At 35.7% G+C, this 115343-nt stretch carries 112 protein-coding genes and 5 pseudogenes (2 of these 117 running past the window's edge); 25 read left to right on the top strand and 92 right to left on the bottom strand.

The genetic code is table 11. The annotated features are described in order from the left end of the window. On the bottom strand, positions 1 to 124 hold the beginning of the coding sequence (locus AC3WSO_RS10270; protein WP_492530508.1) for a GNAT family N-acetyltransferase. It extends 305 nt beyond the left edge of the window; the window shows 124 of its 429 coding nt (coding positions 1-124); it begins with the start codon at positions 122 to 124; its stop codon lies beyond the left edge, outside the window. A 15-nt stretch (positions 125 to 139) separates the two neighbouring features. Further along, entirely contained in the window at positions 140 to 580 is a 441-nt protein-coding gene (locus AC3WSO_RS10265; protein WP_492530507.1) for a GNAT family N-acetyltransferase, read from the bottom strand. A gap of 112 nt (positions 581 to 692) precedes the next feature. On the opposite strand from AC3WSO_RS10265, the gene pdxR (AC3WSO_RS10260) reads away from it, so the two are divergent. Then, a complete protein-coding gene (gene pdxR / locus AC3WSO_RS10260) occupies positions 693 to 2078 on the top strand; it encodes a MocR-like pyridoxine biosynthesis transcription factor PdxR (RefSeq protein WP_492530506.1) in 1386 nt (461 codons plus the stop codon). A 25-nt stretch (positions 2079 to 2103) separates the two neighbouring features. On the opposite strand, the gene AC3WSO_RS10255 is transcribed toward pdxR (AC3WSO_RS10260), so the two are convergent. The 5 genes from AC3WSO_RS10255 to AC3WSO_RS10235 all read right to left on the bottom strand — a co-directional run bounded on the left by AC3WSO_RS10255 (position 2104) and on the right by AC3WSO_RS10235 (position 6515). After that, on the bottom strand, positions 2104 to 2256 hold the full coding sequence (locus tag AC3WSO_RS10255; protein ID WP_492530505.1) for a DUF5412 family protein: 153 nt from the start codon (positions 2254 to 2256) through the stop codon (positions 2104 to 2106). A 138-nt stretch (positions 2257 to 2394) separates the two neighbouring features. Beyond that, positions 2395 to 2595, bottom strand: coding sequence for a DUF5412 family protein (locus AC3WSO_RS10250; protein WP_492534310.1), 201 nt, complete (start codon positions 2593 to 2595; stop codon positions 2395 to 2397). A 257-nt stretch (positions 2596 to 2852) separates the two neighbouring features. Next, entirely contained in the window at positions 2853 to 4076 is a 1224-nt protein-coding gene (locus AC3WSO_RS10245; RefSeq protein ID WP_386830516.1) for a GNAT family N-acetyltransferase, read from the bottom strand. Further along, the gene (locus tag AC3WSO_RS10240; RefSeq protein ID WP_492530504.1) at positions 4073 to 4801 is read right to left on the bottom strand and encodes an AAA family ATPase; all 729 of its coding nucleotides are present in this window, start codon (positions 4799 to 4801) and stop codon (positions 4073 to 4075) included. The genes AC3WSO_RS10245 and AC3WSO_RS10240 overlap by 4 nt, the downstream gene beginning before the upstream one ends. A 691-nt stretch (positions 4802 to 5492) precedes the next feature. Continuing rightward, positions 5493 to 6515, bottom strand: a complete 1023-nt coding sequence (locus AC3WSO_RS10235; protein ID WP_492530503.1) for a trypsin-like serine peptidase — start codon at positions 6513 to 6515, stop codon at positions 5493 to 5495. 559 nt (positions 6516 to 7074) lie between these two features. Between AC3WSO_RS10235 and AC3WSO_RS10230 the strand changes: the two genes are divergently transcribed. The 3 genes from AC3WSO_RS10230 to AC3WSO_RS10220 all read left to right on the top strand — a co-directional run bounded on the left by AC3WSO_RS10230 (position 7075) and on the right by AC3WSO_RS10220 (position 10001). Next, positions 7075 to 7290 carry a hypothetical protein gene (locus AC3WSO_RS10230; RefSeq protein WP_492530502.1) on the top strand — a complete coding sequence of 72 codons (216 nt, stop codon included), beginning with the start codon at positions 7075 to 7077 and terminating at the stop codon, positions 7288 to 7290. A 379-nt stretch (positions 7291 to 7669) separates the two neighbouring features. Then, entirely contained in the window at positions 7670 to 9061 is a 1392-nt protein-coding gene (gene fumC, locus AC3WSO_RS10225) for a class II fumarate hydratase (RefSeq protein ID WP_492530501.1), read from the top strand. 346 nt (positions 9062 to 9407) lie between these two features. Continuing rightward, entirely contained in the window at positions 9408 to 10001 is a 594-nt protein-coding gene (locus AC3WSO_RS10220) for a YdeI/OmpD-associated family protein (RefSeq protein ID WP_492530500.1), read from the top strand. Between the two features lie 127 nt (positions 10002 to 10128). On the opposite strand, the gene AC3WSO_RS10215 is transcribed toward AC3WSO_RS10220, so the two are convergent. From AC3WSO_RS10215 to AC3WSO_RS10200, 4 genes are all read right to left on the bottom strand, one after another. After that, positions 10129 to 10746 (bottom strand): NUDIX hydrolase, encoded by a 618-nt coding sequence (locus tag AC3WSO_RS10215; RefSeq protein ID WP_492530499.1) that lies wholly within the window; start codon positions 10744 to 10746, stop codon positions 10129 to 10131. A 76-nt stretch (positions 10747 to 10822) separates the two neighbouring features. Next, entirely contained in the window at positions 10823 to 11479 is a 657-nt protein-coding gene (locus AC3WSO_RS10210) for a GAP family protein (protein WP_492530498.1), read from the bottom strand. Between the two features lie 24 nt (positions 11480 to 11503). Next, positions 11504 to 12244 (bottom strand): MerR family transcriptional regulator, encoded by a 741-nt coding sequence (locus AC3WSO_RS10205; RefSeq protein WP_492530497.1) that lies wholly within the window; start codon positions 12242 to 12244, stop codon positions 11504 to 11506. 18 nt (positions 12245 to 12262) lie between these two features. Beyond that, positions 12263 to 12409, bottom strand: coding sequence for a hypothetical protein (locus tag AC3WSO_RS10200; RefSeq protein WP_492530496.1), 147 nt, complete (start codon positions 12407 to 12409; stop codon positions 12263 to 12265). Between the two features lie 159 nt (positions 12410 to 12568). Here AC3WSO_RS10200 and AC3WSO_RS10195 point away from each other — a divergent pair, with 159 nt between their 5' ends. Beyond that, positions 12569 to 13234, top strand: coding sequence for a DUF4097 family beta strand repeat-containing protein (locus tag AC3WSO_RS10195; protein ID WP_492530495.1), 666 nt, complete (start codon positions 12569 to 12571; stop codon positions 13232 to 13234). 259 nt (positions 13235 to 13493) lie between these two features. Here the strand turns inward: AC3WSO_RS10195 and lepB are convergent, their stop codons facing one another. The 11 genes from lepB to AC3WSO_RS10140 form a co-directional block, all read right to left on the bottom strand. Further along, entirely contained in the window at positions 13494 to 14087 is a 594-nt protein-coding gene (lepB, locus tag AC3WSO_RS10190) for a signal peptidase I (RefSeq protein WP_492530494.1), read from the bottom strand. A gap of 241 nt (positions 14088 to 14328) precedes the next feature. Further along, the gene (locus AC3WSO_RS10185) at positions 14329 to 14562 is read right to left on the bottom strand and encodes a hypothetical protein (protein WP_492530493.1); all 234 of its coding nucleotides are present in this window, start codon (positions 14560 to 14562) and stop codon (positions 14329 to 14331) included. Between the two features lie 22 nt (positions 14563 to 14584). Continuing rightward, positions 14585 to 14782 (bottom strand): hypothetical protein, encoded by a 198-nt coding sequence (locus AC3WSO_RS10180; protein ID WP_492530492.1) that lies wholly within the window; start codon positions 14780 to 14782, stop codon positions 14585 to 14587. Between the two features lie 33 nt (positions 14783 to 14815). Beyond that, on the bottom strand, positions 14816 to 15472 hold the full coding sequence (locus tag AC3WSO_RS10175) for a TetR/AcrR family transcriptional regulator (protein ID WP_492530491.1): 657 nt from the start codon (positions 15470 to 15472) through the stop codon (positions 14816 to 14818). Between the two features lie 564 nt (positions 15473 to 16036). Further along, a complete protein-coding gene (locus AC3WSO_RS10170) occupies positions 16037 to 16300 on the bottom strand; it encodes a hypothetical protein (protein ID WP_492530490.1) in 264 nt (87 codons plus the stop codon). Between the two features lie 131 nt (positions 16301 to 16431). Next, complete coding sequence (locus AC3WSO_RS10165) at positions 16432 to 17244, bottom strand: hypothetical protein (protein ID WP_492530489.1); 813 nt, start codon at positions 17242 to 17244, stop codon at positions 16432 to 16434. A gap of 33 nt (positions 17245 to 17277) precedes the next feature. Continuing rightward, positions 17278 to 18798 (bottom strand): aldehyde dehydrogenase family protein, encoded by a 1521-nt coding sequence (locus tag AC3WSO_RS10160; RefSeq protein WP_492530488.1) that lies wholly within the window; start codon positions 18796 to 18798, stop codon positions 17278 to 17280. 14 nt (positions 18799 to 18812) lie between these two features. Then, on the bottom strand, positions 18813 to 19358 hold the full coding sequence (locus tag AC3WSO_RS10155; RefSeq protein ID WP_492530487.1) for a hypothetical protein: 546 nt from the start codon (positions 19356 to 19358) through the stop codon (positions 18813 to 18815). A 21-nt stretch (positions 19359 to 19379) separates the two neighbouring features. Further along, positions 19380 to 21326, bottom strand: coding sequence for a primary-amine oxidase (locus tag AC3WSO_RS10150; protein ID WP_492530486.1), 1947 nt, complete (start codon positions 21324 to 21326; stop codon positions 19380 to 19382). A 282-nt stretch (positions 21327 to 21608) separates the two neighbouring features. Beyond that, positions 21609 to 22154, bottom strand: a complete 546-nt coding sequence (locus AC3WSO_RS10145; RefSeq protein ID WP_492530485.1) for a GNAT family N-acetyltransferase — start codon at positions 22152 to 22154, stop codon at positions 21609 to 21611. Between the two features lie 14 nt (positions 22155 to 22168). After that, positions 22169 to 22702 carry a cysteine hydrolase family protein gene (locus AC3WSO_RS10140; RefSeq protein WP_492530484.1) on the bottom strand — a complete coding sequence of 178 codons (534 nt, stop codon included), beginning with the start codon at positions 22700 to 22702 and terminating at the stop codon, positions 22169 to 22171. A gap of 425 nt (positions 22703 to 23127) precedes the next feature. Here AC3WSO_RS10140 and AC3WSO_RS10135 point away from each other — a divergent pair, with 425 nt between their 5' ends. Then, positions 23128 to 23568 carry an Imm30 family immunity protein gene (locus tag AC3WSO_RS10135; protein ID WP_492530483.1) on the top strand — a complete coding sequence of 147 codons (441 nt, stop codon included), beginning with the start codon at positions 23128 to 23130 and terminating at the stop codon, positions 23566 to 23568. A gap of 200 nt (positions 23569 to 23768) precedes the next feature. On the opposite strand, the gene AC3WSO_RS10130 is transcribed toward AC3WSO_RS10135, so the two are convergent. Together AC3WSO_RS10130 and AC3WSO_RS10125 are read right to left on the bottom strand one after the other, a co-directional pair. Beyond that, a complete protein-coding gene (locus tag AC3WSO_RS10130; RefSeq protein WP_492530482.1) occupies positions 23769 to 24707 on the bottom strand; it encodes a stalk domain-containing protein in 939 nt (312 codons plus the stop codon). 266 nt (positions 24708 to 24973) lie between these two features. Then, the gene (locus tag AC3WSO_RS10125) at positions 24974 to 26746 is read right to left on the bottom strand and encodes a glycerophosphoryl diester phosphodiesterase membrane domain-containing protein (RefSeq protein WP_492530481.1); all 1773 of its coding nucleotides are present in this window, start codon (positions 26744 to 26746) and stop codon (positions 24974 to 24976) included. Positions 26747 to 27003: 257 nt separating this feature from the next. Between AC3WSO_RS10125 and AC3WSO_RS10120 the strand changes: the two genes are divergently transcribed. Next, positions 27004 to 27222 carry a hypothetical protein gene (locus AC3WSO_RS10120; RefSeq protein WP_492530480.1) on the top strand — a complete coding sequence of 73 codons (219 nt, stop codon included), beginning with the start codon at positions 27004 to 27006 and terminating at the stop codon, positions 27220 to 27222. Between the two features lie 40 nt (positions 27223 to 27262). Here the strand turns inward: AC3WSO_RS10120 and AC3WSO_RS10115 are convergent, their stop codons facing one another. After that, positions 27263 to 28837 (bottom strand): amidohydrolase, encoded by a 1575-nt coding sequence (locus AC3WSO_RS10115; RefSeq protein ID WP_492530479.1) that lies wholly within the window; start codon positions 28835 to 28837, stop codon positions 27263 to 27265. Between the two features lie 161 nt (positions 28838 to 28998). Next, a complete protein-coding gene (locus AC3WSO_RS10110; RefSeq protein ID WP_492530478.1) occupies positions 28999 to 29583 on the bottom strand; it encodes a biotin transporter BioY in 585 nt (194 codons plus the stop codon). A gap of 749 nt (positions 29584 to 30332) precedes the next feature. On the opposite strand from AC3WSO_RS10110, the gene AC3WSO_RS10105 reads away from it, so the two are divergent. Continuing rightward, positions 30333 to 31301, top strand: a complete 969-nt coding sequence (locus AC3WSO_RS10105; protein ID WP_492530477.1) for a DUF2167 domain-containing protein — start codon at positions 30333 to 30335, stop codon at positions 31299 to 31301. Positions 31302 to 31545: 244 nt separating this feature from the next. Here the strand turns inward: AC3WSO_RS10105 and AC3WSO_RS10100 are convergent, their stop codons facing one another. From AC3WSO_RS10100 to AC3WSO_RS10090, 3 genes are all read right to left on the bottom strand, one after another. Continuing rightward, positions 31546 to 32208: a TIGR04104 family putative zinc finger protein gene (locus AC3WSO_RS10100; protein ID WP_492530476.1), complete on the bottom strand. Its 663-nt coding sequence runs from the start codon at positions 32206 to 32208 to the stop codon at positions 31546 to 31548. Beyond that, positions 32195 to 32710, bottom strand: coding sequence for a sigma-70 family RNA polymerase sigma factor (locus AC3WSO_RS10095; protein ID WP_492530475.1), 516 nt, complete (start codon positions 32708 to 32710; stop codon positions 32195 to 32197). Before AC3WSO_RS10095 ends, AC3WSO_RS10100 begins: the two co-directional genes overlap by 14 nt. Before the next feature lie 188 nt (positions 32711 to 32898). Beyond that, entirely contained in the window at positions 32899 to 34347 is a 1449-nt protein-coding gene (locus AC3WSO_RS10090; protein ID WP_492530474.1) for a tetratricopeptide repeat-containing diguanylate cyclase, read from the bottom strand. A gap of 722 nt (positions 34348 to 35069) precedes the next feature. On the opposite strand from AC3WSO_RS10090, the gene AC3WSO_RS10085 reads away from it, so the two are divergent. From AC3WSO_RS10085 to AC3WSO_RS10075, 3 genes are all read left to right on the top strand, one after another. Then, positions 35070 to 35510 (top strand): MerR family transcriptional regulator, encoded by a 441-nt coding sequence (locus AC3WSO_RS10085; protein ID WP_492530473.1) that lies wholly within the window; start codon positions 35070 to 35072, stop codon positions 35508 to 35510. Next, positions 35497 to 35850: a DUF4260 domain-containing protein gene (locus tag AC3WSO_RS10080; protein ID WP_492530472.1), complete on the top strand. Its 354-nt coding sequence runs from the start codon at positions 35497 to 35499 to the stop codon at positions 35848 to 35850. The genes AC3WSO_RS10085 and AC3WSO_RS10080 overlap by 14 nt, the downstream gene beginning before the upstream one ends. 127 nt (positions 35851 to 35977) lie before the next feature. Further along, a complete protein-coding gene (locus tag AC3WSO_RS10075; RefSeq protein ID WP_492530471.1) occupies positions 35978 to 36307 on the top strand; it encodes a YrdB family protein in 330 nt (109 codons plus the stop codon). Positions 36308 to 36551: 244 nt separating this feature from the next. Here the strand turns inward: AC3WSO_RS10075 and AC3WSO_RS10070 are convergent, their stop codons facing one another. The 7 genes from AC3WSO_RS10070 to AC3WSO_RS10040 form a co-directional block, all read right to left on the bottom strand. Then, positions 36552 to 37151: an MBL fold metallo-hydrolase gene (locus AC3WSO_RS10070; RefSeq protein WP_492530470.1), complete on the bottom strand. Its 600-nt coding sequence runs from the start codon at positions 37149 to 37151 to the stop codon at positions 36552 to 36554. A gap of 219 nt (positions 37152 to 37370) precedes the next feature. Further along, entirely contained in the window at positions 37371 to 37592 is a 222-nt protein-coding gene (locus tag AC3WSO_RS10065; RefSeq protein ID WP_492530469.1) for a hypothetical protein, read from the bottom strand. 11 nt (positions 37593 to 37603) lie between these two features. Continuing rightward, the gene (locus AC3WSO_RS10060) at positions 37604 to 38674 is read right to left on the bottom strand and encodes a LolA family protein (RefSeq protein WP_492530468.1); all 1071 of its coding nucleotides are present in this window, start codon (positions 38672 to 38674) and stop codon (positions 37604 to 37606) included. Then, positions 38674 to 40119 carry a HAMP domain-containing sensor histidine kinase gene (locus AC3WSO_RS10055; RefSeq protein WP_492530467.1) on the bottom strand — a complete coding sequence of 482 codons (1446 nt, stop codon included), beginning with the start codon at positions 40117 to 40119 and terminating at the stop codon, positions 38674 to 38676. Before AC3WSO_RS10055 ends, AC3WSO_RS10060 begins: the two co-directional genes overlap by 1 nt. Continuing rightward, positions 40116 to 40814: a response regulator transcription factor gene (locus AC3WSO_RS10050; RefSeq protein ID WP_492530466.1), complete on the bottom strand. Its 699-nt coding sequence runs from the start codon at positions 40812 to 40814 to the stop codon at positions 40116 to 40118. Before AC3WSO_RS10050 ends, AC3WSO_RS10055 begins: the two co-directional genes overlap by 4 nt. 292 nt (positions 40815 to 41106) lie before the next feature. Next, the gene (locus AC3WSO_RS10045; protein ID WP_492530465.1) at positions 41107 to 42123 is read right to left on the bottom strand and encodes an inorganic phosphate transporter; all 1017 of its coding nucleotides are present in this window, start codon (positions 42121 to 42123) and stop codon (positions 41107 to 41109) included. A 15-nt stretch (positions 42124 to 42138) separates the two neighbouring features. Beyond that, positions 42139 to 42759, bottom strand: a complete 621-nt coding sequence (locus AC3WSO_RS10040) for a DUF47 domain-containing protein (protein WP_492530464.1) — start codon at positions 42757 to 42759, stop codon at positions 42139 to 42141. 411 nt (positions 42760 to 43170) lie between these two features. On the opposite strand from AC3WSO_RS10040, the gene AC3WSO_RS10035 reads away from it, so the two are divergent. Then, entirely contained in the window at positions 43171 to 43938 is a 768-nt protein-coding gene (locus tag AC3WSO_RS10035) for a sulfite exporter TauE/SafE family protein (protein WP_492530463.1), read from the top strand. 117 nt (positions 43939 to 44055) lie between these two features. Next, on the top strand, positions 44056 to 45438 hold the full coding sequence (nhaC, locus tag AC3WSO_RS10030; protein WP_492530462.1) for a Na+/H+ antiporter NhaC: 1383 nt from the start codon (positions 44056 to 44058) through the stop codon (positions 45436 to 45438). A 170-nt stretch (positions 45439 to 45608) separates the two neighbouring features. On the opposite strand, the gene AC3WSO_RS10025 is transcribed toward nhaC, so the two are convergent. From AC3WSO_RS10025 to AC3WSO_RS10010, 4 genes and pseudogenes are all read right to left on the bottom strand, one after another. Further along, the gene (locus AC3WSO_RS10025) at positions 45609 to 46469 is read right to left on the bottom strand and encodes an LCP family protein (protein WP_492534309.1); all 861 of its coding nucleotides are present in this window, start codon (positions 46467 to 46469) and stop codon (positions 45609 to 45611) included. A 141-nt stretch (positions 46470 to 46610) separates the two neighbouring features. Further along, the gene (locus AC3WSO_RS10020) at positions 46611 to 47255 is read right to left on the bottom strand and encodes a DUF1232 domain-containing protein (protein ID WP_492530461.1); all 645 of its coding nucleotides are present in this window, start codon (positions 47253 to 47255) and stop codon (positions 46611 to 46613) included. Positions 47256 to 47428: 173 nt separating this feature from the next. Further along, positions 47429 to 47539: pseudogene (locus tag AC3WSO_RS10015) on the bottom strand (sporulation membrane protein YtaF); the annotation flags it as partial. A gap of 986 nt (positions 47540 to 48525) precedes the next feature. Continuing rightward, a complete protein-coding gene (locus AC3WSO_RS10010) occupies positions 48526 to 49476 on the bottom strand; it encodes a sensor domain-containing diguanylate cyclase (protein WP_492530460.1) in 951 nt (316 codons plus the stop codon). Positions 49477 to 49819: 343 nt separating this feature from the next. Between AC3WSO_RS10010 and AC3WSO_RS10005 the strand changes: the two genes are divergently transcribed. Both AC3WSO_RS10005 and AC3WSO_RS10000 read left to right on the top strand, forming a co-directional pair. Further along, entirely contained in the window at positions 49820 to 50065 is a 246-nt protein-coding gene (locus AC3WSO_RS10005) for a class I SAM-dependent methyltransferase (protein WP_492530459.1), read from the top strand. Positions 50066 to 50218: 153 nt separating this feature from the next. After that, entirely contained in the window at positions 50219 to 50377 is a 159-nt protein-coding gene (locus AC3WSO_RS10000) for a hypothetical protein (RefSeq protein ID WP_492530458.1), read from the top strand. A gap of 217 nt (positions 50378 to 50594) precedes the next feature. Here the strand turns inward: AC3WSO_RS10000 and AC3WSO_RS09995 are convergent, their stop codons facing one another. The 21 genes from AC3WSO_RS09995 to AC3WSO_RS09895 all read right to left on the bottom strand — a co-directional run bounded on the left by AC3WSO_RS09995 (position 50595) and on the right by AC3WSO_RS09895 (position 70827). Next, a complete protein-coding gene (locus AC3WSO_RS09995) occupies positions 50595 to 51008 on the bottom strand; it encodes a GNAT family N-acetyltransferase (RefSeq protein WP_492534307.1) in 414 nt (137 codons plus the stop codon). A 214-nt stretch (positions 51009 to 51222) separates the two neighbouring features. Next, complete coding sequence (locus tag AC3WSO_RS09990; RefSeq protein ID WP_492534305.1) at positions 51223 to 51546, bottom strand: YnfA family protein; 324 nt, start codon at positions 51544 to 51546, stop codon at positions 51223 to 51225. Positions 51547 to 51965: 419 nt separating this feature from the next. Continuing rightward, positions 51966 to 52241: a hypothetical protein gene (locus tag AC3WSO_RS09985; protein ID WP_492530457.1), complete on the bottom strand. Its 276-nt coding sequence runs from the start codon at positions 52239 to 52241 to the stop codon at positions 51966 to 51968. Continuing rightward, positions 52231 to 52539 carry a hypothetical protein gene (locus tag AC3WSO_RS09980; protein ID WP_492530456.1) on the bottom strand — a complete coding sequence of 103 codons (309 nt, stop codon included), beginning with the start codon at positions 52537 to 52539 and terminating at the stop codon, positions 52231 to 52233. Before AC3WSO_RS09980 ends, AC3WSO_RS09985 begins: the two co-directional genes overlap by 11 nt. Before the next feature lie 330 nt (positions 52540 to 52869). Then, a complete protein-coding gene (locus AC3WSO_RS09975) occupies positions 52870 to 53814 on the bottom strand; it encodes a DNA/RNA non-specific endonuclease (protein ID WP_492530455.1) in 945 nt (314 codons plus the stop codon). A 1069-nt stretch (positions 53815 to 54883) separates the two neighbouring features. Next, a complete protein-coding gene (locus AC3WSO_RS09970; RefSeq protein WP_492530454.1) occupies positions 54884 to 55186 on the bottom strand; it encodes a hypothetical protein in 303 nt (100 codons plus the stop codon). 475 nt (positions 55187 to 55661) lie between these two features. Continuing rightward, positions 55662 to 57371: a phosphoenolpyruvate--protein phosphotransferase gene (ptsP, locus tag AC3WSO_RS09965; protein WP_492530453.1), complete on the bottom strand. Its 1710-nt coding sequence runs from the start codon at positions 57369 to 57371 to the stop codon at positions 55662 to 55664. After that, the gene (locus AC3WSO_RS09960) at positions 57368 to 57634 is read right to left on the bottom strand and encodes an HPr family phosphocarrier protein (protein WP_492530452.1); all 267 of its coding nucleotides are present in this window, start codon (positions 57632 to 57634) and stop codon (positions 57368 to 57370) included. The genes ptsP and AC3WSO_RS09960 overlap by 4 nt, the downstream gene beginning before the upstream one ends. Beyond that, positions 57631 to 58335, bottom strand: a complete 705-nt coding sequence (locus tag AC3WSO_RS09955; protein WP_492530451.1) for a glucosamine-6-phosphate deaminase — start codon at positions 58333 to 58335, stop codon at positions 57631 to 57633. Before AC3WSO_RS09955 ends, AC3WSO_RS09960 begins: the two co-directional genes overlap by 4 nt. Positions 58336 to 58380: 45 nt before the next feature. Beyond that, complete coding sequence (nagA, locus tag AC3WSO_RS09950; protein WP_492530450.1) at positions 58381 to 59526, bottom strand: N-acetylglucosamine-6-phosphate deacetylase; 1146 nt, start codon at positions 59524 to 59526, stop codon at positions 58381 to 58383. A 198-nt stretch (positions 59527 to 59724) separates the two neighbouring features. Beyond that, positions 59725 to 61671 carry an N-acetylglucosamine-specific PTS transporter subunit IIBC gene (nagE, locus tag AC3WSO_RS09945; RefSeq protein WP_492530449.1) on the bottom strand — a complete coding sequence of 649 codons (1947 nt, stop codon included), beginning with the start codon at positions 61669 to 61671 and terminating at the stop codon, positions 59725 to 59727. A gap of 241 nt (positions 61672 to 61912) precedes the next feature. After that, a complete protein-coding gene (locus AC3WSO_RS09940; RefSeq protein ID WP_492530448.1) occupies positions 61913 to 62845 on the bottom strand; it encodes an ABC transporter permease in 933 nt (310 codons plus the stop codon). Then, positions 62814 to 63737, bottom strand: coding sequence for an ABC transporter ATP-binding protein (locus AC3WSO_RS09935; RefSeq protein WP_492530447.1), 924 nt, complete (start codon positions 63735 to 63737; stop codon positions 62814 to 62816). Before AC3WSO_RS09935 ends, AC3WSO_RS09940 begins: the two co-directional genes overlap by 32 nt. A 5-nt stretch (positions 63738 to 63742) precedes the next feature. After that, a complete protein-coding gene (locus AC3WSO_RS09930; RefSeq protein ID WP_492530446.1) occupies positions 63743 to 64438 on the bottom strand; it encodes an ABC transporter ATP-binding protein in 696 nt (231 codons plus the stop codon). A gap of 10 nt (positions 64439 to 64448) precedes the next feature. Then, on the bottom strand, positions 64449 to 64805 hold the full coding sequence (locus AC3WSO_RS09925) for a GntR family transcriptional regulator (protein ID WP_376076230.1): 357 nt from the start codon (positions 64803 to 64805) through the stop codon (positions 64449 to 64451). Next, entirely contained in the window at positions 64802 to 65575 is a 774-nt protein-coding gene (locus AC3WSO_RS09920) for a hypothetical protein (protein WP_492530445.1), read from the bottom strand. The genes AC3WSO_RS09925 and AC3WSO_RS09920 overlap by 4 nt, the downstream gene beginning before the upstream one ends. A gap of 269 nt (positions 65576 to 65844) precedes the next feature. After that, entirely contained in the window at positions 65845 to 66603 is a 759-nt protein-coding gene (locus tag AC3WSO_RS09915; RefSeq protein ID WP_492530444.1) for an ABC transporter ATP-binding protein, read from the bottom strand. Positions 66604 to 66606: 3 nt separating this feature from the next. Then, complete coding sequence (locus AC3WSO_RS09910; protein ID WP_492530443.1) at positions 66607 to 68925, bottom strand: ABC transporter permease; 2319 nt, start codon at positions 68923 to 68925, stop codon at positions 66607 to 66609. Continuing rightward, positions 68900 to 69214 carry a hypothetical protein gene (locus tag AC3WSO_RS09905; RefSeq protein ID WP_492530442.1) on the bottom strand — a complete coding sequence of 105 codons (315 nt, stop codon included), beginning with the start codon at positions 69212 to 69214 and terminating at the stop codon, positions 68900 to 68902. Before AC3WSO_RS09905 ends, AC3WSO_RS09910 begins: the two co-directional genes overlap by 26 nt. Next, on the bottom strand, positions 69186 to 70085 hold the full coding sequence (locus tag AC3WSO_RS09900; RefSeq protein ID WP_492534303.1) for an MFS transporter: 900 nt from the start codon (positions 70083 to 70085) through the stop codon (positions 69186 to 69188). The genes AC3WSO_RS09905 and AC3WSO_RS09900 overlap by 29 nt, the downstream gene beginning before the upstream one ends. A 91-nt stretch (positions 70086 to 70176) precedes the next feature. Next, positions 70177 to 70827 carry a TetR/AcrR family transcriptional regulator gene (locus tag AC3WSO_RS09895; protein WP_492530441.1) on the bottom strand — a complete coding sequence of 217 codons (651 nt, stop codon included), beginning with the start codon at positions 70825 to 70827 and terminating at the stop codon, positions 70177 to 70179. 244 nt (positions 70828 to 71071) lie between these two features. On the opposite strand from AC3WSO_RS09895, the gene AC3WSO_RS09890 reads away from it, so the two are divergent. Then, complete coding sequence (locus AC3WSO_RS09890) at positions 71072 to 71935, top strand: pentapeptide repeat-containing protein (RefSeq protein ID WP_492530440.1); 864 nt, start codon at positions 71072 to 71074, stop codon at positions 71933 to 71935. Positions 71936 to 72588: 653 nt separating this feature from the next. Here AC3WSO_RS09890 and AC3WSO_RS09885 read toward each other — a convergent pair. Then, positions 72589 to 72975, bottom strand: coding sequence for a hypothetical protein (locus AC3WSO_RS09885; RefSeq protein ID WP_492530439.1), 387 nt, complete (start codon positions 72973 to 72975; stop codon positions 72589 to 72591). A gap of 457 nt (positions 72976 to 73432) precedes the next feature. On the opposite strand from AC3WSO_RS09885, the gene AC3WSO_RS09880 reads away from it, so the two are divergent. After that, positions 73433 to 73966, top strand: a complete 534-nt coding sequence (locus AC3WSO_RS09880) for a sigma-70 family RNA polymerase sigma factor (RefSeq protein WP_492530438.1) — start codon at positions 73433 to 73435, stop codon at positions 73964 to 73966. After that, positions 73959 to 74981 carry a DUF4179 domain-containing protein gene (locus tag AC3WSO_RS09875; RefSeq protein ID WP_492530437.1) on the top strand — a complete coding sequence of 341 codons (1023 nt, stop codon included), beginning with the start codon at positions 73959 to 73961 and terminating at the stop codon, positions 74979 to 74981. The genes AC3WSO_RS09880 and AC3WSO_RS09875 overlap by 8 nt, the downstream gene beginning before the upstream one ends. Positions 74982 to 75781: 800 nt before the next feature. Here the strand turns inward: AC3WSO_RS09875 and AC3WSO_RS09870 are convergent. The 6 genes and pseudogenes from AC3WSO_RS09870 to AC3WSO_RS09845 form a co-directional block, all read right to left on the bottom strand. Next, the gene (locus AC3WSO_RS09870; protein ID WP_492530436.1) at positions 75782 to 76156 is read right to left on the bottom strand and encodes a DUF2750 domain-containing protein; all 375 of its coding nucleotides are present in this window, start codon (positions 76154 to 76156) and stop codon (positions 75782 to 75784) included. Between the two features lie 519 nt (positions 76157 to 76675). Beyond that, entirely contained in the window at positions 76676 to 78382 is a 1707-nt protein-coding gene (locus AC3WSO_RS09865) for a M56 family metallopeptidase (RefSeq protein WP_492530435.1), read from the bottom strand. A 2-nt stretch (positions 78383 to 78384) separates the two neighbouring features. Beyond that, positions 78385 to 78786: a BlaI/MecI/CopY family transcriptional regulator gene (locus tag AC3WSO_RS09860; protein ID WP_370082373.1), complete on the bottom strand. Its 402-nt coding sequence runs from the start codon at positions 78784 to 78786 to the stop codon at positions 78385 to 78387. Between the two features lie 685 nt (positions 78787 to 79471). After that, on the bottom strand, positions 79472 to 79696 hold the full coding sequence (locus AC3WSO_RS09855; protein WP_492530434.1) for a hypothetical protein: 225 nt from the start codon (positions 79694 to 79696) through the stop codon (positions 79472 to 79474). A gap of 292 nt (positions 79697 to 79988) precedes the next feature. After that, positions 79989 to 80361 (bottom strand): annotated as a pseudogene (locus AC3WSO_RS09850) (GNAT family N-acetyltransferase); the annotation flags it as partial. Between the two features lie 73 nt (positions 80362 to 80434). After that, positions 80435 to 80869 carry a MarR family winged helix-turn-helix transcriptional regulator gene (locus tag AC3WSO_RS09845; RefSeq protein ID WP_492530433.1) on the bottom strand — a complete coding sequence of 145 codons (435 nt, stop codon included), beginning with the start codon at positions 80867 to 80869 and terminating at the stop codon, positions 80435 to 80437. Positions 80870 to 81011: 142 nt separating this feature from the next. On the opposite strand from AC3WSO_RS09845, the gene AC3WSO_RS09840 reads away from it, so the two are divergent. Beyond that, the gene (locus AC3WSO_RS09840) at positions 81012 to 81488 is read left to right on the top strand and encodes a GNAT family N-acetyltransferase (RefSeq protein WP_492530432.1); all 477 of its coding nucleotides are present in this window, start codon (positions 81012 to 81014) and stop codon (positions 81486 to 81488) included. 1317 nt (positions 81489 to 82805) lie between these two features. Here the strand turns inward: AC3WSO_RS09840 and AC3WSO_RS09835 are convergent. The 10 genes and pseudogenes from AC3WSO_RS09835 to pdxR (AC3WSO_RS09790) all read right to left on the bottom strand — a co-directional run bounded on the left by AC3WSO_RS09835 (position 82806) and on the right by pdxR (AC3WSO_RS09790) (position 91388). Then, positions 82806 to 83450 (bottom strand): YgaN family protein, encoded by a 645-nt coding sequence (locus AC3WSO_RS09835; RefSeq protein WP_492530431.1) that lies wholly within the window; start codon positions 83448 to 83450, stop codon positions 82806 to 82808. A gap of 166 nt (positions 83451 to 83616) precedes the next feature. After that, positions 83617 to 84081, bottom strand: a complete 465-nt coding sequence (locus AC3WSO_RS09830; RefSeq protein ID WP_492534301.1) for a GNAT family N-acetyltransferase — start codon at positions 84079 to 84081, stop codon at positions 83617 to 83619. Between the two features lie 255 nt (positions 84082 to 84336). Then, a complete protein-coding gene (locus AC3WSO_RS09825) occupies positions 84337 to 85275 on the bottom strand; it encodes an aminoglycoside phosphotransferase family protein (RefSeq protein WP_492530430.1) in 939 nt (312 codons plus the stop codon). 155 nt (positions 85276 to 85430) lie between these two features. Then, positions 85431 to 85879: pseudogene (locus AC3WSO_RS09820) on the bottom strand (ASCH domain-containing protein). 377 nt (positions 85880 to 86256) lie between these two features. Further along, entirely contained in the window at positions 86257 to 86388 is a 132-nt protein-coding gene (locus AC3WSO_RS09815; protein ID WP_492530429.1) for a hypothetical protein, read from the bottom strand. A gap of 246 nt (positions 86389 to 86634) precedes the next feature. Then, positions 86635 to 87114, bottom strand: a complete 480-nt coding sequence (locus AC3WSO_RS09810; RefSeq protein ID WP_492530428.1) for an SMI1/KNR4 family protein — start codon at positions 87112 to 87114, stop codon at positions 86635 to 86637. 180 nt (positions 87115 to 87294) lie between these two features. Next, positions 87295 to 87791, bottom strand: a pseudogene (locus AC3WSO_RS09805) (DUF6584 family protein). A 39-nt stretch (positions 87792 to 87830) separates the two neighbouring features. Continuing rightward, on the bottom strand, positions 87831 to 88097 hold the full coding sequence (locus tag AC3WSO_RS09800; RefSeq protein WP_492530427.1) for a CPCC family cysteine-rich protein: 267 nt from the start codon (positions 88095 to 88097) through the stop codon (positions 87831 to 87833). Between the two features lie 1332 nt (positions 88098 to 89429). Continuing rightward, positions 89430 to 89846 carry a hypothetical protein gene (locus tag AC3WSO_RS09795; protein WP_492530426.1) on the bottom strand — a complete coding sequence of 139 codons (417 nt, stop codon included), beginning with the start codon at positions 89844 to 89846 and terminating at the stop codon, positions 89430 to 89432. A 150-nt stretch (positions 89847 to 89996) separates the two neighbouring features. Beyond that, on the bottom strand, positions 89997 to 91388 hold the full coding sequence (pdxR, locus tag AC3WSO_RS09790; protein WP_492534299.1) for a MocR-like pyridoxine biosynthesis transcription factor PdxR: 1392 nt from the start codon (positions 91386 to 91388) through the stop codon (positions 89997 to 89999). A 96-nt stretch (positions 91389 to 91484) separates the two neighbouring features. Between pdxR (AC3WSO_RS09790) and AC3WSO_RS09785 the strand changes: the two are divergent. After that, a pseudogene (locus AC3WSO_RS09785) lies at positions 91485 to 91589 on the top strand (DMT family transporter); the annotation flags it as partial. A 64-nt stretch (positions 91590 to 91653) separates the two neighbouring features. Continuing rightward, entirely contained in the window at positions 91654 to 92862 is a 1209-nt protein-coding gene (locus AC3WSO_RS09780) for an MFS transporter (RefSeq protein WP_492530425.1), read from the top strand. A 173-nt stretch (positions 92863 to 93035) separates the two neighbouring features. Here AC3WSO_RS09780 and AC3WSO_RS09775 read toward each other — a convergent pair whose 3' ends face one another. The 11 genes from AC3WSO_RS09775 to AC3WSO_RS09725 form a co-directional block, all read right to left on the bottom strand. After that, on the bottom strand, positions 93036 to 97520 hold the full coding sequence (locus AC3WSO_RS09775) for an endonuclease (RefSeq protein ID WP_492530424.1): 4485 nt from the start codon (positions 97518 to 97520) through the stop codon (positions 93036 to 93038). Between the two features lie 899 nt (positions 97521 to 98419). After that, on the bottom strand, positions 98420 to 100135 hold the full coding sequence (locus AC3WSO_RS09770) for an FTR1 family iron permease (protein WP_492530423.1): 1716 nt from the start codon (positions 100133 to 100135) through the stop codon (positions 98420 to 98422). Next, positions 100110 to 101369: an iron uptake transporter deferrochelatase/peroxidase subunit gene (gene efeB / locus AC3WSO_RS09765; protein ID WP_492530422.1), complete on the bottom strand. Its 1260-nt coding sequence runs from the start codon at positions 101367 to 101369 to the stop codon at positions 100110 to 100112. The genes AC3WSO_RS09770 and efeB overlap by 26 nt, the downstream gene beginning before the upstream one ends. Positions 101370 to 101387: 18 nt before the next feature. After that, complete coding sequence (gene efeO / locus AC3WSO_RS09760; protein WP_492530421.1) at positions 101388 to 102254, bottom strand: iron uptake system protein EfeO; 867 nt, start codon at positions 102252 to 102254, stop codon at positions 101388 to 101390. 162 nt (positions 102255 to 102416) lie between these two features. Then, complete coding sequence (locus AC3WSO_RS09755; RefSeq protein WP_492530420.1) at positions 102417 to 103616, bottom strand: MFS transporter; 1200 nt, start codon at positions 103614 to 103616, stop codon at positions 102417 to 102419. Positions 103617 to 103627: 11 nt separating this feature from the next. Continuing rightward, entirely contained in the window at positions 103628 to 104050 is a 423-nt protein-coding gene (locus tag AC3WSO_RS09750) for a MarR family winged helix-turn-helix transcriptional regulator (RefSeq protein WP_492530419.1), read from the bottom strand. Between the two features lie 729 nt (positions 104051 to 104779). Further along, positions 104780 to 105730 (bottom strand): nuclease-related domain-containing protein, encoded by a 951-nt coding sequence (locus AC3WSO_RS09745; RefSeq protein WP_492530418.1) that lies wholly within the window; start codon positions 105728 to 105730, stop codon positions 104780 to 104782. Between the two features lie 337 nt (positions 105731 to 106067). Continuing rightward, a complete protein-coding gene (locus AC3WSO_RS09740; protein ID WP_492530417.1) occupies positions 106068 to 107075 on the bottom strand; it encodes a FecCD family ABC transporter permease in 1008 nt (335 codons plus the stop codon). Beyond that, positions 107068 to 108069 carry a FecCD family ABC transporter permease gene (locus tag AC3WSO_RS09735; RefSeq protein ID WP_492530416.1) on the bottom strand — a complete coding sequence of 334 codons (1002 nt, stop codon included), beginning with the start codon at positions 108067 to 108069 and terminating at the stop codon, positions 107068 to 107070. The genes AC3WSO_RS09740 and AC3WSO_RS09735 overlap by 8 nt, the downstream gene beginning before the upstream one ends. A 25-nt stretch (positions 108070 to 108094) precedes the next feature. Beyond that, on the bottom strand, positions 108095 to 109012 hold the full coding sequence (locus AC3WSO_RS09730; protein ID WP_492530415.1) for an iron-hydroxamate ABC transporter substrate-binding protein: 918 nt from the start codon (positions 109010 to 109012) through the stop codon (positions 108095 to 108097). 14 nt (positions 109013 to 109026) lie between these two features. Then, on the bottom strand, positions 109027 to 109815 hold the full coding sequence (locus AC3WSO_RS09725; RefSeq protein WP_079560181.1) for an ABC transporter ATP-binding protein: 789 nt from the start codon (positions 109813 to 109815) through the stop codon (positions 109027 to 109029). Positions 109816 to 109962: 147 nt separating this feature from the next. Between AC3WSO_RS09725 and AC3WSO_RS09720 the strand changes: the two genes are divergently transcribed. Beyond that, positions 109963 to 111009, top strand: a complete 1047-nt coding sequence (locus AC3WSO_RS09720; protein WP_492530414.1) for an NAD(P)/FAD-dependent oxidoreductase — start codon at positions 109963 to 109965, stop codon at positions 111007 to 111009. Positions 111010 to 111100: 91 nt separating this feature from the next. On the opposite strand, the gene AC3WSO_RS09715 is transcribed toward AC3WSO_RS09720, so the two are convergent. Then, a complete protein-coding gene (locus AC3WSO_RS09715; RefSeq protein ID WP_492530413.1) occupies positions 111101 to 111343 on the bottom strand; it encodes a hypothetical protein in 243 nt (80 codons plus the stop codon). A 113-nt stretch (positions 111344 to 111456) separates the two neighbouring features. Between AC3WSO_RS09715 and AC3WSO_RS09710 the strand changes: the two genes are divergently transcribed. Further along, a complete protein-coding gene (locus AC3WSO_RS09710) occupies positions 111457 to 112248 on the top strand; it encodes a class I SAM-dependent methyltransferase (RefSeq protein WP_492530412.1) in 792 nt (263 codons plus the stop codon). 155 nt (positions 112249 to 112403) lie between these two features. Here AC3WSO_RS09710 and AC3WSO_RS09705 read toward each other — a convergent pair whose 3' ends face one another. Both AC3WSO_RS09705 and AC3WSO_RS09700 read right to left on the bottom strand, forming a co-directional pair. Further along, a complete protein-coding gene (locus AC3WSO_RS09705) occupies positions 112404 to 112994 on the bottom strand; it encodes a TetR/AcrR family transcriptional regulator (protein WP_492530411.1) in 591 nt (196 codons plus the stop codon). Positions 112995 to 113010: 16 nt separating this feature from the next. Continuing rightward, positions 113011 to 113724 carry an MBL fold metallo-hydrolase gene (locus tag AC3WSO_RS09700; protein ID WP_492530410.1) on the bottom strand — a complete coding sequence of 238 codons (714 nt, stop codon included), beginning with the start codon at positions 113722 to 113724 and terminating at the stop codon, positions 113011 to 113013. A gap of 326 nt (positions 113725 to 114050) precedes the next feature. On the opposite strand from AC3WSO_RS09700, the gene AC3WSO_RS09695 reads away from it, so the two are divergent. Together AC3WSO_RS09695 and AC3WSO_RS09690 are read left to right on the top strand one after the other, a co-directional pair. Next, a complete protein-coding gene (locus AC3WSO_RS09695) occupies positions 114051 to 115181 on the top strand; it encodes a DUF418 domain-containing protein (RefSeq protein ID WP_492530409.1) in 1131 nt (376 codons plus the stop codon). 151 nt (positions 115182 to 115332) lie between these two features. Beyond that, positions 115333 to 115343: the 5' end (the start) of a histidine kinase gene (locus AC3WSO_RS09690; protein WP_492530408.1), read on the top strand. The gene runs 967 nt beyond the window's last position; the window shows 11 of its 978 coding nt (coding positions 1-11); its start codon is at positions 115333 to 115335; its stop codon lies beyond the right edge, outside the window.

Below are 115343 nucleotides of genomic sequence, written 5' to 3'. Positions count from 1 at the left end.
GAGTCATTTCCTTTAACAATTGGAGATACTTTTCTACGGTTAATTCCGTACGGAGCTGCACGATAACTGCATATGCATCCATCCACTCCTGCTCCGTTGTTAATTGTTTGATGGTTACAGTCATTATTCGAACCTCCATTTACCAATATTTAATATAATGAAATACTCCATTATCAATTCTCATCCCGAGCTTCTCATATAGTTTTTGAGCACGCACGTTGTCTGTCGCTGTTTCTAAACCTAGATAACACGCATCGTTTCGTACACAATACGAATAGCTCTGTTCAATTAGGGCCTGTGCTACACCTTGCTTCCTAGCATACTCGGCCACAAATAGATCGTTTAAAATAAATGCTTTTTTCATTGCAACAGATGAAAAAGTAGGATAGAGCTGAACAAAACCAACTGGCTGTGCGTTTATATAAGCTAGAAAAATGACCGACTCTTCCTTATTTAAGCGCTCTAATAGAAACTGCTCAGCCTGCTCTAAGTCAGATTGTTGACCGTAAAATTCCCGATAGGCATTAAATAATGGCAGCACGTCTCCAACTGTTGCTAAAGTTACTGTACAAATCTCCATTCACTTATCTCCCCATTCCTTTTTTATATGTCATTCATGTATTATGATAAATAACAAACTGACATTCAAAAAGAAACAGTTCTAGACATTTCACCATGTCAAGGAGGGACATATGGAGGATTTTATTTTCTTATTCACTGATGAAGAGGCAAAGTATAAACAAATTTATCAGCAGATTAAATTGTTAATCGAACAAGGGACATTGAAAACAAATGATTCTCTTCCTTCTATTCGGAGGCTAGCCGAAACTTTACATGTCAGTCGGAATACAACGTTAACTGCCTATGAGCAGCTCGTAGCGGAAGGATACATACGTGGCGAAGGACGAAAGGGTTATTTCATCAATGATTTTGAGCAAGTGTTTCTACAAGAGGAACGACCAAGCCTTACTCAAAGTACGAAAAGTAACCGTGAAAATATCATCATTGATTTTCGTGCTGGCGCTGTCGATCAGCAGCATTTCCCTTTAAAAATATGGCGTCAAATGGCCAATCAAGTGTTACATTTGAACAAATGCTATCAATATGGCGACCCTTTCGGGGAGCCCCTTTTAAAGGAACAACTTGTTCATTATTTACTTCAAGCTCGTGGGGTTCATGTAAACGAAGAAGATATCATTATCGGTAGTAGCACGCAACAAATGTTAATTTATCTAGGCTTTCTATTAAAGCAAGATTTCCAAAGTGTTATTTTAGAAGATCCTGGCTACAACGGTGCACGAGAAGCGTTCAAGCTACATGACTTTCGTATAGAGACATTACCTGTGTTGGAAAGCGGTGCACAGCTTGAGCATTTAGGTCATTTACATTCGCGTTTACTCTATGTCACCCCTTCGCACCATTTCCCATATGGGGTTTCCATGAGCATCCAGCAGCGACAAGCATTAATTCAGTGGGCCAAAAACGTCGATGGATATATACTAGAAGATGATTATGATGGTGAATTCCGTTATACACAACAGCCGTTTCCTGCTCTCGCCTCCATCGACAAGTCACGTGTTATTTACATGGGGACATTTTCAAAATCATTTCTACCAGCGATTCGTTTAAGCTATATAGTGCTACCAAAAGCACTTGTTCAGCCATATAAAAAACGATTTGCACATTTTGAACATAACGCCTCGTCCTTACATCAATTAACGATGGCTAAATTCATGGAACTAGGTGAATGGACCCGACATATTAAAAGGATGCGTATCACCTATAAACATAAAATAAATACACTCGTGGGAGAAATTACTAAACAATTTGGAGAAAAAATTACGATTCTTGGAGAGCAATCTGGACTTTATATATTGGTCAAGGTGCATACCCGATTTTCAGAAGAACAGCTCATCCAAAACGCACAACAATACGGAGTAAAGGTCTACCCTACAAGCCCCTATTATCTACAACAGACAAGTTCAGCGCCAATTATTCAATTAGGCTTTAGTAAATTAAAAACGGAAGAACTTATCCTCGGAGTGCAACTACTAAAAAAAGCTTGGATTACAAAATAAGTAGCCATAACTGCAATGGTTATGGCTACTCATGTTTTCGAAAATCATATATTTCATCTGGCACATTCAATGTCACTCCGTTAATACTGACCGTATCATCGTCGCTCCATTTAATGTAAGCTTCATTTTTTCGATATTGCCAATATATTTTTTTAGAATTTTTCTTTTCATGATTCAATTATGCCTTGACATAATTGCGTCCGGAATCGGCTTTGTGCATGCACAAAGAACTCCTTTTCTGATTCGGAGACCTTAACTTCTTTCAGCGGATGTATGTCCCCCTGAAAAGTGACTTAATACTGTATTCATCTCACTATCACGATAAAGATAGGTGACTTCTGCTGAAAGAAGTTAAGACTAATTCTCCCAATAGCGCATAAGAAGTCGTCGCACCCGCATCTGAAACATAAGCTTTCACTTCATAGGTTCCTTGTGGCGATGTAGTAGATTCAGCAATCAAATTTTGTTTACATCTAGACCAATCGAAAAATAACCAGTAAATACCGTCCCCTATAATACTAGTAAAAAAACAAAATCCAAATAAGTAGCACTAGAAGAGTTTATTTGTATACTTTCTGGCGTTGCAGCTGCTCGGATTCATTCATCGGTATCCCCCAATCTGTTTATATAAGAAACGATTTAAACGATGCAGTGTTTCCTTAATAAGGTAATAAAGTTCTCCAGAGCGGTTTTTCGCTGTCCCGATCAATTCCCTCCTGAATCCATAAAAAATGGATCTGCACAGCATCTCACTGCACAAATCCCTTTATTTTCTTAAAAATAATCAATAAACGTTGGAATCCCAATTGGTAGTACTGTCTCTAGTAATGCTATTTCAATGGCATTGCCTTGTAAACGCTCAATTTTTTCTAAATAGCTTGGTCGTTTATAACCTAGTAACATCGTGGCAAGAGTTTGGACCGTTAGTTGAACAGCATTTTCAGACTGCACCTCACTCACCATTTCGACCGTGACTTTTCCATCTTGCTTTGTGATGACAAATGTGCCATTATTCCATGCCACAATGCGATCAGTTACAGCTAGTCGAAGCTGAAAATCATTTCCCGTGAATGGATAGCGTAGCAGAAATTCTTTTACATCGACAATTCGTGCCATAAAATAAGGGGACACTTTTTGAATAATTTCACTATCTTCTAGTAAAAAGGCAACGGCTTCATTGCCAGTTGTTTTACCATAGACATTATAAATCATAGAGCTATGTGCTGAGACAAAATTCCATAAGCCTTTACGCGCCTCTTCCTGCAAATAGACAATCTCATCGATGTAGTAATTTTCCTCCATAATGCGGTAAAACATATACCCCTGTGGCAGATCATCCTCATCATAATATACGGCTGCCTGAAGGTTCACATCACTATCAATAAATTTTTCTTCCCAGAAATCTTCTTGAAACTTTTCATTCCAAGCAATGCTATTTCGTACCATGACACCGTGTGTCTTCTTGGCATAGCGTGCATAAATGTTTACAACATCTTCATGCTTCGGATCGACACGGCGGATTTTACCGTTTAAGCCTTTATGGTGAGGAAGCTGCGTATCCTTAATCTGAAATTCCACAATATCACTCATAATTTCCCAGCCCTTTTTCCGGTAATACGGGATTGAATATGGAAATAAATAGGATATACTTTGTCCTTCATTGCGCATTCGCTCCAGGCTTTCAATAATAAGGCTCTCCATCAATCCATGCCCAGAATATTCCGGGTACGTTCCGACCGCAGTAATGCCACCCATTTCATAGATCCTACCATGAACATTTACCTCAAAAGGTAGGCTTAAAATTTGAGATACAAGATGCGAACCATCGAACCAACCAATGGCATGTCCCTCATTAAATTGTTTACTTTTGGCATTTACAAAGCGACGATCCTTATGAATGGACATGGACATTTGAAAAACATAATTAAGCAAATCGATAGACTGTGCCATTTCATCTAATCGTATTTCTCGCATGACTAAGCCTTTACGTTGATTCATGATTCTCTCTCCTCATCAAATAACTCTGAAAAAATGGATTCCGGTGCATTTAAAAAGCGCTTCGTGACGATGTAATGAATAGTATCCTCATAGCGAATAGACTCAATGTCCCCATTATCAAAACTATAGATAGTCGCATTTGGATAGCCAAGTAATATAGGTGAATGAGTGGCGATAATAAATTGGGCCTCATGCTCCAAATCCTTCATAATTTTTAGGAGACTAAGCTGCCTAGTCGGTGACAATGCCGCTTCAGGCTCATCCAATAAATAAATAGCTTTCCCTTTAAAGCGATGCATAAATAGCGATAGAAAGGACTCACCATGTGATTGATGATGTAAAGACTTACCACCAAAAGCGGTATATTTTCTTGGATCTTCTAACAAATCAATATGACTTGCAAATTGATAAAATGTTTCAGATCGTAGGAAAAAACCATTCGTCACTTTCGGCATCCATGACAAACGGATATATTCCCCTAGTGAAGACTCCGCCTTATGTACTTCATATAAATTTTGACGACCACCACCCGCTGTATTAAAATCACAGCGATCCGCAATTGCCTCCAACAGTGTTGATTTCCCAGAGCCATTTTCCCCAACAAAGAAGGTCACATTCGTAGGAAACTCTAGCTCTTGTAAATCCTGCAAACTTGGTATATTAAAGGGATACTGGTCTTTAACTTCAATATCCCCCTGTAATACCTTACATGATTTTAAATACATTTTGTTTCCTCCCTTACAACTATTATAACGCGCTTATGCTTTTTTCCAAATATAAGCTACGATATCAAGGACTTAAAAAAAGTCCATAGGTTGCAAAAAAATCAGATTATTAGAACAAATCATAAACTCATCATTTCACTTAACCTACAACCGTACCTAATCACAAGCTATAATAACTATAGGATGCTCATTAAAAACATTGCCGTAACTACAATTTTATATGAAATATTTCCTGAGAAATAAATAAAAAATATGTCGAAAGTTGCAATTAAAAATAATAAAATTATGCCATAAAATAGCGATTAACAAAAATCATTGTAGTAGCATAAACTCATAAACTGTCTATCTCATCTTAAAACATTCAAAGAACAACCCACTTTGAACTGCTATTTCCCGCTGTAGCTAATATTAATTTTGTACTTACAATAAATATACCTATAACAATCACTCGTTAATCTAGGAAATAGCTTCCCATAGGTTCGTTTTTTTGTTTACGGATCTTTATTACGATTCCTAATTCCTCGGGGTAAAACAATAAATTAATACAGGTGTATACTAACTATAATCTTGGTATCAGAGTTATTCCTTGAAAAATCGGAAATAATGACCATTTAATTAAAGGCTTTCTATTTCAATTTCCCCAAAAAATAGACAAACCGAAATTCTCAGTTTGTCTACAATATTAGTAATTTTACTCTAAAGCTTTGGAAACAAATTTAAACATATAAGAGTTCATCTTAGGTCCTCCATTCATAGGGTTCCCATTAATAACGAATGAACCTCTATGGACACCTACAATTTGATTGTCAGTATTTAATAATGCTGAACCTGATTGTCCTGGTGCAGTATCAATTGTATAAAAGGCTACAGATGCATCCTCTCTAGTAATATTTCCTCTCGTACCAAATTGAGAAATTTCACCACTTGCCTCCATTAAGTCTCCCGGATAACCATAAATACCGATATTTTGATAAAGAAGATTATTCACCTGTTTGATTCCAAAAGTACCTGCAACATCTCCCGCCTGTTTATTGTCTTTTGATACATCTAAAACAAGAATAGCGAAGTCTTCAGAGCTCGAACCAGTTGAAGCCCAATTAGCAGCTACATAATAATCATTAACATTATAAGAACCAAATAATCCAACAGTATTACTTACACCAGGGTAAACCTTTGCACTAGTTATAGTTTCTTTTGTTTCTGGATTTATAACACAATGTCCATTTGTTAGGACTTTATTTTTCCCAATTAAAGAACCTGTACAAGAACCACCTTTTCCATCAGGCCAATTTATTTCAATATACGTAATTGCACTGTATGGCATTTCTTTAGTATTCTCTACTTTTTTTCTACTATCGTCACCGATGACAATCCGTGGTGATATTTGTAATGGTTCTCTAGCTGTAGAATCATTAATAACAACTGGTGGTGGTGTAATATCGATAAACGAGTGACCTTCCATTATGGAATCAATCTGAACGGGAGAAATTTCACCCGTTCCTTGAACGCTTGGTATTTCATCAATTAATTGTGAGTTACTGTCATTAAACTCTTCATACTTAATGATTTCACCTTTCGAATTTACCATGTCATAAGGATGAGATACCTTACTTGGGTCAAATGAAAATTCACCTAAAGACTCCTCAGCAAAAACATTCATAGGAACTAACAAAAAGATAAGCATAAAGAACAACTTAAAAGTAATTTTTTTCATCTTATTCCTCCTTTTGATTTAATCTATTTGTAGTTTAATAGAAATATCAGGAAAAATAAAGTAAAAATTTAGAAAATATAGAAGATTGTTAAAATGAAAATTATTTACGATTGAAATAAAATCAAATTTTTTTCGAGTAAAAATATCTTCGCTATATTTCTAATTTAGATTTTTTGATGATCTGAACACAATAGTTTGTTTCATAAATGACTACATAGCCAATTTCACTTGTGGCTTTTTCTTACTCGCTACTAATTTACTCATACCCTCAACAATCAAAAAACAACAAAACAAGCATCCAAACACCGTCCATAAATTTCTTTTTTAATGCCAAGATACTTATGGTATCTTGGGAGAACACTTAAAAGCATTGCTACCATTTTGAAATGTTCTATATTTAAAGCTCTTCTCATACATTGTGTAAAACCTTCTACCTTGCAAATGCCTCCGTAAAAAATCTACCCCTCTTCATCCCATAAGTACAATTAATGCCATGTTTAAATGGAAGGTACAGCTCACGTTTTTTTCGTTAAATAACAAGTTATAAGGAGAAGAAAATATGTATGTAACTCATTTTTACGAAAACAAGACATCCGTTTTAAGCCAGCTACTAGTAAGTCTTCCTACTGTCGAAGACAATATTAAAATTAAAGGACGTAAAGCAAAAATTGTTCAGATTACACAAATAGACGACCACAACTATCACGTAAGGATCATTTTTGAAAAAGTACCTAAAAAACAACCATTAAAAGAAATTGGGAAGAAAAAGAGATAGCTCTTCCCGTTTATTGTACTGACGCTATCGTTTCATGGTAGCGTTTTAACTTTTTAAAAGCAGGAATGAACTCCACAAAACTTTCATCGCAAAATGTTCTCAATGAATATAATTATTTCAAAATTAAATATTTGACTTTTCAATTGATAACGATTATCATTATCGGTAGATTATTTCTTTTCTCCGAAATGCTTAATTCAGAATCCCCCCTATTTTTTTGAAATAAGCATGTATCAAACGGATATTCTTACATCAGACTAAGAATATCCGTTTTTTAACACCTTTGTGCAAGTACAAAGCCGAATCGGAAACAATTATGCCAATGCATAATTAATTATTATTAATGGACAGATTTACATAAATAAAGGAGCTGTTTTACATGGATTATCGTATTGAAAAAGACACTATGGGTGAAATTAAAGTACCTGCAGATAAAATTTGGGGTGCTCAAACGCAGCGTAGTAAAGAGAATTTCCAAATCGGTACAGAAAAAATGCCAATTGAGCTAATTCAAGCAATGGCCATTTTAAAGAAAAGTGCCGCGATCGCCAATAATAAACTAGGTAAACTTTCCGATATTAAAGCAAATGCGATTGTGCAAGCAGCTGACGAAATTTTAAATGGTCAATGGGACGATCAATTCCCTCTTGTAGTTTGGCAGACTGGTAGTGGTACTCAGTCTAATATGAACGTAAACGAAGTAATTGCGCACCGAGCAAATCAAATTTTACAAAATGCTGGTGAAGCTGATCGTATTCATCCTAATGATGATGTCAACAAATCTCAAAGCTCAAACGATACTTTCCCAACAGCTTTGCATATTGCAGCAGTGTTGAAAGTGAAGGATTATTTACTACCTCGTCTACGCTTACTAAAAGCAACATTGGATGACAAAGCAGAGAAATTCAAAGATATTATTAAAATTGGCCGTACTCATTTACAAGACGCAACACCGCTTACTTTAGGTCAAGAAATTAGTGGCTGGGCAGCAATGCTTGCTAAATCTGAGCATATGATCGTCCAAAATATTGAATATATGAAGGAACTAGCGATTGGTGGCACAGCAGTTGGTACGGGTATTAACGCACACCCTGAATTTGGTGAGCGTGTAGCAGCGGAAATTAGTAATATTACTGACAAACATTTTACTTCAGCCGCAAACAAATTCCATGCACTAACAAGTCATGATGAAGCCGTTGTCGCACATGGCGCATTGAAGGCTCTTGCAGCTGACTTGATGAAAATTGCCAATGATGTTCGCTGGTTAGCAAGTGGTCCTCGTTCAGGTATCGGTGAAATTACGATTCCAGAAAACGAGCCGGGCTCTTCGATTATGCCTGGTAAAGTAAATCCAACACAAAGTGAAGCGATGACAATGGTTGTTACACAAGTCGTTGGCAATGATGCAACAATTGCCTTTGCCGCTTCCCAAGGTAATTTTGAGCTAAATGTCTTCAAGCCAGTAATTATTTATAACTTCATACAATCGACTCGCCTACTAGCAGACACAATGAAATCATTTAATGATCATTGCGCTGTTGGAATTGAGCCAAATAAAGAAGTGCTAGATCATAACTTACAAAACTCATTAATGCTTGTAACTGCCTTAAACCCTTATATCGGTTATGAAAATGCGGCTAAAATCGCGAAGAAAGCCCATAAAGAAGGCACAACATTAAAAGCTGCAGCAATTGCATCAGGGTTACTAACGGATGAACAGTTCGATGAATATGTAGACCCTGCGACAATGATTTATCCGAATGTAAAGTAATAGGCATGTAAGTCAAACGCAAAACGTTGGTATATCAACGTTTTTAGATAACAAGCTCCATTTTATAACTTGTATATTATGGTTGCTTCTGCGCTACATTAGAGCAAATAATATTCGGCGAGCGTGTTGTACAAAAATATATGTAAATGAGCAGGATTGGGGATAATGCCCCAATCCTTTTTATTTTTCATCGTATGCCCTCATGCAACTATTTTATCTAATTAGTGCATTATTTTAGTAGCCCCCTATTCGTAGCTCCCTATTTTTAGCTAGACATGACACTAAATATTGTTTTATGATAAATCGATTAAACAATTATCTTCTGATAGTAGAGGGGTGTTCTTGGATGACAAATAACAAAATGAATCCGAAGGTTGATGAATTTTTAAATAAAGCTAAAAAGTGGCAGGAAGAATATTCGGTGTTGAGAAATATCGTTCTTGACTGTGAGCTGACCGAAGAATTTAAATGGATGCATCCTTGTTACACGCTTGAGACCAAAAATGTCGTGTTAATACATGGATTTAAAGATTATTGTGCGCTACTTTTTCACAAAGGTGCCTTGTTAAAAGATACCCATGGGATTTTAATTCAACAAACGGAAAATGTACAGGCTGCACGCCAAATTCGTTTCACTAGCGCTCAAGAAATAGTTGGAATGGAAACCATTATAAAAGATTATATACTTGAAGCCATTGACGTTGAAAAAGCAGGTTTAGAAGTGCCAATGAAAGAGCATAAGGAATACATCATTCCTGAAGAACTTGACAATAAATTTAATGAAATACCTGCCTTAAAAACGGCGTTCGAAAGCTTAACGCCAGGGCGACAAAGAGCATATATTTTACATTTTTCTCAGCCTAAACAAACCAAAACTAGAGTATCAAGAATCGAAAAATACACGCAGCACATTCTCGAAGGTAAAGGATTAAATGATTAAATTTTTATAAACTTAAAAGTCCAATTTCTTATACATTATCATTAAGAAATTGGACTTTTATCATTATATAGAAATATTGCCGATTGTTTATCATAGTAAATTCAACGCTTCCATTAACTTATCACTATTAATCAAATATTGTATCTTTAGAAGGGTCCCTTAAAAATTCAAAAAGCATATTAATTTGAGTACCTGTATTTCTCCCTAAAGATAGTTTAGGTAAATGATCTTCATGATAAAATTTTACTCCTTTTGTTTCCAAACCATTTCTTGCTTGCCCGCCAATAATCTCACATTGAACAAATAATTTATAATAATGATATGGTTGAGGTGGATGCGGGTGCTTATTCATATCCAATAAAGCAAGCAATTTCGTAGGGACTACATCGTAACCCGCTTCTTCTTTAATTTCTTTAACAATGTTTTCACTAGGCGACAAACCTATATCACAGAAACCACCTGGCAAAGACCATCTATCATCAATTTTTTCTCTGACCATTAGTATTTGATTGTTTTGAAAAACTACTCCTCGAACATCTATTTTAGGCGTTTGATAACCCGTTTCATTCGTAAATAAATCCTTGATTTTTTTCATTTCTAACCCGGTGTATTCACGCATAATCTCGGCACTTAAATTTCTTAATTGTTCATAACGTTCAATATCGTAAACATCTTTTGAAAAAGTTAAACCTGCTTGGGAAATTGATTGGATCTTCTTTGCCCATTCTAACCATTTATCACTCATGACGAATACCTCCCCTACCATTTTAAAATCAATAAAATTAACGGTGTTAAAGCCCGTTTCATTCAACAAAGACTTATTATAGATAATCTATAGTGTAAAATATTAATATTACTCCTACTATACACATCATCCAGGATAAGGCAGAACTTGAACCGCTTGATATTTTATTCCGAAGATTTACTAAGGAAGGGTTTATCCACTTTCCAAACAATTTGTATCCTAAAAATAGTAGCAGAGCTGGTAAAACCATAATAATATTGTATCCCGCTATAAGTGGGAGCCACTGATAAAAAGGCATATCCGTTGTCGTTAATAATCCAATAGCAGCAAAATACGGTAAAGCCATGCCTGCCTCAATGATAAAAGTCGTAATACCGATAATAATAATTGAAAATATGCTTTGAGTTTTTGGCTTCGGAATATTACTTTTTTTATTAGCAGGGATAAAAAAGCTAGCAGTAAATAGTACAACCCCTACTATAAAGATGACCCAGCTAATTATTTTATTTTGAAAAATGTTAGAAAATGCTTCTATAATAAAATTTAAGCCTAACATCATGATGATACCTAATGAAAAATAAAGTAACCCAACTGTAAGAAGATATGCTAAAAATCTTGATGTTAAATTTCTATTGTCTGTTAAAACGAGAAATAAAGTAACACCAATAATAGTAGGACTTAATGTATCTAAAAGAGCTAAGCCCCCCAAATAAATTAATATATCTGTTTCCATCTTTCCCCTCCACTTTTCAAATAGCTATGATTTATGTCCGAGATAATATATATAAGCCTTTTCCATAAAGTTAAGGATTTCCTGATCCATTGGATATAAATTATACTTTTCGGATTCCTCAGGTGACATTCTAATGTCCCAAAGCTTATCTAAAAAAGCATCTTCGTCATTAAAGTCTTCACCTTTTTTTACTTCCATTCTCTTAATAATATTTTGTATTCGTTTATTATTATAACCAAGGTGCATATGTTTTTTTATTTGCCCTACTAAAGCAATCCACTCTAAAGAGTCTGGATCGCTACTACCCATTTTTGGAAGTTTTTCTAGTGCTTCCGTGTTTTTAAAATGTAATGTATCTCGATTATTTTTTAATACTTCTTTAGAATCCTGATTATTATATAAATCCATAATTTTTTTAATCCTAAATTCTTCTCCATCAATCGCTATACCGTTTATTAGTTCCCTTAAACTAATTTCTATCTTTGAAAGACGGTCCTGTTCACTAATAACATAAGATAGTTGTTTCATTAGACTATTCGACCAATCCCATTCTTCGGACTCTAGCATCATTTTGATCTCACTTAATTGAAATCCTATAGTTTTTAAGAATTGTATTTGCTGAAGTTTCTTTAACTCAGCGTATGAGTATAATCGATGACCTCCTTCCGTTTTTGATACAGGTTTCAGAAGTCCAATTTTGTCATAATATCTAAAGGTTCTAACCGATACACCACTCAGTTTTTTAAATTCGTTAATATGAAACAAGTTAATACCCCTACTTTCTTATTCATTTGTTTTAAAAAACATAGTTTTTAACAGATAACCAATTCCTAAGCCAATTAGTACCCCCGGAAAAGCATTATCAATCAATAAACCGACTCCTGCTCCAATAATAACGCAAGCATAAATAATAATATCGTCTTTCTTCATAACAGAATTCTCCTTTTAAGTTAGTTTAAAGTAAAGGCTCTACTTAACAGTATAAAAGATGACGCAAGGTCACTTTCAAGTAATTTAAACATCCTGTTGGATAAAATTTGAAACTGACCTTGCGTCATTTAATATAATCAAGTTTAAGGAGGGCGGAAAATGATGAAACAAACAACTATTCGTTTATTTTTAGTACTAATTATGCTTGCAGGCTGTTCGACAAGGGAGGAAGAAGTCGTCGTCAATAAAGAATCCGTAGAAGATATTGAAGAGATTATGATAAATTTTGCAAGTACAGATGTTGTATTTTCTCCAAGTGAATCAAATGAAATAGAAGCAAATTTAACGGTTAATGATGACGGACCGGGTGCAATAGTAGAGAAAACTTCAAAACAAATATTGATTAAATTGGATACTGATATTACAAGATTATTTAACCTTAGTAAAAAACCGACTTTAGAAGTTAAAGTACCTAAGCAATTCAAAGGGAAAATAATGCTTGATGGATCTTCTGGAAATGTTACCGGAAAGGAATTAATTCAAAATGACATCGAAATACACTCAAGCAGCGGTAATGTTAAACTACATTTTATAGAATTGAACAATGATGTAAATATAACAACCACAAGTGGTAAAGTATCAGTGGATTTTGATGAAGTACAGCCTAATTTACAATTAGATATCAATACAAACAGCGGTAGACAATCAATTGACTTAGCTTTAGACGGCAATTCAAAGACAAAAAAGGGGTTACAAGGTATTTCAGGTAATGGTGATCATAAGATGCAAATTGTAACGAAGTCTGGAAGTATAGATTTGAATTAATAAAGGATAGATAATTTAAATGGCATAGCAAACTAAAGTTCAATTTGCTATGCCATTTCTTTTCAATGCAATGATTCTTTCTAAAAAAATCCACGCTCTATAAGTTGAAACAGTTTTACTCCTCCAAGAACCAATCATCTAAGGTTTTATTTAACGTTTTACATTTTGTATGTCTGTTTTCCGCAGATGTTGATTTAGCAAATGACAATACAAATAACCACTCATAGGAGTGGTCATGTTTGATAAGTCTTGTTCAATTCTAGTTAAAGTTAAGGTCAATATGCTGAAGCGGCCAACAGACGATACTTGTTGTACCCATTATTTTATCTTTAGGGATGAATCCTACCTCAGGATTTCTACTATCATTACTTACAGGACGATTATCACCTAATACAAAGTAATGTCCTTCAGGTACCGTAGTTTCACCTAAAAGTTGGTCTAGCGTAAAATCATAAGTGAGTGATCTAGAACCTTTTAAGTCCTTCTTGAATTGGTCTAAATAAGGTTCACTGAACTTCTCTCCGTTTATGTATAATTGATCATCCTTATACTCGATTTTATCTCCTGGTAGACCTATAATACGTTTAATAATATTTTTTTCTTCATTTTTGTTAAGAAGAACATGTTCAACAACAACAACGTCAAATCGATCAATCGACTTAAATTTCGGACCGATTTTATTAATAATTACACGGTCTTTGTCTTCCAATGTCGGCATCATTGAAGCACCTTTTACGAGTACTGGTGTAAATAAAAACGATTTGATGACAAACGCCACCAATAAAGCAAATGCAATCGCCTTTATCCATTCGATTAACTCATTTTTTAGTTTTCCCTGTACTTTTTCTTCCAAATTTTCACCTCCCACTAGTTCACTTAAATAATACGTTTATCAATGGAAAAAGTTTCAATTTCCAATTCATTTAATCAAATATTTATTCTCAAACAAACGTCAAGAAATCATTTTATGGGATTGACACTATATCCATTAATACGCTAGCAGAAACGATTAAACGACCTGAGCTTTTTAAATTCCTGCTCAAGCCGCTTCATACATGTTTATTATTCCCCTTGACTTAGCACAGTTCAGCATTCTAAATTTTTCTTATTTCATTGGTTGTTGCGATAGAACTTAAAATACCTATTGTCCCTAGAACTAACAACGATTTCGATGGACCAATAATTCCTAATGTTAATCCTCCTACTCCTACGACAGTTGTAAAATACCTACTATATTTCAGTTTTGATTTTGTTACTTTTGGCGTTTTCACATTTACCCCAAACCCCTTATTTACCTTACTCAAAGCAGCATCTAATCGTTTAATCATTTTAGTTTACCTCCATTTAGAATTAATTGAATAAAAAATCAATAGCTGGATTTACTAATAGCAAGAAACTGGAAGCCAATACATATACACCATATTTTTTCTTTTTTAAAATACAAAGCAATCCAATAATAAACACAAAAAGTGCAAGCCCGATTGATATGTAGCTGAATATTCCTATAGAACTATTTTGTTGCAAGAAATCTCCTATTAAATTTCTCAAAGCAAATTCCCCCAATCTTAATGTTTGTTTCGGTTAGTTTATACAATGGTCATTAGTAGGATTTTTGGTTGCTAAAGAAAACGAATTTGCAAAAATTTGATATATTGAACTATCAAGTAGGAAATTGAATATTTCGCATTTGTTATCAACTAAATCTTTTTTCATCGCTGCAGTATATAATAATGTACTAAAGATTCCATATGCTTTTTCTTTTGGTATTCTCATTTTTAAATTTGAATGCCCTAAAACTTCATCAAAAAACTGCCTATCATTTTCTCTTAGATTTTCAATTTTTTCTACAGGTAACTTTTTAAAAAACAAATGATAATCTGGATTGTTGAAATTATATAATGTAGGATGCTTTACATACTCTTCAAAAAGCCAGTTCATAGCTTTTTTAAACCCTTCAATACCTGAGTTAGTCTGTATCATAGAGTGCCATTGTTCTTTCAATTGATTTTGAATCATTGACAATACTTCTAGAAAGAGCTCTTCTTGTGTTTTATATAGCCTGTAAAAAAATTCTGTTGATATGCCAACTTCATTAGTAAGAGTATTGATGCTAGTTAATTTGTATCCTTTCGTTTTCCAACTCTGAGCACAACTTTCACGTAACTTTTGTTTAAGTAATGGAATATCTTCCTCAGTAAAATTTTTTGCCATTAAATCGGTTCCTTTAATTAGTATCATTTAGATCCGCCCCTTTCAATTCGTACTTTAATTGTACGAATCGATTGTCTCTTTTTTCTTACTCATTCCTTACAAATTTATTAATTATATAAAGCTAAAGGTGAACCAAATGAAAAAGTAGAAAGGACTTAATCAAGCTGAAAAAAGCCCTCCACATATGATTGTGAAAGGCAATAGAAATATTTTTATTCGAAACTTGTCCTTATAAATATTGAAAGGGAGACAAGTTTGTCTCCCTCTCCATTTAATATATTGCAGCCTTTTCACGTCCTCGAACTCGTTCCAAGACTTCTACCGCCGTCATTCTCCCAACGATCAATGTCCCAAACAACATCAACATCTTCCAAGCCGTCTTGTAATTCTCCGCTAGGAAGGGTACCAGTTCTAACTATAGAAATAATACATCCTCCTTTTCTGATCAATTTTGCCTTGGCGTAATTGAGTCCGGATTTTGAATTGTGCCAGCACAACTCATTCCTTTCAAAATCCGTGGCATCTGCCGAGGCTTTATCTTCATTTAGTAGTTGTTCGACTGAATGAAGATAAATATTTCTTATTTTTATATTATGTAATGTCATTTGTTTTGTTGATTGCCAAATATGTGGGTTGTTTTATAGCTAATAAACCAACAGTCACAGACCATAGCACCATTTCTATGGTTGCATACTTTTTAATACCGATAAAATGCACTTTCATAAAAACACCATTAATTATTGTTGCTGGAATTTCAGGGAATAAGAAATTTGCATATCCTCCTATACCAATCGCTACTACTGGTCCTGCGATAATATTTTGTAGAAGTACCGATTCCCGTAATAAAACCTTCATACCTTCCCATAGCTCTCCTTGCAAAAGAATAAGGTAATATGTTTTTTCTGGAAGAAAGTATACTGTTTAATAAATAAAAAACATACTAATATAGTATGTTTTTTATAAGAAAGAGTGAAAGCTTTGAGGGGCTAATAAGATAGAAACTTTCGTTTTATATTTTTCCAACCTAAAAATTCTTTTATATATTCAGCAGGTGTTATGACAAGTAAGCTTTTAAATTCTTTGTAATAATGTGAAGGATCATAGTAACCATATTGGTCAATGTTTACAGGTGTCTCTTCAAAAGAAAAATGTTGAAGTAAGAGTTGAATACGTATGAATTTACTTAGTTTTTTCGGTCCAAAACCTGTTTTTTTGTAGAAAAGTTCTCGGATATATCGCTCAGAATAACCTGTTTTATGTTGAATTACATCTGGTAAGAACAGCCCATAATTTTCTATAATAGAATCAAAACAAGTAGCAAATATTTCATCACCCAAGCTTTTTTCCTTTTTTCGAGAGCCAAAATACTCATTACAAATCTGCACTCTTTGTTCGAAATCTCCTGCTTCAAAAACAGCTTGTATAAATTTAGAATCTAGTGTGCAGCCTAATTCAACATTAACAAATGGTTGTTGAATAATTTGTTTTAATGCGCAATTGTATTGAATAACGGTTTGTTTTGGATTTAGACGAACACCAAAATATTTACCTTTTGGGGTAAATGAATAAATTTCACGTGTAGTCGGGGTATTCCCTAAGACAACCTTTTGATCTTTGCCCATGTAAAACATTAAATCTTGGCAAGCATCAGGAATGACATGAATATCACTATTAATGCCTATTGGTTCAAACTCATAATAAAATAGTATATCCTGGTTTAATTCGCTGTTTGGAGTCCGTTCTCTATAAGAATGCGTTTTTTGGACCAATTCAGGTTGGATTGGATAATAGCTACTCAATAAGCCGCCCCCTCACTTCACTCTTAGGTAAAATTAAAAGAATCCTTGCGCCTGTTCATTGTAACTAGCTAAAACACATTTAGTCGATTGATACGATTCTAAAGCTTTTAAATGATTTTCTCGACCGAAGCCTGACTTTTTGTAGCCGCCAAATGCTGCACCAGCAGGGTATTGATGATACGTATTTATAAAAACACGTCCTGCTTGAATCTCTCGACTTGCTTTATAGGTAACGTTTGTATTACGTGACCATACAGCTGCCCCTAATCCATACATAGTATCATTTGCAATTTCAATTGCTTCCTCGAAGGTTTTAAACGTAGTCACTGCCAATACAGGACCGAAAATTTCCTCTTGGAAAATACGCATTTTGTTATTGCCTTTAAAAATAGTTGGTTTAATAAAATAACCATCTAAATTATCAAGGTGATTTTCGGCGCCACCGATTAAACATTCTGCACCATCTTGTTTGGCAATTTCAAAATAAGAAAGAATTTTTTTATGCTGTTCTTCTGAAGCCTGTGCACCCATCATTGTTTCAAGATCGAATGGATCACCAACTTTAATTTGCTCTACTCGCTCAATGGCTTTTTCCATGAAACGATCATAAATAGACTCATGGATCAAGGCTCTAGATGGACAAGTGCAAACTTCACCTTGATTTAAAGCAAACATAACTAATCCTTCAATCGCCTTGTCTAGATATCCGTCATCAGCATCCATGACATCTTCAAAGAAGATATTAGGAGATTTGCCACCTAACTCTAGTGTCACAGGAACTAGATTCTCAGATGCATATTTCATAATCAGTTTGCCAACAGCTGTTGAACCTGTAAAGGCCACTTTGGCAATACGTGGGCTTGAAGCTAACTCTTTCCCTGCCTCTACACCAAAACCATTAATGACATTTAATACACCTTTTGGTAATAGGTCTTGAATAAGCTCAACTACGAATAAGAATGATACCGGCGTTTGTTCTGCTAATTTTAATACAACACTATTTCCTGCAGCAAGTGCTGGCGCCAATTTCCAAGCTGCCATTAAAATAGGAAAGTTCCATGGGATGATTTGACCTACTACTCCAATAGGTTCTTGGTAATGATAAGCTACTGTATCCTCATCAAAAGGTGTCACTTGCCCTTGTTGTGCGCGAATGGCACTTGCAAAATAGCGGAAATTATCAATTGCCAATGGAATATCCGCATACATAGTTTCACGAATCGCTTTCCCATTATCCCAAGTTTCTACCTTTGCAATTTTTTCAAGGTTTTCTTCCATACGATCAGCAACGGCTAGTAAAATACGTGCCCGTTCTGCTACGGGTGTTTTCCCCCAGTTTTTTTGGGCTTCATGAGCGGCATCTAATGCTAGCTCTACATCTTCCCTCGTTGAACGGGCTACACATGTAAATACTTCTTTCGTGATAGGCGTACTATTATCGAAATACTCTCCATTTACAGGTGCTACCCATTCACCGCCAATAAAATTGTCATATTTCTTTTTGAATTGAATGCCAGATTCTTCAATATTCGGTTTAACATTTACCTTTACCATAATTATCGACCCCTTTAATGATGATTATGATGCTGTTGTTCTTCTTTTACAGGTACCTCTTTTTGAATCTCAAAACTACTTACTACTAGTACACAAATCATTAAACCAGCCGCAATGTAAATATGCTTTGGAATGGCTTTTATAAAGATAGGAAACATTTCACGATTCCATACACCGATGGAAATGATAGCACTTACAATAAACATCATTGTAAAAAAGATAATGCTTAATGTTAAATATTGGGTAGTCATTAATGTTAGCATCGCCCCCATCATTGCTCCCATAAAACTAGATCCTACACTTTCCATGAATAGATGCATTGGTAAGCCTATTGACAGCAAATAGCCTAAAGCAATAGAAATAATAATAGATGCTATTGCACCTAGTACCATATTGGGAAGCCAGGTAGCCATATTCATCCCAACAGCAGTACTCATTGTCATAGAAATCAGCATTATACAGCACTTGGCCATGCCATGATTAGCAAAACGCTGTTTTAGTAAACGATTAGTGATTACCGTGAAAGTAACAATCACCAACATGCTTAGGAATGGTAGCATATAAACACTCCTTTAAGAGTTTTATTGTATATGACAAGACGAAGTTGTGTGACACTTCTTGTCCGGTCTAGGAACGTCTATTGCTGGGTTTCGATCAAAGAATCCAACCGGTTTTAATTGGAAGTTGATATATGCAGTTGGCATTACAGGCCAATCTTCAGGACGCGGGATATGATGATGGCCCATTGTGTACCAAACGACGATATCTTCATTATCAATTGAACGGTTTTTCTCAACGTATTTTGGTAGTCCATCTCCTCCAGCATGTTGATTTGGATACATACCTGTTGCATATTTTTCATTTTCATCAAATTGCGTCACGTGTAAATGGTGTTTAAGGAAACCAGCCCGTTTCATGACACTTGATTCTTCATGAGCAAATGGGAAACAATTTTCGCCAGGCAAAATTTTATAGCCAACAGGTTGATTCACTCGGTTAAGTGAGTTTTTATTAATAATTTTCCAAGTACGCTGCGTTTTTAAATCTAAATTACGTAACGCTTCCTCCTCCGTTTTAAAGATACGTGAAAGAGGATAGAAACCATTACTATTCGGATTGTGCTCTCCCAATGTTTCTGAAACTGTTTCTGTTTCAACTACTGAGTTATTTTCACCGTCTAACATCGTATCAAGTCGGAAGTTGAAGAAGTGTTGATGATGTGATGCGTTTAATCCTGGAGAAATCTCAGATCCATATTTTGTTTGGATGCCATCTTCACATGTACCAGTGCTTAAAATACCTGTTAGCTTGACTTCAGCTTCAATCGTACCGTCTTGGTAGAAACTCCAATAGAAGCCGTAATCATAATTTCCTACTGTACAGAAGAATGAAATCACTAGTCGACGTGAACGCCTTACTTCTACATGCCCTGTACGCCAATCTGTATGTTTCCAACCAATCCCGTAATCTTCTTCGTGTAAGCAAATCGCATTTTTGATCGTACGCACATTTCCTTTAACATCAGCTACAACTCCATCAAAGTATCGAATTTCTCCTAAGCAATCGCAACCAAGTTCTAACGAATTGGCTAATTGCCCCATTCCATATTCACCAGCATCAAAGGCATTTTGTGTGTTATGCGAAAATGTTGGTTCACCATATGGGACAACCATTTCCGATAATGCTGCACGATAAAGAACCGGACGATCCTTGCCTTTGTCATGGTAATTAATTGTGTATAATACAAGCCCCTCACGTGGTGTAAATCCATAGCGGAAACTCCACTTTTGCCATTTGATCAAATTACCTTCAATTGTAAAGCTTGGACCTTCAGGTTGAATGATTTCCAATGGTTTTAAGTCATTTCTAAACACAATCGATTCATCAACTTCAGGATGGTAATTACCTGATGTTGTTGGGATTGGACGTACCCCGTGATCTTCGACTTTGTAAACTTCCATTTTGTTTAGGTCAACATACGTTACAATACCTGTTAAAGGGTAAGCATATCCGTTATCTTCTAGTGATTTTTTTTGCCAGCAAATCGCACGAAGTAAGCGTTTATCTTCATGTTCCTGAATACCAAAATTCCCTGCTGACCAAGGATCCACCATGATTAAATCTGGATTGTCAATGCCACGTTTCTGTAAAGCTGCTACAAAATCAGGGTGGCTCTTTACTAATTCTTCACATTGCTCAAATTCCTCTAATGCTACATTTGGTTGTACACCAGGAATATATTCGTAGGAATCAACTTTTTCTGAAGTTAAATTTACAACTGCTTCAAATGTTTTCAATTCTTTATCATCTAAAATCACTAAAAACACTTGGCGATCTACAGTATTACATGGTTTATAATTTAGTACTTCTGATTTTTTAGGTTCATGTAACATCACCGACATAAATCGTACATGTTCAGACAACTGTTGCTGTTCCTTGACTATTTGAACAGCTTTTTCAATTTCTATTTCAGATAATGGTGATAATGGGTGGCTTAGCTCAACGTTTAGATTAACCTTTACCGACATTGTATCAACCCCTTATAATTTGTTCTCTTTAATTATAATCAGAAAATTCAGTGAAGTGATTGTAAATAACGGCATTTTTATTGATAAGTTATTTTTAGCTAAAAATATATAACATTTTCTTCTTTAAGTATTATTTATGCTAACTGGGTTATTTATAGTTCTCTTTGAAGACCACCAATAGACTGTCTCCCATCTTGCCATAGCAATTCTCAATAGCAAGTTGTTTTCGTTGTAAAAAAAAGCAGCTAAGCACCTATTTGCTTAACTGAGTTTATATTAAAACTATGCCTTAATTCTTCCCATGACAATTGTATTATAATAGTTGCCATCTGAAAGGAGTTTATCATTTTTTAAAACGCCTTCAACTTCAAAGCCAAGTTTTTTATAGAGTAAAATTGCTTTGTCATTTGTCTCTACAACATTCAAGGCCATCTTTTTAATGTCATTAGCATCAGCCCACTCAATCGAAGCATTTAAAAAATTTTTGCCTATTCCATAGCGCCAAAATTCCTTCAATACACCTACACCAAATTCTACTTTATGAGCAATTCTTTTAAATGGCGATCCCGCACATCTTGAGAATCCGACAATGCGATTATCGACTACTGCCACTAAACACAAATTTCTTGGACTTTCTGTGTCTTCCTTAATAATCGCTTCAAATCCTTTCGTATCGATAAAGCCTTCCCCTTGTTCTCTATCGAAGTTTTCCGTTTCTCCATCCAGCTGTAGCCTTAAAGCTGATAATGCTTGGGCATCTTCGAGATTGGCAGATCTAATTGTATAATGAAGTTCATTGACAATAAATTCTTGACTATTTATGAGCATTATTGAAACCTCTTTTACTTAGTTTTATAAAAAGTAGTTGGCTGAATTTTAACGAATCGATTGTGCCAAACTGACTCGTGGTGCTTAATAATTTGCTCTGCATTTAATACACGACTATGTAGTGTGGTATGTGCACCTTCAACTAAAATATTATGATGGTATCCATGGCTGTAAGCATTTCGGATGGTCGTATCTAGGCAAAATTCTGTTTGAGCACCAGCGAAAATAAGCTGCTCAATTTGTTGTTCTTGTAAATATTGCGCTAATTCCGTTTGATAGAATGCATCCCAAGTTGTTTTTTGAATCACTTTATCTTCAGGTTGTCGCAGAAGCCCATAATATAGATCCCAGCCTGGTTTACCAAATGCAAAATCGTCATCCTTATTTGAATCCGTATGTTGGATGAAAATAATAGGAACTTCACTATTACGTGCCCAAGTTATTAACATATTAATAGTATCTAACACTTTTTCATAATCAAATAAATAGTTTTCACTATCCAAAAAGAATGCTTCCTGCATATCCACGATAATTAATGCCTGCTTCATATAGTGCTCCTTTAGAATTTGACTTTAATTATCTAATTGTACAAAAGTTCATTTTCCATTTAAAGAGAATTATGAGAAATGATGTAGTTTTCCCACGCAATGCGGCTAAAACAACTTGCCGAACTATAGCAATTGTATTGCTCTTTTTAACAATGGAACATCTTTAATGTGTGTATGCCATTCACCTAAAAATAGAGGACTGCTGCAAAACATTAGCACTTTTTGCGTAAAAAAATAATATGCGGTACAATTTGGTAATTAGATAAAATCTTCAAATTTGAGGAGTTCTTCTACTGAAAATATAGTGGTTAAAGTTTTAGATCAATTTTTAATTCGGGAATATGTAATGTAGATTCAAATTTAACCATCATACTGTTCATATGACAAAACATATTCTTGATAAATGTAAGAAAGGATGATGACAAATGCATAAAATTGCAGAAATGCTATATAAGAATAGGCTCTCCCTAGAGGAATTCGAAACATTCGAAGATACACTGGCTCAAGTTGATCTATCAAATCCTGCGTTAGTTTATGATCTTTGTCTCGTTTTTGATGATGAAACGGAATGCCCTGAGGTTATGTATGGTTTGATTCATTGTATTGAAGCATTTGAGTGGAAGGATGCACTAAAACACGTCATGTTAGCTACTCCGCGAATGATGGAAAATGCCGCAGAATGGGCGGATACAATGCACTATAGAATTCTAAATGATGATCAATCTCGTATATGGTACAAAGAGTATCTCCATACATTTGAACCAAATCAGAAACAACCTCTTATTCAATTACTTCAATCGATTAGTCGAGGTGAGCCGGAACGGTTTAAAGATAAAGTAGACGAGATCATAGGAACGTATTATTAAATTTGATTCGTTTCAAGAAATGATTAAAGCTTTGAGTCGATCACAGGTAGGGGGATAAACCATATGAGTGAAAGATTAACCTATGAGCATTTTTTCAGCCTAATTTATAAATCTCAAATACACATAAGTCTAAATAAATCCAAACAAATAAACACGAAAAACCCCTCCACAGCATCATGCATGAAGGGGTAAAAAGGTTTTTATTTCATTAATTCTTCAATAAAATCAACTGGTACATATGTTTTTGAGGGTTCTAATAAAGCTGGTGCTACTTTAAAATAACGAAGTGCTTTATTATAGCCATATTCTTTTTGACCACGTGTAATTGTATAAGATAATGCGCCTTTAGAGATAATAGCGCCTTTTCCTGTTGATTCTACTTTAAAGCCTAATTCTTCGGCAATTAAACGTAAAGGTACCATTTTAGTACCTTCAACCTCATAGAAGTCATTGTTAATAATTTCTTGTACAGCAGCTTTAGACGGATCTACTTCACCTTGTTCTTGCGCAATCGTATCTAAAACGACGACTTTTGAAGGTGTAGTTTGTGCTGGAATGCTCTTTGTTGTAAATGTGTAGAACACTAGTAAATGTTGCTCAGCTAAATCATTAGCTTTTACTTTTTTACCAGAGAGGCTAAGTAATTCCGTTTCTTTATCAACATTAAGTGTTAACGTGTTATCAGTATTCACTAATTCTTTATTGAAAAAGTCTACTTCAACTTCAACAATTCCCATTTCTTTTGTTTCAACAATAATTACTTCTGGGTTATATTGTGGTGGATAGATCATAAGCATTGGCTTATTTGCATACGTGTAAGCTGTTACTTGATCACCCTTTTGTAGATTAACTTCTTTACCTGTATTATCGAAAACTAGTGTCTCGTCATTTACGACAAAAACATTTGTATTTTCATTCTCTTTCACAGTGTAATAGGTTGCATCCCCACGTTTTTCAACATTCTCAATTATACCAGCTATTTTAATAAAAGTTGGTTGAACTTCTGGATTTTGCTCCTTATTATCAGTCGCATTCTTTACAACTGCTTCTCCTTCGTTTGCTGATGCGGTTGGAGCTACTACAGCGCCCCCGATTAATAATGCTGACATGGCAAATGGTACGACTTTCGTCATTTTCATAATAAAGCATCTCCTTCATTTCAAGAATTCATAGAAGTAGTCGATTATAAAAGAAAAAGGTTACAGCATTGCCAACTTGTTTAAAGGAATGCTAAATAAGCCGAGATTCCTTTACAACGAAGAATCTCAGCTTTTACTTATATTGTTTGTATTGATTTGAGGGTATTTCCTTGCCTCGCGCGGGTATTCGCTTCCCTTCCGCGGGTATTTCGCCTCACCCCGCGGGTATTTCATTTAAACTAGTATTACAAGCATTCCATACAGATTTAATACATGAATTGAAGTAGGTTTAGTATACGCTGTAAAAAGTATTCGCGTTCATTTTGCTTTGTTCGTATATCCAAAGCCATATCGGGGAGATCGGTTATGACTCCATTGACATTTTTCCGAATAAAATCATGTAATGACTGATTATTATTCAATGTCCATACGAACAAGTCGATTTTTTGCTGCTTCATCTCTGAGATTAACTGGTCTGTTACCCATGCTTCCTCTAGTGAAATAAAATCAACGGTTTCATCCATCGGCCCTATATTTAATGCATAAACAATTCCTACGCGTAAGTTCGGTGCCAATTTTTTTATTTGTGACATCATTTGTGGGTCTGAAGATTGCACATAATACTTATCAAGTACCTTGTAAGCTTTTAGTTTTTTTACTAGCTTGGGCAATACGTCTTCCGTTTCTTTACCATGTACTTTTAATTCAATTAGTAAGGATACATTTAGAGCTTTTGCTATTTCAATAAAATCATCTAATGATGATATTTTGTCGTTAAAGCCATTAGCATGAATAGTTAACGTCTTCAATTCACCGAGCGTCATATTGGCGATAACACCATTTTTACCTGTGAGTCTTCTTAATGTTTGATCATGAAATACTACGAATTGTCCATCCACGGTTTGTTGAATATCGATTTCGATTAAATCTGCACCCGAACTTGCTGCACTGACAAGGCCGCTGATCGTATTTTCCACATTCCCCTTCGTGTAGCCACGATGTGCAATAATTTGTGTATCTGGTGCATAGACACTTTTCTCTAATGAAATACCATTCATCACACTTAATGCGATGAAAACAACCAAAATAATGAAAGTTAAAGGCTTATAGTTTCTTTTTCTAAATTTTGGTGTAAATCGTGATCTCCTTAAAATAGGCGTATTATAGGTAATCGCCACCATTACTTGTGAAATCATTGCTTGCAGTAAACTAAATAACACTACAAAGACCATTTCTAAAAAAGCAAGAGTAATCGCTGCTGTGACAAGTGCTGTGCTCGGAATCAAACGCTCCAACAAATATAATGGAAAAGTACTTATTAGTGTAATGCCAAGCATCACAAGTAAATGAACTAAAGTAAGCATGAATATTAATCCAAGTAGGGTCAACAAGCCGCGCTTTGAAAAACGCCAGCTTTGTATGAATGAACGAAGTAATGATATTTTTGGCTTGATTGTAAAAATCGGCATTGTCAAAATGCTACGTATCCCTACTATAACTAAAACTATTGTAATAGTCGAATAGAGTAAACGACCAGAACGACTGCTCATGATTTCATCTGTCAAAAAATGAGGTAAGGAAATGGCTTGGGTAACTGTTAGTGGAAATATAAATGAAGCTAATGGTAATAAAAGTGCACTATAAATTATAAAAAAAATGACTTGAATACTAAAAAAGGAAAGCACCTTACGATGGAGTTGCTGCCAAATGTGTAGAAATCGATAACGAGTACCTTTTTGTTGATGAAAGGCCATTATAAAAAGAAAGCCCATTTCATAATAAATAAATAGCAAAATGAGCATTATCAAAAGAATGATCATCAAGATGACAAAGGGATGCCCCACAAAACTTTGAATATTTTGCTCAGTTATTTGTGTGTACCCAGTAACTCGTAGCATTAGCTTAAATACGATAGCTGTTACTGGAACAATTAATAAAAACTGAAATAATTTAATCATCGCAAAAACTTGTATATAATCAAAGCGATACTTATAAATATTGTAGACGGCTTGGCGCATCACTTGTCCAGTTTTGTGCATTTACTCACCCCAGTCATACCTTCGTATCTCCTATCTTAAGCATCTTTACGATTTTTATAAGCTCTTCCTTACAGGATATGTAAAGCCATTTATGTTAAATTACTTGAGCTCTTGAAATACAATTTGTCCCATATAATATGCGAGTAAAAATGATAAGATTTCTGTATTTATAGTAGTGCCTAAAAATTTTTTTGAAACTTTTTTGTATGTCACTCAGTAAATAATAAAATCGATACAATTTAAGGGGGCTAATAATTATGATCCAAACGATTTTTAACTTTAGAGATCTTATTAGTACAACTGTACTTCTTGTAAGTTTTCTCGCCATATTTTTCGTGATGATTAATATGATTAAAAAAATGAAATCGACAGCTCCTCTACCTCCTGAAGAAACACTTCAACAAAAAGTAGACGATTTAACAACACGGGTGAATGCGCTAGAGCATCGTGTGGAAAATTTATCAGAAAGACAATAGCTCTTAAACAATACGAGTTAATTGAAAAAACGCTGTAAAGTTATTCTTTACAGCGTTTTTCATAAACGATACGGCCATCCACAACCGTATATGCCACTTTTACTTGTGGAATTTTTTCAATATCTATCGTAAAAAGATCCTCTTCTAATATAGTGAAGTCTGCTGTATAGCCTTTTTCAATCTTACCTCGAATATCATCTTGACCTATTATTTGTAAAGCTCCTACAGTATAGAGTCGTACTGCCTCAAAACGTGATATTTTCTCTTCTGGCCCGTAGCCGTTATGAGATTCTCCCAAATTCCGTCTTGTGACTGCAGCGTATATACCATATAAAGGATTTGGCACTTCAATCGGGGCATCACTACCACCTGCAACGACTAATCCGCTATCTAGTAGTGATTTTAGTGGGTGCAAGCCTTTTGCTCGTTCCTCTCCCAGCCTAGCTAGTTCTGCTGCATACTCGCCCTGCACAAATTGCGGCTGCATATCCACAGCGACTGGCAACCCCGCAAGTTTTTCTAATATCCCTTCATCCACTAAACTACAATGAATAACACGATCTAATTGACCTTCCTGGGGTGGATAGGTAGCAAATACGTTTAAAATTGTTTCAATGGCTAAATCCCCAATGGCATGCACTGCCACTGTTTGTCCATGCTCTCGAGCAAGTTGAACATATTGCTCTAATTGTTCTGTTGAATGGACAAGCATACCGCAATTGCCTGGCTCATCACAGTATGATTTTCGTAAGGCTGCAGTTCGTCCTCCAAAGGCACCATCGATAAAGATCTTCATTGCGCCAAACTCTAAATACGGAGAAGATATTACTTCCATCATAGTTACTTCCTTAAATACAGTATGGTGTTGTAGTAAATGAACTTTAAACGATTGCTTTGCCTCGACGATTTTGCGAAAAGCATTTATTGGTTGAATCGGTGGCCCGTAATAACTTAAATCTTCAGAATGACCACCCACTAAGCCATATGATTGCAAGGATATTACCGCCTTCCCAAGCGCATCCTCGATATATTCAGGCGTAATATGTGGCATATGGTTAACAATCATATACAAAGCTGCATCCTTTAAGACGCCTGTTAGCTCACCATCTACTTTTTCAATGACGCCACCTTCTGGTGACGGTGTGTCGTTTGTTATTCCTGCAAATGCCATTGCCTTGGAATTAGCCAAAATCAAATGATGGCAACTACGCTTAATTATTAAATGTGCTTCCCCTAGAACATCGAGTTCCGCTAATGTTGGGAAAATAGGAACTTCAAATTGTGTCTCATTAAGCCCTATCGCAATCACCCATTGATCTGCGGGAACTTGCAGCATCCTTTCACGAATAATGGCCAGTAGCTCATCCTTACTTCTGACGTTCGATACATCAATATGCTTTAATTTCTCCCCGTAGCCAATAATATGTAAATGACTATCGACAAAGCCTGGATACATCACATTTCCTTGTAAATTTTGAATAGAAGTAGCTTGTGGCGACAAGCTATCTACTGAGCCTGTCGCCACAATTTTTCCATCTTCTACAAGGACTGCCTCAACTGTTTCGCCAACTTGTGCCATCGTGTAAATTTTTCCACCTGTCCATAACGTTGCCAAAACAATTCCTCCTATGCAATCGCTTCTATTTAATTATGCCCCAGTATAATTGCGTCCGCAGTCGGTCGGAGGCATTAGCCCAACGTGATGTTGGTCACTCAGTCGTGTGTCTGGTGTCGCTTCGCTTTCGCACAGATAAATTGCCACAGGACGTGGCGTTCTTAGAATGAGTTCCTCTGTTCAGCAGGTGTTTGGGCCACGTTGAAAGAAATTAAATGGGCTCGCTCTAGGCGACGACGAACAATTACGCCAAACCATCCTGCCATAACGGCTTTCACAATACCTACTATAATAAACGGTGCTGCACCACCCATAAATGCAGCTGTCCAAGTTAAATCTCCAACGATTTTTAACCAAGTCGTTCCAAATGCCAATGTCACAACCATTCCAATGATGTTCGAAGTAATAGCTTGTAAAATTGTAATACCGAACTTATATAAATATAAGCCCATAATAATTGCTGTGACAAGGAATCCGACAATATAGCCACCTGTCGGCCCAACTAAAATTACAAATCCTCCAGACATACCGCTAAATACTGGAAGACCTGCCGCACCAAGCAAAATATAAATCAATACTGACAACGTTCCAAGTCTTGTTCCTAAAATCGTTACGACTAGGCCTACTGCTAATGTTTGTCCTGTTATTGGAATAAGTGGTAACGGTATCGTTACTTGCGCAAGAACAGCAATAATCGCTGCACCAAATGCCGCTAACACATAATTATATGTACTACTCTTTTTCAAACTAAATTTCCTCCCCTTGTGTGTTAACTATAGATGAAAATAAGTTAACACAAACATAATGCAAATGAAAACTGTTGTCAATCTATTTTGAAAAATTGCTATAAAAAAAGAAATTGCTATAGTAAACTAGCAATTTCTTATCATACTTCAGCTTGTAATTTAAATAAATCAGGAGCTATTTGATAAGAAAATATCATCAAATAAAATCCAATTCCAAAATGGTTATTAAAAATGTGTAAATATAGTTAGTCAACTATTTATATTGTGTTCGATTCGTTAATATTCTACAATTAATGTTAGTTTTTTGACCACAATCAGTCCATTTGGATAAAAATCATTCTGAAAAAGACCTGTATTTCGAAAATGAAGAATAGGTACCAAAGTCTCCAAACGTTTGCGAGCAAGTGGTAGAAATTGTGCCTACCTATATAGTTGGAAGAATGCGCGTTGTAACATTTTGGTTTATATGGTAACCTATTTTAGTATTTTTCCATTATTAAGGAGGAAGTTATGTTACGCACTGGAATCATTTTTTAAATTTTAGGTTTAGGGGCATTTATTCTGCCGCAATTCGGTCTACAATTCAAATTATTTACCGTTTTTAACGACATTTTTGGCGGAGGCGAAACCTATGTCGAAATTGCTCTAGCAGGTATAGGCGCCGTCCTAGTATGCATGCATTTATTTAAAGGAAAGAAGGACAAGTCGTCCGCAGCATAAGAACATGTGATTTTTGGGAGGAATTTATTTTGAAATCGTTAATTGCAAGACTATTAAAATCAGTAACTGTTATGACTTTAATTATGATGGTGTGTGCGGTTCCCGCATTCGCCGAAGAAGAGCTGAATTGGATTGAAGGTGGACAGAAAGTTGACGTGGGGACCAATTTAGCGGAACTGGAGTTAGACAGTGATTTTATTTTTCTTAATGCCGAAGATACGAAAAAGTACCTAACGCAGAGCGGGATGGAACCGAGCGGGTCAGAAATCGGCGTGGTTTTTCCAAAGGATGAAAATCAGACTTGGGCCGTATATTTCGAATATGACGAATCTGGATATATAGAAGACGACGAAAAAGCGGAAATCGATGCAGATGCCTTATTGGAAAGCTACAAAGAAGGTACGGAAGAAATGAATAAGGAGTTAAGCCCTGAAAATCAGTTATTCGTTGACAAATGGGATATTGCTCCATTCTATGACAACCAATTACATAGTTTGTCGTGGTCTTTATTAGCGCATGATAATCAGAACAACGGTGTTATTAACTACAATGTCCGAATTCTATCCCGCGAAGGCTATATCTCGGCGATACTAGTCTCAGATCCAGCAAAATTGCAGGCTGATCGTATTGTGTTTAACAACAAAATCCTGTCACAGTTTAACTTAAAGAAGGGTCAGCGCTATGAAGATTTTGACAAAAAAACTGATAAGGTAGCTGAATTCGGCTTGACAGGATTAATTCTTGGAGGGGCGGGTCTAGCAGTTGCCAAAAAAGCGGGCTTTTTTGCTATACTTCTTCCTCTATTAAAGAAGTTCGGGATCATAATTGTGCTGGCTGTCGGTGCGATTTGGGGCTTTATTCGTAAAAGAATGGGATTGAAGAAAGAGCAACCGGAGCAAACTGAACATTCGGAGGAACTACCGACACAAGCGGAGCAATCGGAGCAACCTACACAGGACCAGAGCAAGGACCAAGAGATTGACAAGCAGAAAGTTTAATTTGCATGAGAAATAACCGCTAAATGTTTCGAGAATGTGGTTAAAAATAGGAATAATTAAAGCCCCTCCTAATCGCTCGTTAGCCAGGTGATTAGGAGGGGCTTTTCATATCGGTATTCATATAAAGAAGTACCTTATGGCCAAAACCATAGCGAATTTTGCATCCTTTCAACCGTTGTCAATCTAATCTAAAAAAGAGAAAAAAAGAAATTGCTATAGTGATCTAGTAATTTCTCTATACAAATTACCAAAGCGGATCGTTGATAGGATCATCTTCTTGTAAATCAAATACATATGGTGCTAGTAATCGATAATAAATAAGAACACCAGCGATAAAGAAAATAGTCCCAATAGAAATATTATTAAAAACAATATGCATAAATATCATAAGTGGAATCGGGAACGTTAAAATACCACCCATTTTCATTGATTTTTTTGTGCGATATTGTTTTTTCCCACAATAAGGACATTCGATTTGTCCATTTTTCCGGTACATTTTTCGAGCTTGCTTCTCTGACCAAGTTTCCCCACACTCAATGCACACCGGTAGGCCATAGCCTTTCTTGATTAACACACCTTTCACAATCAAAGCAATCCCTACCAAGAAGCTAAAAAGCAATATCCCTTTTACAAAATCATTTTGTAAAATTGTCCATAGGCTCCATGTATCCGCTTCTTGCTGTACACTAGCTGCCTGATGACTTCCTGAATGTTTATTCTGTGATAGTAAATAACTAAAACCAATGGCCAACATCGTAAACGTCGCAAGCACCACACGATATTGCCATGGACTACTTCTTCTTTGTTTCGTTTTATTACGTGCTTTCTGAGCAATTACCTGTTTTTTCTCATCTGTAAGCTTTACATCTCGAAGTTCTTGTAGCATATCTTCTTTAAATTGATTCATGGCGTAACACCTCCCAATCATAATCACCGATTGCTGTTGCAAGTTGCTTTCTAGCACGCTGTAATCTTGTACGTATTGTTGCTTCTGGACAACTTACGAGCTGTGCAATTTCTACTGTCGTCATATCCTCAAAATAGTAGAGAATCAGTACTTCCCTATAGGCCACTGATAATGTAAACAAAGCTTCTACTAGCTCTCGTTTTGTGGACTTAGCAAGATATTCTTTTTCAGGCGTGACTGCTGTCGTACGTCCTGTTATTTTTTCAAAGAGTGTCAGTCGTTTACTTTTCCAGCTGCGCAAATAATCATGGCTTCGATTGACCGTCATTTTCACTAAATATGTACGTAATGATGCTTCTTGACGAAATTGCTCCTGCTTTTGATAAAAGGCGATAAACACATCCTGCACAATGTCCTCAGCTGTTGCTTCATTTTTCACATATAAATAAGCAACCTTTAATAAATAATCACCGTGCTCTGCAATAATATTTTCGATATCCATCGTTGTCCTCACCTTCTTTCTAAACTACTGACGGACGCCGCTTCATTTCCGATTCACTTTATTAAAAAATTTTTTCAAAAGAAAAGAATCTGCGAAACTCCAATGAAAAATTCGTTGGAATGAAGCAGATCCTTTATGATTGATACTAAATATTAACATTACACGCCAGCCCCCGTCATCTGACTTGTTTAATTTCGATTCCCCGCGCCACTATATTGATTAAAAACAGTGATTTGGTTTCGACCATTGCGCTTTGACGTATATAGTGCTGTGTCCGCACTATGGATCAGCTCCTCAACAGTGGCAATCTGACCTTGTTTATTCGTACTGACACCAATACTAAATTCCAACTGAACGTTCTCATCATTAATTGTTAAGGACAGAGAGTTTAATGTTTGATAGAGATTTTCCGTTATCGTTTGAATGGATTCATCCTCCGGTAATTGACTAAGAACAATAAACTCATCACCGCCAAAACGAGCAACGATCGACTCAAATGATTGAAAATAATCCTTTAATGTAGTTGCAGTAATCGTTAAAGCATCATCACCAAATAAATGACCATTTGCATCATTAATTTCTTTAAAATGGTCTAAATCAATCATCATTAATGCTAATTGCTGATTTTCTACCGAAGCCTTCTCCAGCATTTTTTCTGCATTCTCATCAAAATAACGTCGATTATAAATATTTGTTAATGGATCAATGTAAGAAGTTTTTTCAAAACGTTTTTTCTGGTCATTATACTCCATCTCAAATAATAAATGAGTATAATTTTCCCTTTGCATTTCCAACAAAATGTTAATATATTCCTTTTGTATCGAGCACAATACAAGCTTATTCCCTTGTTCTTCTATTAGCTTCACTAAAGAATTATAAATAGTTTGAAGCATAGACAAATCATTATTTTGTAAGGCATAGTGCTTCGCCTTTTGATACAAATCAATGGCCTCCCCAATGCGCCCCTGTTTTTCACAAAGCAATGCATAGGCATTCATTACCTCCAATTGTAACTTGGAGTAAGGTGGTTTCTTAATCGTCACTAGTAATTCTTGCAATAATTCATCTGCTTCATCAAATTCCTCCAAGCAAATTTGTGCAACAGCTAAGTTTATTTTTGAATAAATAATCCCTGAATATGGATTTTCATGCTTTGTCTCAAAATAATTGGCATAGTATAAGCTCTTTAATGCAAAATCCTTCGCTTTTTGAGAGTTCCCTAAAGAGTTTTCTAAGTCGCTTAAATTATTATAAATTTTCCCTATGCTATCTGTATGTTGTATACGCTCAGCAATCTCTAGTCCCTTGAACATAAACTCTTTCGATTTCTTTATATGGCCAAATGTCCCCCAATAAATGGATGCTAAAATATAATGATGGATTAAATCGATATCATCGCCATATTGGAAGGTTAATTCTTGATATTGCTCTAGCACACTAATGGATACTTGCAAATCACCTGTTTGAAAATAGCTTGCACAGCTATAGCGTAATAACAGGATTGCTTTTTTATACATACCAAGCTCTATAGCACTTTCAATTGCGGCACTACTTAATTCTATATATTCTATAAAGCGATTCGCTTCATACAATTCATTGAGTGTAATCCATAATTCTTCAAACTCCTGTATGTTCATATCGCTCCTCCTTAAAGTAACACCTACTTCTTTAATACTATCTTTATGTGCCAAATATTACAATTCCTCAGACTCATTTATTTTCAAATTTATGAGTAAAATTAACCTCAAAATTCCATTCAGTGATTCATTTATCCTAAAAAGTTGTGATTCCACCTGTAAAATGACTCTTTTTATAGGGGGGATATTTAAGATACCATAAAAACCATAATTTTCCGATGAATAAAAAAACAGCCTCTTCTCGAAAGAGACTTGAAGAAGGTGGGGATAGCTAGATATGTGTGGATCAACATCATAATGTGAAGTTGATTTCCGTTCCGGCTAGCTACTCTTCTGGGAACTTCAGAGCAACAGTTTTTTGCGAAAGCGTAGCGCTACGGCAGTGGCAGCAACAGCACGAGGTTGGTCACGAAGGTGTTAATATAGGACGTGATACTTTTTGCTAAAATCAACTATTCTTTATCACTAAATGATTTAAAGTAAATCAAAATTCATCATAAAGAAAGAGCTCCCACAAAAGTTCAAATGATGAGGTCTACCGATTTTATCATACAGCTTATTATAAAGATTCTTCAATACTTAAACGCTTTTTTGACTAAGATATACCATACGTAACCTATCTTATACAAAATGACCGTTTCACTTAATTTTTAAAAAATTTCAGTTATCGTATTGACCTTGGAGCATACTCCAATGTTAGGATAAATTTAGGAGGTGCTCACATGCATATAAAACAGTTTGCAGCAAAATATAATTTATCTACTGATACCGTACGTTACTATGAAAAAGAAGGATTACTACATCCAAATAAACAGAACAATGGCTATCGCGTGTATGATGTCACGTGTGAACATACAATCAAATTTATTTTAGTATTAAGGCAGCTTGGCTTCACATTACAAGAAATCAATCAACTTCTGACACTAGAGCAAAAGCCTACTTCTGATTCTTGCAATCAAGAGACCGTACGACTTTTCTCTGCAAAGATCAATCACATTGAGCAGCAGTTATATTTTTATCAGCAGGCACTACAATCCTTACAGCTCACTCAAACATTAATGGCTGAAGGAAAATACGCTGAAAATAAGCTAGTCATCGGTTCACTTATCGAGGATATGTATAAAAAATTACAAGAAGGAAGTGTTCATCATGAAACTACGTAAAATTATCTCCTTGGAATATTTAATAGCACTTTTAGTAACTGTATTTTTCTACTGGCATTTTGAATTTTCGTTCCTATATTTTGTACTACTTTTACTACTACCTGATATAACGATGTTAGGCTACATAGTAAACACTAAAGTTGGCGCATTATTTTATAATATTGGCCACAGTTTAGTCCTGCCAGGTATTCTCTTGATTATAGGTTTTGTCACTGCATCATCACCCCTACTAATGGCTTCTATAATTTGGATAGCTCATATATTTTTAGATCGTGCACTAGGCTATGGTTTAAAATATGATGGAACTTTTACAAAAACTCATTTACAGCAAATAGTTTAAGGTAGAAGTTGAGGCTCTATCGGTAAGCTGCGTTTTATCAGCGATGAGCGTTCTTTTCTGTAGTTCTGTTTCACTTTGTCAGCGATTATGTTTACCCTTTTAAAAAATAATTTTTCGGAGGGATCATATGGTGTTGAATTTAGTTCTTCGCTTTCTATTAGAAATTTGCGTATTAATGGCTTATGGATATTGGGGTATACAAACTGGGAAAGGCATATTCTTCAAGCTCCTACTTGGAGTTGGAGCACCCGCTTTGTTCGTAGTTCTTTGGAGTATGTTTGGTTCACCCAAAGCAACATTTCCATTGAGTGGGGTTTCGCATTTTATGTTTGAAATTTTGATATTCTCGCTAGCCGTCATCGCACTATATGCTACAGGTCAAACAAAATTAGCTAATGGATTTGCTCTACTCATCATCATTAATCAGATTTTATTGTCCGTATTTAATCAACGCTAAAAAAATTCACTTTTTTTAAAGTGGATTTTTAGCTTTTTTGAAGGTATGTGTATATCGTTGTAAGGTTAGCTTTAATATCGTTTACTCCCTTCCACTCCCTATACGTTTTAGGTACATCAAATTCAGAAACAAAATCTTCCAGTGACAACTTTCGTTGAAGGGCCTCTTCTGCTTGTTGAGTCATATAGTCATATAATGTAAGTAATCAATTAACGTATCGCATACAGTCAAATCTGCAGCATTACTATGACCAGGAACAATTATATTGATATGGATGCTTTAATATGTTCATAAATTCTTCAGGGTCATAGATCGGGACATGTAAATCTTTTGTCACTAAATCCCCCATAAAAGCTATTTTTTCTTTAGATAAATCATCCAACACCTTCGACATTTCTTGATATTGGTTGATTAGACTCGTTTTTATAATGATGTCCTCTGTTGAATCAATTTTACTTTTTAGCTGAAGCAGGTAATGATTCATATCCAGCTTTTCCTTCTCGTAGTCTTCAATCTTATTCTTTTCTTTGCACAATTTCTCCGTTATATATGTAGAAATAATTGTTGCATCCGAAAATACTTGATTCCCAAAAACGTGATCCCCGTGATAGTGACTGTTAATCAAATACTTTATTTTCTTACCGGTTAAACTTTCAGCTTGGCGTCTTAACTCTTCCCCCGCCGAAGGAGTATTTAACGAATCAAAAACTATAAGTTCTTCACCTAAATCAATGATTCCCGCCTTACTCCAAGCACCTTGACCTGGTTTAGCAACGGCAGCATATATACCGTCACATAAATTATGGAAAGTAAAATAGTTTGTTTCTATAATCTCCCGTCCCATTCATAGTCCCCCTAAAGTTTTTACATAGTATAGTATTTATACCTATAGATTAATCCTGGGACAAAAAGATTTTAGCCAATGAAAAACCCAGACTATTACGAAACGCGCATTCTGTGTTTCGTAATTGTCCGGGTTTTCTATTTATATTCTTTGTTCATTTAAAAATTATCCGTCTTTCATAAAAGACAAATTAGTTATGTCCCAGCCTCTTTCCTCATATTAGATGAGTTGCTTAATCTTCGTTTCATATAGCGCAACTATTAGTAAGCCGCCAAGTATAGGCGTTAAAGAGCTAAAACTAAAATAAAAACCTTCATCACTGTATTGTCCTAAGAAATGAAATTGCAGCCATGGAACTCCATATGTTTCACCTACACCATATAAAAAAACTGTGCTAAATAAAAACAATGCGAGACATTTTATAAATTCATTTCTATTCATTACAATTCACCTCACTTAACGATGGTCATTTGTTTTGCATATGCTACAAGGTCATCCATTGTTCGCTCAGGGTTTTCGATCATAATGCCATATTGATAGCCATTTTCCTGCCAACCAATATAACGGAATTTTTTCTCGTCCATGGCAGTCCCTTTTTGACCTCGAATGTCTATTTCTTTTTCACCTAAAGTGGGATCAGCCTCAGTAGCACTACTATTTGCTTTAAAAACTGTTACTGAAATTTCTTTCAGATTGTTCTTTGTATAATTAAAGGTATACTCTGAACGACCTTCTATCCCTTTATCTAATGAAATATCTTCCAAAATTAATCCATCTTCTTCTGGCATCATTAAAAATTCGCCAAGTTCTCCTTTCACTGTATCTAGTGTTACTGACTCAGATTCATGCCCACTTATTTCCTCCACTTTCGCATCCTTTGGAATATCAATTGTAAATTGTGCATCCTCAATTTTTGCGCTGTCATCTAGTTTCGTATACTCTGATGTCATTTTAGTTCCAGCACTATTTGTTATTGTTTTTAACGTCACCCAAGTTTTTTTATCAATCCATACTTCAATATCACCTATTAAAGTATCCTCTTTTTTGGCTTTCGCTACGATTTTATACGTATCTCTTCCAGCAATCTTCTCCTCCCCTGCAATTTTCACATCATGTGTATCCTTTACTATATTGAAAAGTGATTCTGCCTGGTCTCTTGGTGATTGGAATAAATCCGAGCCACCTTCGCCTATATCCATTTTATGAACAGTGTTTTTTACAACATCATATAAAAGGACTTGTGAGCCATTGTTGACTGTGATAATATGCTCACCGTTTTCAGCTGTTATCTCAACACGTCTTTTACCATCTTTCGTCCACTCCTTAACTTGAGCTTTACCACCAATATCTCCCATATCCATTTGGTATTCAGCGTAATAAGTAAGTGGTTCTTTTGTTTCCTGTAATGCTTGATCAATAATTTCCTGTGGAGAATATGCCCCCTCCGTATTACAACCTACTAAGCTAAATGTTAGTGCGGCAACTAAACCTGCTGCACGTAATGATTTTTTCCAATTCATCATCAATTCTCTCCTTTAAATGGTGGCAACCAGCAAAGTACAGCTGTTCCATAGCCTTCTTTCGATACAAGTTCTACTGTCCCACCATGCTTTTCTATTATTTGCTTTGCTATATTTAATCCTAGTCCAGTGCCGCGCTCCCCAGCCTTTGTTCGTGCTGAATCTGCTTGGTACATGGGCTCAAATAACTTCTCAATATCCTCTTTTTTTACACCTTGCCCGCTATTTTGTAAGATGATATACATTCCCTCTTGCTTTTTTAGAGCTGACTGTACAAAATCAAAGCTCCATACCGGACACTCTCCAGCATTCATGGCAGCTAAGCCTATCATCGTACCTACTGCCCCATAGCGCCAAGCATTACTCATTAAATTGTCGATCACCCGTTGAAGCTGCTTTGGATGCACTGCATACATACCATCTATGTCACAAGTGACTTCAAGCATAAATCCTCGATCCTTACATAGTTGCTCATAATCAGATAGTGCCATTTCAAAAAACTCGGACCCATCTACTGCAACTAGGTCTAAATGATAGCTTGTGGATCGCAGTAAAGTGAACATTAGTAAATCCTCTAACATCTGCTTCATCGTTTCAGACTTTGTTAAAATAATTTGGCGGTACTCGTCTTGCTGTTCTTCTGATAACGCCTTACTTTGTAAAGACTCGGCATACGCTTGAATAGCTGTAAGAGGGGTTTTTAAATCATGGGAAATACTTGCAATCATTAGCTCCTTTTGCTGTTGTTCAACTTTTAAATGAGCTCGTGCTGTTTCAATTTCGTCCTGCATGGCAAGAAAGGTTTGAGCAAGATCTCCAATTTCATCTTTTCTTGCCACTAAATTCGATTCCACATGCTCTCCCTTTGCAAAAGCACGCATTTGCCTCATCAGTTCATGTAAAGGCCGATTTAATTTTCGGTTAAGCAGTATCATGACTGCGAAATAAATAAGGAGGAATAATAGTATAGAGCTAGCTATTACAAGCCAAGAACGGCTTTCTACACCTTTTACCCAATCCTTCCGAACTAATTGAATTTCATATACCCCAAGTAACTCCCCATCTTGATAAACAGGTTCTTTATACGTAAAGGCATTGTAGTTTTGCTTTAGTTCATATAAACCTTTTAAAATAATATCCATCGAATCATAGTCCAATTTCAATGGATTGGAGGAATACAAAAGAATGCCTGATTTTGAGTAAAGTGTAATGGCGAGCTGATCATTCGATAGTGCTTCAATATCTTGTATATCCGCATTTCTTTTATAATGCTCAGGATTTTCGAGAACGGATTTCACCTGATTTAGCTCGGTCATTTTTTCGAAATATTCAGCAATGCTTTTATCTTGATAATAGGCATTAATCCATATATAAAGGCTATAAGCACCTGTTATCGGTAACACCATCACGATGAAAAAAGTGATGAGTAACCAAGTTTTAATTTTCATAGCGGTTCACCAATAAAACGGTAGCCCTTGCCCCAAACTGTTTGTATATAGTACGGTGTTTTAACTGGGTCCTTTAACTTTTCTCGTAGCGCCTTTATATGTACTGTGACAGTATGAGTTTCATCTACGCTCGCCTGTTGCCAAATATGCTGATATAACTCTTCTTTAGAAAAAATTTGGTTTGGATTTTTCGCAAGTAGTTTTAATAGCGCAAATTCCTTCTGTGTTAAGGTAAGCTCTTTATCATGAAGGCGCACCGATTCCTTTTGCCAATCAATTTTTAAGCCTTGTGTAAAGGATGTAACATCTTCTGTTATTTCTTTTTTCGTATAACGTTGCCAACGACGTAAGTGTGAGGCAACACGTGCCTTTAACTCCTCTAAGCTAAATGGTTTCGCAATATAATCATCAGCGCCCTGCAAGCCCTCAACCTTATCAGCCTCTTCCTTACGCGCACTCATCATTAAAATAGGTACATCACTTTCCCAACGAATATTTTGACAAACAGTAAGACCGTCCATCTCAGGCAACATCCAATCGACTAACACTAAATCGAATGTATCAGCTTGAAAATCAGCTAGCCCTTCAAGTCCTGTTGTTGCCCAAGTAATTTGGTAACCTTCTTGCTCAAGCGTTTCCTTCACAATACGTCCAATCGCAGTATCATCCTCAATCACTAATAGCTTTTCTTTCATCTGATTTCCTCCTGCACTAACCTTACTATGTAAAAAGACATTTTTTCTGAACTTTATACTTTCTTTATAATTACCATAGATCTGGCTTTCCGTCACTTCTCGTTTTTTATCCATCGCTCTGGGCGGGTTTTCCGTCACTTCGCCTTTTCTTTCCGGCGCTCCGCCCGCTCAGCTCGACCTTTCCGCCGCTCTAGTTGAACCTTGGACCATCCCTCGCATTGCCTTTCCATCAATCCCATCCAATAAATCAAATAAAAAAGAATGCACAATTTGCGTGCATTCCCTCATTATGTTAGAAAAATAAACTTAAGATATAGTATATAGCTGCAGCCATGACTGCGGAAATAGGCATCGTGATTACCCATGTTGTTACAATTTTTCGTGCCATGCCCCATTTAACACCTTTTACACGATGTGCTGTACCTACACCCATAATAGATGAAGAAATAACATGTGTTGTAGATACTGGCAAGTGAATTAATGTCGCACCGAAAATGATGGATGCCGAAGCAAGGTCTGCCGCAACACCGTTTACTGGACGGATTTTCATGATCTTACCACCGACTGTTTTGATGATTTTATAACCACCTACAGAAGTACCAAGACCCATCGCACATGCTGCTGCAAAACGTACCCAGAAAGGAATATCGTCTGTATGGTGCAAGCCTCCTGCAATTAAAGCTAGCGTAATAATCCCCATCGCTTTTTGCGCATCGTTTGTACCATGAGTAAATGATTGTAATGCAGCTGTACCAATTTGCATTGTCCGGAAGCCTTTATTCGTTCGATATAAATTCATATCCTTAAAGAAGACTTTGAATAAAGTCATCATTAAGAAACCCGCTCCAAACGCAAGTAATGGTGAGAAAATAAGTGCCTGAAGGATTTTTATAAAGCCACTATAGTTCAAAATATTAAAGCCTGCCGCTGCAATCGCAGCACCTGCCACAGAACCAATCAATGTATGCGATGAACTAGACGGAATTCCAAAGTACCACGTTACTAAGTTCCATGTAATCGCTGATAATAATGCCGCTAAAATAACGACAGAACCTGTAGTATCTCCAATATAAGAATTTAAGGTGAACGGGTCAACAATATCCTTTGTTAAAGCTTTCGCTACCCCAACGAATGTAATAGCTCCAATGAAGTTCATAACCGCAGCCATATATACTGCTGTACGTGGCTTCAATGCCCTTGTTGATACAGAAGTTGCGATCGCGTTGGCTGTATCATGGAAGCCGTTAATAAAGTCGAATACAAGTGCAAATATAACGACTAATATTGTTATCAGTAATATCGTATCCATTTAGTACTCTCCATCTTACGCGTTACGCATAATTATTGTTTCAATTGTATTTGCTACTGTTTGACAACTGTCAGCTATATCCTCAAATTGTTCGTAAATACTTTTAAACACCATGATGCGCATTGGATCCTTTTCTTGAATAAATAATTGCTTCATCGAAGAACGGAAAATTTCATCACATTCACGCTCATAGTCCTTAATTTGAATAGCATGTTTACGCATTTCAACAAGCTTTTTACTATTTAATAACTCCATTGCTTGGACCATTTCGTCTGTGCTTTTCGCAATATATGTTAAAAATTGGCGCATTGGCTCTGTCACTTCTGTTAAATTATACATATCAAAATGAGCAATACAGCCTTCCATGCCATCAATAACATCATCTAATTTATTGGCAAGTGCTAAAATATCCTCACGTTCAATTGGAGTCATAAATGATTTATTTAACATCACAATAAGTTCGTGGATTAATTTATCTCCACTTGTTTCATAGTTCTTCATTGTGTCTGCGATTTCTTTTAGTGCATCTATATCTTGAATACGCGCATTGTGAGCATAATAAATACCTTCTTTAACATTTTTAGAAATATTTAATAATGCTTTAAAAAATGGATCTTGCTTGTTTGAGTTGAACATCATGTTCCTCCTGTTGAATGAATATTGTCGATTTCTGCAATCATCATAACAAAACTTTCACATACTTCTACAGATTTTTAAACATAAACAAGTTGAATTTACAAAAATGTAATATAAAATTTGCCACAATTATTTCTAGGTACTTTTCCAAGTTGAAAACGTTGGAAACTCGATAACAAAAATGAGCGATTTTCCTTTAAATATACCCATTTTTTCTTTTATTTTTATAAAAATACTTGAAAAACTTTTTTCCTTTCTATTTTTTTCATCTTTATTAATGTTAAGGAATTGTAAACGAAATTTACATTAGAAAAGAGAAACTCCATTGTCATTTATTACAATTCGCAGTACTGTTATAAGAAAAGTGTAACTTACACAATATGCGTGAAAGAAGGTTGTGAATATATACATATGGACATCGATTTACTATCATTTACAATACTTTTAGTACTCGGCTTTATCGCATCCTTTTTAAATGCGATTGTCGGTGGCGGAGGATTAATTTCATTACCTGCGCTTATGGCGGTTGGTTTACCACCAAGTACAGCGATTGCCACAAACAAACTCGCCAATACAATTAGCAATGGGACTAGCATGTTAACTTTCTTACGAGCTGGCAAGGTCGATGTAAAAAAGAATAGAAAAATAATACCTTTTATTTTTATTGGTTCGTTCATTGGTGCCTATACTGTGCATCTTGTATCACCTGCTATTTTAAAGCCGCTAATGCTTGTTATGCTCGTCCTCGTTACCACTTATACGGTTTTTAAGAAAGATTGGGGACAACAACCTGAAGAGCGGATTTTAAGTACTGGGAAGAAAATCATCTTTGTTGGCGCTTTTGCTGCTGTTGGCTTTTATGATGGTTTCTTCGGACCTGGTACTGGTTCTTTTTTTATTTTCATTTTATTAATGATGGGCAATGATTTTTTGCAAGCTGCGGGTAATGCAAAAGCTTTTAACTTCACATCAAACTTAGCAGCGCTTGCTATGTTTTTACTTTTAGGAAAAGTGAATTTTTTATACGGCCTACCGATGGGTTTTATTATGATTTTCGGTGCCATACTAGGTTCAAAATTTGCGCTGAAACGTGGGACAAAAATGATGCGTTTTATTTTTATCATCATGACTTGTATATTAATTGTTAAAAATACTTGGGATTATTTCAGTAGCCATTAAAGTCCACTACTAAATGGAAAAACACTACTGATATCATTGACAAAATGTTTCTGCATGCTATAATACTTTTGGGATTCAACGCATTGAAGCGAAGAAGTGACTGTTAGGAGGATTAGCATGTTTCGAATTGAAGCAAAGAGTAACCCTCGATTTATCGAGGCAAGCTTTATTATACTTTTAATTATTGCCGTGATGGCATACAGTATTGGGTATTTAAAGGCGACACCCCATATACCTATTTTTCTTGTCATCTCACTTTTAATTGCATATGGATTATTAAAAAAAGTTCCGTTCCGTGAGCTAGAAACTGGTATGATTGCTGGTGCAAGTGCTGGACTTGGGGCAGTTTTTATTTTCTTCTTTATCGGTATTTTAATTTCAAGTTGGATTATGGGTGGTACAATTCCAACACTTATCTACTATGGCTTTTTAACTGTTTCACCAAGCTTTTTCTTTGCCATCGTATTTTTAATTTGTAGTATCGTCGGTGTTTCAGTTGGGAGTTCTTTAACGACTGTAGCGACAGTGGGCGTTGCTTTTATGGGGATTGCTGGTGCAATGGACATCTCATTAGCTATAACGGCTGGTGCGATTGTTTCTGGAGCTTTCTTTGGGGACAAAATGTCTCCCCTATCAGATACAACAAATCTTGCATCTGGTACAGTTGGTGTAGATCTTTTCGAGCATATTAAAAATATGGGGTGGACAACGATTCCAGCTTTCGTGATCTCATTCGTCCTTTATGCAATCATATCGCCAACAGGAGCAAATACTTCATTTGAAACAGTTGAGCAATTTAAAGAAGGTTTACTGTCTACTGGACTTATTCATTGGTATACATTATTACCAATTGTCGTTCTCGTTATTATGACTTTTTATAAAGCACCTGCACTTATCACACTCGCAGTTGTCTCCATTCTTGGTGTCGGACTTGCATACGTACAAGAACCGATTGCCTTATCGAATGTCTTTAAAATCCTTTTTGAAGGCTATGTATCTACTACGGGATATAAAGATGTAGATGCACTACTATCTCGTGGTGGTATGAACAGTATGCTATTTACAATTGCCTTAGTTTTATTAGCCTTAACAATGGGCGGTCTCCTATTTACGCTAGGCATTATTCAAAGTATTTTAGCGAAGGTCGAGAGCTTCTTTAAAAGCGCCGGCTCTGTTATTACGGGGGCAGCCATTACTGGGATCGGTGTGAACACATTAATTGGTGAGCAATATTTATCTATCCTACTAACGGGTGAAGCTTTTAAAGCACAGTTTGCAAAGGTTGGACTTGCCCCTAAAAATCTTTCCCGAGTTATGGAGGACGCAGGGACTGTAGTCAACCCTCTTGTTCCGTGGAGTGTTTGTGGTATTTTTATTGCTAGTGTACTAGATATACCAACTACATCTTACTTGCCATTTACCTTCTTCTGTCTACTCGGACCAATTTTGACGATCCTCTTTGGTTGGAGCGGTAAAACATTAACAAAGCTTGAAAAATAATATTGGTAGCTGATGAATGAATTCGTCAGCTACCTTTTTTCTTTAGCATGAAATAAAATCGCTAATAGCGGATTGAAATATGTAGCAACTTTTCTCGATAATGCATTGATATTTAATTAAAGAAACAAAAAGAGTATGCTTTGAAAAACTGTTCAAAACATACTCAAATTTTATTGTATTGCTAACTTGATAGATGAAATTTCGTCTGTCTTAGCCATTTTTTCATTGTCCTTTGATGATAAAAACTCCTCTAATGCCTGTTTGTTTTTATCTAAGTCAATATCTAAAACATCTCCTACATTCACACGTTTGTCTGCATAAGAATTTGCAACAGGAATTCGTAAAGTGTCCATACTTGATTTTCCTTTTACAATCCCTTTTCCAATAGTAAGAATTGTTTTATTATCAACATTTGTATCAAAATATGAATCTGCAACGCCAAGTATTTTTGGTAAATTCATTAAGCTTGAAACACCGATTTGCTCTTTCACCTTTGTCAAAACCTCTTGCTGGCGTTCCACTCGCCCAAAATCACTTAAACGATCGTGGCGGAATCGTACATAGCCTAGTAAGCCATCACCATGTAAAGTTTGTTTTCCAGGATTTAAGGTCATACCAATTCCATAAGACATTTCATAAGGAATATCAACTTCAATCCCATCCGGTGCTAATAGATCTATAATTTTAGGGAATCCTTTAAAATCCACGAGAGCATAGTAATTAACATCAATATCAAAATTTTCCTTAATAGTTTTTCTTACTAGTTCAGGACCTCCGAAGGCAAAAGCAGAATTTATTTTATTCATTCCGTGCCCTGGGATGTCAACATACGTATCTCTCATGATAGATATAAGTTTTACATCATTCGTCGTTTGATCATAGTGTGCAATCATTAAAGTATCTGATCTACCGTCCTCGTCTCTAGCGTCACTTCCCATTAATAGCACATTAATCTGATCAAATTCCACATCCGCACCTTCAAATGGGTCATAAGCCTTTTGGTCGTCTTTATAAAGACCATCGTCTGCCATAGCCAAACCGCTATTGTATTGATACACCCCATATATAATCCCTGCTACTATTACTAATGCGAATGTTAAAAACAAATTCCTTAACCATTTACGGCTCTTTTTACTTTTTCTCATCAATATCCACCTATCATTAACGCTAATTTATTTTTTTAGCAATGCCTTTGTAGTAAGTTGTACAGCTATGGCATCGTCTAAATAACCAATCGGAAATAAATAATCCGGTATAACATCTACAGGGATTATAAAATATAACAATGTACTTCCAATTACAGATAATTCAAAAATTGTACCCTTGCCCAATGAGAATTTCTCATATAACTCTTTTAATTTACTTATAAACGGACCTATGCTTCCTACACTCTTAATTTTTTCATCAAAATCCTTATGAATCGAACTTTTACCCTCTTCTGTTTGCGCAAATAATCCATAGCTTTCTAGTTTCTGTTCAACATGTGCTACCGAAAATTCATCATCATAAACATTTGAAGATTTAAGAAGAGCCTGTATTGCATCAACAGACGTATGAATATCTGAATCTGACTCTTGTTGTCTCTGCTCTATAGCGTATCCTGCTGCTTCAAAAAGATTGATTAACGGAACGCTAAGGCAATCAGCAAATTTTTCTAGATGTTGTGGGGTCGCTTTTCTCTTTCCATTTATTATCCGTGAAATCGTAGCTGTATCGATTCCAGTAAGTTCACTAAACGTTCGCATAGACAATGAACGTTCTTTTAATAATTCTCTCAGCAATACACCTAGAGTAATGCTGGTTCTCTGCTCAGCCATTTTCGATTCCCCCTTCTTACCATGACTAACATAAATTAAGCAGTTGTATATAAAATTATCATTATCAAGAAGTTTATTCTCATGTTGACATTTTGTCAACACTTAAGGTGAATTCTACCCATTTGCATCCAGGTTCGGCTTTATGATTGCACAAAATCTCCTACTGAAACAATTTATAAGAACGCTGCAAAAGCAATTATTAATAAAATTATTCCACTAATAATTGTTCCAAATTGTCCTACAGTAAATGTACCGACCCGAACATCCGCTACTTTACTTCCTAACATTCTATTTTTATATCAAATCTAACATTTATCTTTCGAATCCCGTAAGATAGTCCGACATCCAATACTGAATGAAAAAGTAAAAGCTAAAATGATTAACCAAGTCACTGTACCTCATCCCATATTTTCATATAGCATATTATTCATGTTGACAAACAAGCAACAAGAGCTTAGTTACACAATACAAAGTACTACATAAAACTTTGAGAAATATTGGCTTATCGTTATTTACTTGTATGTTTTTTGTATAAAAATACAATATAAAATATAATTTAAAGGCGTGCCATTAATGAAAAATTATTTAGAATCTGGCAACACAATTTCAAACACACTAAGAAAATACAACTGCGCCAATCCGTTCCTAAGAAAAAGAAAGAAAATCTTAAACAAGTAAAAAGGTATTAGTAAAAGATAGAATTTATAGAAATATAAAATGATTTTAATAATATGCCCCAGAAATCTATTTTTATAAAAAAGACTGATTAAAAAGATAAAAACTTGCTCTTTTAGACATAAAACACCCCTTTAGATAACTAAAATCTAAAGGGGTAAAATGGTATAACTTTATTTTAAACGCTACATCTTTTTTATAAACGGTATGACTTTATTTCAACCTACATTTTATTTCAATGCCATATAAGTATATCCTGCCTTGCTTTCAAACATTAAAGAAACTTTAATTCTTGTAGATGAACTTGAACTACCATCAAGATTTAAATAACTAATATCCCATTGCTGTAATAACCATTAATCACTGTCCAATGATATGGATCTTTAGAACTTAACATTGCTAAAGGATAAGGCGTGCAGGGTCGACTCCTAGTGGAATAGCAATACACTTTATACTCCAGGTTCAGGACGCCCCCTTAGCGTACCCAGATCAATTCCTTCAACAACATGAAAAATGATAACTTTTCATTATGTCCCAGGCTCTCTTTTCATAAGCGCACTTACTTATGGTGCGGTTTCGGCGTCAAAATAAAAGTCTAAACCTTTTCCTTTAATAATTTTCTTTTCTTCTTATTTTTATACATCTTTGCATCTGCCTGACTAAACAACTGCTCCATAGTGCCGTAAGAGGAATTGCTATATTCATATCCGATAGATATTTTAATCGATGAGAACGGTAGATCTTTATAGTCTCTTTGCATTTTCATCTCAACATTTTTTAAATATTGCTCGACTTGTAAGACGCTTTTATTTGGAATAAGAATAGAGAATTCATCACCACCGATTCTTGCTATAAGCATGTCATTATCTGCATAAGCTTCGAAACAAGCTGCTGTTTCACAAACTAATTTATCTCCCATTTGATGACCGTATTCGTCATTAACCCATTTCAGCTCATCTAAATCTGCTAGGACTACTGTAATCGGGTCGTTGCGTTCGTTAAAATGAGCCATCTTTGCTTGAAAATAATCTCGATTATACAAATTTGTTAAGGCGTCATGAGTAGATTTATACTCTAATTGCTGTTGTAATACGATTTTATCATTAATATTTCTATACAAACCTTGTATAGCTACAAACTTACCATCCTTATAAACAGGTGTAGCATATTCCTCAGACCAAATATACTCCCCTAGATGATTTTTTAATCGTACCGTAATAGGCTGGTTAAAATTAAGTTTCCCTAATATTTTCTTTACTAAGATCTCATAATCATCTGGATGGATTATTTCAAAAATTTTATCAGGATCCTGTGTATGATCTCTTAATGCATTTGGACCAAGGAGATTATTGACAGTAGGACTTAAATATAGATATTTCAACTTAGGAACCGTCTCACAGTAATATAAAATATCACGTATATTTTCAACCGATTCCACTAGTGGTTCTAATAACTCTACTTTTTGTTGTAGCTTAGATTTTTGATAATGTAGGCGTATACAGTTTAGTAAAAGTCCTATTATTATGCCCCCCAAAAAAATCCACATAAAAAAACCACCCTCATATAAATTGCACAATTTATTTTTCTAGAAAATTACAATTGTCTCCACTTTCCAAATTTTTTCAACATAATGTAAATTATACCTCCATTTCACCTATAACAAAATGCTTATATATTATTTATATAATTCTTCCATATAATAAAATAAAAAAATGACTTAATTGAGTAGCTGCACAGGTAAATCAATACATTAGGTGGTCTTTCATTTTAACCGCACTTACTTATTAAACTGGTCCTCGTAAATTCCAATATGGAATCAAAACTAATCATTTTACGTATTTCTGTTCAATTAAATTCTTTGTTATGCTCAAACAAAGGAGATGAGGGAAATGACACCAAAATGGAATGCCCATTTATATGATCAAAAACATGACTTTGGTTCAAAATTTGGAGGAAGCTCAGGAAATGAAAGAGTTTTAGATGTCGGCTGTGGCACTGGTGACTTAGCCCATGAAATTGCTACTCATGGCGCCCATGTTCAAGGGATAGATAACTCCCACGATATGATTATCGCTGCACAGCAAAAATATCCGGACATTAGTTTCACACAATGGATGCTACAGCACTTCACTTAACCAATCAATTTTTCAAACGCTGCGTTACATTGGATGAAGCATCATCAAAAATATTTACAGTGCACTTAAACAAGGCGGTCGTTTCATCGCTGAAATAGGTGGACATTTCAAAAAAGTATGTAAGAATATAAACTACCTTATATTGAGGAATGTTTGCCGTGGTATTTTCCAACTGTAGAAGAATATCAATCGAAATTGGAAGGTGCTGGTTTTACAGTTGACATGATTTCACTATATGAACGTCCAACACCGATTCAGGGCACGGATGGGCTACGAAACTGGCTAGTAATGTTCCGTACTAATATGCTCTAGCATTTATCAGAAACTGAAAAAGACAAATTTATGCAAAATGCGAACAATTATTAAAGCCAATGCTTATCAGAATCATCAATGGGTTGCTGATTATGCAGATTACGTTTTGTCGCTATAAAGAAATAACAATCATTTCACACGTGAAATCTTGAAAGCATTGACGAATAATTAAGCACAAAAAAACGCTTGGAAAATATCCAAGCGTTTTGCTAACTATTTATTTGTTTGAGATTCCCGACTGCATTTCGTAATTCCTAACGAGCATACCGTTTGATTTGATCATGCCAAACTCTTCATAATAAGGAACTAAGTCATCGTCACAACACAAATCAACCATATAGATATGATCAAGTTCCTTTAACATTTGATTGACTAATACCTTGCCAATACCTTTTCCTTTATAATCCGGCAAAACTTCAAGAAACGGAATATAGGCAGATAAAACCCCATCGCTGATCGCTGTTATAAATCCAACTACTTGATTCGAATGATCATCTAAAGCAATGATTACTTTACTACTATTTTTTAGCAGCTCTAAGTGGGTTCGTGGATTAGGAGGATTCGGCCAATCCACAAAAAAGCCGTTCAACATCTCATCCGAGATTCCATTAATAGAATTTTTGTATATCATCATATATCAACTCCTAAATTATTTTAAAATTTTTAGGTAGATGATACATATCAAAAATAAAGTAGCAAATTTGCGACCCCCATACTTTTTCGGCATTACTACAAATATTCAATTCAAACTCGGAAAATCCTCTAATATGTTACTTTAAAACACATTAATGGTAAATTGGCCTTTTTCAGCTTTAACGTTCTACTTTAATTCCTTCAACAACCTCTCATGATCGAGGTAATAAAATCACCATCACACCAATCAAACAAATACCAGCTCCAACCCAATCTAATGTGTCTGGTTTTTCTCCGTCTATTCCCCAGCCCCACAAAATGGAAAGGACAATAAAGACACCTCCATAGGCAGCATAGACCTTCCCAAAGGTTGGGAAGGTCTGAAAAGTAGCGATAACTCCATATAAAGCTAATGCAATTCCTCCTAAAACGCCCCAGTAAAATGGTTTACCTTCTCTTAACCAAAGCCATATTAAATAGCCGCCTCCAATTTCCCCTACACCAGCGAGGATAAATAATAATGTTGCACCTATCATTTTTTTCACACTTTCTATTCATATTTAAAAAATTTGCATTGTCTGCTCTATTATACATAAAAGCACATTCCCATTAAGGAAATCAAAAAAATTTCGCTTTTCTCCTGTTCAACCAAAAGCAAGGAGTTGTTTATTTTAACGGGAGAAATGCGAAATATTGTAAGTATATATCGATATTTTATTTTTACTTTACTTCTCCTCCTTTTACTTTATTCCACTTTAATATAATCCCCAATAAGTAATTGTATCCGTTACGCCGATTAGAATTAGAATAACCCCCGCTACGATTTGAATCACTCTTCCCAGTTTCATGCTTGTACGCATAATAAACCTTTTTGCGTCAAATAAATGGATAAGTCCCAGCATCACTAGAAGTTGCAATCCCAAAAACGGCCGGAAAACTCCACTCGTCCCTCGTCCTATAAAACTACTGGATGACCTTCTTTTTGACATTCATCACATGCGTGCATCAGAAGAGGAATTAGCATTTCCTTGCATACATCACATACCTTCAGCCTCTTCCTATCCCACAAAAAAGCACATCGTTTACAATATGTTTTTGTATCTTCCATTGAAATATACCTTTTATGAACTTCGATTCCTTTTAAGACAGCTATAGTTCTCATTTCTTCCCCGTATATATTCCACTTGAATTTTCGTTGTTTTTCAAAAGTAATGCTTTTTTTAAATTTCAATAGAAAGAGCAACTATCTTTAATTTTGAATTGTAGGGAACCATCTTTGGTACATCAAATTCATGGTCGCACTTTCTACACCGATAAATAGGGGTCATTGTTTTTCGTTTATTAATACTTCTCATTTCACTTGAAGGACAAGCTTCTTTTTGTTCCGTGAATTCAGGCATAAAGGATTTTACCTCTTCATCTGTCGCTTCTGGCAAAGAAGAAGTATTTTGTGCTTTAATGAAAAAATGCTCATAAATTTCTCTAATATGCTCTTTATATGTAGGTGGGTGCCATAAATGCAGTAACACCATTGACCCTTTAGTGTTACCACATTGTTCGCAGCAATCTTTAATGAGATTTTCTCTTTTCTTTTTCCAGGCTGCCGTTTGCCAAGGTTTTGTAGTTGAACTATAGTTTTTTCACTTCAATTTTCTCCATTCTTGAATATCCATTGTTATCCCCCCAACTATGTTAGTTTAAGCGAATTATTTCATACCCCTCCTATTTTTAACATAAATATCCACAAAATTTCCACTTTCATGAAGAAAGACGCTTTCCTTATTTCAGAAAAGCGCCCAATTGTTTCTGTAAAGTCATCCGTCTATTTCATTCATTACTTTGCCTTGAGTTCTAGGTACTTATTCCCCTACCATACCGTCGTTATCATTATCTTTCATATATGGGTATAACCAGTGATCACTCGTTATTGGCATGCTATAACCTGCTGCCTTTGCTTCTTTAATCGTTACTTGACCATTTCCATCTGTATCAACGCTAGAAATATCTTCAGTGCCTTTCAAAGCATTGGATTTATTAGAACTTGTTGACTTATTTGAGTTAGTTGATTTACTTTCAGTTAATCCTAGAGATTTATTTATTTCATCAGGGTTGCCGTTATCAAACTCATCTACAATTTTATTCCCTTTTAAAGTGTAAGTGTACTTGTAATGAGAAGGAATCTGCGTTTCCGTATTAGGATATGTGATTATTGCTTCAAAATTAGTAGCTCCCCCAGCTTTACGCATAGCGTCTTCCATATATGCTTGATCACCATGTCGGTTAAGCGTACTATCTTGTGGCGTAATATTATAAGCATTTGATACCCCACCAAGAGAATCTGCAATAATATGTCCTTCATCTAAGTCTGCTCTTTCCACACCAGGAACTTTTGCTTCATCAGCGTAGTATCTGCCAGACGATGTTACAGGTTCGGTACGATCATCTTGTAGAACGATTTCGTCAGCAATGACACGGACTATTTGCCCGTGTTCATTCGTAAAGGACCAATACTCGCGGTCCCCAAAACCAATGTCAACGACGACGTTAGGTTCGCGATGTCCAGACAAATCACCACCATCAACTTCAATTAGTTTGTAACCTTTGAACAGTTGATCTTTTGATTGAGTTGATGTTTTCTCTACTACTTGTTTTTCAGTCGTAGTTTTTTCTTTTTCACTATTTTTTGTAGTTACTTCTTGTGAATCAGCTTTCCCATCAGTATTCGATACATCTTCTACGTTAGTACAACCAACTATAAAGATGGTAGTTAAAAGTAAGATTAAATAATTTATTTTCTTTTTCATTTTAGGACTCCTAATAATATTTTTCTGGACTATCTAGAGATCTTTGAATAAAACACAAATTAATATTGTTAACCTATTTAAAATAGTATATTACAATTTTAATTATTTTACAGTAGATACTTAGTTCGAAGTATGTAGTGTTAATTTCCAATAAAGATTAGTAGAGTCCATTGCATTATATTTTTCAAATATAAAATTTAGCTATACTTGCTTATGGCGGAATAACTGCTTTCTCAATCTTACCTATACGTTTATATCAATATTCAGTTTCAAAAAAGATGTTATTTAGTAATATTGGTTCTAGTACTGAAAAAAGGCACAATTCCAATTCACGAATTGCGCCCGATTGTGGAAGATCACAATTCAACTAAAGCACCCCGTTCGTATTATAAGGTCAGCCAGAGTAAATCTGGTTGACTATTTTTTATTCAATTTATAGATTGATAGTAGCCGGAGCAGAACGGAAGCACTCGTGGGACTTGAGCTCGATAACTAAACTGTTCGCCCTCTACTTGTTAACACATGATTAGGCTGGTTGGGACAAAGGGATCCCGTATAACTAACGAAGATATGAATGACAAGGTAGATAGAGGTCACTGGTCAATCCACTTCATAAGGAGGAGATAATTTATGAATCCAGTTGTAGGTCTGAATGTCGCAAAAGGTAACAGGCCGTCCCAGGCAGCTATTTCATGGCCTATGAGGTGGCCTGTGTTTTCTTGAGTGGAATTTCCTGGCAGGACTTCAAAAATCCTTGGTGAATTTCCAGTTGCTACAGTCACTTTTGGCGCATCAGGGTATGCCTCAGGCGGTAGCTCTCTCCTTCCAAGACAATCCATTGTCCGTGGTGGGCGAGTCCGCGACAGCCATCTGGTCATCGATAAAGATTGAGCCCCATTTGGAGAACTCCAGATTCATGGTCAGGGCCAGACTCGGCGTTCGTAGCTGGCGGCAATCACCTTAAATAGCAGTTGCGCTGCATCCCCGTCATCACCATTCGTCCAGGATCACAAGCTCAGCCTTCTGCAAATCCTTCATCGTTCGTTCCATAGACCCAGCACGATTGCTTTCACTCAGACGGGTCAACCAGTGACAATAAATGATCAAACTTTTTTATAAAGCTACATAAACTAAATACTACAACTTTCCCTAATATAAAAAAGACAATTTCCTGCCAATTGTTTTTCATTTGCAAAGATCGATTTCCATAGAAAGTAATAGCACTCATATTCCCCGTTAATTGACAAGGTGCTAAAGCGCCTACTAATCCAAGAAGAATTGCTATAATGAATGGGGAATGTTCATAGGCGTATAAAAATACTTTAATAGGCTCACTGATAGTTTGACTTATTTTCGATATTAAACTATACATAGACACACCTTCTATTTTAGAACTTACCTGCATTAGCAAGTTTATTCCAATTTATTACTCATCTTTCGTTAATATTAAACTGAAAAAAATATTTTCTCTGCTTTCATTTTTCCCACTCCTCAAAACTAGTTATGAATTTTGATATTCCCATAGTATAGAAAGTAAATATGAATAAATGATGCAGATTAACGTAATAGTTCAATATAATTAATTCTAATTTGCTAACCGTTTGTAAATCGAATGACAAACCGCTAAAACGCCCCTGTTACACATTTTGGTAAAAAGCAGGAATCCGAAATACTATAAAGCAATTGCTAATGAGAGTCTGGCTTAATACATTCTTTGATATCGAAATGTATTTACGTCCTTAATCCTTTTCTAAACAAATCACAACAAAAATTGTTCAAAATAAAAAAGCAGTTGAAGATCACCCTCTTTCTTGATCTTCAACTACTTGTCTTATATTTGCAAACAATTAATGAACAGCTTGCTTCACTCTAGCTAATATTTCATCAGATGTTGTTAATTGTAATGCTTCTGTTGCTAATGCTCGCATATCCGCTACGGATAAATGTTTAATTAAGGAACGTGTTTTTAAAATGGATGTTGCACTCATTGAAAATTCATCTAGACCTAAACCAAGTAATAGTGGTACGGCATATTCATCCCCTGCCATTTCACCACACATACCAGCCCATTTCTTTTCTTTGTGAGCCGCATCAATGACCATTTTAATCAAACGTAAAATCGCAGGGTTATATGGTTGATATAAATAAGATACTTTTTCATTCATACGATCCGCTGCCATCGTATATTGAATTAAATCATTTGTACCAATCGAGAAGAAGTCTACTTCTTTCGCAAAAATATCTGCCATCACTGCTGTTGATGGAATTTCAACCATAATGCCAATTTCAATCTCATTTACCTCGACCCCTTTTGCAAGTAGGTTTTCCTTTTCTTCCAAAAGAATCGCTTTCGCGTCACGGAATTCTTGCAATGTCGCAATCATAGGGAACATAATTTTTAAGTTACCGTAATTGGATGCACGTAGTAATGCACGCAATTGTGTACGGAAAATGTCTTGATACTCTAAACATAGACGAATCGCTCGATGACCGAGAAACGGATTCATTTCTTCTTGGAGCGGTAGATATGGTAAATTTTTATCGCCACCAATATCGAGTGTTCGGATGACAACCGCTTTACCTTCCATTCCTTCTAATACCGTTTTATAGGCCGTAAATTGTTCTTCCTCAGAAGGTAAGTTGTCTCGTCCCATATATAAAAATTCTGTACGATATAAACCGATTCCTTCACCACCGTGACGTAGAACGCCTTCTAAATCAGCTGGTGCCCCAATGTTCGCAGCTAGTTCAACTTGAACACCGTCTTTGGAAATCGTTTTTTCATTTAGTAATGTTGCCCACTCTGCTTGTTGAGCAGTAAAGTCTTCCGCTTTTTTTCTATAGGTTGCAACCACTTCTTCTGTTGGGTTCACAAGTACATCGCCTGTTAAACCATCCACGATTAATAAATCACCATCTTGAATGGACTCAACTGTTGTACCTGTCCCTACAACGGCTGGAATTTCTAGTGAACGTGCCATAATGGCAGAGTGTGATGTACGACCGCCAATATCCGTTGTAAAGCCAAGAACAAAATCACGGTCCAATTGTGCTGTCTCAGAAGGTGTTAAATCAGTTGCTACAACAATCACCTGTTCATTAATATTGCTTGGATTTGGAATATGTACACCGAGTAGATGCGCTAAAACGCGGTTTGACACGTCTTTAATATCTGCAGCACGCTCACTCATATATTCGTTATCCATACCTTCAAATAATGATACAAACATCGTCGAAACTTCATTCAATGCATATTCAGCATTAACAGCTTCTTCGGCAATTTTTTGTTTGATCGGTCCAATTAATTCTGGATCTTTTACGACAAGTAGATGTGCACCGAAAATGGCAGCTTCTTCCGCCCCTAATTTTTCATGCGTTAGCTGTTGAATAGCGGCTAACTCTTCTGCTGATTTTTCAAGCGCGGCCACTAAGCGTTGCTGCTCTGCATCAATATCCTGAATAGTTGTTTTCGCAAACGATAAATCCGGTTGTACTAAACAATATGCTTTTGCAATGGCAATGCCGTCAGATGCGGCAATACCTTTGAGTTGGATCATTGTGCTAGCCCCGTTTCTGAAATTAATTTTGTTAATGCAGTAAACGCTTGTTCTTCATCCTCCCCCTCTACTTGTAATGTAAATATTGAACCTTGTTTTAAGGCTAATCCCATCACGCCTAAAATAGATTTTAAATTGGCTGTTCTTTGTTCTGTTTGTAACTCAATTGAAGAAGCAAATGGTGTTGCTGCTGCTACTAATTGGCTAGCTGGACGTGCGTGAATTCCTAGTGGGTCTACTACTGTAAATTGTTTTGTTTTCATTGTTCATTCTCCTCTTTTTGTAAATCTGTTAATATAATGACATTAGGATGTTTTGTTAATACACTTGCCGGGACATCTTCTGTATATTCAGATGCAAGAACGCGTTCTAATACATCACGTTTTGCTTCTCCTACAGCGATTAACAAAATGCACTTAGCGCGCATGATTGATTGAATTCCCATTGTAAATGCTTGGGTTGGAACGTCATCAATTGAATCAAAGAAACGTGCATTCGCTTGACGTGTTGATTCTTCAAGCGTTACAAGATGAGTCAACGAATCAAATGATGTGCCTGGTTCATTAAAGCCGATATGACCGTTTTGTCCGATCCCAAGCAATTGAAAATCTAATGGATGCTTCTGTAATAATGATTCATAGCTTGCCATTTCCTCAGTAGGATTATTAGCTAAACCATTCGGTAGATAAGATTCTTTAAATGGTTTGTTGTGAAATAAATGTTTGTACATATAATATGCGTAACTTTGTTCATGTTTAGCACTAAGTCCAACGTATTCATCCAGGTTGAAGCTAATACAATTCGTAAAATCGATATCAGTTTCACAAATTTTACTATACAATGGCTCCATTGTTCCACCTGTAGCTAAACCGAACGTTGTAGCACCATTATTTTTAGTATTCACGATAATGTCTACAGCACGAGCGTATAAATCTTCTTTTGAAGCAAAGCGTTCCAGTCTCAATTTCCTATTCCCCCTTATTTACTTATTAAATAGGCATACGAAATCTTATGCTTCGTAGATTACTTTTCCAGCCTTTATTGTTTGTTGCAACATTAACTGTTCATCCAAAATCACAACATCTGCATCAAATCCTTGTTCGATTTGTCCTTTGTTCGTCAGTTTTAGTTGTTTTGCTGCATTGTAGCTCGACATTTTAACTAGTTCTTCTAACGTGCAGTTCGTGATGAGTTGCATATTCCGTACAGCTTGGTCCATTTTTAATACACTACCAGCAAGGGCTCCATTTGATAAATGCGCTCCACTTTCGGAGACATGAACCATTTGACCACCTAAGTCATAATCTCCATAGGGCATTCCTTTTGCTCGCATTGCATCGGTTATTAAAATAATACCATCTGCCCCTTTTAAACGATATGCCATGTTCACGGCATCCTTGTGCATATGGATAAAATCAACAATGATTTCTGCCTTCATTTCCTCTAATAATAAGACGCCACCGACAACACCTGGATCTCGATGATGGAATGGGCGCATTTGGTTGTATAGATGTGTGCCTTGTGTTGCACCATGACGAACCGCTTCTTTCATTTGTTCAAATGTTGCATCAGAATGACCAATTGAAACGACCACTCCGCTTTCTGCAATTGCTTGAACGACCTCAAATCCATTTGGTTCTTCTGGCGCCATTGTAATTTGTTTAATTTTATTGGCACTTACGTTTTGCCACTTTGTAAAAACAGCGAAATCAGGTGGTACAACATGCTCAAGCGGCTGTGCACCTACACGTTTTTTTGATATAAAAGGGCCTTCTATATGAATACCTAGAAGTTCTGCCTCATCTGGATTTGAAGTAAACTGCGCAATATTTTCAAGCGCTCGTTCTATATTTTGATAGCTTTGTGTCATTGTCGTTGCTAAAAAGCCTATTGTGCCTTCTTTTGCAAGTGATTTCGCCATTATATGAAGACCTTCAATCGATGCATCCATCGTGTCCATTTGAGCAGAGCCATGAATATGCATATCGATATAACCAGGGAATAAAAATTTCCCTGTACCATCTATAATTTGCACGTGATCTGCGTCAATTTGCTGCGCAATTTGTGCGATTTTTCCATCCTTCATGAAAACGTCGACACATTCCAGTCGTCTTGTTGCATTGACAACTGTGATGTTACGGATTAATAATTTCATTAAAAACATCTCCTAGGATTGTTAGAAGATACTGGCCTAAGTGTTTGAAGCGATCCTATCAATGCTAATTTTGATATAGTGCTACGACCCGCATAGATTTCTGTGGGACTATGCTTTCCCACAGAAAATAAAGCGGATTTACGATAAATGCATGTTCATTTTGTTAGATGGACCTTTTTAGACAGCATCCTTTGTTTGTTACTTCTTCATCGAAATAATGTTACGTGAACCCGATCGTTGGAAACCGGTTTTTTCAAGTGTAATTTCTTGCCCCATTAAACTTGTGAAAACAACTGGTGTAACAATAGACGGTACTTTGTCTTTAATACTCTCAAAATCAACTTTTAATAATGTATCGCCACGTTTAATTACTTGACCTTCTGTAACCATCGCTTCAAAACCTTCACCATTTAGAGTGACCGTATCTAAACCGACATGAACTAATAGTTCAATACCTGAATCAGATTTTAAGCCAATCGCATGCTTCGTCGGGAAGACCATTACTACTTGACCATCAAATGGCGCATGAACTGTACCATCCTTTGGATAAATACCAAAACCTGGTCCCATTATACCTGATGAGAATGCATCATCTGGCACGTCAGATAACGGTATTAAATCTCCTGTAATCGGCATTTCAAAATCATTGGAAGGATTTGTTCCTTCTGCTGTTGTTGCCTCTTCAACAGGCGCTTCTTTTTGTACATTTACATTTAAAGGAGCTGGATTCCCTTTTTTCAGGCGATCTTTCATGGCTTCTGCCAAAAACTCCACGGAAGTGCCGATAATCACTTGTACATTTGTCTTACTTATACGCATAACACCACGTGCGCCCGTTTGTTTTAATGTTTTTTCATCCACCTGATCCGCATCACCTACAGTCATACGAAGACGTGTTGTACAGTAATCAACTTGCTTAATATTATTTTGTCCACCTAATGCTTGGATTGTATGGAAAGCACGAACATCTAAATCATCAGAAACAGTTGAAGTAACATCTGCCCCTTCTTCATCTTCGTCTTCACGACCAGGTGTTTTTAAATTTAACTTCTTGATTAAGAAATAAAAAACGACAAAGTAAATGGCCCCGAAACCTAATCCCAATGGAAGTAATAGCCATGGACTATCAGCTAAACCAAAGTTTAAAAGATAGTCAATTAAACCTGCGGAAAAAGCAAAACCGTCACGGAATCCAATAATATAGGCAACAGCAAGCGAAATACCTGTTAAAACTGCATGGATCCCATAAAGAACTGGCGATAAAAACATAAATGTAAATTCAATAGGCTCTGTTACACCTGTTAAAAATGCTGTCAACGCGATGGATACGAACATACCACCGACTACTGCACGATTTTTCTTTTTCGCTGCAAAGTACATCGCAAGACATGCTGCTGGTAATCCAAACATCATAATTGGGAAGAAACCTGCTTGGAAATGTCCTGCTGATGGGTCTCCTGCTAAAAATCGATGAATATCTCCTTTGACAAGTTCACCCGCAGCATTTGTAAATTCACCAAAGTCAAACCAGATGATTGTATTAATAACGTGATGTAGACCGACTGGAATTAATAGTCGATTTAAGAAGCCATATAACCCAACACCAAGTGATCCAGCACCGATTAACCAGTTCCCTACTGAATCAATACCACCTTGAATTGGTCCCCATATAACAGCTAAAATACCTGCTAAAATCGCCATCGTGATGGACGTTATAATTGGCACAAAACGCCGTCCTCCGAAGAATGACAGCCATTCTGGGAATTTTACATTATAGAATTTGTTATAAAGTAAGCCTGCTGTAATACCTGCAATAATACCACCGAATACACCCATATTCAGGTCTTCATTTACAGATTTTAATACTTCGACTAACACTAGATGTGCAATCGCGCCCGCTAATGCTGCACCACCACTATTATCATGTGCTAGGCCCATCGCGATACCGATCGCAAATATAATAGGTAAATTACCTAAAATCGCATCACCAGATGCTGCCATAATACTTGCAATATGCTTAATAACGTCATTTGACACTGCACCAAGCATGTCATCAGAGCCTAAGCGTAACAATATTGCGGCTGCTGGTAATGTAGCGATTGGAAACATTAACGACTTACCGATTTTTTGTAAGAAAGCTAACATTAAATATCCCCCTTTGGTATAGTTGTCTAGACCACTTAATAAAAAAAAACGTTTTCATTAAGTTTGTAATCCATTATATTACCACTCGTATAAAAAATAAACATTATTTTTGAACAGAAGAAACGGAATCATGATTTTAAATCCTATTACACATAAACATGATTTATTTATAGGAAAAAAATATAGCCCAATTGGAAGGATTTCTTCAACCAATTGGACTACAGTTCATTAATTCTATTATTTACGCTGTGACGTCACGTTTCATAAAGGACATATAGCTGATTGCAAGGAAAAGAACAGCATAAATCGCAAGAATCGTGAGTGAGAATGGCATCGTTATACCGTCTAGTATTGAACTACTATGTTCATATTGTGTTAAATCTGAATGAGTTAACCAAACATATTTAACGATTTTATATTTACTTAAGAACATTACAATCATTCCGCCAGTAAACGATAAGAACATCGTTAACCCAATTGCCAAAGAGCTTGAACGGAAAACGGAGCCTACTAAGAAAGCAAACAACATTGACATAACAAAGTTTCCGCCAGTAAGTAAATAGTGGTATGCCAAATCATTCCAGACTGCTTTTTCAACAACCTGGCCGTTGACTATTTCTAACTCAGCACCAGTTGTACCACCAAATAGTATAAGTCCAACTAGAGCGCTAACTCCGATATTGACAACATATAATAAGAGCCCAAATAGGAAAGTCGTAAGTAATTTTGAAGTTAATATTTTTGCCCGTGAAACAGGACGTGTTAATAACATTTTAATCGTACCAGTAGAGTATTCACTAGATACAATACTTGCTGCAACAATAACTGTAAATAATGTTACTAAATTCAGCATACTACCTGTAAATGACATAAAGCCCGCTAAGTCTTGAGACGGCACATCATTTGCTAATCGATACTCAGAAATAGCTATTTGCTCTTCATAGTAATTTTTTTCCTCTGCCGTTAAATTTTCATCATTCATTATTTCTTTATAATTCTCAATGGCCTGCTGTTCATTTTCCTGCCATGTGTTACCCTCTTTTGTTTCATAGTATTTCATCATAATACCAGGACCAATAATAAAGAGGATTACTAGCGCGACCATTGCCCAAGTTCCTTTTTTATGCCATAATTTCATCCATTCATTTTGCATTAGCTTCAACAATTTGGCCACCTCCTGTCATTTCTAAGAATTGATCCTCTAACGTTTTTTGATGCGGTTGTACGGCAAATAATTGAATTTCTTCGTTAACAAATTGGGTAATGAGTTTCGGTATATCCTCTTTCTTTATTTCCACTACATAACCGTTATTTTCCGCCACAAAGTTGTAATCGAGCTTTTGTAGAAGAGCAGCAGCCTGATCACTTGGTGTAGCTTCAATATAATAAAACGAAGATGTTTCAACGTTGATATCACGAATATCGATGAGTTTGCCATTTTGTATGACAGCTACTCGATCACACATTAATTCAATTTCGGATAATAAGTGGCTGGAAACAAATACAGATACGCCATCCTCCGTCGCAATTTTACGCAAGTACATACGAAACTCGCGAATACCTGCTGGGTCTAAACCATTTGTTGGTTCATCTAAAATTAAAAATTTTGGTCGGTGAAGTAGTGCTTGAGCAAGTCCTAAACGCTGACGCATCCCTAGCGAATACGTCGAAACCTTTTCATGAATACGATTTTCAAGACCAACCTGTCTCACTACCTCTTGAATACGCTCTTTTGTAACGTTTTTATGCATACGCGCAAAGTGTAATAGGTTTTTATAGCCCGTCATAAATTTGTACATTTCCGGATTTTCTACGATTACACCGACTTTACCAATCGCTTCCTCATAATTGTCCTGTAAAGAAAGACCATCAATAATGACTTTCCCTTCTGTTGGATTCATAAGACCTGTCATCATACGAATTGTCGTTGTTTTCCCTGCACCATTCGGTCCTAAAAAACCAGTGATTTGCCCTGGATATAAATCGATATTCAATTGCTGAATCAATTGCTTGCCACCAATAGTTTTTGATAAATTTTGCAATTGAACAATTGGTTGTGTTGTCATAAATTTCACCCTTTCTTATAATACGCCTTCATCCATTGCACAGCATCCTTATTCGAAACATCTCGAATCATCTCTACTTCCTCTTGTGCAATGATCGATCCATTTTGCAATAAAATGATTTGATCTAAAATAGGCTCTACCTCATATAACTCATGCGTTGATAATAATATTGTTTGATGTTCAATGTCAGTAAATTGAATTAACCCTTTAATTAGCTGTTCACGAACGATTGGGTCCAGACCAGAGAAAGGCTCATCCATTAAATAAAAAGGTACTTCTCGCCCAAGAGTTGCGGCCATTTTCATCCGGCCACGGTTCCCCTTGGATAATTGCCGTAACTTTACATTTTTATCAACCTGTAAAAACTCTGCAACGATACAAGCTTTATCATACGAAAAATCTTCGAATTGAGAGGCATAGTGCTGAAAAAGCTGTTCACCTGTGTAAAAATCAAAAAATAAATCAATATCTGGTAAATAAGCAATTTCATCAGCACTTCTGCGTGTAACAGGCGTTCCATCTAGCAATACCTCACCACTTGTTGGACGTAATAGTCCGGCCAACACTTTTAATAATGTCGACTTGCCACTACCATTTTCCCCAACAAGGCCAATGATTTGTCCAACAGGGATGGAAAAAGACACATCTTGTAAAATAGGCTTTTTCATATAACGAAAAGAAACATTTGATAGCTGTATCATTTATTTCACCTCACGATTTATTTTGTAAAACAACGAGCATTTCTTCCTTTGAAAACCCAAGTGCTTCAATAGAAGTTAAAAAATGATCTGCCAGTTGATTTTTCATATCTTCCCGTAATAGAGCAATTCGCCCATCATCGGTAGTAATAAATGTACCTTGCCCTCGTTTGGTTTCCGTTATATTCATCGCTTCTAACTCCTTATACACTCGTTGCACAGTATTCACATTGACACCTGTTTCCACTGCATATTCTCGAACCGAAGGAAGTCGATCCCCAAGCACTAGCTTCCCTTTCAAAATATCCCCACATATCCGATCTACGAGCTGGCTATATATGGGCTTATCACGTGAAAAGTCGATTGTCATCGTAAAACCACCTTTTCAAGCCACTTTGTCGCTATGATAAATAATATCGCTACAAAAATAATCGTTGCTACATCTTCTACGACATAAAATGAGCCTAAAAGTAGCTCCATCGTTGGTATTTTTGGAAAATATTGAACCAACCACGTTAGCGGAATCTCTATATGATGGAAAATATTATCATATAATTCACTCGCTGTAAATTTAAACCATAAATCCATACTGAAGAAGAAGGTAAACATAGTAATAACAATAGAAAATCTACCAATTAAATGTTTCATTTGAAGATTAAATGCTAAAAATAATACCATTATTACAAACATCATCAATTGAAGAATTACAATAATTGCTACAATAAACAACAGAAATAAAAGTAATTGTGCGAAGTTACCGACAATTTCATCTTTGACTTTGTAAATAGCTATACTCGCAAAGATTAAATTAAAGATAGCGTATCCTATTAAGGAAAATACGATTTTCACAAATACAAGCTGTGCGATAGAACTAGTTGAATGCAGCCATATCTCTTTGCTCTTTAAGTCATGACGAATACTAGCTAGGAATTGTAATATCGAATAAAATCCACCTAATACAAGTACTAGTATTGAGAAGGCAAATGACAGCTGATTTTCCATCGTAAATCCATCACTTAACCGCCTTATTAAATATGGAACTACCATCGACAGCATGACCCCTATAAAAACTCCTACAAATAGCCATGTCCGATAAAGCACCCATTCCTTTTTTAAAAGCCCTGTGAATTTTTTCAACATAAACACCTCGTGTCATAGTGTACTAGTTGAATATTACACTATGACTTTTTGATTTGCAAGCATTAAAATCAAAAAAAAGGAAGAACCTTAAAAATATAGGCTTCTTCCTTCAGACTGTAATGAAATTAATGCTATAGCTTCTACGTTTTATTGACTAACTTTTTAGATTTATCTACTAACTTTTTGCATATTATCACCCAACTTCTGAAATTTATCGACAGCCTCCTTCCAAAGAGTAAAAAAAGATTCACACAGAAAAATACAGCAACTCATATTCCTATTTCCCACATTTTCTCCGTTACTTTCTCAACTCTGCTATCAATAGCTGTACCGTCAAACTTCGGAAGCTTTAGCTCACTGACGATTTTTCCGTCGAGCATAAACATTATGCGTTCCGTACGCGCCGCAACCTTTGCGTCGTGAGTGACAAGCATAATCGCAGTTCCGCCCGCGTTAATTTCAGAAAAAATGTCCATGATCTCCTGGGCTGATTTTGAATTTAGTGCGCCTGTAGGTTCATCGCCGAAGATGATTTTCGGGCTGTTCAAAAGCGCTCGACATATTCCTGCTCGCTGAAGCTGACCTCCCGAAACTTGTGTAATGTCGCGCATTTCAAGCTCCGCAATGCCTACCCTCTTCATAAGCGCTCTTGCTTTCTCTGAAATCTTTGCAACGTTTTTTCTATTATCGCGCATTGATGGAAGAATAATATTGTCGAGAATATTCAGATTTTTTACCATAGTTGGCTGCTGAAAAACAAAGCCCATTTTAGTTCTACGTAAATCTGAAAGTTCTACCTCCCCGACTGACGATATATCACTACCATCAAAAATAGCCCTTCCGCCATCAACGCTGTCCATACCGCTCAATGCAAACATGAGCGTGGATTTTCCCGATCCCGAAGGTCCCATAATTGCAACAAATTCACCCTCGTTTATTTCAATGGACACACCGTCGAGAACATTGTGTTTTTCATCGCCCTCGCCGAAAGATTTTACAATATGTTCACCGATTATAAGATTTTTCATAAGCTACTCCTTTATATTTTCGGATATTTTTATTTTCCCAACGCCTGATGTGCCAATGATTGTTGTAATAAGTACCGAACAAATCATCAATAACGGACAAAGCACGTACGCCGTAAGTGGATTGATTGAAAAACTAAACGACGTCGCCCCGAACGAGGAAATAACTGCACCTGCAAGTATCTCTCCAAGAGTGTTTGCCAGAAGGGTACCAACAATTATTCCGATAGTTGATACAAATAACGCCCGCGAACCATACTGCACCGTAATATCCGAATTTGTAAAACCTATTGCTTTCATTATGGCAATCGAATATCTATCCTTGGCGACAAGCATTTTCATAAACAACAATGTAACTAGAATCGTTATTACAAGTGCTATGGCAATTGCGGCAAAGGAGGACTTTTCGACTGATTTTATAGTCGAACCGAAAGTTTGTTTGACAAACTCATCAATATTGGAAATCTTAGCAAAAGTAAATCGGTCCGCATACTTAGAGATTGTTTCATCGACAAGGGTTTTATCAGAAAGCTTTGCACAAATAACGCTCCACATTATATTTTCTGAATGATCGGTAAATACAGCCTTTGCCGTTTTACCACCGTTCGTAATGTCAGAATAAATGCCACTTACCGTGAGCTTACTCTCTTTCCCGTTCATAATGACCGTAATGGTATCACCGACTTTTTTGCTCATTTCATCAGCGTTCAAAGCTGAAAGTGCAATTTCATTTTCTACAGTGGGTGCTCTGCCATCTGAATATTCGATAGGGAATATCGAATGGTCGCCAAGTTCGATTTTTATATTTTCTTCCGAACCGTCTTCCATTTTAGTTTTGAATGTCTTTGTAGTGAGGATGGTATACTTTGAAATGGAACTGTCGCTGTTCATATATTCTAAAACTTCTGCAGCTTTTTTAGAGATTTGATCAGTTTGTTGAATATCAAGTCGAATATCGTAGTTTCCAATACCCATATATTTAATGAAGCTTGTTGAGGAAATCGTGTTGTATAGGTTTTGTGGGACAATAATGATAAATGCTGAAATGACAAGTACTGCAAGCATTGTGGCATAAAGTCTTTTTCTTGCGAGAACATCTTTGATACCAAGGAAAAGATTCGTATTTAACAACTTATTTTTGTTCAGGCAAACACGTTTTGCGCCTGTGCTTTTTTCCTGCGAAATGCCAAAGCGTATTGCTTCTGCAGCAGATATTTTCCGGAAGCGTCTCAGCACTCCGCTTACATAGGCTATTATTGCAAGAAATACAAGTAGAATGCCGATGATCCCTAAAGACGTGGCAAAAGAAGAATTTTCACTTTCCCCCATATAAAGCCTGATGTTTTCAAGTAGCATGTTTTTGAACATCAACGAAAGTGCATAACCGAGAATACTCCCCACTGCCGCAATTGCTGCATACTTCGAAAGATAAATTTTCTTAATGTCAGAAATGCGTAGCCCTATTGCCTTCATAACACCAATTTCACGGTAATCGTCTTCGATTTTCGCAAGGAGTGTAAAGCTTATGCACATAAATGCGATAACAACGACAAGAACGCTTATGAGAAGAATAACTGCTATCATAATCCCATCAGAAAATGCGTTTATTGTTTTGAAAAGTGGATATGTGATCGTTGGTCCGTTCGCTTCAAGCCCCGCAGAAGCATAAGCAGTTTCAAATTCACCGAGCGCAGATAAACCCTTTAATCTAAACTCTATCAAATACTCCATATTTCCATGACTTTTTATTTCAGCGTAATCATTTGGACTAACGAGAAATCTTTTTGAAGAGGACAGCATAGAATTCATCTGTGAATCCCGGAGGAATCCTGCTACAGTAAATTCCTTTCCGCCTATTATAGCTTTATCACCGACCTTCGTAGTGGTGTCCTTCATATAGTTTATTGGAACATACAGCTCGCCATCGGATACGTTAATAATGTTTCCATCAAAATCAAGAAGATAATCAAACTTTTCACTCTGTATGCTAAAACCATTGTCTTGAACATTATTCGCAAGTGAACGATCACCTAAAATAATTTGACTGTTATCCAAATTGAGAAACTCAAGCACTTGAAATTCATCGACATTGCTGTTTTGCTCCGCGAAGCTTGTAAGTCGGACAGTATCGATATCTCCAGAGTGCATTTGCATAAAATGCGGCGTCTTCGCCTGATTCATAAGTGAATCGATTGCACCTGAAAGATTTACCATAAGTATTGCCGATAAGGAAACGAGCATAGCCGCAACAGCGACAAATAACATTGTTGTCAGCGTTATCAGTTTGCTTTTTAAAAAGTCATTTCGGATTAATCTGTAATACATAAGTCACCTCTGATTTCAAGTTGAACAAAATGAATGAAGTAGTACTTAATAAAATTCCAGCGATGATGATGAGGAAGCCCGTTCCCCTACCTTGACCTGTACCGGTAATTTTCCCTACGCTATCAGCAAGCAATCCGCCGTCAACTAGTAAAGGAGTGAACACATAATCTGCAAGTACACCCGAAAGCGCATAGGCCGCTACAAATCCAAGCTGTGAAATTACCCCAATAAGTGACCATGCTCTACCCTGAACAGCATTATCAATATTGGTACGAACAAGAAAATCCAATGTTGATTTTGCAAATGGCATCATGGCAAAAAAAGAAAAAACCTGAAATACAGATCAGTGCTATATTTTCTCGAAGTCCGAATATCGCCATAAATATCCCTTCAAAAAACAGTGAAAACGAAAGAATTCTCACATATCCTTTTTTTATCGGAAGAAATCCTATGATTACACTGGATACGAGCATCCCCGTAGCTACAATGGTTTCCACCATTCCTATTACAGAACTGTTCGTAAAAGTAAGCACCATCGGAATGGAAAGTGTTTCAATAATGCCAAGATAAAATGTCAGCACAGATGTCATGATAACAAGAACGAGTACATTTTGAGAAACTGCACGCCAACCATCTTTGAACTCACTGAAAAATGATTGTGTCTGTTCATATTTCTTTGAAGCAAGACCTCTTCGTACAGCAAGCGCTGAGATAACCGTTACAAAAAATGTACAGATGTCAATGACAAGTAAAAGTTTTATATCCGAAACGGTGAGCAAAAATCCCGCAATGATGGGCGAAATCAAATATTTTGCAGAACCAGCCACCTGGACTAAACCGCTTGCCTTCGTGTACTGTTCCTCGGTCAGTAAATCCGTAACCGTAGCCTTGTATGCGGGATCAAGCAACGATGAAAACACCGAGCTTATTGTAACTCCCACACAAATCTGCCATAGTAGCGCTTCCCCGCTAAGCATACATATAAGAATATACACAAGTCCTATCGCTGAAAGACTGTCGCCTAACACCATTAAAAGTCTTCGATCATAACGATCCGCAAGCACTCCTGCCACAGGACTTATAAGAAGCGAAAGCATGAACGCAAGTAAGGTGACAAGTGCCATTGCCGATGCCTTTCCCGTCTGCTGGAAAACATAAATCCCAAGCCCAAACGCTGTAAGCCCGCTTCCAATTGCTGAAATTAGCTGCCCTGACTAAAGCAGAAGAAATTTTTTGAAAAGATGCTTGGAATCAACCATCGTTGGTTCCATTTTCTTCACCCCCATTACCAAACATCTTCATCATGTACATAAGGCTTCCACTTTCGACACCGAGCAGTCTTTCTACATTGAAGACAAAAGCTGGTATACGAGAAGCACGCTCTTCATCGGTCATATCAACCATATCACCATCAAAAATGGTATTCGTATAAGCCACAATCATTTCCATACATTCATATGGATACGGTGTACTGAATAGTCCTTGCTCAATACCCTCACGGATTATTTCCGTCAGTATCGGTGGCAGACCGTTCATGATGACCTTTTGTATTTTCTGGTGCATAAGCGCGTTCTGGGGCTTATGTATATGGTCAATAATTTCCTTACCGTTTCCGCTACTTATGTTTAATGCCATTACAACACGGACAATTCGCTCGTGAACAGGGATACTCTTATTTGCAGCAATTTCTTTTGCAGTACCTAGAATTTGAACATTATACCGCTCAATTAACGCGTCCATAATATCCTCCTTCGCCTTGAAGTGATAATACAGCGTTCCCCGTGCAATACCAACCTTTTCAAGAATATCGTTAGTACTTGTGCCATCAAAGCCCTTCTGACCGAAAAGCTCATCAGCTACATCAAGTATTTCGTTTCTACGCTCCATCGCTTCTTTTCTCATTATTATGCCCCCTTAATAGACCGACTGTCTGTCTATAAAAATTATAGCCTTTTTCTATAAATTGTCAATAGGCTGTTCCTATTTTGTAAAAAACTATCAATTTATTTTCCTGATCATCTAAAGTTAAACGATGAACATTGCCTCCTCGATATACAGAAACCTTCCACACAAAAATATCCTTTTAATCATAATAAATGATAGAATTAAATGTAAAAAGTTTATGCGTTAAGAGAGGAAAACAACAATGTCTGAAGTAAAAAAGATGGATTTCACAATTGGAAAAAAGATTCGTGAAAGCTTACAGGCTGATTGCCAAAGCTGTTTTGGTCTATGCTGCACGGCTTTAAATATTGCTGCTTCTAGTGACTTTGCCATTCATAAAGCAGCCGGAACACCTTGCCCTAATCTATATTCAGATTTTAGCTGCCAAATTCATCATAAACTTAGAGATCAAGGGTTTAAAGGATGTACAGTTTTTGATTGTTTAGGAGCTGGGCAAAAGGTTTCTCAAACAACTTTTCATGGACAAGACTGGCGACATTTCCCTGAGGTTTCCGAGAAAATGTTCCGAGTCTTTCCGATTATGGAACAACTTTATGAAATGATTGCTTACGTAGCGGAGGCATTATCGTATAAGGTTGATTCATCACTATACAACAAACTACATTTACAATTAGAACAGCTACAGCGTGCAACAGAGCTGGAAGCTGATGCATTACTAGCAATAGATATTCCTACCTTCCGACTGCCAGTGAATGTTTTACTATTAGAAACAAGTGAGCAAATCCGCCAAAGTCTTATCGTAAAGATCGGAAAAAACGCTCGAAAGTATGACAATCGAGGGGTTGATTGGATGGGAAAAAATTTAAAAGGCAAAGATTTAAGAGCAACCAATCTTAGAGGTTCTTATTTAATTGCTGCCAATCTACAAAATACAGATTTAAGAGGGGTTGATTTTATTGGCGCTGATTTACGTGATGCCAATTTACGTGGCGCAGACCTTTCAACAAGTATGTTTTTAACCCAAATGCAAATTAATTCAGCACAAGGCAATCAACAAACAAAATTACCTTCCCACGTGAAACGTCCGTCTCATTGGGTTGTATAACTTGAAAAGAGGCAGATGAAAGGTATTCATCTGCCTTTTAGCATGTAGAAAAAACATATTTTGTTTGGGTAACGCTGTATGGTAATTTAATCGGCAACACCACTTATAGTGAAGTCACCTTATTAACCCTAAATATTAGAGTTCTTTGAAGAATTTCCTTTTGTGAATCCAGCTCGGATTCAGCATTTACTTTATTTATTCTATTTTGCGCTTCATTATATAACCATAGGAATTATATTGAATTGTAAGGGAGTATGGACATTCGACGCAAAATCCGGGAATATCTTTGCGAATTGATTTCCTTTCTTTTTAAAACCTTTAGCCTTAAATAAAGGACTAATATCATCTTTGATAATCTGATTTAATACATCCTCCATAATTATAGTCTTAACTCTCCATTCTCTATTTTCGCCATGAGTAATATTCTCCCTTGTAATTTCCCTGTTATTAAACTAACCAGCTTACGTTAGTTCAATAAGAATTTCTTCCGCACTCTTAAGATCTAAAATTACTATTATGCTTAGCACTGTCAAATAGTAGTAAGAAGATAACAAAAGGAATTGCAGTTAACTGCAATTCCTAACTTGCTGGCTATGTAAGAATTTGTTATTGTTTAGGAAATTGAATCTTTGAAAATTGCGTCCGTTTTTAAATTATATTTCATAAACAAACTTTGAACAAAGACCCCAATAAGAGCTTTCGTAGTATTCTGGATATTCGATGAGAAGTTGAGAACGTTCAATCCACAATTGAAGTTCTTTTGATTTAGCTGTGTTTTCCATTGTATCTAGTAATTGAGATAGCTTTTGAATTTCTTCAATGTCCCCTACTCGAACCGCATCTCCTGTGAATACATATAAAGTATTAAGGAAATAAGAAGTATGTTCACATTGCTCATCCTCAACAAATGTACAAATCATCGGTATATTTTCAAATTTATAGATGGCAAGTTCCCAATCTTGCACTGGTTCCATTTCATCACTATATGCCCATTTTTTTATTTCTTTTTGTGTAGGATTCCAAGGGTCTTTAAATTTCATTTTTTGCTCCTTTAAATTTAGACTATCATTAATTTTCTTCAAAATTATAACACGAGATATTGTAAATTGGTATAAAAATGTAAATTTTCAACAAATTAGATTGACTGTAAGCTTTAGTGAAATGATTAAAGAGTAGCAACGTTCAATAATTAAATTGACCAAGCAAAAGGAGAAATAGGTAAAAAGTATACAGATAAGTATCAAGGTCTGAATCATGCCATTGAATTACATAAAACTGTAGAGGCGATATGTGCAATTACATAAATCAGCCATGTAGCTTTTTACTGTATGCTCAGTGGAATGGAAAAAAGATAGTGTATAACAATTGAAAATTTCCCACTTGTGGCTTCTCATCAATCGTTTCCGTATTCCAAGTTACAATGTTGCTTAATTAATTATTTTGCAACCGATTTGCTAGTTCATTCGACTTTATTGTGTAACGGAGAGGAGGACCAAAATGGATTTAGCAAAATTAGTAAAAAAAGCAAAAAAGGGAGATGATGAAGCATTTGAACAACTGATTGATTCTGTTCGACAAAAGCTGTATAGAACTGCCTATGCATACGTTAGAAACGAACAAGATGCTTTAGATGTCTATCAAGAAACAATTTATACAGCCTATATTTCAATAAAAACATTAAAGAAGCCTGAAAGTTTTTCAAGTTGGATTACAAAAATTCTAGTTTTTAAATCGATTGATTTTATTCGAAAAGAGTCCCGCCATTTTTCTGCGGATAATGAGGAAATCTTTAATGAATTAATCGCTTCTGAAAATAGTGATTTTATCATGCATTCAATGGATTTGTCAGAAGCCTTTAAATTCTTAAACCCTACTGTAAAAACCATTATTTTGTTGAGGTACTATCACGATCTGTCTATTAAGGAAATTGCTGCGATCATGAATTACCCGGAAGGAACCGTTAAATCACACTTAAATAGAGCGAAAAAAGAGTTAAGACCCATTTTAAAGGAGGGTTATCTGTATGAATAAAGACAATTTCAATCGAACTATCGACAACATACATGTACCTGTTGAAAAGCTAAAGGCAAGGGAAAAAACGGCTATCTTTCAAGCCAAGAAAAAAAGAAAAATAGGAAGAACAACTAAACAGTCAATCTTGGTTGCATGTGGGCTATGTATATCTTTGCTAGGTTCTGGATTTGTTTCAGCAGGCATGGCAGAAGCATTATCAAATATCCCCCTGATTGGTCCAATTTATAAGGACTTCAGAGACATTGCCTCAGATAAAATTGAACACGATCAACTTACGACGGTAATTGATAAACAAGATAGTAAAAACGGCTTAACAATGACTGTAAAAGAAGCAGCTTATGATGGCAGCCGGTTAATCGTAACAGTTGTTTACACAGGTCAAAAAGAACTTTCGATGAAAGAAGAAAAGGCCGGCTTTAGCTATATAACAATTAATGGACAACAAGAAGTTAAACCAGCTATTGGTTCAATAGGGCAAGATGACATAAACTCGAAAACAATCATTGAACATCATCAATTTACTTTGTCTAATTATAATGAATATGGCGATAAAATTGAAATTGCGGTCCATGGAGAAGATTTATTTGGCTATGAAGGTAAGTTGAAGGTGGCTTTCCCACTTGAAAAAATAAAAGGTGATGTATTTGAGTTTTATCCAGAAGTTACAACTCAAACGGTTGATGGAGTATACACACTAACAGCCGACAAAGTAACATTCTTACCTTTATCAACAAGAATAGACCTAAAGATTGATTACCCTGCTGAAATGGATAAAAACGATACTTGGCCATGGTTTGATTTCTCTGTAGTCGATAATAATGGTCAAGTATATGATAAACTGAAACTACAAGCAGGCATGGCTGTTGGGAACTATGGTCATCATATGGTACTGACTTTGCCTCCAATGGATACGATACCAAAATCATTTACACTCAAGCCAAGTCATACAAACAATGAGGGCTTTAATGAAGAGATAAAGGAATTAGTCGTTCCTTTAAATAAAAGTAAATAATGGCCTCAATGACATTAGGAATGTAGTTAAACGCTTCTTCGGCTCACATTCCTTTTGTAATTGATTCGAAAGAATTACTAAAATACCACTCGCTTCAATATGCACATACTTTATTCTTTAAAAGGAAACAATTCAATTTCAATTCCGTTAAAAATTCAGTTTGAAAGCTCACTTTAAATACTACAAACTGAAACCATACACACACATTTAATTTTATTAAAAAAGCCTACCTGAATTAATCAGTAGGCTTAATTTTTTTCCATACATACCACGGTATTTTATAATCCATTGCAAGTTACCCAATGGATCATAATCATATGTCGCAACGGTGGCACCATTTTGGTCTAGAGTGCGTACGACATCACCACGGTGGATCGTTACGTATTCGAATGCTCCCCTGCTGTATTTGTCAGATTTACTACTTTGACATTGTTCCAAGTAATCGCCCAAATAGCTTGCTGGTTCGCATCTAAATGATTAGCTTTTATAAATAATGATGTTATTTTCCCAATAAGAAAAAAACCTTGAAAGACAAAAGCCCCTCAAGGTCATACACTTAAAAAATAGAGTATTTCTCAAATCCAATTTCAAAAGTTATCATTTCAGAAACAAAGTTGAGGAAAGATAGTTCTTTTGAAGTTGAAATCATAGTAATTATATTATCTTCTATAAATCGAGCGCTATTATTCTTCTATTTTTATTCTCAATAATAGATAATCCTTGACTTATTGATTTTGTAATTTTTAATTGAAGTTGTTCTATACTACCAAGGTCAACAGTTGGATTTGAGAGTAAAATAATTAATAATTCTCTAATTCCTCATTTAAATCACGTAATAGATTATCTATATCTCTTAATATTGAACTTTCATTATTAGAAAATACATCAAATTTAATTCCATCCTTTTTGAGCGACGGGGCCAAATTTTCAATAAATTCATACAAATCTATTGCTTTTATCTCAGATTTTGACCTTTCGTTCACTGCGCAAAGTTCGGCAAATTCTTCCTTGGGCCATATTGGAAAAAGCGTATTTCCAAAATCATCTTGTGATAAAACCCACCCATCTTTATACAATGACCATACTTCTTCATAGTCTGCAACCTTTTTAATAAAATATTCGTATCTTTTTTCAGGTGTCAACCCACTTACAGTAGCTAGTTCTTTTTCATGCATATATCAATTCCCCTTTATCTCTTTTACCATTTTTGACATATTTATATTACATTCTGTGATATAGTATTGTTTGTAAATCAAAATATAGATATTCATAACCTTATTTTGCTTCAAATCCTCACCAATGCGCTAAATGATACCCTTTAGGCTACCGTGCACCCTAAAGTGGGCAATAGAAGAGTCACCAACTTTCACCCTGTTTTTATTTAAGCAAAGCCCCCGTTAGCCATCCATGTCGTGTAAAACTAACACTACATCACTGAAAATGAAAGATGATTACGTTCATGGGAGATATGGAAGCGAAGTTAGGACTTCCTTTTTGAATTAAGTAAAAGTAAAGTAAATAAGCTATACCTGACCCAATGTTCCTATTCCAATTAATGCGCCTATAGGATGCCATGTTATTTTAGCTAAAATTTGAATTGGTTAAGCACCCTGTTCATTTAAGTATAATCCTTCACAAACATTGTATTGTCAATTAGAGGACAGTTCTAGCTGTTTCAATATATATTCTTTATATTATAAATTTATTCCTATGTTTTTACTCGGGTTTAAAATTGTAGAGTTCTCCTTATTCAACACATCACTCGTAATAATATTTATCGTATTAATTTCACTAAATGGACCCTCTAAAGTTGGAATAGTAATAATCCTCTCATCGACTACTTTATTTTTGAGGGTTATCGAATCAAATGATGGAACATAGAAATCCTTCGATTTAATTTGAGTTTTATTATTAATTGTAAGTGTATCAGCAGGGTAGAAAACTATTTCTTTATCGGTTGTATTTTCAACTTTATAAGATATATCAATTAAATTTAATTCATCATTGAGATCTTTACCATGTTTCTCTTTGATTCGTTTTACTGTAAACTCAGGTAAATTTGTCAATTGTATAAAATTGATTGATTTAATAGTAAATTTAATAGCACCCATATCATAGGTTTTGTCTACATTTTTTATTTTAACTAATGTAGCTTTATTAAAACCATCACCCAAAAATTTCCACTGACCTACTTCTGTAAGTGGACCGTTTGTTGGTTCGCTATTTTTGACACTTAATTGTTCCACCTCTGTTTTCCCTTTTTCTTCATTTAATTCCGTATTTTCATTCATCGGGTTAGTCGGTTTATCTACACGTGCATTTACTAAAGATATAGATGAGACAGCAATTAAAGTAGCAACGCCAAATACAGACCAACGATAAGAGTTTTTAAATTTTTTTATCATAAGGATCCTCCTTTTCAAAGTTTTTTTATTTCTACTTAAGTTTGCTAAACTTGGTATTTGATAAAAATTTGAATAGTGTTCTAAAAGGCTAATAATAGTATGACCGTATGCAAGTTGCTCCTCTGAATTTATATATGTAAGAGCTAATGAATCACAGGCTAATTCCTGATCTTCTCTCATACATGAGTAAGCATACCAAAGAATAGGATTAAACCAATTTAGAATGAGTAAGCCATACATAAGCCAATTCACCCCCACATCCCTTCGTTTGATGTGGGCTAATTCGTGAAGAAAAATGTATCGTAGCTGTTGCTCATTTAATACTTTCGAGTGTACGCCTGACAATAACACCTTCGGCCTAATAAATCCGACAACAGTTGGACTTGAAATATTTCCAGCAAAGAAAAGTGGGATTTTCTGTTGAACAGACATAGATTTTTTACAATTCTCAAAGATGGTGACAATTCTCTTATCTGTAATCATAGGCTGTTTTTTTATGAAATGAAGTAAACGCCTATTTATAATGATAGTAGTAAAGCCCAAAATGATAACCCCAGTAAGCCAAATGTATATAAAGATTGTATAAAAAGAAAATGTCTCATCATTTTGGTTTGCATTATTTTGACTTTGTTTCTTATTTTCCTCAGCTACTTGGGTTGAACCAGTTGCAAAGGAATCTTCTTTAGTAACTTTTGAATAGTCTATATCTGTCGATTCTTTCATATGTTCTTTTGAAGAAGAAACCGTTGTAACAGCAGTCCCATTACTGTATGAAAAGATTGAATAGATACTGTAGGTACTATTCAAAGACCATGGCAATAAAAGTCTTACAATTAATATCATCCAAAGTAGATATTGCCATCGTGGATTTAACTGATTTCTAAACAAAAGTTTTACACATAAGATTAGAACAACTAGAATACTTGCCATAATTGATGTTTCTATTAACCAATTAAAAAAGTGAGGTAGATAGACGTTTATAAACATATCCATCATTATTAGCTTTCCTTCCTCTGATTTTCCTCAGTCTTCTCATCCAGAATACGTTTGAGTTCGTTAATATCTTCTGAAGACAACTTTTCTTCTTTTAAGAAGTTCACAAGAAGAGGTTTAAATGCTGCGCCATAGAAACGTTTAAGTAATGATTCTGTTTCTACTTGAAGATACTTATCTTGTGACACTAAAGGAAAATATGCATATATACGCCCTGTATCTTGATGGTAAGAAATGGCTTCTTTTTGGACTAATCGATTAATCAGTGTTCGAATTGTCTTCGGTTTCCAATCCGTTGTTGATTCTAATACTTTAATTACTTCATTTGCTGTTTGCGGGGATTTTGACCAAAGAACTTTCATAACTTCCAATTCAGCTTCAGATATCTTAGGTAATTCTTTCATAATATAACTCACCTTCCTGTATTACAAATGTAATCCACATACAAATATTACGTTTGTAATCAGTAATTGTCAATCTTATTTTAATTTTCAAATAGATACTCGCAATACGCTCATGCTTTAAAAGAACATAGCATCACACAAAATATGGCTTTATTAATGAAATAATACCCGTAAAAACTCCTCTTCTAATCGTTCCTATAAATAACTTATACTTCCTTACTGCATTAATCTGCTCCGTTAACAGAAGAAGCGATTGTTCTAATCGAACAATCACCTCTTCACTTACATGTATGTATTGACAAAATTAAATACCATAATGAATCAACCATCTATCTTCTTTATCTTCAGCTATTTTTTTCATTAATTATTCAAGTTCTTCTGATTTGTACTCGTCGTTTGCTTCACTAACCATATTTAAAAATTGTTTATGAGAACTCAGTGGTATCAATCTGCCCGCTAGTTGAATAAAGAACAAAAGAGCTGCATACGCAACTCAATGATCTTTATTTAACGCCTCCCTGTGATAATTACAAATCAAAAGGAGCCTCACTGGCTCCTTTTGTTTCTATGAACATTAAAAAAACCCCGTGTGGGGATTATGATAATTTTTCGCGGTCTTCTATACCACCTTGGTTATAAATGTTCAATATTGTAACAAGATCAATTGTTGCGCTCTCTATCCTTTCAACTATTTATTCTTCTGCTTTGCAACTTGCTTACCGCCGATGATAAGCATGATAATCCCAATTACCGCTAGAATAATCCGAACTAAGAATGGACTCAATGAAAACACAGTTTCACCTTGCAAGTGCAATCCGAACAACCTTTCATTTAGCCCCACAATCGCCATTATTGGCTTAAGAAACAAACTCAGCGCTAATAATACTATCCCACAAATAGTATTGCTATTCATTGATTCAAAACCTCTTTTCCAATTAAGATAAATGATAATTAGTTCACAATAAAATGATCTATCATTGCGTTTCGAGAATTTTATCCGATATTATCAATGTTTGCTTGATAATATCCACAACAGGTCCATAATTCTCTGTAATAAAAAAATGTCCACCATCTACCGTATTGAAAAGCTGCCGCCCCCACCTGCATAATATTTCCACTCACACATTTCATACACTATAACACTATGCCGTTGCGACCATTAATAATTAATCTATTAGCTGGTTTAGTGAAAAAAAAATAATTAATTATAAAGGCAAACTCATAGAAACTGTTCTTATATTAAATCCCATTTTTTCGTAAAGTTTAATAGCTGGATTCCCTACAAACGGACTAAGACGGACTTCTTGTCTTAGATGGTCAAATGCAGTTTTCATTAACTGTTTAGAAACTCCATTTCCTCTAAATTCAAATTCTTGAATAACAAACAGTTCATAAATAAATCCATTCATCTTGTCAGTAAATTGGTCTTTACTCGCACCTACAAAAAAATCCAACCCATTAATTTTTCGTTCTCTGTTGCTAATAAATAATAGCTTCCTTTTTTAGTAATGGTTCAATAAGACGTTTGATTTTACCATTTGTAGGTTTTACTTCACCCAATGTGTCCTCAAATAATGCTTATAGAGAAAGTAAAATAACCTTTTCAAAATGAACAGTTAAACATCTCTCCCAAAATCAAATTTAAGAACTTTTAAAATCTATTTTTATGTAAATTCTCTCTTATTACCATCATCGAATTACGAATTTCATTTATTTCACAATCAGTTAGTCCATTAAACAATTGAATTATTTGGACATCTGACTGAATATTAATTTGATCCAGCAGTTCCTCTCCTTTTTTTGTTAAATAGAGAAGGCTTTTTCTACTGTCGATTGTTGAGCTTTTTTTCTCTATTAATTCTTCCTTCTCTAATTTACGTAAAATTCTGCTCATATAACTTCTATCAATATTAAGTTCTTGCACGAGAATATTGGCAATACACTCAGTTCTCTCGCTTATTTCAAATAGTATTCGTGCTTCAGTCAATGAATAATCTGTATCAAGAATTTGGTTATTAAATAAACCAAGTACCTTTGTATAAAATCGATTGAATTGTCTGATATCATAAATTATCTCTTTATCCATAAATTCTCCTTTAGTTGACTTTGTCCACATTTAACATTAATATAACTATATCCTTACAATGTGGACTTTGTCCACGTTTAGGGATGCCATTTTCAAAAATCTTTCGTAATCTTTATTATTACCGAATTGAAGGAGATTATATATGATAATTCGAGAAATTAGAAAAGAAGACAATGCAAAAGTAAAAGAAATAATACAAGATTCACTAAAATCACTTGGATTAGCAATTCCAGGGACAGCTTATTTTGACCCTCAACTTAACGACCTTCACCAGTATTATAATAATTTAAAACATGCGAACTATTGGGTGGTCGAAATGGAAGGAGAGGTGGTTGGTGGCATTGGCATCGCACCGTTTAACGAACATGATAAAGTTTGTGAATTGCAAAAGCTATACTTAAGTACAAAAACACAAGGTTTAGGATTTGGAAAGATGCTAATGGAAACGGCTTTATCATTTGCATCTAAATATTATGCAAAGTGCTACTTAGAAACAATGCATGAATTAAAAACTGCATGTATATTATATGAAAAGTTTGGATTTACACTTTTACATGAGCCACTATCCGGTTCTGGCCATTCTACTATGAATGCATGGTATTTAAAAGGTTTGAATTAACCAGAAGTCTATTAAATCAATCAATTATAATTAGAAAGTAATATATGGAAAAAGCCAATTTCCAAATACGGAGCTCGGCTTTTTTTCTAACTTTGTGAAAGTTTGTACTTAAACAAACCTGCTTCGTTCGTACAATAAGTAAAAAGAGCTGTCCAAGCAGCTTTTAAAAAATCGCACTCATTTAGACTAGTTAAAATATATTCTTGATTAAACGAAACACCATTCTTGGTATTAACATTATGATGTTCCAAACTATTTCAAATAATATTGAATCTCGAATTTCAATAAGTATGTCTTTAAAAATGCCGCCCTTATCATTCTTTTTCTCTTTCTCTTTCCTGATTTTCATTCTCCACCCTACTAAAAATTGTAGCATTTTGTAATTTGAGTAGACTTGTTTCATTAACCCGCGCCGTTAGTTCAATAAAGAAAAAAGAGATGCCTATGCAACCAATGATCTGCAAGTAAAGTGTCCGTTTACAAAAACTTTTCTAACTCTACATTTCACTCAATATTTTTATTCAACAAATTAAGTTCCTCATCAAGTGATGTTCCACCGTCCTTCTTTGTAATTTCAAAAGTTTTTTATAAAGACAAGCATATTTCAAAGTAAGAAATCCATCGACTGGAAATGTGGAAATTCACCACTCTTGACTGTATCCTAAATTTTCCCTTTGTTTAATAATTCGACCCTATTCTTTTACTACACATAGTACAAATTCATCAAAGTTGCATTTCGTCTTTAACACCGTTTTAGGCAAATTAGGATTCATTTTACTATCTGCAATAGGATTTTGAACTTTTGTAATGATAATTTCTAAGTCTTCAAAATCACGCTTAAATTCCCAACGCAATAAATAAGGACCAATATGCCACTCAATACCTCCATTGATTTTATGAAAAGCGCCCTTTTTCCAACTTAATTTGCATAATGGAAGTATTGATGCTAACTATGAAACAAAGTCTCCGAGAGCATCTGAAATAGTAGGATAAAACTCAAATTTTTGCTCGTTAATCTCTTAAACACAGGTTGCATTACCACATTTAATATTTACATATAAAAATTTCAAATTAGACCACCTCCACAATATATCAAAGCCCATAATATATATTTCTCTAACATAATAGTTTAAACTTTTTTGCGTTAACCTGAACCTATAGTTTAAGTAGAAAAAGGCTCTACTCCTTAATTGAAGTAAAGCCCCAGTTAGTTTAATAAGAACAGAGACGCTGATTAAACAATTGCGCACGTTAATTGAATAACCCAATTTATAATGCCAGGACTGGTATCTCCTTATTCCGATTACACTGCTACTGTTAATTCTTTTCCTTATCAGTCCATAATACTCTGTATAAAAATGCGAGCTCAGCTTCTTCAATGCCAGAAGGTAATTCGCCATTTTCGCTTCCTACAGAACGCAGCTCATTTTTTGTAGTGCCTATCCATGCCGCTAAATAAACAGGTTTATTTTTCTTTAAAGTAATCTTTTCGCCTACTAAATTACTAAAAGAAGAAGACGTCATGTCATTTGAATAATTCGTTGTAGCAAGCCCAGAAGGTATACCAGATATCAATTTTAAGGGACGAACTTCATCGTTAAAATCACTTATTCCAAATGAGATGAGGATATCTTTATAATTTTTTTCGGGGTCATCCCAGGTCTTTAGCAATTCTTCTTTAAACTTCCCTTTTTCAAATACTTCCACTGAGATTTGCAAATCATCATCCTCAGCTAAAGATCCATTTAGTTTAAAAAATTCAATATGCCCTACGCCCGATTTGCTAATAAGAAGACTTTCTTTTTCACTCATGTTATATGGCTCAATAGTTATTTTCATATTTGAGGACGTGTTATCTTTTTCCACTCCCACACACCCTGTTAACAACAAGATAAGAATTACAAACGAGAAGTAGCGTTTAAAGCCTTGCATTTTTTCTCCTCCAATCAATTTGTCAGGCATTATTTCATATTACTCCTATGTTCACAATGAATTACTTTATTAATTGGCCCGATTGTTGAACACTAGTTAAATAATACTCTTTCAACTAAACTGTCCCGTTAGAACAAGAAGCGATTGCTCTAATTTAACAATCGCCGCCCTTTCATTGAACAAAAGAACCTTTACATTAGCATTCATAAGCCATTCTTAGAAATTCATATGTACTACCATTTGTATCTTGCATAAATGTATCAATATCTTTAAACCCAACTTTTCTATATACTTTTATCGCTCTTTGATTAAAAATTGCCACTGATAATGTAATTTTATCTGGTGTAAATCTTGATTGGACAAAATCAATTCCTGCATTTAGAAATTCTAACCCTCTACCATCACCAGTCAAATCTGGCCTCATTCCTAAACCTATATCATAAATATTAGAAGCTACTTTGTTAACACTGAAGAAACCAATGATTTCATCCTCTTTCAAAACTGCAAACATTGAGTTACCTCTTGTTTCTGGGTCTAAAAATTCAACTAAATCTTCTTCATCAGCTTCTATATCATAAAAAGAATATTCTCCATCATAGTGCCAATTATGTGCAATATCCTCAGCTTGCTCCTGAGTCATCATCACAAACTTATAAGACATAAATATCCCCTCTCGCCTTTCATCCCCTTGTTCCACTATTCTGCCTGTTTGCTTAATACCAAGCATCTCAAATGATCTCATTTTCAGCAATGTTGATCTTCAACAATTTGGCCCGATTATTGAACTCAAGTTAAACAACACTCTAAAACTATCCTGCCTAGTTAGTTGAATAAGAGGTGAGTAGATTTTGCTCATAAATAAAAACTGAAATAAATTTTTTTCATATAGTTCAGTTTAAAAATATACGATGGCCGTTTATAAACCTGTAACATTTTTAATTGGTATGGACTTATACCATAATGGTTGATCCAAATTAAAATAGTCATGATCTTCTAAAATGAGATGGATTCTTTCCAATGCATCATCAAAAGATTGTTCATCATATTTTTTCGTCCACACAATCGTAGAGACGATATTCATCGCTGCATAAAGGGCATATATTCGCCAAAATGCATCGTCTGGAGATTCTGTAAAATAACCATTTATTTGTCCAATACAAAATGGGATACTCTGTCTTCTGCTAAACAAAGAAAGATTATAAAAATCATGATATGGGTCACCAAAATCATAGCCATTAAAATCAATTACGCCATTGTACGTGTTATTTTGAACGATGATATGACCAAGATGAAAATCATCATGGAGTAAGGTTATAGGTCGATCTTTAAGAAGGTAGAAATTGTTTTCAATAAAGTTTAGTATTTTATGCTCTTTTGGCAGTTGATAGCTACCTTTTGTATATTCATTTAAATAAAAACTGTATTTCTTTCTTTGAGCTTCTTCCCAGTGTATTGTTTGTGGAGCATGGGCATGTAGTTGATGAATTTTTCTTAATTCTTTCCCAGCAGCAAGACCTATATTAAATTGCGCCACATCAGAAAGATTCCAAATGAATTCATCTGCAGGGTATCCTTCAATGAAGCTTAATACCATGACAGAAAGATTAGCCTCATTCAATAAAGTACATTCTATAGCTTTATTTGTTTGTGCACCTTGTTTTTCTAATGCTTGAAGCAATGAAAATTCGACGGTTCGTTTTTCGTGATATTGTATGTCAGATAATCGTATAAAGTATTGATTTTTGCCGACAGTAACTATGTATTTTTCATCTGGTGAGTATCCTTTCTCGACTTTTTTTATAGATGAATACCCTTTAAGGCTCGATATATGGTCTATTACACTTTCAATTAACAAAGTCAATCTCCCTTTCTCTCAACAAGTAACAATGAAAATGATACTAACTAAATAAAAACCTCGTAAGCTTGATCTTAAACTCTCTTGCTCCCGTTAGTTCATTAAGAAAAGCGATTCTTATAAAAAAACAGTCCCGATTGTTTAAGAATAAATCTTTACCCCTTCTTCACATCCACCACTTTAAAACGCTCACAAACAAGGAGCATATCTTCTGAAAATTCACGTCCGATTGCGTTTAACTCATTTCTGAAGAACTTTTCATGAGCTTCCCACCAATATTTATAAGTTCTATCTCCTTCACCTTCTGCAATAGCGAACTCTTCAGTGACCTCGTTCATTGGAGTTAGGTAACTTCTACGGTTTTAATAATTGCTACAGGTTTATCATTGTTGTTTAAAATAATACTGTAATCTTTCGTTGTTGGCAGTGGTTCATTCTCCTGTTCATAAAAAATATATCCTGAGCATGTTGCAGTTTTACTTCCATCTACCACCAATTGCGCGAGATAATCAGGATCGGCTCCAAATTGCCATGCACTAACAGACTGTGGTTGATTTTGATTTTTCCAATATTCATTCCAGTATTCCTGAGCCGCTTGATTCATAGTATTCCCCCATAAGCGTCTTTCATTTTAGTAACATTTTACCATAAATAGATTAAGCACTCTAAAAACCATATTCCATTAATTACTAAATTTTGAAGTCATACAACACTCTTCAACTAACCTGCAGTGTTTTCTGCAAAGTATTGAAAAGTCTTATTGTAACAATGGTCATATACCTTTGAATAAAATTTGCATAGATAATATTCATACAAAAAGCCACAAACACTGATTTAACAGCACTCGTGGCTTTTGAAAGTATTACCAAACTTTCATTTGGAACATTATTTTTTTATAAAAAATATCATTTCATTTTGAATCTATTTCTAAATTCTTGGATGAACGTATTTTTCTCAATCTATAACAATACTAGCAATGTTTTATAAATTCTCTATGATATATTTTCCCCATTTTTTTGTTTGATTAACTTTATCAGTTGGGTGTTGGATTTCTACATCTGACTCAAATATTAATAATTCATCTTCTTCATCTGTTTCTTTGGGCGTCTCCACATGGATTCACACTCAGCACATGAAAACAAAAGGTTGCCTGTTATCTTCTCCTGTACTATTTCTACCCATCCCTGATTGCATATATGGGACCAGGATACTTTATTTTTATAGTAGTTCAACTGACCCCATCCTTTTTAATCTTATTTATGGGTACACTTTATTGAACTAACCAGCTTTGTAAGCTCAATTTGCGATTGCTCTAATTAAACAATCGCCCTCGTTAGTTGAAGAAAAGTACACAGATACTCATTTATTTATTCTCGCAACTAGGAAAAGGTCGGATAATTTTTTTACAACAGTTCGTTTATTTTCAATGATCCTCTCAGTCTCTTCACCATATTCATGATCTAATAAATACACAGGAGGATTATTTCCTTCGTGTATATTTATTGCGTATGCATCTCCAATAGCAATTTCTTCTCCGATACAAATATAACCGCTTTCATATACTGCACATCCAGGAACAGCGTTGAAACATCCTTCAATAATAAACTTCGGATTCAAGAATTCGATGCGTAATTGGGGATCTTCATCTTCCGCATCAAAAGGAACCACCAATTCACTATCACAAACTTCTACCGTGGTCATTAAATCGATTAACCATTCTGGAAGTTTAGTATCTAGTTTTCCATTTAGATCATTTATTTCTTCAATTGTCGCTATCCTAGTGGATGTCCCAGACCTTTGAATCATTTCTTTAGCATTTGTAATTACTTCATTAACCAATGTGACTCCTCCATACATTTAAAAATATTTACCTCTTCTTCAATTAACGCTATGATTAAAATTCTTTTTACAGGATCCTTACTAAAAAGTCTGTCAAATACAGCCTTACTTTACAGCTATTGCACCCCGTTAGCAGAAAATTTCTTTCCATTATCCACTAATGCAAAACTGATTTTGATTTTAAAAAATCCAGCTACGAACTGTAGCAGCTCCAACAAATACAAGAATAGTTATTAAAAATGTCATTGAAAGACAACCAAAAACAATTGATTTATTTAATTTATCTTTAAGTTCTGTTGGAACATCTGGTTCTTCTACTAATTTTTCTTTTACTTTATATAAAAGTGCTGGGTCTAATTCCAGTCCTTTCAAAATTTCAATATCGCCTTTATACTTTAAAGCTCTTGCTATATTATTAATGTCATTTCCCATAGAGTTTTCAAATTCTATACACGCATGTACCATTATTGGGGGCTTATTCTTTTCTAAATACCAGTATCGACCAGCCATTGCAGGATATTTTAACTCAAAATAAATATCTCCCAACTTTTTACGAAATTCTAATTCATTTGGAATGTTGATATTAACCCGTGTAATCTATCCCTTGCTTTCCCCAAATCATCATTTTTAATATCCTCTTCTATTCGTTTTAAAGCCTTTGAAATTTCCTTTTTCAATAAAAAAACACCCTCGTTTATCCTAATTCCTTACTTACTCTATAATAACCGTTTCCAATTAGAATCTTTTTCGTCTTTTCCATTTGGTTTTCTTACCAACTCAATACACCTTTCTTCACAAGCTCCAAATACAATAAAGTTTTTTTGTGCTTGCCTTAAGGATGGAATATTAGCTCCTCCTTCACAATCAGGGTCATCGAATTGAACTCCATCATCTTCCCAAAAACAAATTCCACATATAACGTAAGTTCCTGGTGGCTCTTCGTCTAATGTTCTATATCCACAACAAGGGCAAGTATATTTCATATAATTTCTCCCACACTTTTTTTCTTTTCATACTTCTTATCCAACTAAACTGCTTCATTAGCACAAGAAGTAATTGCTACTATTGAATAATCGCAACCGTTACTTTAATAAAGAATATACTAATATCAATGTTATATTTTCGTTATCAAGGATTATTTCTTTTTCTCAAAATTTTCTAGATATCCCTTAATTGTTTGATTTTTTGCACCGTGTTTTTGTTCCCATTCAAGTAAGGTTTTAACGTTCAAATCAAAACTCTTTTTATTATCAAATTATTTCTTTTCACTTTATTTACATATGTAATTTTATCCTTCTTTAACTAAATCGCGCCATTAGCACAATAAGGAAATGGAACTGTCTAAGCTTTCCAATGATCCTCAAGCAAGCTTGCTTGAGAATACTAAAAATTCAATAATTTTCTTTTTTCCAACTTTTATATTCTCGAAACTCTAAAAAGCTATAAACTAATATCATTGATAAAATGGGGACAACATAATGCTTCGGAGGTCCAAATATACAGTTAGCAACAATGAAACCTGCGATATAAAGTGCCATATAAAAAAGATATGATTTTTTTCGATATGTTAAATATAGTTTCACCTTACTCATTACTTTTCCTTTCGCAACAAAATACTTACTAATTATCTACCTTGAACCATTCTACTTAGTTAGTAAAAAACGTCATCATTTATTGGAAAAATGCCCCTCTTCTAATTTCTTACCAAAGAATACTTGACCTATCAAATCTTAACAATGTATTGCATTTATTTATATACGTAATTTTTTCCACACCCTCCTCAACTGCTTAGTTTAAGTATAGTTCTACACAAATTCTTGATATTCGACGAAGTAGTAAATTACTTTATTTATTAATCTCCTCAAAACCAACGTTCTAAAATTTTCCTAATCATGTTATGCTTTGATATACAAAAATCCACATTTCAAGAGGGTTCTATATATAAAAAACATACTACAATTGAAATATTCATTTATTGGATAGGCTTCTTTATGTGTATGAGTGGATTTGGAACGTCACTCAGCCCTCTTAATTACAATCTATTTATTCCGAACAAGTCTACAGCGCTACTATCTATTTTTATTGGAATTGCTTTTTTGTTAACTTCATTTTCTTTACCTTCACATATTCACTCAATTTAGGGATGTAGTTTAATATTGTACTTTACTATATACTCGTATCAGTTCCATAACTCTTAAGTGATGCCACCCTATAAAAAAGAAACCACCTCAAAAATAATGAGATGGTTACCTCTTTCAGTTAATAGTAAGACACGATATTGCATATCAATTTTATGTCTTTTTAACAACCTTCTTTCAAAACTTTTTTATTTTTTTTAGAATTATATAAGTTATATAAAGAATGCTGTTAAAAAAAAGTAAAAATATACACTGCACAATTGTGATGTACAAAATCATTAAAAAATCTGCGTGTAATACTAATGTTTCGCCAGGAGGCTTTTCTTTAGAAGGGTCTATAAGTAGAACAAATGAAACAATAATGGATAAAAAGAAGGCAATATATCCCCAAAGCATATGCTCATAAAATTGAAGTTTGAATTTACTAAACCAAAGAGCAATATTGATAAATACAATAATTAAAGGAAAAATTATTAACTTAAAAAGTGCTAAATCAATTATATTGAATAGTATTGAATCATAAATGATTGGAGCTAAACAAATAATAATAATATTTGTAACAGCTACGATAATCGAGCGTTTGTGTTTATACAATTTTTCACTCCTTTTACTTTTTTATCTCCACATTACTTAAACGAAATAAAATAATAAAGGTTTTCTTTCTAATTTTGATTGTTATAATCCTCAAATATACAAGATTAGGTGCTTCTTTTTAATACCAATATGGTGCCACACCTAACAAGATTACAACCAAACTTTTGCTAATTGTGATACTCCTTTTATGATCTCTTCCTCACTTAAATTACCTAATCCAAGTAAAATATGTGGATATTGTGGTTTATATTTCGAGAAAGTTTGTGAGCAAGGATTAACTGCTATTCCGTGTTCATATGCACTTTCTATTAGCATTTTTTCACTCATTTTTGTTTTAACTTCAATAATAACGTAAACTCCGGAGCTACTACCTTTTATTTCAACATCATTTTTAAAGTGTTTTAGTAATTCCCTATTCAATAGATTCATTTTACGTTTATACAAAGCCTTCATCTTCCTTAAGTGTGAGTACCAATAGCCTTCATTCATAAAGATCGCTAATGTTCTCTGATGAATGGATGAGGATGTTTGCTCAAGCAAAGGAAGTATCTTTTTATATTCACTTACTAGCCTCTTTGGCAAAACCATATAACTTACACGGATAGAGGGTAGCAATGCTTTTGAAAAAGTTCCTAAATAAACCACCCTATCATTAGAATCTAAGCTTTGAAGAGACGGTATAGGTTGATGAATGTAACGAAATTCACTATCGTAATCATCCTCAATAATATATCCCTCCACCCTTTTTGCCCATTGAATTAACTTTAATCTTTCATTGACAGGGATAGTTACTCCATATGGAAAGTGGTGAGTAGGAGTGACATATAAAAGTCTAGAAGGTGACTGTATAAGGCAATCGACTTGAATGCCTTGTTCTGTTACCGGGATTGGATCAATGCTAAATGATTGAAGCGCAAATAGGTCCCTTGCCACATTATATCCAGGATCTTCTACTGCCAGATATTGATAGTCTTGCTTTAGCAACAGCGTCAAAAGTAATAATAAGTGCTGTGTACTACTGCCAATAATAATCTGTTCAGCAGAAGCATTAACCCCTCTTGATTGGAACAAGTAATCTACTAGTGCCTTTCTTAATTGAATATCCCCTTGCTTTTCTCCGTATGAAAATATGCTAGAGTCTTTAATTACTTTGTTAGTAAGCATTCTCCATGTTTTCAAAGGGAAGTTCTCTTGATCCACTGTCCCGATTTTAAAGTCAATCGTTTTTATGTCAGTTTGATTCTTTTCATGATACTGTTCTTTAATAGGTTCATAATTAAGCGTCTCATCCGTTATATTTGCATCTACAAAAAACCCCTTTTTGTTCTCACTTCTAATATAGCCTTCCGATTGCAATTGTTCATAAGCTAGCTGAGTTGTGTTTCTGCTGACCTCTAGTTGGAGAGCAAGTTGCCTAATCGACGGCAACTTTGTATTCCATTCTAATTTACCAGATAAAATCTGAGTACGTATGTATTGATAAACTTGTTGGTACATAGCAATATTACTTTCTCGATTGATATTAAAAATTAGCTCATTCATCATTGAAATACCTCATCTGTCATTTATGTTTATTGTAAACTGTACCTTTTAGAAATGACAGTATAAATGAATAATGAATTTAGAAAAAGGTCACTGATGACAATATTTATGTACATATTTTGTTTGATTGTATGGGAAATCAACTTGATAGCAGTAAGAATTCAAGGAACTTCTGTCATCTTGGGAGATCTTAGCCTTAGTTCCTCTTTTTCAGCGGGTGGTTTGACGCTACAAGGAATTTAATATTTTAGAGGAGGTGGAAATATTGGATAAACCTCGATTATGGACAAAGGATTTTATCAGTATTGCCATTACTAATTTTCTCGTGTTTACAACATTTTTTTATTTATTGGTTACATTACCGGTATATGCTTTACAAGAATTGCATGGTGCCAAAACTGAAGCAGGACTTATTACTACAGTTTTTTTGATTGCCTCCATCCTAACACGCCCATTTGCAGGTAGATGGATTGAAAAAGCAGGAAAATATGTCGTTTTTATAAGTTCCCTCCTTGTGCTTTTCACAGCTTCAACTTTGTATTTTATTCCGCAATCTTTAATCGACTTACAATTTCTTCGTTTTTTTCATGGAATTGGCTTTGGAATGGCCACAACGGCCACTGGAGCAATTGTAGCGGATCTCATCCCTGAATCCCGTAAAGGAGAAGGAATGGGGTACTATGGACTGACGCTAAATCTTGCTATGGCTATTGGTCCCTTTTTAGGTTTGACTGTTATGAATCAAACAGCGACAAGTCTAATGTTCATCTTAAATGCATGTTTTGCCTTCTTTGCACTCGTCGCAGGATTATTTGTTAAATTACCTAAGAATACTTTTATGCCTGAACAGGAAATTGAACGAAAAACAAGGATGAAAATTGGCGATTATTTGGAACGTTCCGCCATTCCTGTATCATTGGTTTCAGCTTTCTTTGGACTGATTTATTCAGGAATTATTTCCTTCGTATCCTTATATGCTAAAGAGCAAAGCTTAGTGGAAGCTGCTAGTTATTTCTTTGTTGTGTACGCAGTGGTCCTTTTAATTTCACGACCTTTTACCGGAAAATGGTTTGATTTATTTGGGGCAAATAGGATCATTTATCCCGCTATTTTCTGCTTTGCAGTCGGTACGTTTTTACTGAGTATATCGAATACGTCCTTGTTATTTCTTGCATCAGCAGCCCTTATTGGTATTGGGTGGGGAACTGTATTTCCAAGCTTTCAAACCATTGCTATTCAAGTAGCACCTCCTAAAAAGAGAGCATTGGCTACGGCTACATTCCTTTCTATCTATGATTTTGGGTTCGGCATTGGGTCATTTATCTTCGGTATTGCCGCAGCTAAAATTGATTATGGATCGATATATTTTTATTGTTCATTCCTTATCATAATCGGAATTGGTGTTTATTATTTACTACATGGGAGAATATCTTCACATTCTATTGTGAAAAAGGTAAAGAAAGAGATTGCTTAGGGTTTTGACTTCAACAGCCTAAAAGTATAATCATTTTCACGTTATTGCCGTGTAAAATTGATTTTTCAACGTATGTCATGTCGATGAACCTACTGAAAATGTACGTTTGAAAAGAAAAAAACGCCACTTCAACTTAGTCATTGAGGTGGCGTTTTGAGTATTTTTTCTTTACCTTACCATATCTTCTCCACCCATTCAGGATGATCTATAAATGGATTTCGATTGCCTTGGATTTCGTAAATTTTTTCATTTCTTTGTTTTTCATATCCATCTACAGGATCTTGCTTGTGCCATTGTAAAAGAACAGAAAGCTTACCGTGATAAGGAGCTGTTCCATTATTAACTTTGTCATTTAATTCAAGATCCACCTTATCGCCAGCTTCATAGCGAGTGGCCATATATAATAGTATACGTGCTACATCACCTTTTACGCGATTAGGTGGCTCGAATGAATCTGAATCTTTCAAGCAACCATTACAACCTGCCACTGGACTGCCACCATTGTCAAAATCTAAATTTCCTCTTGAGCTATTAACTTGTACATCGGTTGGGCGTAAGTGATGGATATCTGTTCCTGGTCCATTGCTTGTTCCAAAGTTACCATGTGACTTTGCCCACGTATGCTCTCGGTTCCAGTTCCCTACATTGCCACCACTGTTTGTTTTTGGACTAGATTTCCCAGAGTAAAATAATATGACATTACTCGGATTAGCAGGATCTTCATCCGTATACTTCAATGCATTCCAAACATCATCATACGAAAGTACCTTTTGAACTGAGATGATATCATGAAGAGCCTTTTTTAGTGCTTGCCCTTCCTTGTTATAAGCACTAGTATAATAATCATTAGCAATGACTGTCACGCTGAAACTTGTAGTGACACTTTTTTTTCCATCAGAAGCTGTAACGCCAACAATATGACTACCCTCTGTTAAATTAACTGTTAATATCGTTCCATTTATCGTGCCTTTTGTGGCAGTAAATGAAAGTTTATCCCCATCAGGATCGGAAAAATGATTTGTTAAATCAATTTTAATTTCCTCTCCAATAGCTACAGTTTTGTTTGCTATAGGTTTTTTAATTATTGGTGGATTGTTTCCCGAAGGCAAAGAAGGATCCACAATGGGATCCCCTTTCGAATTTGTAAATTTAATTTGCTCAGGAGCTGCACCCTTTTTATAGATGATCGATTGTAAATCTAAATTTTCAGCGCCTCTTATTTCACTGACTTTTGCACCTTCAATTGTGAGTGATTTCACGATAGTTCCTTTAAGGTCAATAATCATCCCTGCTTTCGCTGGACTTAGGATAACATCAGTCGTCTTAAAGCCCTCCCCATGGAGTTCTGCATAGGCACCTTTAAGGAACACACCTTTTGGAATAACAGATTGCGCATCTAAATGAAGTGCTATACTAGGTTTATTGATTGTTAATTTGTTCTTTTTGAAGTTCTTATAGTCATATACTATTTCAGGTTTAATCGGTTCAACAGTTGAATCTTTATTAACATCAATTTGAACCATTACTGGATCATGGTCACTTGCACGACCGGCCATATCTGTAAAATCAGCGTTAATATGAAGAATATCAACATCTGCTTTATCTGCCAGATTGTTAGACACTAAAATATGATCTAATACTTGTGAGTTCCCCTGAAACACATATGTGTAACGATCAGAAGTATCCACTTTATTAATCATATTCGTCATCCATTGACCTTCATGGATTTTAAGAGAATCGGCAAATTGATAATCATTAAAATCACCTAAAGAAACAATGTTTGCATCTGGATTTTTTGATTTAACGTCCCCAACAAAGCTAGAAACAATATTGGCGATTTTTTTACGTTGTACTTCACTTCCATACTGTGGAGGTTGAATTGAACCAAATAATGGGGTATCTCCACTTTTAGAATTCCAATGATTTGCGATCACAATTACATCTTCATCTTGGAATTCAAATTGCGCTGCTAAAGGTTTACGGCTACTTTTAAACGCTTCATTTGCAGGATCAATACGCCCAGGATTCACTGTTAATTTTCCATCTTCATAACCAACAGCTGTTGTCGCATCCCCTGCAGGAATACCATCCTTTAACTTCACTCGCTCTGGATTATAAAGGAAGCCAACTCGAATATTCGCATCTGGTGCTCCACCGTCTTGATTGTTCATTGGGTCGATATTAACATACTGATACTCGACACCACCAACACCTTTAATAGCGTCAATTAATCTTTGATAACTTTGATCCGCTTTGGAATCACCTGGAGACGCACCGTTATTATCCTGCACCTCTGTTACACCAACAATGTCAGGGCTGCCCATATCAATACCAATTGCTCTTGCTAGTTTTTTCGCTTTATCATCCGTAGTAGAAGTTTTGTTATTAGAGAAGTTCTCCAAATTATACGAGGCAATTGTTAACTTATCTTCTGCCTTTACTATTTTTGTTGTCTCTGGTGTTGTATCTCCTTTTTCATAAGCTTTCTTCATCTCATCTAAAGAAGCATAGATTTTAAAGTTTTGATAGGAATAGCCTACGATTCCCGTAATTGGCCCTTTAAATTTATCACCTGTAGCCACTTCAAAATCGCGCGCAGCTCCATTCGGTTCTAATCGGAATTGAATCCTGTTTGGATTTGCATTTTCTTTCTCATACAATACCCCACCGTGAATTGTGTTTGTTGGTTCATCCTCAAGTACTGTTACTAAATCTCCATGCTCCTGTGGTGCTACCGCTTTCACGTTTCCAACTTCTACTCTCATGCCTTCGATACTTTCCCAAAAATCAATAGCGTCGATTGTTGGATTAAAAATCCCCAAATTATCACTGTCGATTTTACTAAAGGACATTTTTAACTTATCGATTCCAATTGCTTTTGGTAAGGCTACACTACTTTTAATGACTTCCACTTTTCCGTCTTGATCGTCACGCACATTAATTTGTGTTGTTTTTAAATCTGTTTGCTGCCTGTCATCATAGCCATCGTATGCATATTCGCTTACTTTACCTTTAACAGATACTAAATCCCCTACTTTTATTGGCCAAGGTTTCTTTCCACTGTACAGAAAAATACCTTCAGAAGTGTTCGGATCCTGATCGGCTAATTCATCTGGCGTTTGAATTGTATAATACCAATTATTATTTAACGTGAATGAATAAGTTACGATTCCTTCAATTCCTTCAACTGTTTTACCATCAAATGTTGTAGCATGCCCAGCACCTTGAATATCATGAATTTGTAATTTATCTGCAATGCTATATTCAAATGTAGTTATTTCACTAAATTTGCCATCTTTCGCTTTAACGATTGTTTTTAAAGTCGTATTTTTGCTAATTTCAATTGGTGTCTCATATTTAAGACTTTTATCAGTTGGCCCCGTACCATCTAATGTGTAATAAATTTCTGCATCTGCTGTCGATGTTGTTAAAGTTACTGTTGTTTTCCCCACAAACGTCCCGCTTCCAGGAGATGCGCTAGCAGGCTTTAGTGCTGCACTATCCACTACGATATCTGTTTCTGAGCGAGGGATCACCTGATAGTCTTTATCGAACTGTTGAACAATACCAGTGATAGATTCATAGTTTGTACCGACAGTTAAGCCAAGCAAATTTGTTTCATCGCGTACGAGGAAGTTCGTACCGTCACTTGCAGTAAAGTTTGCCCATCCTGCACCTTGTTGAACATCTGTAAGCGTAACATTTTTCACTGTTACTAACTGCGATTCACTCTCTTCATTTACTTGAGCCCCTGTTATTACCTTTGGAGCAGGTACCCCAGCATTTTCAACTTTTTCAACGATTGTAGCACCATCTAATTGTAGTAAACCACGATAGTCTGCTAACTTCCCTTTTAACTTAACTTCATCCCCGACAGACATAGCTAGACTAGTAGGTCGTACGGCAATACCACCTGTTTCATCTTGGACAGAGAACGTATTTTTTAAGCCCGCCGCAACTCTACCTTTGATAGTAACCGTTTCACCTACACCCTTATTCCGGGCCTCTCCAATTGAGAGGACTGCCGGTGCTTCGGGGTCAACAGGATCAACAGGTCCACCTGAGTCGGTATCCATTACGTGTTGCCCTAAATTAGAAAAATCATCTACCGGAAATGAAGTCCATTCTAATGCCGAGTTAAAAGCATCATTAATAGTTGTATCACCCGACAAGACTGAACTCTTTCTTACTAAAGTTACATCTTTAGCAAAATCTGCTGAAGAACCAACTTGTCCAATGGAATCGACTATTTCACCAGATTTCCTTAATACGATTGAATCATTTCCATTGAAATTAATAACAGTTGCGTTTTCTAGATTTCCTTTTGCTTTAATGTTAGGAGCTGCATCTTTATGATACAAAACATAAGTAGCTCCGTTTTCTAGCGTACCTGTCAGACTCACTTTATTTTTCGCGGTATCTTCTCCGTTCGTATGAAGCTCTAAAGTATAAATACTTAAATCAACCGCGGCACCTGTCCCATTATATATTTCAATTGCTTTATTGAAGGAACTTCCTTCTATATACTCCGAAATGATTAAATCCTTTGCTAATGTTTCAGCATTTACAGTAAGGGGTGCTACAGGTGCGGCAATACCTGCGACTAGAGTTGTTGCTAAAAAGGTATTTAACGGCTTCTTCCAATTCTTCTTTGACATCAGGTTAATTCTCCTTTCAATTTAAAGAATGTCAGTTTTTTTGTAAAAGATTCTTTAGGTATACGTCTATACCGTACAGACGACAATTATCGCGTACGCCATGTCGTAATTGGTCGAACTATTCAAAGCATATTTCCCCATTACATATATATGTAATCATATTATTATTAATTCACTATTTTTATAGTATTTATATTGTGTTAATAATTTGTAACAATGGAAAACTCATCTACTACAGGGATTTTAACAATTTATAACATAATTTTAACATATGACACATACCTAATTTGCTTAATTATTAAAAACGGGCTAATGGATTTACGCCAAAAGAAAATAGTCTCTTAACCAGTTACTGGTCAAGAGACTATTTTCTTTTTTACTACTACTTTTGTATCAACACCATTTTGTGGAGGTGGAGCGGCTCTTCGAACGCCCAAGGAAAGCGCCTAGGCGGAGCGGAAATCACCCCCTCGCTTTACTAGAGGCGTCAAAAAATATTTTCTACTAGCAAATGCTGATTTCAGCGATTAATTTAAAGGTTAGTAAATAAATTTTCTACTATGATATATTCATCATCTTTTAGTCTTGTAATTTCAGATAACTCCTTTGGGGATCTGAAACCCTAAAGCATACAGCATTTTGTGAGGAGCGTAGTGCTGACCTGTTCTCGAGGATTTCTTCGTATAAAATAATAGTCAATCCTAGAACCGGTTTTTCTATAATGATAATAATTTTGTTTTAGCTTGTGCTGAAAGCCCAGCAGGAACGCAGTGACGAGGAGGTTGAAGCCAAGCCCGCGGAAAGCGCCACCTCGAAGTGAAAATAAACCTTAGTTTATTGAATAAATTTTTATCGACATGCTAAAGGGCAGATGAAAGTCTATTCATCTGCCCTTCTATTTATTTTTGTTTCTTTTTATAAATGATTGTTGCTACAACTAGTACAAGTAAAACTGCTTGTCCAATCATTGTTTCTACCGTTGGATAGAAACCAATAATGTTGACAACTGGCAATCCATCTACAATAGTAGTTGAAACTGAATCCCTTAACTGCAATGTATGCAGACTGACACCAATAATTTTAAAGGCCAATACGTAGATTAACACCGTAGCTACAGCGAAAAATTTATGAATTGGAATTTTTCCACTTGCTTTAAATAATACAAATGCAAAAATAGCTAGAATTAAAAGTGCTACTACGATCCCTAGCACAAACTGAGATGTCTCCATTTTAGGTGCAATTCCTGCATAGAAGACAAGTGTTTCTGCACCTTCACGGAAAACAGATAAAAAGCTAATTGATGCCATCGCAAATACCGAGCCAGTAGAGATGGCATTGCCCATTTGTTTGGAAATATAGCGGTTCCAGCTTACCACACTCGATTTACTATGAAGCCAAATACCTACTCCAATCATCATTGCTGCTGCAAGTAAACCAACATAACCTTCCATTAACTCTCGATTAGTATCAATCGTTGCAGAATTAAAAATCGTAGACATTAAAACTGCAGCAACTGCAGATACAAGAATCCCTATAAATGTACCAACATAAATCCATTTACGCATTGATTTTTGCCCTGATTTGTCTAAGAACGATACTAAAGCTAAAATAATGAGCAGAGCTTCTAACCCTTCACGCAGTAAAATAAGAGCAGCATCCCAAAAAGAATAATCTGTATTCCCTTGGATCAGCTCGATTTCGGTACGAATATTATCTAGCTTACTTTTAATACCTTCTTTATCAGCTGATGATTTTAATAAATCACTTGCGATAATTGGCATTTCACTTTCAATTTTAGTATATAGACTACCATTACGAGTGGAGATTTCAATTTCCACACTTGGCCAGATAGTAATAAATTCTCGAATTTTATCAGAAGCTGCTTTATAATCACCTGCATCGATAAAATCGTTTGCCTCATCAATATAAGCAATTAATGTAGCTAATGAATATTCCCCTTCCACTACTTCTGCTGTTTCCTTACCAGCCACAAAATCCTCTATTGTTTGCTTTAAGTCAGCAAATTGAGATTTCATAAGCTCTACATCAGGTTCCTCAGCGGAAATGGAAATGCGTAAAAACGCCATTTGTGTTTCAATTTGCCCATACATCGCGATACTTTGCTCACGCACAGGTCTTTCGTTTTTATTCCATTTGATATTAAAGTCTTTATAGGCTTCATCGATTGCTGTGATGTCACCACTTGCTAAAGCTTTCTCAAAGTCCCCCATGATTGGTTTAAACTTTTGCCCAAATTCTGCTCGCTGCGCCGCTTCATCTACAGGATTCTCAAGCTTTTCTAATGCACGTAAGGCATTTGACAATTCAGATAGTACCTTTAAACGTTCATCCTTAGTTGTAGCTTCAACTGCTTGTGCAAGAATATTATCAACTTTTTCTTTTGCTTTCTTTTGCTCTGATGTAACCGAAGCCCAGTCTGCTGCAAACTGTTTAAGGGCTTGCTCAGCTTCGGATTCCTTATCCTGCTTCGTATTCATTAGTGCATCACTAATAGAAATGTATAAGTGACTATAAGATTGCGCTGCCTGCACTGGTACAGCAAGTGCCAATAACAAGCAAAGTACTAAGCTACAGCGCGTTAAAAAGTGCTTCACCTATATAACTCCCCTTTTGTACACCAGGGAAGCAAGCGAACACTGCGCTGCCTCGATGTGTAGTATACTCATTCATTTTATCCAAACGTCCTAAGCTATTTTGAACTGTTATAAATTGGGCTGGGTCTTTTTGATAAGAAATAAACATAAGTCCCGCATCATGCGCACCTGTATTCGTCATAACACCCGATGCATAAGAATACGAACGACGTAACATACGCGCACCTGATTTACGTGCCAAATGTACATGTGACGTATCGGGCATAATATACTCACCATTGCTATCCTTCGCCTCTACATCGAAATCATCGAACTCTTTCTTTTTACCAAAAGGTGCACCACTATCGCGATAACGACCAAATGTTGCCTCCTGATCTTTCAAAGATGTGCGATCCCATGTTTCAAGATGCATTTGAACTTTACGTGCGACTAAATAAGACCCGCCTTTTAGCCAGCCTTTATCGACCCATACAACTTTATTTAAATCTTTGTCATCGGCAGTCGATGGATTTCCAGTGCCATCCTTGAATGCAAATAAATTTCTCGGCGTTCCTCCTCCAGCTGGGAATGAGTTAAAGCCTGCTTGAGACCACTTAATTTCTACCTTACCAGATGCTGCCCGAACTAAGTTACGTACTGCGTGGAATGCCACCTGTGGGTCATCCGCACATGCCTGAATACAAAGATCTCCACCTGTAAGTTCTTTTTGTAGCTGATCTTTTGGGAAATGTGGTAAATCATTTAATTCTGCTGGCTTCAAATGTTGGATCCCAAGCTTATCAAACAAAGATGGACCAACACCAATTGTGATCGATAAATTTGAAGCGTCTAAACCTTCTGCTTCACCTGTATCTCCTGTAGGAACTCTAGTATTTGTTGTTAAATCTACCATTAATTCACCATTCATTAAACGAACAACAAGAGGTGTCCATTTTTTGAACAACTCTTGAAGGTCTTTCTTTGATGTCAATAAAACATCTAAAGAAGCAAAATAAATATTTGTCTGAACTGGTGTAATAATGCCAGATTGATGTTTTCCATAAAAATCAACTTTATTACGTGCAGTTGTGCTATCCGCAACAGGCTCGAATACATCGTAGCCCATTACTTTCATAACACCACCTAAGCCAGAGGCACCGATAGCTATACCAGCCGCTCCGATACCTGTTAGCTTTAACATGTCACGTCTTGATATTTTTTTATTCATCCATTTTTCATCATTTGACGCTGTCATTTATTATCACTCCAAAAATTACTCTAAAATAATACCCATTTGACTTAATGGTTCACCTAGTTGATTAACTGCTGCTGAAAGTGCTTTTGTGTCTTCATCAGTTAATTTTTCGTAAGAAACATATCCGCCATCAGCAGTCGCATGCTTCGCTAATAAATCATCTACAGCTTTGAATTTTTCATCTAATGTAGCAACTAAGTCTTTATCTTTCGCTTCTAATTTAGAACGTAGTATTTCAAAGATTTTTTCTGCACCTTCAATGTTTGCCTTAAAGTCATAAAGGTCTGTGTGAGAATAGATTTCTTCTTCACCAGTGATTTTTGATGTTGATACTTCGTTTAATAAATCAACCGCACCTGTAATCATTAAATCAGGTGTAACTTCTACAGTTTGAACTAATGCATGTAATTCTTTTGCGTCTGCTAGTAATTGATCTGCAACAGCCTCGTAGCCTGCAGTTTTATTTTCTACCCAAAGCGCATGTTCTAGCTTATGATAGCCTGACCATTCTTCTTCGCCCTTGCCTTCGTCTTTAATATCAGCTAAACGACCGTCAATACGTGGGTCAAGGTCACCAAAGCTCTCTGCAATTGGCTCCGAACGCTCAAAATACATACGTGCAGGTGCATAGGCTGCTTTTGCTTCTTCAATTTTACCAGCCTTAAATGCGTCCACAAATTTCCCCGTTTCTACTAAGAATTGGTCCATTTGCTCTAATGCAAATGTTTGATAGGCTGCTAGTTCAGCAGATAAATCAACTTTTGTAGCTTTTTCTGCTTGTTCTGTTGCTGGCTTATCGTCTTTTTTAGCTTCATCTGTATTTCCACAGCCAGTCATTAGAATGCCTCCTGCAACTAATACTGACAATAATGATGTTTTTTTCATGCTAAGTACCTACTTCCGAAATAGTTTATATCGAGAATGATAATGATTATCAAATAGAATTGCAAGAAGTATTTTTATTTATAGAAAAAAACGACATTTTATAGTTGATCCAATTAGATAACTAGAAAAATGACGTTTTTTCTACAATATAATTATTCTAAACTACAAAATTTTCGTTTGTTTTCTATTTTCATATTTTCCATATAAGAAATAATAAAGGATAATTGATACTAAAATTACAAATACCATCGCAAAGAAAATGGCACTGTACCCCGAAGTCGGAACGAAGAATCCTAAGAAATAAGGACCAACCCCTAAACCTAAATCATATAAAATAAAATATGTCGATGTCGCAAGTCCTAAACGCTCATTTGGAGTAACTTTTATCGCTATTGCTTGCGCTACTGAATTGAAATTGCCATATCCGATCCCTATGCAAGCTGCAGCTAGTAAAAATACAACACTACTAGTCGCCGAACTAAAAGCATACATTCCTAGTGCGAAAATAACTAGACATGGATAGATAACTATGTTTGCACCTCTAGTGTCTAGTAATTTCCCTGTAAAAGGACGTGTCGCTAAAATAACAATTGCATAAATAATAAAGAAATAACTTCCTGCTGTTACCAAATCAAGCTCTTTCGCGTAAAACGTCATAAATGACATAACCCCTGAATAGGCAAAGCCAATAACGAGCGCCACAAAAGCAATAGGCACAGCACGCATTTCGATAAAATTAGTGAGCTTAAAACCTGTTTTCTCCGCCATCTCTTTGGCCTTCTTCGGTGCATCTGGAACGGTTACGATAAAATACAACAAGAAGCATACAATAGCTAATACGGAATCGACAGCAAAAATCATCCGATAATCTTTAAACAGCTGCGTTAGAAGAATACCTACAAACGGTCCGATAGCAGTAGCTAAAATAGCACTCAAGCTGTAATAACCGATACCTTCTCCTCGTCGATCAGACGGTAAAATTTGTGCAATAATTGTTCCTGTCGCCGTACTAGCCATCCCAAGTGCAATCCCTTGTACTAAACGATTGACCATTAGAAGCGGCAAATTCGTCGCGATAAAATAAGACATCGTTGATAGCATAAACAATAATAATCCACAAAATAATGTTTTTTTGCTACCCCAATCCCCAATAATACGTCCTGTCCCAAGACGACCAAATAAAGTACCAATAATAAAAATACTCGATACAAGCCCTGCCGTACTAGTTGAAGCCCCAAAATGCTCAACCGCATAGCCTGCAATCGTTACCATCAATAAAAAAAATATTAATGTAATGGTAAAATTAATAAGTGAGACGATTAAAAAGTCCTTCGTCCAAAGTTTATGTCTAGTTGCTTCCACTTTTTTCTCTCCTACCGATTAATGTTTGCACAAATGTTCGCTAACACTTGTGTCGCAATTTCAATATCCCGCTCTGATACCCCCGCGAGTGCCTGTTCCATAGTTGGTTTTAAATGCGCTTGAATTTCTTGCACAATCTCTTCACCATTAACCGTCAATTGCACAAGCTTTTCGCGCTTATCCCTACCCGCTACCGTTTCCACGTAACCAAGCTCCACAAGCTTTTGCACAAGCCTCGTCACACTCGGCTTTTCAATAAACATGAAATTCGCAATATCCACAAATGTATGTGGCCCTTTATCCATCAATAGCCGAAGAAGAGCCCATTGAGAGCTATACAACTGATATTTCCCTAACTGCACATTTATTAGATTGATAAACGGTCTATACATTAAGCGGTACTGATTAAAAAATTCTTGTTCAATCGTCAACATTACCACTCCTCTTTAGTTAGTTAGCCTAACTAACTATACGCTTTTAGTTTTTATTTGTCTAGTAGGAATTAGCGTGAAATTCGGGGTTTTGAGCGGGCTTTTCGTCTTTCTTGGCTTTCTATCCACGTTTTTGAGCGTTCTAACCTTCATTCTCGCCTTTCTATCCACGTCTTTGAGCGCTCTATCCTTCATTCTCGCCTTTTTATCCACGTTTTTGAGCGTTCTATCCAGCATTATCTACTTTCTATCCACGCTTTGAGCGCTCTATCCAGCATTATCTACTTTCTATCCACGCTTTGAGCGCTCTATCCTTCATTCTCGCCTTTCTATCCACGACTTTGAGGTTCTATCCTTCATTCTCGCCTTTCTATCCACGTTTTTGAGCGTTCTATCCTTCATTCTTGCCTTTCTATCCACGTTTTTGAGCGTTCTATCCAGCATTATCTACTTTCTATCCACGCTTTGAGCGTTCTATCCAGCATTATCTACTTTCTACTTTCTATCCACGTTTTTGAGCGTTCTATCCTTCATTCTCGCCTTTCTATCCACGTTTTTGAGCGTTCTATCCAGCATTATCTACTTTCTATCCACGCTTTGAGCGCTCTTTCCTTCATTCTCGCCTTTCTATCCACGACTTCGAGCGTTCTATCCTGCATTCTCGCCTTTCTATCCACGTTTTTGAGCGCTCTTTCCTTCATTCTCGCCTTTTTATCCGCAGCTCAAAGTGCTCTATCCATCTTTTATCCAATATTTCCTATGTCTATTTATCCCCTCAGCCTTCAAAGGTAATTTCTGCAATAGTCTATACGCTAAATCAGGTGAATCTATTGCGAAAAAATCACAAAAGCTTTTATTCGTTAACGAATCGCCCACTAATAACTTGTAATCTTTAAGCGTTCTGAAAATAGCATCCTGATCAACTAATCCGCAGCGTTGACAAGTCCATTTTTTTAGGGAATAGCTCATTCGCTGTCCATTTGAACAACGTACACATAACACGCCTTTTAGTAGATCCTGCACAGGAAGGGTTATTTCTCTTTTAATTGGCAAATGCCTGGTCAATAATTTAGTAGTAAAAAGAGAGAGTTCATCTGCTTCTAGTTTCACCTCTTTATACCGTTCAAGACATTTTCTTACATAGTAACGTAATCCTGAAACATGAAAAATTGGTTGTCCTTTAAAACTTTCTGATAAAATAGCATTTTTCGTTGCCAGAACGACTGCATAATGAACAGGAATCTCCACTTTGTAATGCTGTAATAACCCCTTTATCCACTCGGCGTGTCGTCTAACTTGATGAAAAGGATCAATCATTCCCTCAATATCTCCTTCTGCAGTAGTCCTTGTAAATTGAGTAAATGACTCATCGAATTCAAGGAAGCCTGTTATGTTTTTTATTTCTAAAATTAATATAAAATGAGGGCAAACTAATACAGTGTCTATTTGATGTGTAGTCCCGAAGTGATTAACTATTTGTAAATCATGAAGGAAATAATGTGGGTTGGGCAAATTAATTTCAAGCCATTCTGCATCTACTCGCTTTTCTCCAGCAAAGCCAGCTTGTATACGCATTAACCTATTAAAATAATTCATGTAGTCTACATGTGTACTAGGCAATCTTTTTACCAAAGCTTCTAGCATTTTTTGCATTTGTGATTGCTGTCGTGCTAATAAGATCATTGTCTCTCCCCTCCTGTATATATTATATAAACAATTACATGTATAAAAAGCGATTCCAAAAAACTTGAAATACAAAATGTAAAAATTAAATTTATAGCCCTTTTTTGTAGATAAAAAGAATGGATAAATCACCTAGTTTCTAGCATCGACTACTACTTTTCTGCCTCATATCTCCACTTTGACGACGGTACTTTCCATCAATTTCGACTTTCTATCCACGTTTTTGAGTGCTCTATCCTTCATTCTCGCCTTCCTATCCAAAACTTGCCGCGAGCGCTTCCTATCCGCAGAACCACGTTCGTTCAACAAAAAAAAACAACCGAACAGCCTAAGCCATTCAGTCGTTTTTTCGTAGTAAATATAAAAAATATGGCGCGCCGATACAGGCTACAACAATACCTGCTGGCACTGTCGCACTCGAAATAGCTACGCGGCCAATTGTATCTGCAAGCATTAGTAAGCTGGCACCGATTAATAATGTGAGTGGTAAAAAGAACTGGTAGCGCGGTCCAACGAGCTGCTTTGCAATATGCGGAGCCATCAGACCGATAAAGGCAATGCCCCCTGTGATCGATACAGCTGCCGCAGCTAATGCGACAGAGACTACTAATAATTGCAAACGCTCTCGTTCGATGTTTAAGCCTAAGCCAACCGCTGTTGGTTCAGTCATTGCAAGCACATTTAACACATTTGCTTTATACAAAATAAATGGAATGCCTAGCACAAGCCAAGGCAATAAAGCCCAGAAAAATGGCCAGTCTGTTCCCCAAACATTACCTGCAAGCCATTGTGCGATAAATTGCACATCTCTACGCTCAGCAGAGGAGATTAATATCATCATTACACCTGCTAAGGCAGATGCTACCCCTACCCCGACTAAAATGAGTTGGATCGGCTGCACCCCCACATTCCGCTTATATGAGAAAAAGTAAATGAGGAGTGCCGTTAACAGAGCGCTAGCAAATCCAACAATTGGTAACACATACGCGAAATGAGGTAAATCACCACCAACAAGGAGATAAAATAGCGTAATTCCTACACCTGCTCCAGAATTAATCCCAATAATACCAGGGTCCGCTAAATCATTACGTGTTACCCCTTGCAAAACGGCACCAGCTAATGCTAACGCCATACCTGCTGCTGCTAGCACAAATAATCTTGGCAAGCGAACAGAAAACAGTACGAATGATTCTTTGAAGCTGCCGTCTCCAAGTAAAATCGGTATTATGCGATCAATCGAAACTGAAGCTGCTCCCATTGAAATACCCATTACAAAAATAGCTATTGTTAATAGCGTCCAAACCATGAGCCATCTACGTTGTTTTTTTCGTCCAATTTTAAACAATTTGACGACCTCCCTTCCGAACAAGAAGTAAGAAGAACGGAAGGCCAATAATTGAAATAATTGCAATTACCGGTGTTTCATATGGGGCATTAATCATTCTACCTGCAAAATCTGCAGTCACCATTAACCATCCACCGATAATAGCACTCATCGGTAGGACAAATCGACAGTCTGTTCCAACAATTGCTCGGACAATGTGCGGTACCATTAACCCAACAAACGCTAAATTGCCTACTAGTGCAACTGCGGAGCCTGCAAGAATTACAACGACAACCATCATGATCCCTTTAATGGCTGTTGTTTTTTGTCCTAATCCAACAGCTACTTCTTCATTTAAACTTAAAATGGTTAGTTGACGACTAAACACAAAAGCTACCGCTAATCCTATTACAATAACAGGAACAATTATTAAAGCTTGCCATGTAGTGCCAATTAAACCACCACTCGTCCACATTGATACATCTTTTGAAATTTTAAATAATATTCCAGTTCCATCTGCTATTGCTTGTAATAGAGCAGATACGGCTGCCCCAGCTAAGACTAACTTTAATGGAGAAAAGCCATTCTTCGTTGAAGCACCAATACTATAGACAACAATCATCCCTACACCTGCACCAATGAAACATGCAAAAATAAACATATAGTACGAGGTATTTGGAATAAATGCCATCGTCAATGCCAGTGCCGCATTTGCACCTGCTGTTAGACCAAGGAGACCTGGATCTGCTAATGGATTTCTAGTAACTCCTTGCATTATAGCCCCAGCAACTGCAAGTGCACTACCTACAAAAATAGCAGCAATAATACGAGGAAATCGAATTTCACGTAATACAGAGTAGTGCTTGCCACCGTCTTGTCCGACAATCGCTTGATAAACATCTTGAATACTCGTATTAGCCGCGCCTATACAAAGCGAGATCGTAACTGTAACTGCTAATAAGATCAGTGCAAGCAATACTTGAAGCCAAAACGGGACATTTCGAAACTTTATCATTTGCCTTCGCTACTCTCTACTGAAATTATTGTAAAAATTTCTTTTCAAAGAAATCTAGTTGATATTCTAAAGTTTTTGGATCATTAAAGTAAAATTCATTGCCACTCACTTCAAATAAATGACCATTCTTCACCGCTTCTAAATCTTTAAACCACGGAGCATTTTTAATGGCGCTATCCTCACCTTTAAACGTACTAAAGATCACATAGTCACCTGCATATTCATTTAATACTTCTGTAGAAATTGCAAAATAACCTGGTTTTAAAGCATCTTGTTTTACTTTTTCAGGCATTTTCAAGCCCATTTCTTGATATAAAATTTCTGTTCCTCGACCCCAGTTATCTCCATACACATACATTTGTTTATTAAACATTTCTGCGACAGTAACCGTTGCATCTTCGCCGATTTTTTCTTTAATTTTTGTACCCGTCTCTGCAGCACGTTCTTTAAAATCTTTTACCCAATCAGTTGCTTCTTTTTCTTTATTGACAACTTTACCGATTTCGATAAATTGCTGTAAATAATCCACTTTACCATAAGTGAACAATACAGTTGGTGCGATTTCTGCTAATTTATCTGCATTTTCAATACCATTTAAACCAATAATTAAATCTGGCTCAAGCTCGAGAATTTTTTCAATATCCGTATTCTCAACAACTACTGCATCTTTAATATCATCTTGGAATTTTGGATTATCTGCAGTCCATGAATCAATACCGACAACATTAACGTCAAGCTGTAGTAAATGCCCAACAAATGAAGATAATACAACTACACGTTTAGGGTTTGCTGGTACTTCAACAGGGCCAGCCTCTGATTGATACGTAATCGTTTCTGCAGATGCCTTATCTTTAGAGCCTTCTTCCGTCTTCTCTTCTTTATTGCCGCACGCTGCAAGCACTAGTACGACCATCATAAACATTGGTAATAACCACTTTTTCATAAATCTATCTCCTTTTACACTGTTTGTAATAAGTTATATGTAATGCACATTGGCTTATCAGTACGTGGATCCTTACCAATGACTGCATCAATATTAAACACTTTTTCTAGTACTTCAGGTACTATAACTTCCTCCGCCGTACCAAACTTCACTAGCTCTCCTTTTGATAGCGCAACAATATAATCTGAAAAACGTGCTGCCTGATTTAAATCATGTAGCACCATGACAATTGTGCGTCCTTCTTCTTCGTTAAGCTTGTTAAGTAATTCTAAAACTTCTAACTGATGGGCCATATCTAAATAAGTTGTTGGCTCATCTAAAAAAATAATATCGGTCTCTTGGGCTAATGCCATCGCGATCCACACCCGTTGACGCTGTCCACCTGATAAGGCGTCAACTGTGTTCAGACGAAAGTCATCCGTTTTAGTTACCTTTAAGGCCCAGTCAATCATTTCTTTATCCTTTTGAGATAAATTACCGAAGCCCTTTTGATATGGAAATCGACCGTAGGATACAAGCTCTTCCACTGTTAAACCATGTGCACTTTCCGGACTTTGTGGCAATATGGCCAGCTCTTTCGCTAATTCTTTTGTATTCATCTCGGAAATATTTTGACCATCTAGTATGACTTGTCCACTCTTATGCTTCAATATCCTTGTAATAGCCTTTAAAAGTGTAGATTTACCACACCCATTGGAACCAATGATAGTCGTTATTTTACCGTCTGGAATTTGTAACGATAAATCATGCACAATCGTTTTGTCCTCGTAGCCGATACGAATCGATTCAACTTGTAAACGCACGACGTAACCTCTCTTTCCTTTTTGTTCTTTCCATGCTATGATAGCGATTAGCCGACAATGATAATCATTATCACTAGAATTAGTCTAGTTTTCTTATGTAGTTTTGTCAAATACTTTTTTATTATTTTTTAGGATGTGGTGATATAAATGCAACATTTATACGATGTAACAATAATTGGTGGTGGTCCTGCAGGCCTATACAGTGCCTTTTATAGTGGTTTACGAGGATTGAAAACGAAATTAATTGAGAGTCAACAACAACTTGGTGGTAAAGTTTTACTTTATCCTGAAAAGCTAATTTGGGATATTGGTGGTCATCCCCCTGTATTAGGAGAACAATTTGTGAAACAGTTAATTGCACAGGCAAAAACGTTTCATCCAACCATTTTAAAAGGTACAAAAATTGACTTTATCGAGCGCCAAGATGATATTTTTGTTCTTCATACTGCGCAAGGAGATAAACATTATTCTAAAACCGTTCTTTTAGCCGTTGGTGGTGGTATTATTAATCCTCAAAAGCTTTCACTAGAAGGTGCAGAAAAATATGAAATGACAAATTTACACTATACCGTGCAGTCATATCAACGTTTTGTGGACAAGGAGATCATTATTTCGGGAGGCGGAAATGCTGCGATCGACTGGGCAGTTGAACTAAGTCCTATCGCCAAAAACGTAACTGTTGTTTATCGTAAAGATAAGTTATCCGCTCATGAGGCAACAATTCAAGAGGCTTTAGATGCTGGCGTAAAGATTGAATGTAATACGACTATTACAAAATTAACTGCTGATGCCGACAAAACAGCCATCCAATTAGTGACATGTGAAAATACACAAACAAAACAAAGCTATACGCGTCAAATCGATGAAGTCATCGTTAGTCATGGCTATAACCGTGTAGCATCATTAGAATTGGAGCAGGCAATTACCATTCCTAAAAAAGATGATTACTATTTTGAAGGGAAAGCAACGGGAGAAACAGCACAGCCTGGAATTTTTGCAGCAGGTGATATATTAGCGTTTGAAGGAAAAATCAACCTCCTTCTAGGGACTTTCCAGGATGCAGCCAATGCCGTGAACTCTATCAAAACGTACTTAGAGCCTACTGCCTATCGTCAAGGGGTCGTGTCATCACATAATGAAGTATTTAAAGAGAAAAATCGCTCTATTATCGAAAAACAACTTTCAACAAAATAAGCATTAAATGAAATAATCAATAACCCCTCTTAAGAATTTACTCTCTTAAGAGGGGTTTTAATAAGTTTAACTAAAAAAATCATTTTACATTCTATCTTAAGAAATTAATAAAAGCTCCCATTTGTCTTAACATATTAACTCCATATGTTATTGTTCCCGCGTGGCCCATAATTGTATTTAAATGATGTGGTAATCTTCCAAATCTAGAATTTTGGGGTTGCTGGTAAGGATTAAAAAAGGGTTGCCCTTGTCTACCTTGCATAGGAGGGCCAAAACCTTGTCTATAGCTTGGTGGAAATGGTTGCATTCTAGAATTAGGCGGATAAAATGGCATCAATACACCCCCTATCATATATCTTTTAACTAGTATACGTATGTATTTTTTTATTGTTTAGACTATCGGAGAAGTTGCTCAAAAATAATATACATATTGAAGTCCATTAATTCGTGAAGTTTCTTTATAACAACTTTGGCTCTTGCTGGAACCATACTTTTTTAAATTTCATATTATACAAAAATACGAATAAAGAAGGGATTCCGATTCAAAATTCGAAATATCTAGAATTTCTGTCCAAATTTGGTGTTGGCGGTGCGCATCCTGGTGGTCTTAATTTAACAAAGGAACTATTCAAGGCCGAGAACATTGGTAAAAATCCTTATATTTTAGATGTAGGCTGTGGTACAGGCCAAACCGCTGCCTATTTGGCAGAGACGTATGAAGCAAAGGTAACAGGCATCGATATTAATTCTGTCATGGTCGCAAAAGCTAAAAAGAGAATGAAAAAAAATCGCTTACCCGTAAAAATAATGCAATGCTCAATAGAACAAGTACCTTTACCTGATCATACATTTGATTTTATTATTTCTGAATCTGTGCTTTCTTTTGTCGATAAACCGAATGCACTTAAAGAAATCTTTCGTTTATTAAAGAACGGCGGTCGGTTTATTGCTATTGAATTTACTATTCATCAACCGCTTGAAGAGAAAATTGAAAAAGAAATTAAAGAGTTTTATGGTTTTGATTCGTGTTCAACGAAAAAGGATTGGGTAGATTTATTTAACCAGGCTGGTTTTAAACATATTCGTATACAAAAAAACAAATCGATTTTCTCAATACCTGAGCTTAATCACTCAGAGGATATTGAACCTGAACTTTATGAAGTAATGGATAAACATTTTGAAATGATTTTAAAGTATGAAGGGCTATTAGATTATAGAATTTATTCATGTACTAAATAATAGTATGTCATGTTCTTCAAAAAGAAAGCATTAATCGCAATTGCTATTTATATGAAAAGAGTAGGAAACTCGTATTCAAAGACAAGTCTCCTACTCCAATATTAATCACTTTGTATTATCGACTGAAATCAATCCTCCGTGTCTTCTTCCCTTAGTCAGCCATTTCCATGATCTTTATGAATCGTAGCTGCATGAATGCCCTCAATAAAGGTATTGATTAGGATTGAAAAGCTTTTATTGATATCTAGTGGCATCCCGAATCCCCCCATCTGTTCGATTGAAGAGAATCCATGTAGAAAACTTCGTAATCCTCTGACCATATGAATCGCAGTTTCTTCTTGCAAATGATAGGCATCTAGCACTTGAAGTACTAGTTGTACAACAGACTCTTGGGCTTGCTGTAATTCTTGATCATTTGCATCCGGAAAGTGAGTACTAGCATCATATAACCCCGGATGTTCTCTAACAAGTTGAAGATATGCTTGACTAATTGCACGAATGGCGTCATCACCCGAACGTCCTACTGCTGCTTGTAGCATATATTCATGTAGTTTTTTTACGCCTTGAATGGCTAATTTCTGTTTCAATTCATTTAAGCCATCAAGATGGTTATATAAGGACGGTGGCCGTACTTCCAATTTTTCAGCTAATAGTCCAATTGAGAGTTGGTCCAATCCTTGCTCATCAACTATCTCTGTGGCCTTTTGTAAAATAATAGAGAAATCTAACTTCATACGACGGGACATTTTTCTCACTTCCTATTTAGATGATAAAAAATCTTTTTTCTGCTTCAGCAATGGCTATGTTCAAACGTTCCTGCGGTTGCTTTAACATCTTCCCATGCCCTACTGCAAGTAAACTTGGATTCAGATTGCTTAATTTTTTTGCACTTTTTAGAGCTGTCTCTTTATCCCATGTAGCAAGAGCAGGAAACGGAAACAACGGATTCATCATTCCAGGTACTATTAACTTTCCTCTAGTTACAAGGGCATCACCCGCTATTAAACTTCTATTACGTGTGTCGAATAGAGAAATGGAACCGGGTGTATGCCCTGGAGTTGCAATCACTTCTAATGAACCAACATGATCACCTTCTTCAAGTAATACATCCGGTTTAGTTTTAATATTTTTTGGAAGGCCTCCCCGAATAGGGGTGTTTTTTTCATTTGGTAGCAAGGAACTATTTCCTCCCAATAGAAGCGCATCTCTAGAAGAAATGTACACTTTACTATATGGTAATAATTCTTTTAACGTATCTAGCGCTCCAATATGATCATTATGTGCGTGGGTAAGAATTATTCTCGTAATCGGTTTTCCAATATTTTCAGCAGCTTTTATTATACTTTTTGCACTATATGGTAATGCTGCATCGATCAGTGTAAGCTCGTTTTCTTCTTCTACGAAATAACAATTAACAGGAAAAATCCTCGGCATAAAGGACAATTGATACACTGTGCCACTATTTTCAACTTTCATTTTACTTCAAATCCCCTCTGTAAACTAATCGTATTTCAATTTTAACTAATCAAATTAGTTTTCGCAATATTTATTTTATAAATAAAATTCTTATTTTCTTACACTAATTACGGATGTGAAAACTATAGCCACATAAATCCCATTCATTATGAAAACAATAAACTAGTTGATTTAATAGTGTCCCTCCTTCCGAGATGGCCTTCCTTTACTTTTGATACACCTTAAAATGACACCTGTCATAAAGAACCTTTGACTGGTGTGAATATGTTTTTTCCTGTTGTTTTCTTATCATTATTGTAAGAAAACAAAGAAAGAGTGATTTCATAATGAAAGTTCAACAAAGATTACCCTTAATCGATATGTTACGAGGTTTTGCTGTATTAGGGACACTGGGCACAAATATTTGGATTTTTGCTTATCTTGGAGATATTTCGTATATCACGACGAGCAATTATTCTGGTTGGTGGTCATTGAACGATTTTTTACGAATGGTGGTTCTGTTTTTCGTAAACGGTAAACTCCTTGGTTTATTAACAATCATGTTTGGTGTTGGTCTGGAATTAAAATATCAGCAAGCTTTACGAAAAGGAAATGCTTGGCCAGGAATGTATATTTGGACAATAGTCTTTTTATTTATGGAGGGGCTTATCCACTTCACCTTAGTCATGGAATACGATATTTTAATGAGCTATGCTGTAACAGCTATCATTGTTGCCTTTATTGTTAAATTTGGTGATAAAGCGATTAAACGCGCATTATTCGTTTTTGGTAGTTTCCACGCAGTAATGATTTTGCTAATTTTAGCCGGTGCATTGCTTGGTGCCAACACTTCCCTTGCTGGCGTCGATCCAGTTGTTAGTCTATATGAAAATGGTACTTGGTTTGAACAAATACAATATCGTTTAACAAATTTTCTTTATTATAGAACGGAAGCTATTTTTATTATCCCGATGAATATCTTTTTATTTTTACTTGGTGTGAAGTTGATGAGAAATGGTGTATTTTTGCAAAATGACAAAGGACGCCAGGCGCGTCAAAAGCTATTTAAAATTGGTATTTTTATTGGAGTACCTTTAAATCTTCTAATCTTTATTCCTGGAGGAGCATTTGATTTACCTGTTCGATATTTATTCGCACCAATCCTATCTATTGGTTATATTGGAATATTAGGTAAAATGGTAGAATATAAGAAGCTTGATTGGTTATGGAAGAGATTTGGCGAAATTGGGAAAATGTCATTAAGTTGCTACGTGCTTCAAAATACTATGGCATCTATTATTTTCTACGGCTGGGGCTTAGGTTTAGGTGGGAAATTGAATAGCATTGAAGTTATTTGTATTTGGTTAACCCTTTCCCTCCTCCAACTTTTCATTGCACATATTTGTATCAAGCATTTTCATGTTGGACCTATGGAATGGATAAGGAAACATGCCATTCAAAGTGTCACGCAGAAATAATCGACAAGGGTTGGTGTGAAATATAAAGATTTATCCAACAGATCAGGCAAAACATTATTTAATTATTGATGTAGTTTCGTTAATTTTTTTATTCACCGTAGTATTAGGATCGAATTCTTCATTACCATTATTGGCTAAAATAATAATCCTTATGTTATTTTT

Source organism: Lysinibacillus sp. EB106-09-02-XG168 (genome assembly GCF_058791475.1).
This window is presented reverse-complemented; position numbering and strand designations above follow the sequence as displayed.

Bases quoted from the DNA above. Each gene is read 5' to 3' on its own strand.
- AC3WSO_RS09960 (WP_492530452.1), bottom strand. From the start codon at position 57,634: ATGAAAACAAAACAATTTACAGTAGTAGACCCACTAGGAATTCACGCA.
- AC3WSO_RS10150 (WP_492530486.1), bottom strand. From the start codon at position 21,326: ATGTCGGTAAAGGTTAATCTAAACGTTGAGCTAAGCCACCCATTATCA.
- AC3WSO_RS09855 (WP_492530434.1), bottom strand. From the start codon at position 79,696: ATGAATAGCAATACTATTTGTGGGATAGTATTATTAGCGCTGAGTTTG.
- AC3WSO_RS10085 (WP_492530473.1), top strand. From the start codon at position 35,070: ATGCATATAAAACAGTTTGCAGCAAAATATAATTTATCTACTGATACC.
- AC3WSO_RS10125 (WP_492530481.1), bottom strand. From the start codon at position 26,746: ATGCACAAAACTGGACAAGTGATGCGCCAAGCCGTCTACAATATTTAT.
- AC3WSO_RS09880 (WP_492530438.1), top strand. From the start codon at position 73,433: ATGGATTTAGCAAAATTAGTAAAAAAAGCAAAAAAGGGAGATGATGAA.
- ptsP (WP_492530453.1), bottom strand. From the start codon at position 57,371: ATGATCCAACTCAAAGGTATTGCCGCATCTGACGGCATTGCCATTGCA.
- AC3WSO_RS10220 (WP_492530500.1), top strand. From the start codon at position 9,408: ATGACAAATAACAAAATGAATCCGAAGGTTGATGAATTTTTAAATAAA.
- pdxR (WP_492530506.1), top strand. From the start codon at position 693: ATGGAGGATTTTATTTTCTTATTCACTGATGAAGAGGCAAAGTATAAA.
- AC3WSO_RS10145 (WP_492530485.1), bottom strand. From the start codon at position 22,154: ATGCTCATAAATAGTCAAGAATTTATTGTCAATGAACTTCATTATACA.
- AC3WSO_RS10140 (WP_492530484.1), bottom strand. From the start codon at position 22,702: ATGAAGCAGGCATTAATTATCGTGGATATGCAGGAAGCATTCTTTTTG.
- AC3WSO_RS10245 (WP_386830516.1), bottom strand. From the start codon at position 4,076: ATGAATCAACGTAAAGGCTTAGTCATGCGAGAAATACGATTAGATGAA.
- AC3WSO_RS10130 (WP_492530482.1), bottom strand. From the start codon at position 24,707: ATGAAAATGACGAAAGTCGTACCATTTGCCATGTCAGCATTATTAATC.
- AC3WSO_RS10175 (WP_492530491.1), bottom strand. From the start codon at position 15,472: ATGATACTAATTAAAGGAACCGATTTAATGGCAAAAAATTTTACTGAG.
- pdxR (WP_492534299.1), bottom strand. From the start codon at position 91,388: ATGAATGAGCTAATTTTTAATATCAATCGAGAAAGTAATATTGCTATG.
- AC3WSO_RS10240 (WP_492530504.1), bottom strand. From the start codon at position 4,801: ATGTATTTAAAATCATGTAAGGTATTACAGGGGGATATTGAAGTTAAA.
- AC3WSO_RS09700 (WP_492530410.1), bottom strand. From the start codon at position 113,724: ATGAAAGTTGAAAATAGTGGCACAGTGTATCAATTGTCCTTTATGCCG.
- nagE (WP_492530449.1), bottom strand. From the start codon at position 61,671: ATGTTAGCTTTCTTACAAAAAATCGGTAAGTCGTTAATGTTTCCAATC.
- AC3WSO_RS09800 (WP_492530427.1), bottom strand. From the start codon at position 88,097: ATGAAATATACTTGCCCTTGTTGTGGATATAGAACATTAGACGAAGAG.
- fumC (WP_492530501.1), top strand. From the start codon at position 7,670: ATGGATTATCGTATTGAAAAAGACACTATGGGTGAAATTAAAGTACCT.
- AC3WSO_RS09920 (WP_492530445.1), bottom strand. From the start codon at position 65,575: ATGTTGAAAAAATTCACAGGGCTTTTAAAAAAGGAATGGGTGCTTTAT.
- AC3WSO_RS10060 (WP_492530468.1), bottom strand. From the start codon at position 38,674: ATGATGAATTGGAAAAAATCATTACGTGCAGCAGGTTTAGTTGCCGCA.
- AC3WSO_RS10075 (WP_492530471.1), top strand. From the start codon at position 35,978: ATGGTGTTGAATTTAGTTCTTCGCTTTCTATTAGAAATTTGCGTATTA.
- AC3WSO_RS09715 (WP_492530413.1), bottom strand. From the start codon at position 111,343: ATGCCATTTTATCCGCCTAATTCTAGAATGCAACCATTTCCACCAAGC.
- AC3WSO_RS10100 (WP_492530476.1), bottom strand. From the start codon at position 32,208: ATGAATCAATTTAAAGAAGATATGCTACAAGAACTTCGAGATGTAAAG.
- AC3WSO_RS10050 (WP_492530466.1), bottom strand. From the start codon at position 40,814: ATGAAAGAAAAGCTATTAGTGATTGAGGATGATACTGCGATTGGACGT.
- AC3WSO_RS09970 (WP_492530454.1), bottom strand. From the start codon at position 55,186: ATGTATAGTTTAATATCGAAAATAAGTCAAACTATCAGTGAGCCTATT.
- AC3WSO_RS09930 (WP_492530446.1), bottom strand. From the start codon at position 64,438: ATGATACAGCTATCAAATGTTTCTTTTCGTTATATGAAAAAGCCTATT.
- AC3WSO_RS09705 (WP_492530411.1), bottom strand. From the start codon at position 112,994: ATGTCCCGTCGTATGAAGTTAGATTTCTCTATTATTTTACAAAAGGCC.
- AC3WSO_RS09870 (WP_492530436.1), bottom strand. From the start codon at position 76,156: ATGCATGAAAAAGAACTAGCTACTGTAAGTGGGTTGACACCTGAAAAA.
- AC3WSO_RS09915 (WP_492530444.1), bottom strand. From the start codon at position 66,603: ATGAAAAATCTTATAATCGGTGAACATATTGTAAAATCTTTCGGCGAG.
- AC3WSO_RS10055 (WP_492530467.1), bottom strand. From the start codon at position 40,119: ATGAAAATTAAAACTTGGTTACTCATCACTTTTTTCATCGTGATGGTG.
- AC3WSO_RS09745 (WP_492530418.1), bottom strand. From the start codon at position 105,730: ATGATCTTATTAGCACGACAGCAATCACAAATGCAAAAAATGCTAGAA.
- AC3WSO_RS09835 (WP_492530431.1), bottom strand. From the start codon at position 83,450: ATGCCTGACAAATTGATTGGAGGAGAAAAAATGCAAGGCTTTAAACGC.
- AC3WSO_RS09975 (WP_492530455.1), bottom strand. From the start codon at position 53,814: ATGAAAAAGAAAATAAATTATTTAATCTTACTTTTAACTACCATCTTT.
- AC3WSO_RS09935 (WP_492530447.1), bottom strand. From the start codon at position 63,737: ATGACAACACAACCAATTGTTCAATTGCAAAATTTATCAAAAACTATT.
- AC3WSO_RS09875 (WP_492530437.1), top strand. From the start codon at position 73,959: ATGAATAAAGACAATTTCAATCGAACTATCGACAACATACATGTACCT.
- AC3WSO_RS10235 (WP_492530503.1), bottom strand. From the start codon at position 6,515: ATGAAAAAAATTACTTTTAAGTTGTTCTTTATGCTTATCTTTTTGTTA.
- AC3WSO_RS10095 (WP_492530475.1), bottom strand. From the start codon at position 32,710: ATGGATATCGAAAATATTATTGCAGAGCACGGTGATTATTTATTAAAG.
- AC3WSO_RS10040 (WP_492530464.1), bottom strand. From the start codon at position 42,759: ATGTTCAACTCAAACAAGCAAGATCCATTTTTTAAAGCATTATTAAAT.
- AC3WSO_RS10210 (WP_492530498.1), bottom strand. From the start codon at position 11,479: ATGGAAACAGATATATTAATTTATTTGGGGGGCTTAGCTCTTTTAGAT.
- AC3WSO_RS10005 (WP_492530459.1), top strand. From the start codon at position 49,820: ATGACACCAAAATGGAATGCCCATTTATATGATCAAAAACATGACTTT.
- AC3WSO_RS10160 (WP_492530488.1), bottom strand. From the start codon at position 18,798: ATGGTAAAGGTAAATGTTAAACCGAATATTGAAGAATCTGGCATTCAA.
- AC3WSO_RS10195 (WP_492530495.1), top strand. From the start codon at position 12,569: ATGATGAAACAAACAACTATTCGTTTATTTTTAGTACTAATTATGCTT.
- AC3WSO_RS10135 (WP_492530483.1), top strand. From the start codon at position 23,128: ATGCATAAAATTGCAGAAATGCTATATAAGAATAGGCTCTCCCTAGAG.
- AC3WSO_RS09750 (WP_492530419.1), bottom strand. From the start codon at position 104,050: ATGTTGACGATTGAACAAGAATTTTTTAATCAGTACCGCTTAATGTAT.
- AC3WSO_RS09695 (WP_492530409.1), top strand. From the start codon at position 114,051: ATGAAAGTTCAACAAAGATTACCCTTAATCGATATGTTACGAGGTTTT.
- AC3WSO_RS10025 (WP_492534309.1), bottom strand. From the start codon at position 46,469: ATGGCAGACGATGGTCTTTATAAAGACGACCAAAAGGCTTATGACCCA.
- AC3WSO_RS10070 (WP_492530470.1), bottom strand. From the start codon at position 37,151: ATGGGACGGGAGATTATAGAAACAAACTATTTTACTTTCCATAATTTA.
- AC3WSO_RS09865 (WP_492530435.1), bottom strand. From the start codon at position 78,382: ATGATGGATATGTTTATAAACGTCTATCTACCTCACTTTTTTAATTGG.
- AC3WSO_RS10080 (WP_492530472.1), top strand. From the start codon at position 35,497: ATGAAACTACGTAAAATTATCTCCTTGGAATATTTAATAGCACTTTTA.
- AC3WSO_RS10045 (WP_492530465.1), bottom strand. From the start codon at position 42,123: ATGGATACGATATTACTGATAACAATATTAGTCGTTATATTTGCACTT.
- AC3WSO_RS10155 (WP_492530487.1), bottom strand. From the start codon at position 19,358: ATGCTACCATTCCTAAGCATGTTGGTGATTGTTACTTTCACGGTAATC.
- AC3WSO_RS09775 (WP_492530424.1), bottom strand. From the start codon at position 97,520: ATGTCAAAGAAGAATTGGAAGAAGCCGTTAAATACCTTTTTAGCAACA.
- AC3WSO_RS09910 (WP_492530443.1), bottom strand. From the start codon at position 68,925: ATGTATTACAGATTAATCCGAAATGACTTTTTAAAAAGCAAACTGATA.
- AC3WSO_RS10090 (WP_492530474.1), bottom strand. From the start codon at position 34,347: ATGAACATACAGGAGTTTGAAGAATTATGGATTACACTCAATGAATTG.
- AC3WSO_RS09885 (WP_492530439.1), bottom strand. From the start codon at position 72,975: ATGAAATTTAAAGACCCTTGGAATCCTACACAAAAAGAAATAAAAAAA.
- AC3WSO_RS10215 (WP_492530499.1), bottom strand. From the start codon at position 10,746: ATGAGTGATAAATGGTTAGAATGGGCAAAGAAGATCCAATCAATTTCC.
- AC3WSO_RS09720 (WP_492530414.1), top strand. From the start codon at position 109,963: ATGCAACATTTATACGATGTAACAATAATTGGTGGTGGTCCTGCAGGC.
- AC3WSO_RS10170 (WP_492530490.1), bottom strand. From the start codon at position 16,300: ATGAAGGTTTTATTACGGGAATCGGTACTTCTACAAAATATTATCGCA.
- AC3WSO_RS10265 (WP_492530507.1), bottom strand. From the start codon at position 580: ATGGAGATTTGTACAGTAACTTTAGCAACAGTTGGAGACGTGCTGCCA.
- AC3WSO_RS09890 (WP_492530440.1), top strand. From the start codon at position 71,072: ATGTCTGAAGTAAAAAAGATGGATTTCACAATTGGAAAAAAGATTCGT.
- AC3WSO_RS09840 (WP_492530432.1), top strand. From the start codon at position 81,012: ATGATAATTCGAGAAATTAGAAAAGAAGACAATGCAAAAGTAAAAGAA.
- nhaC (WP_492530462.1), top strand. From the start codon at position 44,056: ATGTTTCGAATTGAAGCAAAGAGTAACCCTCGATTTATCGAGGCAAGC.
- AC3WSO_RS10065 (WP_492530469.1), bottom strand. From the start codon at position 37,592: ATGAATAGAAATGAATTTATAAAATGTCTCGCATTGTTTTTATTTAGC.
- AC3WSO_RS10120 (WP_492530480.1), top strand. From the start codon at position 27,004: ATGATCCAAACGATTTTTAACTTTAGAGATCTTATTAGTACAACTGTA.
- AC3WSO_RS10035 (WP_492530463.1), top strand. From the start codon at position 43,171: ATGGACATCGATTTACTATCATTTACAATACTTTTAGTACTCGGCTTT.
- AC3WSO_RS10020 (WP_492530461.1), bottom strand. From the start codon at position 47,255: ATGGCTGAGCAGAGAACCAGCATTACTCTAGGTGTATTGCTGAGAGAA.
- efeB (WP_492530422.1), bottom strand. From the start codon at position 101,369: ATGACAGCGTCAAATGATGAAAAATGGATGAATAAAAAAATATCAAGA.
- AC3WSO_RS10200 (WP_492530496.1), bottom strand. From the start codon at position 12,409: ATGAAGAAAGACGATATTATTATTTATGCTTGCGTTATTATTGGAGCA.
- nagA (WP_492530450.1), bottom strand. From the start codon at position 59,526: ATGAAATTATTAATCCGTAACATCACAGTTGTCAATGCAACAAGACGA.
- AC3WSO_RS09995 (WP_492534307.1), bottom strand. From the start codon at position 51,008: ATGATATACAAAAATTCTATTAATGGAATCTCGGATGAGATGTTGAAC.
- AC3WSO_RS09730 (WP_492530415.1), bottom strand. From the start codon at position 109,012: ATGAAAAAGTGGTTATTACCAATGTTTATGATGGTCGTACTAGTGCTT.
- AC3WSO_RS09830 (WP_492534301.1), bottom strand. From the start codon at position 84,081: ATGTCTTATAAGTTTGTGATGATGACTCAGGAGCAAGCTGAGGATATT.
- AC3WSO_RS10010 (WP_492530460.1), bottom strand. From the start codon at position 49,476: ATGTGGATTTTTTTGGGGGGCATAATAATAGGACTTTTACTAAACTGT.
- AC3WSO_RS09735 (WP_492530416.1), bottom strand. From the start codon at position 108,069: ATGATAAAGTTTCGAAATGTCCCGTTTTGGCTTCAAGTATTGCTTGCA.
- AC3WSO_RS09895 (WP_492530441.1), bottom strand. From the start codon at position 70,827: ATGAGAAAAGAAGCGATGGAGCGTAGAAACGAAATACTTGATGTAGCT.
- AC3WSO_RS09845 (WP_492530433.1), bottom strand. From the start codon at position 80,869: ATGGATAAAGAGATAATTTATGATATCAGACAATTCAATCGATTTTAT.
- AC3WSO_RS09925 (WP_376076230.1), bottom strand. From the start codon at position 64,805: ATGACAATCGACTTTTCACGTGATAAGCCCATATATAGCCAGCTCGTA.
- AC3WSO_RS10230 (WP_492530502.1), top strand. From the start codon at position 7,075: ATGTATGTAACTCATTTTTACGAAAACAAGACATCCGTTTTAAGCCAG.
- AC3WSO_RS09990 (WP_492534305.1), bottom strand. From the start codon at position 51,546: ATGATAGGTGCAACATTATTATTTATCCTCGCTGGTGTAGGGGAAATT.
- AC3WSO_RS10185 (WP_492530493.1), bottom strand. From the start codon at position 14,562: ATGATTAAACGATTAGATGCTGCTTTGAGTAAGGTAAATAAGGGGTTT.
- efeO (WP_492530421.1), bottom strand. From the start codon at position 102,254: ATGAAAAAAACATCATTATTGTCAGTATTAGTTGCAGGAGGCATTCTA.